We start from the raw sequence: 115,343 nt of genomic DNA, 5'->3' as shown, positions 1-115,343 counted from the left end.
GTGGCGATGGTGATCACCCGACCAACATCGTCGTCCGGGTGCATGCGCACCTTGGCCACGATGTTGCCAGTCGAGGTGCTGGTCTTGTACTGGTACTCGACTTTCACCAAGGGTTTTTGGCTGTTGTAGGCGTGGATCTGGCCGATGACGATCTTGCCCGAGCTCGGTACCTGGTTCACCGCGAGGGTCGCTTGCAGCACGTTATCGGCCTCGGGGTAGAGCCAATTGCGCAAGGTGCCGTTGCTGTAGGTTTCGCGAAGCTCGGTGCGCGGGTAAATCGCGTTTTCCGTGCGCGAGCCGGTCACCGGTGCCCAAAAGAACAACGTGCCGGTGTCGGAGTGGAAGTATTGATCCTTGAAACCGTCCACCAGTTTGGCGGTATCAACGGTGTACGGTGGGCTGCCTACAGGAACACTGAGGTTCCAGGTTGCGAGATCGATCATGGTCAAAGCATCCGCGAATTCTAGCTGAACGCGCGTACCAGAAGCTCTAGCCCGCGCGTTAGAGGGCAATCTTTATAAGCGTAGAACGGGTGCTTGTTAATGCCCGTTTGGCAGATAACTGGCGTCAACGTTCTGTCGAGTTACCGCTTTTCCCGGTCTTGCTGGCTTTGGCACTGACCGTTAGTCGGAGTCTGAGGCTTTGCCATCGGTGATGGCGTGATGACACCTACTGCTTTGGCAGATCCCGGTCTAGAGTGGAGTCGAAGTATGTGTCCGGTTTTTTTCGACGGTACCGGCCTGACGTCACCAAAAGAGAAGCAGCATGGAATGCGCGCAACCCAAGCCAGTTGAAGGCAGCTCAGTTCTTCTAATCGTGGATGATTACCCTGAAAACCTGATCAGCATGCGTGCGTTGTTACAGCGCCAGGACTGGCAGGTGATGACCGCGGCTTCCGGCTTTGAAGCCTTGAGCCTGTTGCTCGAACATGAAATCGACCTGGTGCTGCTCGATGTGCAGATGCCAGGGATGGACGGTTTTGAAGTGGCGCGTTTGATGCGCGGTAGCCAGCGTACCCGTTTGACCCCGATCATTTTCCTGACCGCCAACGAACAGTCCCAGGATGCTGTGATCAAGGGCTATGCCAGTGGCGCAGTGGATTACCTGTTCAAACCGTTTGACCCGCAAATCCTCAAACCGAAAGTCCAGGCCCTGCTTGAATACCAGCGCAATCGCCGGGCCTTGCAGCGCTTGAGCCTGGATCTGGAAGCCGCACGCGCCTTCAATGCCTCGGTGCTGGATAACGCTGCCGAAGGGATTCTGGTGGTGGGTGATGACGGCCTGATCCGCTTCGCCAACCCGGCCATGTCCCGCCTGCTCAATGCGACGGTCACCGAATTGCAGGGCGCGGAGTTCGTGGATTTCCTGCAAAAACCGCACGTGCCGGTGTGGGCTGATTCTGACATTTATGCCAGTTATCAACGGGGTGAGACCTGGCGCGTGCACGATGCAATCCTGCGCACCGCGCCGGGTCAGCAAGTGCCGGTGGCGCTGTCCTGCGCGCCATTGCCGTCCGAACAGCGGGCCATGGTGGTGACCGTGCTCGACATGTCGGTGGTGCGCCATCTGCATCAACAGCTGGAGTTCCAGGCCGTCACAGACCCGCTGACCGGGCTGCTCAATCGCCGTGGTTTTTACCAGACGGCGGAAAACCTGCTATTGCGCGGTGAGCGTTCCGATAGCGCGTGGGTCTTGTTGTACCTGGACCTGGATGGCTTCAAACGGGTCAACGATTCCTTGGGGCACGATGCTGGTGACCGGGTGCTGCGTTGGGTGTCCGAGCAGTTGAAAGCCTGTCTTCGGCCATTCGATATTCTGGCGCGCATGGGCGGTGATGAGTTCACGGCGTTGCTCGATCTGGAGTTTCCCGAGCAAGCGGCGAAGATTGCCGAGAAACTCATCGAGCGAATCTCGATCTGTCAGCAGATTGAAGGGCTGGATGTGGTGCTCGGCGCGAGCATCGGCATTGCGACCTATCCCGATTGCGGCTCCAACCTTGACGGCTTGCTGCGCGCCTCAGACATCGCGATGTACGAGGCCAAGCGTGCCGGGCGTCAGCAATATCGTTTCTACGACCATGAAATGAACGGTCGCGCGCGCTCGCGGCTGATGCTTGAAGAAAGCGTGCGCACAGCCATCGAAAATCAGGATTTCAACCTGGTGTATCAACCCCAGGTGGCGATTGCCGACGGTCGCGTACGGGGGTTTGAAGCGTTGCTGCGCTGGCAGCATCCGAGTGTCGGCGATGTTCCGCCGGGGTTGTTTTTGCCACTGCTGGAAGAGGCGCGGCTGATCAGTCGTCTCGGCAGCTGGATTTACCATCGCGGTGCCAAGCAGCGTAAGGCCTGGGAAACCCTGTTTGCCAAGGATCTGGTACTTGCTGTGAGTTTGAGCAGCACCCAGTTCGGCATGCCGAACCTGGTTACCGAATTGCGTCAGGTGCTGGAGCGTCATGAGCTGCAGCCGTGTCAGCTGGAAGTTGAAATCACCGAAGATGCGTTGATACAAAATGTTGATGAGTCACGTAAACAGCTGCGTCTGTTGCGCCACCTCGGGGTGCGCGTGGCACTGGATGACTTTGGTTCGGGGCCGTGCTCGTTGGCGCATTTACGCGATCTGCAGTTGGACACGCTCAAGCTCGACCGGCACCTGATTGCCCGGATACCTGATTCGCCTCGGGATGCAGCGCTGGTGCGCAGTGTCATAGAGTTGTGCAGGGAATTCGGAATGTTGGTGATCGCCGAAGGCGTGGAGACCGTTGCACAGTATCGATGGCTTGAGGCCAACGGTTGCCAGTATGTGCAGGGGTTCCTGGTGGCCAGGCCGCTGATGGCCGAGGATGCCGGTGGCTTTGCGCAGCCGTTTGACTGGAGCGCGCTGACCGCCTGAATTCGCTACACTGGCGGTCTTTCGTCACTCTGTTGTTGGCCCATGACCGCGCTGAAGTACCTCCAGGCTTATCCCGCTGCCTTGCAAGATCAAGTGCGCCAGTTGATCGATCAGGATCGGCTGGGCGACTACCTGAGCCAGCGTTACCCGGACAAGCACGCGGTGCAGAGTGACAAGGCGCTGTACAGCTACGCGCTGGAGTTGAAGCAGGAATACCTGCGCAATGCGCCGGCCATCGACAAAGTGCTGTTCGACAACCGTCTCGACCTGACCCACCGTGCCCTCGGCCTGCACACGGCGATCTCGCGGGTGCAGGGTGGCAAGCTCAAGGCCAAGAAAGAAATTCGCATCGCCTCGTTGTTCAAGGACGCCGCGCCGCAGTTTCTGAAAATGATCGTGGTGCATGAACTCGCGCACTTCAAGGAGTCCGATCACAACAAGGCTTTCTACAAGTTGTGCGAGCATATGCTGCCGGGCTATCACCAGTTGGAGTTCGACTTGCGGGTGTACCTGACGTGGCGGGATATGCAGTAAATATCGGAATCGGGAGTGTGGGAATGGATGTCAGCAAAACCAAGAGCAGCTTCTACCGCCGCCTGTACGTGGCGCACCTGATCGACAGCGGTCTGGCCAGCAATGTCCCGGCACTCACCGAGGTCACCGGTATGCCGCGGCGTACAGCCCAGGACACCATTGCCGCCTTGGCCGATCTGGATATCGTGTGCGAGTTCGAGCAGGAAGAGGGCGCGCGCAATCATGCCGGGCGTTATCGGATTCTGAGCTGGGGGGCGATTGATCCGCGCTGGATCGAACAGCATGTGCAGCAGATCAAAGCGGTGCTGGAATACCCCTGAAAGCTGATCGTTCCCACGCTCTGCGTGGGAATGCCGCCATGGACGCTCTGCGTCCGCTTCGAGATGTGACGTAGAGCGTCACGTGATGCATTCTCACGCAGAGCATGGGAACGATCACTAGGGACGACGCATCCCGATATGCGGAATGTCATCCTCCAGGTATTCCTCGCCCACCACGACAAACCCGTACCTCCCGTAATACCCCTGCAAATGTGCCTGGGCCGACAGATAGATCGGCACTTCAGGCCAGTATTTCTCAGCCTGCTTGAGCCCCTGCGCCATCAACTCATGACCCAGGCCCTGGCCCCGCGCCTGAGGGGCAATCACCACACGGCCGATGACCACGTCGCCGCCCTGTGAAATCGAGTCGAGCAAACGCAGGTAGGCCACCAGCTGATCGCCGTCCCAGGCCATCAAGTGGCAGGTGTCACCGTCCAGGTCCAGTCCATCGACTTCCTGATAGGCGCATTTCTGCTCAACGACGAACACTTGCGTGCGCAACTGCAGAATGGCGTACAACTGCTCTTTGCCCAGATCGCTGTGGTGTTTGCAGACCCAATCGATTGTCATCTTCACATTCCTTGAACAACGTCGCTCCGATACTAAGCGTCCCGCAGCGGGATGTCTTGTGGCATAAAAAACTGTGACAAAGGCCAAAATGCCATCATTCATTTCTCGCGACGTTGTCTTCTTTGTGTAATCTGATTTTTAGCGGTTTGTTGTGGCTTCAATGAACTACTGTTAGGGCCTGGGTTGTGGCCGCTATTGGGCACACAGGCCTTCGAGTTTTGGCTAAAAACACGCTGGGCTGCCCGCCCGCTAAGGATTTTTTAGCATGCCGCGATTGCATCGAGCTGTTGCTTTGATTGGATTGCTGTTGCTGAGCCAGGCCGCCACAGCAGAAAAACTGCGACTGGTGGCCGATGCCTGGCCCCCCTTTACCGATGCCACGCTGGTCAATGGCGGGGTGGCAACCGACATTGTCAGTACTGCGCTGGCGCGGGCGGGTTATGCCAGTGATTTCGAGCAGGTGCCTTGGGCCAGGGCTTTGCTGGGTGTGGGCGAAGGGCGTTACGACGTGCTGGTCAATGCCTGGTTCAACGAGGAGCGCACCCACATCGGGCAGTTTTCCAGTGAGTACATGCTCAACCGGATACGTTTCCTCAAGCGTAAAGACACGCCAATCGAATACAACAACTTGCAGCAGCTGCACACCTATCCGGTTGCCGTGGTGCGTGGTTATGCCTATTCGCCCGCGTTTGACGGTGACGCCGCCTTGCAGAAAGTGCAGGTGCACAACTTCCCCATGGCGGTGCGCATGCTCGCCGCTGACCGGGTGAAGCTGACCCTGGAAGACGAATACGTTGCCCGCTATTACCTGGCGCGCGAATCCTCCAAGGTGCGCAATGCCGTGGAGTTCCTGCCCAATCCTCTGAGTGAAAACAGCCTGCATATTCTGGTCAGTCTGAAGAACCCCGACCATGAACAGATTGTTGCCGGTTTCGACCGCGAGATTGCAGCGATGAAGGCTGATGGCAGCTATGAGCAATTGCTCAGGCAGCATGGGATGTGATGTCTGCTGTTGTGGCGAGGGAACTTGCTCGCGCTGGGTTGCGAAGCGACCCAAGACAAGCTGCTCGATGTGTCAGGTAGAAAACCATTTACCGGTTTTACGGCTGCTGCGCACCCGAGCGCGAGCAAGCTCGCTCGCCACAGGGGCGCGCTCACTCCTCGCTCGTATCCTTGATCAAATGTGCTGCCAGCGTGCGCAGCGGTCCCAGTTGCCGACAGATCAACCCCAGTTGGGTTTGCACCAGACGCTGACCTTCGTCGATCTCGTCAGGCATTTGTTCAAGCCCGGCGGCCAGGGCTTCTTCTTCGTCGCTCTGAATCGCAATCGGCGATTTGCTCGCCAGCCCTTGGGCGATTTCGTCGATGCTGGTCGCCAGACTGACGCCGGCACCGTTGATCAACTGTTCCCGAATATCCGCGGGTAGCTGGATTTCGCGGTGCGCACCAAGGCCCGAGAGGTAGCTGAGCAAGGTGTGGGAAAGCACCAGGAAGCGGAAACCGACATCGGCTTCCTTGCGGAAATGCCCCGGCTCCATGAGCATGTTGGCCAAGGTGGTCGACAGCGCCGCATCGGCGTTGTGGGCATTGCGTCGAGCCAGCCGATAGGCCAGGTCATCACGTTTGCCGACAGCGTATTGCTGCATGATCTGGCGCAGGTAAATGCTGTTGCAGGTGAGGGTGTTGGCCAGCACTTTGTTCAGCCTGCGGCCCTGCCAGTCCGGCAGGAACAGCAGCACCGCGAGCCCCGCGATCAGGCCGCCGAGCAAGGTGTCGAGCAGCCTTGGCAGGAACAGCCCATAGCCGTCTCCAACCTGGTTGAAGCAGAACAGCACCATCAAGGTGATTGCCGCAGTCGCCAGCGTGTAGCGGGTGGTGCGGTTGATAAAGAACACCACCCCGGCGGCAATCGCGAAACACGATTGCACCAGCGGGTTGGGGAACAGATCGAACAACGCCCAGGCCAGGGTCAGGCCGATCGCCGTGCCAAGGATCCGCTGGCCGAGTTTGCGCCGCGTGGCGCCGTAGTTCGGTTGGCAGACAAACAGTGTGGTGAGGATGATCCAGTAGCCTTGCGACGGGTGGATCAAGTGCACCATGCCGTAGCCGATAGTCAGGGCCAGAGGCAAGCGCAGGGCGTGGCGAAACAGCAACGAGGTCGGCGTCAGCTGCGTGCGCAGGCGCGTCCAGACGTCCTTGAGGTTGCGCGGTGAGCGGTCGAGCAGGCTGCTGTCGGTGGCGTCGGCCAGGCTGTCGGGATTGCTTGCGTCGCTGAGCAAGCGGTCAAGCGTGCTGAGGTTGGCTGCCAGTGCACGCAATGAGCGCAGCAAGCCGCGCCAGGCTGGGTTGCTCTGGATGCGCAAGTGTTCGAGGGAGGCGTGCAGGTCGCTCAGGGCTTCGGCAAAGCTGTCGTCATAGACGAATGGCTGGCGCATCTGGATCGACTCGGCCAATGCCCGGCAGGCTTTGCCTTGCTGGCGCAGCAGGCGTTGGCAGCGAAACAGTACGTCGCTATGGAAAAAGGCCTCGGCCAGGGCGTTGTACGGATAGTGTGAAGAACTGGCGCGTTCGTGGATGTCCTGGGCGAGGAAATACAGCTTCAGGTAACGACTGACTTTCGACCCCGGCCGGCCGTTGCCGACCCGGTGCAGGATTATTTCCTTGGCGGCATTGAGCGCCGCGACCACTCGGCCATTCTGCTGCGCCAGTTCCAGCCGGCGGGCTTCGACGTCCATTTGGCGGATCGGCTCGAACAGCGATGATTTGAGCTTCAGGTAAAACCCCAGCTCGCGAAACAACCGCGCCAGGCTCTGTTGCACCGGCTGGTTGGAAAACAGCGCCTGCCACAGCACCGAGAGCAAGCCATACCAGGCGGCACCGGCTACCAGCAACACCGGTTCATGCCAGAAATCGGTGACCGCGCCGCCGCGTTGGTCGACACCGATCATGGTGTACACCGACAGAATCAACGTCGCCGAGGCAATCGCGCCATAACGTTCGCCCAAGGCGCCGAGCATGGTCAGGCCGAAACTGGCGAGTGCCAGGGCGAACACGAAGATGTAGGGGTAGGGGAAAAGCAGTTCGACCGAGAACGCGGCAACGCTGAAGCACACCAGCGTCACGGCTAATGCATTGAGCCGGCCCTGCCAGCTGTCGTCGGTTTCGGCCAGGGCGCTGGCGATAATCCCCAGGAACAGCGGGATCAGCAGGCCCATTTCATTTTGATACCAACACAGCGCCATGGTGCCGGTCAGGGCGATGAACACCCGCACGCTGTAGCTGAATTTATCCAGCGCCCAAAGGCGACGCAGAGTCTGACGAAACGAGGTTGATGGCATGAAGTGCGGAGGCCTTCCGGGGCAATGCAGCTAAATTGAGCCAGTAATGACGACGACGCAATGGCGCCGATCACATCTGACAGCAAAAACTGTTCCTTCCTTGTACAAGTGCAAGAGCTGCAATTAATCCTGTGGCGAGGGGGCTTGCCCCCGTCCGGCTGCGTAGCAGTCGTAAACACTGCAAATGCGGTACGCCAGACAGAATGCGGCAACAGGTTTTAGGGCCGCTTCGCAGCCCAACGGGGGCAAGCCCCCTCGCCACAAAAGCCCGATCACGTATTCGAGAGTGTTAGACGTACTGCGCCGCCGCGTAACCCGAGGCCCAGGCCCATTGGAAGTTGAAGCCGCCCAGGTGTCCGGTGACGTCCAGCACTTCGCCGATGAAGTACAGGCCAGGGCTTTTCAGCGATTCCATGGTTTTTGACGAGACTTCGTGGGTGTCGACGCCACCGAGCGTGACTTCGGCCGTGCGATAGCCTTCGGTACCGGCCGGGACCAGTGTCCAGCTCGCCAGTTTGGCAGCGATATCGGCAAGCTCCGCGTGGGTGTACTGCTTCATCGGCTTGGAGACGAACCAGTTGTCGGCCAGCAGGTTGGCCATCTTCTTGGTGAAGATTTCGCCGAGCAGGGTTTTCAGTTCGCTGTTCGGGCGCTCGGCTTGCTGCTGTTGCAGCCAGCTCGGCACGTCGTGGTCGGGCATCAGATTGATTTCGACGGCGTCGCCGGATTGCCAGAACGAGGAAATCTGCAAGATCGCCGGGCCGCTGAGGCCGCGGTGAGTGAACAGGATGTTCTCGCGAAAACTCTGATCGTTGCAGCTCACCAGACAATCCACCGACGTACCGGAAAGCTCGGTGCACAGCTCTTTGAGTTGGTCGGTGATGGTGAACGGCACCAGGCCGGCGCGAGTTGGCAGCAACTGGTGGCCGAACTGCTTGGCTACTTGATAGCCGAAACCGGTAGCGCCCAGGGTCGGAATCGACAGGCCGCCGGTGGCGATCACCAGCGATTCGCAGGTCAACTGGCCCAACGTGGTTTCCAGCAGGTAGCCGCTGTCGAGTTTTTCGATCTGCTGGATCGAGGTGTCGAGGTGCAGGCTGACGCCGACCTGATCGCACTCGTCGAGGAGCATGCCGAGGATGTCGCTGGATTTGTTATCGCAGAACAGCTGGCCGAGTTTTTTCTCGTGGTACGGCACGCCGTGCTTGGCCACCATCCCGATGAAATCCCACTGGGTATAGCGCGCCAGTGCGGATTTGCAGAAGTGAGCGTTTTGCGAGAGGAAATTGCTCGGCTCGGTGTACATGTTGGTGAAATTGCAGCGGCCACCACCGGACATGAGGATTTTCTTGCCGGCCTTGTTTGCGTGGTCGAGCAACATCACCTTGCGCCCGCGCCCGGCGGCGGTCAGTGCACACATCAACCCAGCGGCGCCAGCGCCAATGATCACGACTTCGGTAGAGCGCAAAACGGTGTCCTCAAGTTTCGTTAGCTAGGCTGGCAAATGCTTTTGTGGCGAGGGAGCTTGCTCCCGCTCGAGTGCGTAGCAGTCGTAATTCAGCAAGTGCGGTCCGTCTGGTGAATCGCGTTTGCTGGTTTCGGGGCCGCTGCGCGACCCAGCGGGAGCAAGCTCCCTCGCCACAGAGGTGGGCAGCGCTTGTTACAAAATCCGTACGCGCAGCGAGCGGCCTTTGATCTTGCCGTCGCTCAAGCGCTGCACGGCTTGCTTGGCGATGCTGCGCTCCACGGCGACATAGGCCTGGTAGTCGAAGATCGCGATTTTGCCGACCTGGGCGCCAGGAACACCGGCATCGCCGGTCAGTGCGCCAAGGATGTCGCCCGGGCGAACCTTGTCTTTACGGCCAGCGCCGATGCACAAGGTGCTCATGGCCGGCAGCAGCGGGGCGCCGCCCTGGGAGGTCAGGTTGTCCAGTTGATCCCAGCTCAAAGGCGACTTCTGCAGTTGCTCGATGGCTTGGGCGCGATGGGCTTCGGACGGCGCGACCAGGCTGATGGCGATGCCTTTTTCACCGGCACGACCGGTACGGCCAACGCGGTGGATGTGGATTTCCGAGTCGCGGGCCAGTTCGACGTTGACCACCATGTCCAGCGCATCGATGTCCAGACCACGGGCGGCGACGTCGGTGGCGACCAATACCGAGGTGCTGCGGTTGGCGAACATTGCCAGCACCTGGTCGCGATCACGCTGTTCCAGATCACCGTGCAGGCCAACGGCTGAGATGCCTTTGGCAGTTAGGTGGTCGACGGTTTCCTGCACTTGCTGCTTGGTGAAGCAAAAAGCGACTGTCGATTGCGGGCGGTAATGGGCGAGGACCTTGACCACCGCGTCCATGCGCTCTTCCGGCGAAATCTCGAAGAAACGCTGTTCGATCTGGGTGTCGTCGTGGAACGCCTCGGCCTTCACTTGCTGCGGATTGCGCATGAACTTCGACGCCAGCTGCTTGATGCCCACCGGATATGTGGCGGAGAACAGCAGGGTCTGGCGACGCTCAGGGCACTGGGCGATGATTTCTTCGATGGAATCGTAGAAACCCATGTCGAGCATGCGATCGGCTTCGTCGAGGATCAGCGTGTTCAGGCCATGAAGCACCAGCGAACCCTTGCGCAGGTGCTGCTGGATGCGCCCCGGAGTGCCGACGATGATGTGCGCGCCGTGCTCCAGCGAGCCAATCTGCGGACCGAACGACACGCCGCCACACAGGGTCAGGACCTTGATGTTGTCTTCGGCGCGGGCCAGTCGACGGATTTCCTTGGCAACCTGGTCAGCCAGCTCGCGAGTCGGGCAGATCACCAGTGCCTGGCAGCCGAAGAAACGCGGATTGATCGGGTTCAGCAGGCCGATACCGAAGGCGGCGGTTTTACCGCTGCCGGTCTTGGCCTGGGCGATCAGGTCCATCCCCTTGAGGATCACCGGCAAGCTTTGCGCCTGGATCGGCGTCATCTGGGCATAACCGAGGGAGTCGAGGTTAGCCAGCATGGCGGCGGACAGCGGCAAAGTATTAAAAGCGGTGGCGATGGTGGTCACGGGACTGGCCTGCAAAACAAAATGTCGCGCAGTGTACCAGCCCAGCGGCCATTCGCCCGCAGTTTCCAGACGAGAAGTCGCCGAGCGACGACGAGGCAAGGCGCAACGAGCGTAGCGAGTAACAGCCAAAGGCTGGCCCGAAGGGCAAGCGAAGCGCGTAAAACAGGTGAGAAAGCGGAGTTGACTTTAGTCAATGAGCATTTCGAGCCTGTTTTCAACGCTGCATGGGCGAGCGTAGGCACTTATCGTCTGGAAACTAAGGCTCTATGTGCGGTTCCGGACTTTTGACGCGCCGTCCGTCTTCTCTCGACAGTTGCGAGAAGATCGTTGCGGCCAGCATTGCCATGATCCCGACGGTGACGAAGGTTAGTTGGAACGCGCCCAGCACCGTGTCCACGCCATCATTGCCGACCTCTGCCGTGAAGCCACCCAGCAGGGCGCCGGCGCAGGCAACGCCGAGACTCAGCGACAACTGCGCGACCACTGACAGCAGGCTGTTGCCGCTGCTGGCGCTGGCGTCGTCGAGGTCGATCAGGGTCACGGTGTTCATCGCCGTAAACTGCAAGGAGTTGATCGCCCCGAGTATCGCCAGCTGCACCAGCAGCAACCAATACGGCGTCTGCTCGCTGACCAGGCCCATGCTCGCCAGCATGATTCCCAGCGCCAGGGTGTTACCGGTCAGCACGATGCGATAACCCAGGCGCTCGATCAGCGGTCGCGCGATCGACTTGGCAAACATTGCCGCAGCGGCCAGCGGCAACATGCTCATCCCCGCCAGGGAGGGCGAGTAGCCCAAGGCGACCTGTAGCAGCAACGGCACCAGGAACGGCAGGGCGCCGCTGCCCAGTCGGGCGAACAGGTTGCCGAGAATGCCCACGGCAAAAGTCCGGGTCTTGAACAGCGCTGGTGCGAACAACGGATTGTCGATATGCCCGGCCCGCAGCCAATAAGCCGCCAGGCACGCCATACCGCCAAACAGCAGCAACATCACCCGCAAATGTGGCAGGTGCAGCTCGCCCAGGCCTTCCATCGCAATGGTGATCAGCACCATCGCCGCGCCGAACAGCAGGAAACCCAAGCCATCGAAGCGCGTGCGCTCAGAGCCGCGCAGATCCGGGATGAACTTCCAGACCGCGTAGCAGCCGATCAGCCCGACCGGCAGATTGATCAGGAAGATCCAGTGCCAGGTCAGGTATTGCACCATCCAGCCGCCCATGGTCGGACCGATCAACGGCCCGAGCAGGCCGGGAATGGTGATGAAGCCCATGATCCGCACCAGCTCCGAGCGCGGGTAAGCGCGCAGCACCACCAGGCGCCCGACCGGCAACATCAATGCGCCGCCCAGCCCCTGAATCACCCGGGCGCCGACCAGCATGGTCAAGGTGCTGGAGAGCGCACAGAGCAAGGAGCCGAGGCTGAACAAGAGGATCGCGCCGAAGAAGATTTTCTTGGTGCCGAAGCGGTCGGCGACCCAGCCCGACGCCGGAATCAGCAAGGCGACTGTGAGCATGTAGGCGATGATCACGCCCTGCATGCGCAGCGGGTCTTCCGCCAGATCGAGGGCCATGGCGGGCAGGGCGGTGTTGAGGATGGTCCCGTCGAGGGACTGCATGAAAAACGCAATCGCCACCACCCAGGGGACCCAACGGGCGGTGATTGCATCAAGAGCCGGACGGTTGGGCATGGGACCTCTTGGTGGTTGATTGGGTAGCGCTCGTGTCCTGTGGCGAGGGGGCTTGCCCCCGCTCGGCTGCGAAGCAGTCGTAAATCCGGCCAATGCGGTCCGTCTGGTGAACCGTGTTTGCGGGTTTTGGGGCTGCTTCGCGGCCCAACGGGGGCAAGCCCCCTCGCCACATGGTCCCCACTACACAGGGTTTTGAGTTTACAGGGTCAATGTCAGGCGGCTGACCAGCGCTCCCGGCAACACCGCCGAAGCCGTGGCCCGCTGGCTGTAGGTGCTAGGCGACAGAATCAGCTCACGCTCACGGGTCAGTGCTTCCAGCTGCGAACCGAGCAGGCTGTAGGCGCTGTCATCGAAGCGCATGGTGCTGACCGGTGCCTGAATCTCGCCGTTCTCGACCCAGAAGGTCGCGAAACGGGTCATGCCGGTCAAGCGTGCGGCCGGTTGGTCCGAGTAATTCAGGTACCACAGGTTGCTGATGTACAGGCCAGTGCCAAGCTGCTTGAGAATCTCGGCTTCAGGCAACGCACCGGCGGCCATGTTCAAAGCGCTTGGCGACTCACCGCCACCAGCACCATTGGCAGTCAGGCCATATTCGGCGGCGCTGCGCGAGCCCACCATCTGCTCGCCAGCCTTGCCCGCAACGATCAACCCGAGATCGCTGCGCGGGTAGCCTTCGCCGGAAAACGCCGGGCTCAGGGAACCACTGACTTTTTCATCCAGCGAGAGCAAGGGGCTGAAGGTGCTATCACCCGCGTAGAGTTTTTGCAGCGGGCTGCTTTTGCTGGCAATCGACTGCGCGGAGAAACCACCCCAGCAGAGCATGCCGACGATCTCTTCCAAAGCGGCTGGCGCCAGATAGGCGCGGTATTGACCCGGTGCCAACGTGCGCAGTGGCCGCCCCAAGAACTCCAGTTGCTCGCGGGCCTGCTGGAAGCGTTTGGCGAAACCTTCGCTGTTCCAGTCGTGCCCGGCGTAGCTGGCTTTCACCGCCTGGCCGTTGGCGTGGAACAGGCTGAAGTCGAAATTGAAGCTGTTGGCCTGATGCCAGCCAAAGGCGCCGGACGAACTGGCGAAACCCCGGCTGATCGGCCCGGCGGCGTAGAAGCCGACCAGATCGAGCCCTTCGGCGGCGCGGGCGATTTCGGCGACCACCTGCTCGGTGTCCGGCAACGGGTGATCCTGCACGTTCTTGCTCTGCCAGCCCGTGTGGTTGAGCAGCAGATACGGATCCTGCGGCAACAACGGCAGGGTCTCGCGCAGCTGTTGCAGACCTTCGGCCAGACGCTGAAGGTCGACCTCGGGATCACCGGCGAGGGTGATGTTCAGGTCTGCATGCCGACCGTCGTTGATCAGTTTGAAACCGACGCTGGCCTGCTGGACCTGGCCAGCCTGACGCACCTTGGCGTGGTTGAAGCGTACGAAGGCCGACGATTCGGCGGCGTAGCTCAAGGTGAATTGTTCAGGTTCGCGCAGGGCACCGCGCAACCAGGTCACCAGTCCTTTGAATTGCTCGACCTGACTCAACGTCGTACTCATCAGGCGTCTCCTCCAAACACATCAATGTTGCTGAACACGCAGGCCGGTGAGGCATGGCCGACGCGGATCACCTGGTTCGGTTCGCCTTTACCGCAGTTCGGCGTGCCCAGCACCTTGAAGGTGCTGGTGTCGCCAACGGCACTGAGGTTGCGCCAGAACTGCGCGGAAATGCCTCGGTAATTCGGGTTCTTCACCACGCCTTTGAGTTCGCCGTTTTCAATCAACTGGCCCCACTCGCAGCCGAACTGGAATTTATTCCGTGCGTCGTCAATTGACCATGAGCGGTTAGTCGACATCAGCACGCCGTGTTCAATGCCGCTGATCAGCTGTTCGAGCGACTGGTCGCCAGGCTCGATGTTGAGGTTGGCCATGCGGTCGATGGGCGGACGGTTCCAGCCGCAGGCGCGGCTGTTGGCGACGCCGTCGAGGCCTGCACGAAATTGCGACAGCGCACCACCCAGCGGACGAATCAACAAGCCTTCGTGGATCAGGAATTGTTTGCTCGCCGCCGTGCCATCGTCGTCATGACCATAGCTGGCGAGCTGCTCGGGAATGTCCGGGTCGAAGGTGACATTGAGCAGTTTGGAGCCGTATTGCAGGCTGCCGAAATCGCTGGGGTTGACGAAGCTGGTGCCGGCGTAATTGCGCTCGTCGCCGAGGATGCGGTCCAGTTCCAGCGGGTGGCCGATGGACTCGTGGATCTGCAGCATCATCTGGTCCGGCATCAGCAGCAGGTCGCGTTTGCCTTGCGGAGTGTTGGGTGCCAGCAGCAATTGCAGCGCCTGGTCGGCGACGTGCGGGCCGGCGCCAATCAGGCCGCAGCGGCTGATCACGTCCACGCCACCTTGCTGGCCGAAGTTTTCGCGGCCCAGGCTGCGGGTCTGGCTGTCGTTGCCGTCGTAGGCGGTGACGTCCAGCCCCGGGTAGACGAAACGTTGCGCCTGGCGCAATTCGGCGCCTGCGCTGTTGAGGTAGATCTGCTCGACATGGGTGATGCCGATGCTGACCTGCCAGTTCACCAGTCGCTCGTCTTTGGGCACGGCGGCGGATTCGGCGCCGAGCAGTTGGTAGCAATCGCTGAGGGACGGGAACGGTTGTGCAAGGTTCGGTGACAGGTAATCGGCGCGCTCGCTGGAAACCGGCTGCTGGCGCAGATCGAGCAGGGCGTGGGCGGCAATCGAGCGGGCCTGTCGTTCGGCGCGGTCGAGGGCGGCTTGCAGACCTGATGGCGACAGGTCGTTGGTCGCGGCATAGGCTTCGACGCCATTGACCCGAGCGGTCAGCATCGCGCCTTCGTCACGACTCAGGCTTGGAGGCTCGGCAACGTTTTTGCGTACCGACAGGTACTGACCCGACTCGCGCACATAGCGCAGCGAAAAAAACTCGGCGCCCGTGCGCAAGGCAGCGAAACGCTGCTTGAGCTGGGGGTGGAAATCGAACATGCGGGGACCTCCTTGTTATGGAGTGGCGGCGGATGGAACCACCCCTCACCCTAGCCCTCTCCCCAGAGGGGCGAGGGGACTGACCGTGGTGTACTCGCGAAATACTGCGACCTGAAAGATCCGGTCGAACTCAGGTTTTGAACAGTATGAAGATCAGCCCCCTCTCCCCCCTGGGGAGAGGGTTGGGGTGAGGGGGCGATCTCAAGCCTTACCTATTCAGACCGGGCAACCCTTGGCGCGCAATATGGCGTCGAAACGATCCGGGTCCAGCGTTCCGGCTTCGATAGCCGCAAGCGTAGCCTTTTCTCGCGCGAGCAGGTCATGGCAGCGCACCAACAGTTCCGGCAGTTCGCTGCGCGAGGCAGCTACCACGCCGTCACCGTCGCCAATCATCAGGTCACCGGGGGCAACCAGCATGCCGGCGCAGGAGATCGGTACGTTGATTTCGCCGCCACCGTCGGTGCTCGGGCCACGGTGTACGCCGCCGATGGCGTAGGCCGGCAGTTCACCGGTTTGCCACTCGTCTAGGTCACGCAGGGCGCCGTTGATCACCACACCGACGATCCCGGCCTTGAGGGCCATGGCGCGCATGATGCCGCCGAACACGGCGCGGGTCAGGTCGGCACTGCCGTCGATCACCAGCACATCGCCCGGGCGGGCCATCTGCATGGCTTTGAGAATCATCAGGTTGTCGCCGGGGCGCACGCGAACAGTCAGCGCACTGCCGAGCATCGGCGCATTGCCGTGGAAGGCTTTCAAACCCAGACCACCGACGTTGCGGCCCAGGCAGTCGCTGACAGCGGCGGCGGGGATCTTGCTGAATGCCTGAAGCCATTTCGGATCGAGGGGTTCTACGTTGGGATTGATCAGGTAGCCGGTGGGCCATTTGCTCGAAGACACGACATCAAACATGAGTAAGCCTCGTGGCCAGCCAGGTGGCGGCTTGTCGATGGGGGCGGGGGGTGAAACGTTTGCGCGGTGACTAGATTAGGCCCGCGCGGGGGGTGGGATCAAGGGTGAAGCGGGTGTGCAGCAGGAAGGTGTTGATGCGGATCATTCCCACGCTCTGCGTGGGAATGCCGCCCGGGACGCTCCGCGTCCCTTTGCAGGCGTGACGCGGAGCGTCACAGGATGCATTCCCACGCGGAGCGTGGGAACGATCAGTGTGGTGTTACTGCGCGGTAGGGCCCACTTCGCGCAACGGCTTGCCACGTACCGGGGCGTCGCCCGCGACGTAGTACTTGGCCTTGCTGCGTGGCAATGGCTGACGACCACGGATCTTGTCGGCGATTTTCTCGGCGATCATGATCGTTGGTGCGTTCAGGTTACCGGTGGTGATCAGCGGCATGATCGAGGCATCGACCACACGCAGGCCCTGCATCCCGTGGACGCGACCCTGGCCATCGACCACGGCCATCTCGTCGGTGCCCATTTTGCACGAGCAGGACGGGTGGAACGCGGTTTCGGCGTGTTCACGGATGAACTTGTCGAGTTGCTCGTCGGTTTGCACCTCGATACCTGGGCTCAGCTCGCGACCACGGAACGCGTCGAGTGCCGGCTGCTGCATGATTTCACGGGTCAGGCGGATGCCGTCACGGAATTCCTGCCAGTCTTGCTCGGTGGCCATGTAGTTGAACAGGATGCTCGGGTGCTGGCGCGGATCCTTGGATTTGACCTGGATGCGGCCGCGGCTTGGCGAGCGCATGGAACCCATGTGCGCCTGGAAACCGTGCTCTTTCACACCGTTGCTGCCGTTGTAGTTAATCGCCACCGGCAGGAAGTGGTACTGAATGTTCGGCCATTCGAAGTCTGGACGCGTACGGATAAAACCGCCGGCCTCGAACTGGTTGCTGGCGCCGATACCGGTGCCATTGAACAGCCACTCGGCACCAATGGCCGGCTGGTTGTACCAGAGCAGCGACGGGTACAGCGAAACCGGCTGGGTGCACGCGTATTGCAGGTACAGCTCCAGGTGGTCCTGCAGGTTCTCGCCGACGCCTGGCAAATCGTGAACCACCGGAATGTCGAGGCTCTTGAGCAGCTTGGCCGGGCCGACGCCGGAGCGTTGGAGGATTTGCGGCGAAGCAATCGCGCCGCTGCACAGCAACACTTCTTTGCGTGCACGGGCTTCAACAGGTTCTTCGGCGCTGCCCACCAGGTAACGTACGCCGACCGCACGCTTGCCTTCGAACAGAATCCTGTCGGTCAGGGCGTGGGTGACGATGTTCAGGGTCGAACGCTTTTTGGCGATGTCCAGGTAGCCGCGCGCGGTGCTGGAGCGACGGCCCTTAGGCGTCACGGTACGGTCCATCGGACCGAAACCTTCCTGCTGATAGCCGTTCAGGTCGGAAGTCGCGGGGTAACCGGCTTGTACGCCTGCTTCAACCATCGCGTGGAACAGCGGGTTGTTGCCGGCTTTAGGCGTGGTCACGCTGACCGGGCCTTCGCCACCGTGGTAGTCGTTCGGGCCGATGTCGCGGGTTTCCGCTTTGCGGAAATACGGCAGGCAGTCCAGGTAGCTCCAGTCTTCCAGGCCAGGGTTTTTCGCCCAGCCGTCGTAGTCCATGGCGTTACCGCGGATGTAGCACATGCCGTTGATCAGCGAAGAACCGCCCAGGCCCTTGCCGCGACCGCATTCCATTCGGCGGCCGTCCATGTGTGGCTCCGGATCGGTCTCGTAGGCCCAGTTGTAGCGACGGCCTTGCAGCGGGAACGCCAGTGCCGCAGGCATTTGCGTGCGGAAGTCGAAACGGTAGTCCGGGCCGCCGGCTTCGAGCAGCAGGACGGTGACGCCTGCGTCTTCAGTCAGACGGGTCGCCAGGGTGTTACCGGCAGAGCCGGCCCCGATGATGATGTAGTCGTATTCGTGGGACATTGAATGCACCCTCTTGAAATGTGGTCAGGTCGCGAGCCCGGCGCCACCCAATTGTGGCGAGGGAGCTTGCTCCCGCTCGGCTGCGCAGCAGTCGCAAAATCAGCGACTGTGGTTTGTCTGAAAAAACACAGTGCCTGGGTTGGGGCCGCTTTGCGGCCCAGCGGGAGCAAGCTCCCTCGCCACAAAAGGCCCCAGCCACAGGTTGTGCGTCAGATCAGAAAACCGAGGCGTAGTCGCCCAGCTCGACCTGTACCGATTTGATGCGGGTGAAGTTGTTCAGCGAGCTGATGCCGTTCTCACGGCCCACGCCCGACTGCTTGTAGCCGCCGACCGGCATCTTGGCGTCGGACTCGCCCCAGGCGTTGATCCAGCAGATACCGGCTTCCAGTTGATGGATCACGCGGTGAGCACGGTTCAGATCCTTGGTGACGACGCCAGCGGCCAGGCCGAACTCGGTGTCGTTGGCGCGGCGGATCACTTCTTCTTCGGTATCAAAGGTGAGGATGCTCATCACCGGGCCAAAGATTTCTTCACGAACGATGGTCATCTCGTCGGTGCAGTCGGTGAATACGGTCGGGGCCACGAACGCGCCTTTGGCGAATTCGCCTTCGGTCAGACGATCACCGCCGCACAGCAGGCGCGCACCTTCTTCCTTACCTTTGGCGATGTAGCCCAGCACGCTTTCCATGTGGGCGAAGCTGACCAGCGGGCCGAAGTTGGTGTTTTCGTCTTGCGGGTTGCCGACGCGGATGCGCGCAACGCGTTCTACGATCTTGGCTTCGAAAGCGGCTTTCAAGTGGCTCGGTACGAACACGCGAGTGCCGTTGGTGCAGACCTGGCCGGAGCTGTAGAAGTTGGCCATCATCGCGGTGTCGGCGGCGCGATCGAGGTCGGCGTCGTCGAAAATGATCAGCGGGGATTTGCCGCCCAGTTCCATGGTCACGTCTTTCAAGGACGAGCCGGAAGCGCTGGCCATGACCTTCTTGCCGGTGTCGGTGCCGCCGGTGAAGGAGATTTTTTCGATACGTGGGTGCTCGGTCAGCCAGGTGCCGACTTCACGGCCGCTGCCGGTCAGAACGTTGAACACACCTGCTGGCAGGCCTGCTTCGGTGTAGATCTCAGCCAGTTTCAAGGTGGTCAGGGAAGTGACTTCGCTCGGCTTGAAGATCATCGCGTTACCGGCCGCCAGGGCTGGAGCGGATTTCCACAGGGCGATCTGGATCGGGTAGTTCCACGCGCCGATACCGGCCACGATGCCCAGAGGCTCGCGACGGGTGTAAACGAACGAGGTGGTGCGCAGCGGGATTTGTTCGCCTTCGATGGCTGGTACCAGGCCTGCATAGTATTCCAGTACGTCAGCGCCGGTAACGATGTCGACGTAGCGGGTTTCGGAGTACGCCTTGCCGGTGTCCAGGGTTTCCAGTGCGGCCAGTTCATCGTTGCGCTCGCGCAGGATTTCAACGGCACGGCGAAGGATGCGCGAACGCTCCATGGCGGTCATCGCGGCCCAGATTTTCTGGCCCTTTTCGGCGCTGACGACAGCGCGCTCGACGTCGGCGAAGGTTGCACGTTGCACTGTGGCGAGAACTTCTCCGTTAGCCGGGTTGATGGCTTCGAAGGTGGCGTCGCCGCTGGCGTCGGAGTAACCGCCGTCGATGTAAAGTTTTTGCAGTTCGAAACGGGCCATAAAGTCCTCGCAAGTGCATTAGTTATTGGCGTTAGCCACTGGACGTGCCGTAAAACCTGGGCACGTTGATCAGTCGCCGTTCAGGGGCCGAGCGGTTATGTGTGCTCTAGCAGCTCCTGCTTAGCCAGTTGGATATCCATATATTCGTAAGCGATTCGTTGCGCCTGCTCGGTGTCGAAAGCGTCTCCCGACAGCGCGCCGCGCAACCACAAACCGTCAATCAGAGCCGCCAGCCCACGTGCTGCGCTGCGTGCCTGATCAAGCGGCAGCACTCGGCGGAACTCGCAGCACAGGTTGGAATACAGGCGGTGATCGTTGATCCGCTGCAACCTGTGTAAAGACGGTTGGTGCATGCTGGTTGCCCAGAAGGCCAACCAGGTTTTCATTGCCGGGCCATTGACCTGGCTGGCGTCGAAGTTGCCTTCGATAATCACCTGAAGATGAGCCCGCGGGCTGTTATCTCCCAGCGCCAGGCGGCGCGCGGTGACGTTCTCGCTGAGGACGCTCATCAGATACCGCATCGTGGCGGCGATCAGGCCATTCTTGTCCTGAAAATAGTGACTGATGATGCCATTCGAGACACCGGCCAAACGGGCGATCAGCGCAATGCTGGCGTCCCCCATCCCGACCCGATCGACGGCCTGCAATGTGGCTTCGATCAACTGCTGACGGCGGATGGGTTGCATACCGACCTTGGGCATCTTGCACATCTCCTTAGGCCTCCCGGTGGGCGAAAAACGGCTACCGGATTGAGGGCCAGTCTATTTTGTTTTGATTGAACGTTCAATCAACAAAGAATAAGATCTGCGACAAATCGTCGCTGCCTACAGGTTTTTCCTACATGTGGTTGGCGGAAAAACGACATCCGAAAAATGCTCGAAACCCGCACGGGGCATGCTGCGAACCGATTTCAATGGACGCGTTGTATGGGCAAGACGCTCAGGGTCATGCGCTGCGTCATGTACGCGCGCGCGATCATCGAGGTCGGTTTTCAACACGGCTGCCGCGGTTTCGGGCTTTTTTCGGGGTGTCTTTATATCACCCGCAGGTCGGCTGCCAACTAACCGATTGGTCGGGTACTGCTTTGCCTTGTGTCTTTCTCTCGCACTGCCTGGAGCATCTGTGCAATGAGTTCTGCCTCTCTTATAAAGACCCCACCCGATAAGGTGACGGTCAACGGTTGGGTGTTCTACACCTCGACCGCATTGATCCTGCTGCTGACCGCCATCCTCATCGCCGCGCCGCAAGAAGCCGGGAGAATGCTGGGGATCGCTCAGGCCTGGTTGTCGCGCAGCTTCGGCTGGTACTACATGGTGGTGATCGCCGCCTATCTGGTATTCGTCGTCGGCCTGGCGTTTTCGTCCTACGGCAAGCTCAAACTGGGCAGCAAGGACGACACCCCGGACTTCAGCTATGGCGCCTGGGCCGGGATGCTGTTCTCGTCCGGCATCGGCATTTCGCTGCTGTACTTCGGTGCTTCCGAACCGTTGGATCACTACTTCAATCCGCCGGAAGGCGTGGCCGGCAGCAACCTGGCGGCACGTCAGGCGGTGCAGCTGACGTTCTTGCATTGGGGCCTGCATGGCTGGGCGATCTACGCCTTGGTCGGCTTGGCCGTGGCGTACTTTGCGTACCGTCATAACCAGCCGCTGGCGTTGCGTTCGGCGCTGTATCCGCTGGTGGGCGAGCGTTGGGTCAAAGGCGCGGCCGGTCATGCGGTGGACGGTTTTGGTATGTTCGTGACCCTGTTGGGTCTGGTGACCAACCTGGGGATTGGTTCGCTGCAAGTGTCGTCGGGTCTTGAGAACCTGTTCGGCATGGAGCACAGCAACACCAACCTGCTGATCGTGATCATCGTGATGAGCACCGTGGCGACCATCGCTGCCGTGTCGGGCGTGGAAAACGGCATCCGCCGTCTGTCCAACCTGAACATCGTGTTGTTCAGCGGCCTGCTGATTTTCGTCCTGCTGTTCGGCCCGACCCTGCACCTGCTCAACGGCTTCGTGCAGAACATCGGCGACTACCTGAACGGCGTGGTGCTGAAAACCTTCGACCTGTACGTGTACGAAGCCGACAACGCCAAATCCGAGCGTTGGTTGGGCCTGTGGACCCTGTTCTACTGGGCCTGGTGGATTTCCTGGGCACCATTCGTAGGCATGTTTATCGCGCGTATTTCTCGCGGTCGTACCGTGCGTGAATTGGTGGCCGGCGTGCTGCTGATTCCGCTGGGCTTCACCTTGGCCTGGTTGTCGATCTTCGGTAACTCGGCGCTGGATCTGGTGATGAACCACGGGGCGGTGGAGCTTGGGAAGACGGCGCTGGAACAGCCGTCCATGGCGATCTATCAGCTGCTTGAGCACTACCCGGCGTCGAAGGTCGTGATCGGCGTGTCGATTTTTGTCGGCTTCGTGTTGTTCCTGACCCCGGCCGACTCTGGCGCGGTGATGATGGCGAACCTGTCCTGCAAGGGCGGCAACGTCGACGAAGACGCGCCGCACTGGCTGCGGATCTTCTGGTCGGTGGTGATCACGCTGGTGACCATTGGCCTGCTGTTCGCCGGTAACTTCGAAGCCATGCAAACCATGGTGGTGCTGGCCGGTCTGCCGTTCTCGGTGGTGTTGGTGTTCTTCATGTTCGGCTTGCACAAGGCCATGCGCCAGGACGTGCAGATCGAGCAGGAACAAGCCGAACTGGCGGCGCGTGGTCGTCGTGGTTTCAGCGAGCGTTTGACCCAGCTGGACCTGCAACCGAGCCAGTCGATCGTTCAGCGCTTCATGGACAAACACGTCAGCCCGGCGCTGGAAGATGCGGCGGCGCAATTGCGTACTCAGGGTCTGGATGTGCAAACGTTGCTGGGTAAAGCCAAGCGTTGCATGGGCGTGCGGATCGAGATGGAAGAGGGCAATCCGTTTGTCTACGAAGTGAGCCTGGACGGCTATCTGGCAGCGCCAAGCGAGTCGCCGAACCCGGATGAAGCGCGCACGCGTTACTACCGCGCCGAGGTGTACCTGCACAACGGCAGCCAGGAGTACGACTTGATGGGCTTCACTCAGGATCAGATCACCCGTGATGTGCTCGATCAGTTTGAAAGCCATCGGCAGCTCCTGGGCCGTGTTTACAGCTAAGACTTAAGTGACGCGGTGCACCCCAGCTGCACCGAAGCACCCTTGTGGCGAGGGAGCTTGCTCCCGTTCGACTGCGTAGCAGTCGTAAATCCGGATTACGCGATGCATCTGAACTACCGCGATGTCTGGTTTTGGGGCCGCTGCGCGACCCAACGGGGGCAAGCCCCCTCGCCACAGTAATCGGTGTTTGCAGTCCAACTGTTGCACTAACAAAAACGCCGCGATCCTCGCGGCGTTTTTGTGTCTGCTGTCTTACCCCAGGTTCTTGCCGAGCAGCGCGTGGTACAGCTCGCTGTCGCCGAGAATCCCCACCACTTTATTGTTGTCGTGCAGCACCAGCTTGTTGCCGGTCTGATAACGAATCTGCAGCGCGTCGCGCATGCCGATGTTCGAATCCACCAGCGTTGGGCGACGGCCCAGGCCTTCCACCGCTTGCCCCGGTACCCAGTTCTGCAGGTCCAGGCTTGAACCGTTCTGGCGTGCACCCTTGATGGTGTTGCCTTCGGCCAGGTCCAGCCACGAATCGCCGCCCGGATCCAGGCATACCGAGCCGTTGATGCGTTTGCAGTTGTCCAGCGTGCGCATCAGGCTGCGACCGCACAGTACGTTCAACGGGTTGGTGTGCGCGACGAAGGTCCGCACGTAGTCATCGGCCGGATTGAGGACGATTTCTTCAGGCTTGCTGTACTGGATGATCCGGCCGTCTTTCATGATTGCGATACGGCTGCCGAGTTTCAGCGCTTCATCGAGGTCGTGACTGACGAAGACGATGGTCTTGTGCAGCTTGCGTTGCAGTTCCAGCAGTTCATCTTGCAGGCCCTGGCGAATCAGCGGGTCGAGTGCCGAGAAGGGTTCGTCCATCAGCAGAATGTCGGCGTCCATCGCCAGCGCGCGGGCCAGGCCCACACGTTGCTGCATGCCGCCGGAGAGTTCGTCGGGCTTTTTGTTGCGCCATTGGGTCAGGCCCACCAGTTCGAGCTTGTCATCGACCAGCTGGCGACGTTCCTTCTCGGGACGACCCTGCATTTCGAGGCCGAAGCTGATGTTCTCGCGCACCGTCAGCCAAGGCATCAGGGCGAACTTCTGGAACACCATGGCGATGCGTTTGGTGCGCATCATTTTCAGCTCGGCCGGGGTGCAGGAGGCGATGTCGATCTGCCGGCCTTCATGCTCAACGAACAGCTTGCCACGGCTGACCGTGTTCAAGCCGTTGATGCAGCGCAGCAGGCTGGATTTGCCGGAGCCGGAGAGGCCCATCAGCACGCAGATTTCGCCTTTCTCGATGTCCAGGCTGGCTTTTTCAACGCCAACGATTTGCCCGGTTTTTTTCAGGATCTGGTCGCGGGTCATGCCCTGGTCGAGCAGTTTCAGGGCTTCACGCGGGTCTTTGGAGAAGATCACGTCGACCTTGTCGAACCGAATTATGCTCATGCGTCACCCCTTACTACTTTAGCGTCGGGTTGTTTGCAGATACGGTCGAGCATGATCGCCAGCAGTACGATCGCCAACCCGGCTTCGAAGCCCAGGGCGATATCAGCAGTGTTCAGTGCGTTGACCACGGGTTTGCCCAGACCGTCGGCGCCCACCAGTGCCGCGATCACCACCATCGACAACGACAGCATGATGCACTGGGTGATACCGGCCGCGATGCTTGGCATGGCGTAGGGCAGTTCAATACGCGAGAGCAACTGACGGCGCGAGCAGCCAAAGGCCTTGCCGGCGTCCATCAGTTCTTGCGGCACATCGCGGATGCCCAGGTAGGTCAGACGGATAGGCGCGGCAATCGCGAACACTACCGTTGAAATCAGACCCGGGACCACACCGAGACCGAACAGGGTCAGGGTAGGAATGAGGTACACGAACGTCGGTACGGTCTGCATCAGATCGAGCACCGGACGCATCAGCGTGTAGAACATCGGTTTGTGCGCGGCGACGATGCCCAACGGCACGCCAATGATCACGCAGACGAAGGTGGCGAACAGCACCTGGGCGAGGGTTTCCATGGTTTCCTGCCAGTAACCCAGATTGAGGATCAGCAGGAAGGAGGCGATGACGAAAGCGGTCAGGCCCCATTTGCGTTGAATGAAGTGAGCCAGCAATGCGATCAATCCGATCAGTGCCAGCGGGTTGAACCAGGTCAGCGCAAACGTCACGCCGTGGATCATCGTTTCCAGTGTCGTGGCGATCGCATCGAATGTGCTGGCGCCGTGTTGCGTCAACCATTCAACGAAGGCAGCGATGTACTGGCCTAAAGGGATTTTCTGATCAATCAGCATGGTAGTGAACGTCCGCATGCGAGGAAAAAAACAGCCCGGGCGAGCGAACTCGCCCGGCGTCAACAATTACTGTGCAAGCTTGGCTTTCACGGCTTCCAGGCCAGGTTTACCGTCAATGGTGGTCACGCCAGCGAGCCAGGTAGTGAGTACCTGTGGGTTCTTTTTCAGCCAGGCCTTGGCGGCGGCTTCAGGCTTCATCTTGTCGTCCAGGATGTTGCCCATCAGCGAGCTTTCCATGTCCACGGTGAACTCCAGATTTTTCAGCAACTGGCCAACGTTGCTGCATTCCTGGGTGTAGCCCTTGCGGGTGTTGGTCAGGACTGTCGCCGCACCGAAATCCGGGCCGAAATAGTCGTCACCACCGGTGAGGTACTGGATCTTGAAGCGCTTGTTCATCGGGTGCGGTGCCCAACCCAGGAACACCACGGCGGTATCGCGCTTCTGAGCGCGGTCGACTTGCGAGAGCATGCCGGCTTCACTGGATTCGACCACTTTGAAACCAGCGTCTTTGAGGCCGAAGGCGTTCTTGTCGATCATACTCTGGATCAGGCGGTTGCCATCGTTACCCGGCTCGATGCCATAGATTTTGCCGTCGAGTTCTTTCTTGAATTTGGTTATATCGGCGAAGTCATGCAGGCCTTTGTCGTAAAGCGCTTGCGGCACCGCCAGGGTGTACTTGGCGCCCTTGAGGTTAGTGCGCACGGTTTCCACGGTGCCTGCATCACGGTAGGCCTTGATGTCGTTTTCCATGGTCGGCATCCAGTTGCCGAGGAACACGTCCATGTTCTTGCCGTCGGCCAGGGACTTGTAGGTCACCGGTACGGAAATCATGGTGGTCTTGGTCTTGTAGCCCAACGCGTCGAGCACGACGCTGGTGGTCGCCGTTGTGGCGGTGATGTCGGTCCAGCCGACATCGGAGAAGTTTACGGTGCTGCACTGTGCCGGTTCTGTGGCGTGAGCCAGAAGCGGCAGACTCAGCATGGCGGCCAACAACAACGACGGGGAACCTATTTTCATGGGTGGACTCCTGAGTGTTTTTTTTGGCGGTGTTCTGACCGCACTTATGAGTGTTGCGGTTGGTGGGCGTGTGACGATTGCTCTGCCACGGCGCCGTGCAATCGAGTCGAGACTGATCATGGACCAGTGAATTTCTGACGCCTACAGGGTGCGTCGTATCCAGTACAGGGATGGTCGCATCCAGTGTCGGTGAGGTCGTTTACAGCTTTATTCAGCGCTTTTTAGTCCTCTGAACTGTAAAAAAACGGCCAAAACATGCCGTCTGCGGCCAGCGGCGTTGGTGAGCATGGGTACGTCGGTGTGAGACGTCGAACGACATCACAAAAGCCCGATGATGCGGGTATCTCGGCGGATCGCAGCTTGAGCGTAGCAGCTCCGTCACCGGGTGCTTTGACGCCTGGAATCTGCTCATCGAGGAGTCTCGCACGTCATGGCTATCAGTGTTTTCGACCTGTTCAAAATCGGTATTGGCCCCTCTAGTTCGCACACTGTGGGGCCTATGCGCGCTGCGGCGTTGTTCGTCGAATCGTTGCGCGAGAAGGGGCTGCTGGAGCAGGTGCACCGGATTGAGGTCCAGCTGTTCGGTTCGTTGTCGGCTACCGGCATCGGTCACGGCAGCGACAATGCGGTGATCATGGGCTTGATGGGCGAATGGCCGGACGCGATTGACCCGTCGCAAATTGGCATTCGCATCGACACCTTGCGTGAAACCCACACCCTGTTGCTCGACGGTCGCTTGCCGGTGCCCTTCATCTGGGCGCGGGACATGCGCCTGATCGATGAGAACCTGCCATTCCATCCCAATGCGATGACCCTGGTGGCTGAAGGCGAAAACGCTGAGTTGCACCGCGACACCTACTATTCAGTCGGCGGTGGCTTTGTCGTTGATGAGGCGCAGGCTTCAAGCGGCGTGGTCGATCTGGATAGCACCGTGTTGCCTTACGATTTTTCCAGCGCAGCGGAGCTGCTTGCCCTGTGCAAGAAACACAACTTGCGCGTCGCCGAGTTGATGATGGCGAACGAAAAGGTCTGGCGTTCGGAAGAGGAAATCCGCAGCGGCCTGATGAAACTCTGGCGTGCCATGCAGGACTGCGTCGAGCAGGGCCTCAAGCACGAAGGCATCCTGCCTGGTGGCCTGAATGTGCGCCGCCGCGCCGCTAAATTGCATCGCAGCCTGCAAGAGCTGAACAAGCCCAACGTGATCGGCTCGACGTTGAGCGCCATGGAGTGGGTCAACCTGTTCGCCCTCGCGGTCAATGAAGAAAATGCGGCAGGCGGGCGGATGGTCACGGCACCGACTAACGGCGCGGCCGGGATTATCCCGGCGGTGTTGCACTACTTCATGAAGTTCAGCGAGGTGGTGACGGACGCTAACGTCGTCGACTATTTCCTCGGTGCAGCAGCGGTCGGGATACTGTGTAAAAAGAACGCCTCGATTTCCGGCGCTGAAGTCGGCTGCCAGGGCGAAGTCGGTTCGGCTTGCGCGATGGCGGCGGCCGGGTTGGCGGAGATTCTTGGGGCGACGCCGGAGCAACTCTGCAACGCGGCGGAAATCGGTCTGGAGCACAACCTTGGCCTGACGTGCGACCCGGTCGGCGGACTGGTGCAGGTGCCGTGCATCGAGCGCAATGCGATTGCCGCGGTGAAGGCGATCAATGCGGCGCAAATGGCCTTGCGCGGTGACGGTCAGCACTTCATCTCGCTGGACCGGGTGATCCGCACCATGCGCGATACCGGCGCCGACATGCACGATAAATACAAAGAGACATCGCGCGGTGGGTTGGCGGTCAGCGCGGTTGAGTGCTGAGACCGCAGAGCCCTGTGGCGAGGGAGCTTGCTCCCGCTGGGGCGCGAAGCGGCCCTGAATCTTTACGACTGCTGCGCAGCCGAGCGGGAGCAAGCTCCCTCGCCACAGTGGACCAGTCAAAACTGCGCGTTAAGTGAACACTGATCAAAATGAACGCCACCTTTTAGCGCGTCGCAATCAGGCAACAAATACCCCTGACGGTCAGACGTCATTCCGGGCGCTGACCGCTCGTCACCTGTGCCTGGGGTGACACTCTTCCCCGGCACTTTTGATGCGTTTCCCAAAAGTGCTACCGATTTGCTCACACCCCGCGGGGTAGGGCATCTGCCAGCCTGATAACCCTTACGCGTCGACTGAGCTCTATAGACACATATAGACACATCGCGACGTCGTTTTCAGGAGTTATTGAATGCGCATTCAATTTTAGGCATGGCAATTGCTCTGTCATAACAAAGCCCCGTCTCACGGCACGAGAACGATGGCCATAACAAGAGCCTCCGCCTGAGGCCATCACCCGCTTTGTGTGAGGAGATACCGCGATGACGTCGTTCAACTCCGGGGCCCAACCCCAGAACCGTGCGCCTCAATCCATCGGCTTTTTGCTGCTGGACAATTTCACGCTGATTTCTCTGGCCTCTGCAGTAGAACCCCTGCGCATGGCCAACCAATTGTCCGGTCGCGAGCTGTATCGCTGGAGCACGCTCACCGTTGACGGCGGCCAGGTCTGGGCCAGTGACGGTCTGCAAATCACCCCCGACGCCTCCATGCACAAAGCCCCGCCCCTGGACACCGTTATTGTCTGCGGCGGCATCGGCATTCAACGCACTGTTACCCGTGAACACGTGTCGTGGCTGCAAAGCCAGGCCCGTCAGTCGCGTCGTCTCGGCGCCGTCTGCACCGGCAGCTGGGCCTTGGCCTGCGCAGGTTTGCTGGACGGTTTCGATTGCAGCGTGCACTGGGAATGTCTGGCCTCGATGCAGGAAGCCTTCCCACGTGTGGCCATGAGCACTCGTCTGTTCACCCTCGACCGTAACCGGTTCACCAGCTCCGGCGGCACCGCGCCACTGGACATGATGCTGCACCTGATCAGCCGCGATCATGGCCGTGAACTGTCGGCGGCGATCTCGGAAATGTTTGTCTACGAGCGCATCCGTAACGAACAGGATCACCAGCGCGTACCGCTCAAGCACATGCTGGGCACCAATCAGCCGAAGTTGCAGGAAATCGTCGCGCTGATGGAAGCCAACCTTGAAGAGCCGATCGACCTCGATGAACTGGCGGTGTATGTCGCCGTATCACGTCGTCAGCTGGAGCGGCTGTTCCAGAAGTACCTGCACTGCTCGCCGTCGCGCTACTACCTCAAGCTGCGGCTGATCCGCGCCCGGCAATTGCTCAAGCAAACGCCGATGTCGATCATCGAAGTGGCCTCGGTCTGCGGCTTCGTGTCGACCCCGCACTTCTCCAAGTGCTACCGCGAATACTTCGGCATTCCACCGCGTGACGAACGCGTCGGTTCCAACACCACCCAACAGGTGGCGATGATGCCGATCCCGCAGGCACTGGTATTGGCACCGTTGTCTGGACCGATGTCGGCGTTGAGTCAGGCGCGTAACGAATCGACGTTCGCTAGCGTAAGGTTGTAAACACAGCTGAGCGAGCTTCTGTGGCGAGGGGGCTTGCCCCCGTTCGGCTGCGCAGCAGTCGTAAAACCAACGACCGCAGTTTGACTGACAAACAACGTTGCTGGTTTTGGGGCCGCTTCGCGGCCCAACGGGGGCAAGCTCCCTCGCCACAGAGAGTGATCAGGCGCTACGGCTCTGCTGGTACAGCGCCAATGCCGGCAGCAGTTGCTTGTCGATCGCCTGGCGCACAGCAGGCAGAATCGTCGCGCTGCTGGTGTACATCTGCTTGACCATGGTCCTCAGGGTCGAAGCCCGCACATCATTCAAACCGCGTACTGCGCACTCACAGGCCTGCTCCGCAGTAGCACCAATCGGAACTTCAAATCCAAGCGCCTTGAGCTGGCCCAACAGGTCTTCCTGGTCAATCAAATCAGCGTGCATCATGACGCAATCCTTCTTCAGGGAACGGTGTCGTGGTTCGATTCTGGTAGCGGTGATGGGGCGGGGCAAGGACGATTTGTCGCAATGGCCGCAATACCTATGAACAGGTCGTTTTCGACTAACTTGCGTGAGTGGGGAGTAGGCACACTGGATTCAGCTGGCTTCACGAAGGTTTGGTCACCCTCGCGCAACAGCTCCTCAACAGTAACTTCTGCCTCGATCCTGTCACGGCTTGATCGGGGTTTTTTTTGTCTGTGAATCAGGTGTGGGTGTGTTGTCTGTGGCGACGCCATCGCGGGCAAGCCTTGCTCCTACGGAGGGTTAGTCAGATACCCTCGTAGGAGCAAAGCCTGCTCGCGATGAACGATGGCACGGTCTAGCGTTGCAACACCAAGATGCGCGAGAGCAATTCATCGCGATCGATGTAACAGCCCTGGAAATGCCGGGCGCCGCTGGCGGGGTCGAAAGCGTTACGGGCGTGCAGGGTTCGGCGGTTATCGAAGCACCACATTTCTCCGGGGTTGAGGCGGGTGATAAGCCTGAAACGCGCTTCGCGGGTCATGGCGATAAACCGTCGATAGGCCCGATACAGCTTGGGCATCTGCTCGACCGAGGCATCGAACGGCCCTCGCAGGAAGTTCGCCATGCGGATTTCCGACACTTGCCCCCGCGTATCGAGGGCGATGATCGGTGCCAGGCAGCGGTAGTCGCTGTGGCGGTCCTTGTTGCGAAACTCCACGGGGATCTCGCATAGCGCCCGGAAGGCCTCGGGGTCTTCCTGACACAAGGCGTCGGCAATGGCAAAACCGTCGACAAAAATGCTCTCGCCACCGTCCGCGTCATTGACCAGGCAATGCAGAAATTGCAGCCCCGGTTGCAACTCGCGCGTCGGCAGGTCGCTGTGCAGCGGCAGGTTGAATGCGGTGTAAGCGTTGCTGTCGGCGTCGGCCTTGGATTGCACGTTGAACAGCACACCGAAATTGCTCTCGCGGATAAACGAAATCCGCTTGGCGATGTGCGTCAGCGAGCCGGGTTCGGTGGGGACGCCGCGTACTTGGGTCAGGCCGATATCGCGCAGTGCCAGAAGCCATTGCAACAGTGCCTTGGGATCGTCCATTACCGCCTGATAGTCGAACACCGGCAGCTTCAGTTGACTGTTCCACAGCTGGCTTTTCGGTTTGCCGGCGCTGCGCTCGGCGCGGGATTCATCATCATAGGCGTGAGCACGTAACCAGCCTGGATCGAAGCGGCTGGTATGGCCGTCCAGCCAGTCGATAGACAGACAGCCCTGCGCATCCACTTGGGCCACGACGGGGCACAGTTCTTCAGCGACATCGACGATTTCCAGCACCTGTTCGCGGGTCACGGCATACACGCAAACCGGGCACGGACAGTTGTCGCGCAGCCATTGATGATGAAAGGGGCTGACCCGGCCATCGGCCCAGTTCACTTGCACGTGATCCGCCAGGGTTTGCACGGCGGTCAATGCACTGATCAAAGGGTAACTGCGGAAGTCGGCAACAGCGGCGGCGGTGTTCATGCGAGCTCCTTGTTTTGATTGTTATTTTTTTTCCGGCGGTAGTGCGATCACGCGGCCAATATAGGCTGGGGTGGGCAGGTCCGATTGCAGTGCGGTCATGGCCCGCAGTTTGTTCAGTACCGACTCGCTGAACGGTGCCGAGCGCGGCCCCGCGAGGTCGACGTGCAGCAGCATTTGTTCGTTACCCGCCAGTTCCTGTGCGTCGCCGACCAGATGCAGGCTGTGATAAAGGTGCAGGCGTTTGCGGTCGTGACCGATGATCTGGGTGTGAACCTCGACTTCGGCGCCGAGCTTCACTTCGTGCAGGTAATTGAGGTGCAGTTCGAGGGTGAACAGCGAGTTGCCGCTGGCTTCGCGGTTGTCGCTGTCCATGCCCAGTTGATCCATCAGCGCATCGGTGGCGTAGCTGAAAATCAGCAGGTAAAACGCATCGCGCAGATGGCCGTTGTAGTCGACCCAGTCGGGGGCGATGGTGGTTGTGTAGGTGGTGAGGGTTGGCATAGTTGGACGTCCGGCAGATGGATTGGTGCGTGTCTCTGGATCCACCCCTCACCCTAACCCTCTCCCCAGAGGGGCGAGGGGACTGATCGAGGTGTTCTCTCGAGTTACTGCGACCTGAAAGTTTGAGTCGGGCTCAGGTTTGGAAAACGATACAAATCTGCTCCCTTTCCCCCTCTCCCCTTTGGGGCGGTCCGACGTTTCGGGAGGGCTGGGGTGAGGGGTGGATATCAAGGTTGATAAACCATCTGAAATCACCACCAGACGAGGCTTACTCGCTGAAAGTCATGCCATGCTTTTCCTTGGTGGTCTTCACCGCCTCCAGCACCGCCAGCAAGCAGTCATCACGATAGCGTTCCAGCGCTGAAATGCTGTGTTTGCCCAGTTGATCGCTGGTGCCGTCGACCACGTCGTCAATCAGCTTGTCGGTCAATTCCGGTGCGGGCAGGTAAGTCCATGGCAGTTGCAGGGCCGGACCGAATTGCGCCATGAAGTGCCGCATACCGGCATCGCCACCGGCCAGGGTGTAGGTCAGGAACGTGCCCATGAACGACCAGCGTAGCCCGGCGCCAAAACGGATTGCATCGTCGATTTCGCCGGTGGTCGCCACGCCGTCGTTGACCAGGTGCAGTGCCTCGCGCCACAGCGCTTCGAGCAGACGGTCAGCGATGAAGCCCGGTACTTCCTTGCGCACATGCAGCGGGCGCATGCCCAGTGATTCGTACACTTTCATCGCGGCCTGCACCGCTTCCGGTGCCGTGTTCTTGCCGCCGACGACTTCCACCAGTGGCAACAGATAAACCGGGTTGAACGGATGGCCGACCACGCAACGTTCCGGGTGGGTCGAGCCCTCGTAGAACTCGCTCGGCAACAGCCCTGAAGTACTGGAACCGATCAGTGCATTGGGCTTGGCCGCCGCGCTGATTTTGCTGTGCAGTTCGAGCTTCAGTTCAAGGCGTTCCGGGGCACTTTCCTGGATGAAGTCGGCATCCCGCACGCACTCTTCGATAGTGGCGACAAAGCGTAGGCGATCTTGCGAAGCACCGGGTGCCAGGCCCTGTTTTTCCAGCGCACCCCAGGCATTGGCGACACGTTTGCGCAGCACGGCTTCGGCGCCGGGCGCCGGGTCCCAGGCCACCACATCAAGGCCATGGGCGAGGGCGCGGGACACCCAGCCGCTGCCGATGACACCGCTGCCCAGCGCGGCGAATGTTTTGATTTCGGTGATAAAGCTCATGGCAAATTCCTAAAGAGTTCTTCGACCCAATGTGGGAGCGGGCTTTTGTGGCGAGGGGGCTTGCCCCCGTTGGGTCGCGAAGCGGCCCCAAAACCTGCAACCGCGGTGTGTCATGCACACCGCATGCAAAGTTTTACGACTGCTTCGCAGCCGAACGGGGCAAGCCCCCTCGCCACAAAAGCTCGCTCCCACAGGTGAGGTGTAAGTTGGTTTAACCGCGCTTGGTCAGGCCCATCTTCACCCGGCCTTCGGCTGGGGTCAGAACGCGGGCGCCGAGGCGGCTGAGGATTTCGCTGGCGCGTTCGACCAGTTGGCCGTTGGTCGCCAGTACGCCGCGATCCAGCCAGATGTTGTCTTCCAGCCCGACCCGCACGTTGCCGCCCAGCAGCACCGCTTGAGCTGCCATCGGCATTTGCATGCGACCGATACCGAACCCGGCCCAGACCGCATTGGCCGGCAGGTTGTCGACCATGGCTTTCATGGTGGTGGTATCAGCCGGAGCGCCCCATGGGATGCCCAGGCACAGCTGGAACAGCGGGTCGTCGAGCAGGCCTTCCTTGATCAGCTGTTTGGCAAACCACAGGTGGCCGGTGTCGAAGATTTCCAGCTCGGCTTTTACGCCCAGCTCTTGAATGCGTTTGGCGCCAGCGCGCAGCTGGGCCGGGGTGGAGACGTAAATGGTGTCGCCGTCGCCGAAATTCAGGGTGCCGCAATCGAGCGTGCAGATTTCCGGCAGCAGCTCTTCAACGTGGGCCAGACGGGTCAACGGACCGACCAGGTCGGTGTTCGGGCCAAACTCCATCGGGTTCTCGCCAGCGCCGATTTCCAGGTCGCCACCCATGCCAGCCGTCAGGTTGACGATGATGTCGACGTCCGCTTCGCGAATGCGCTCCATCACTTCACGGTACAGCGCCACATCGCGGCTGAACTTGCCGGTTTCAGGGTTGCGCACGTGGCAGTGGACCACGGTGGCGCCGGCTTTGGCGGCTTCCACAGCAGCGGCTGCGATCTGTTTCGGGGTGACCGGCACGTGTGGGCTTTTGGCGGTCGTGTCGCCAGCACCGGTGAGTGCGCAGGTGATGATGACGTCGTGGTTCATGGTGCGGTTTCCTTCAGACATGATTTTTGGGCGTAGCGGGCCCGCTCGCAGCCGAAACCGGCTGCGAAGAGGGGATTCATTCGGGTTTATTGACTGCTCAGTTGCAGATTCTCGGCAGCCGGTTTGCCGTCGAACGTGGTCACGCCTTCAAGCCAGCGTTGCTTGTCTTGCGGGTGATCCTTGAGCCATTGCTTGGCCGATTCGAAAGCGTCCTTGTGATCGAGCAGCGGCTGCATCATCCGGCTCTCGTCTTCGGCGGTGAAGGTCAGGTTGCTCAGCAAACGGCTGACGTTCGGGCACTGGCTGGCGTAGTTCGGGGCGGTCACGGTCCAGACGGTGGCCGAGCCTTCGTTAGGGCCCAGGGCGTCCTGGCTACCGGTGAGGTAGGTCATTTTCACGTTGACGTTCATCGGGTGCGGCGCCCAGCCGAAGAACACCACGGCTTCGTTGCGTCGTACGGCGCGATCCACCGCTGCGAGCATGCCGGCCTCACTGGATTCGACCAGCTGGAATTTGCCCAGGCCGAACTGGTTCTTGGCGATCATTTCCTTGATCTGGGTGTTGGCGCCCGAACCTGGCTCGATGCCGTAGATCTTGCCGCCCAGTTCTTTTTCGAACTTGGCGATGTCGGCGAAGGTTTTCAGGCCCTTGTCAGCCAGGTAAGTCGGCACGGCCAGCGTGGCGCGGGCGTCCTTGAGGCTGGGTTCGCTCAGGACGGTCACCTGCTTGCCGGCGACAAACGGGGTGATGGTCTGGGTCATCAACGGGTTCCAGTAGCCGAGGAACATGTCCAGGCGCTGGTCGCGGATGCCGGCGAAAATGATTTGCTGGGAAGCACTGGTTTGTTTGGTCTTGTAGCCGAGGCCATCGAGCAGAACCTGGGTCATGGCGCTGGTGGCGATCACGTCGGTCCAGTTCACCACACCCATGCGCACGTTCTGGCAGGCGGCAGGGTCGGCAGCCATCGCGCCGGAACTCAAGAAAGCGGTACCACTGAGTGCGAGAACGCAGCTGCTGATCAGTCGTTTCATGGTGGGATCCTCGACAGGTCGTTATTGTGGGGTCCGGCGTCTCTGTGCGCCGGTGATGTCACGTTACGCAGCTGGACCTGGCGGAAAACGCACAGCGGCGACCAGCTCTTGCACTGCAGCGACCTGTGCTCTTGTCTGTCGCTTGCAAGTGGCGTATCAACGTCCAGACGCTGCCCGCCATCCGAGTGCGCTCCATGTCCCAGGATTTCTACTTTCTGTTGATGCCGGGTTTCTCGGCGATCGGTTTCATCTCGGCGATCGAACCGCTTCGGGTGGCCAACCGCTTTCGCGGCGAGTTGTACCGCTGGCATGTGCTGAGCGCCGACGGCGGTCCGGTATTGGCCAGCAACGGCATGTCGCTCAACGCCGATGCGGCGCTGGAACCACTGAAAAAGGGTGCGACCTTGCTGGTGGTCGCGGGGTTCGAGCCGTTGAAGTTCGTCAACCCGACACTGGAACACTGGCTGCGTCGTCTCGATCACGACGGCGTGACCCTCGGCGGCATCGACACCGGCAGTTTTGTCCTCGCCGAAGCGGGGCTGCTCGACGGGCACCGCGTGACCCTGCACTGGGAAGCCATCGACGCGTTCAAGGAGTCTTATCCACAGCTCAGCGTGACCCAGGAGCTGTTCGAGATCGACCGACGCCGCATCACCTCGGCCGGTGGCACAGCCTCTATCGACCTGATGCTTGACCTGATCGCCCAGGCTCACGGCCCCGAGTTGGCGATCCAGGTCAGCGAGCAATTCGTGCTCGGGCGCATCCGTCCGCGTAAAGACCACCAACGCATGCAGATCGCCACGCGTTACGGCATCAGCAACAAAAAATTGGTGCACGTAATTGGCGAGATGGAACAGCACAGCGAACCGCCGCTCAGCACCCTGGAGCTGGCGGATTCGATCAAGGTGACGCGACGTCAGCTTGAACGGCTGTTCCGCTTGCACCTCAACGACACGCCGAGCAACTTCTACCTGGGATTAAGACTGGAAAAAGCCCGGCAACTGCTGCGCCAGACCGACATGAGCGTGCTGGAAGTGAGCATCGCCTGCGGGTTTGAATCGCCGTCGTATTTCACCCGCAGTTATCGGACCCGGTTTGCGCGTTGCCCGCGCGAGGATCGACGGCGAGTGAATACAGTCGAATGATTCATTGTGGCGAGGGAGCTTGCTCCCGTTCGGCCGGTCCGGATTCGGGCGCAGCAGTCGTTCTTGGGACCGCTTCGCAGCCCAGCGGGAGCAAGCTCCCTCGCCACAGGTTTTTGTGTACCTTATTTCTTCATCAACCCCGAACACGCCGCTTTGTACGCCTCATGCTGATACTTGTTCAGCGTCGCCGGCAATTCAAAGTCGAACTTCTTGTTCTGCGCATTGATGGTCTGCGGTGACAGCAGCGTCACTTCGCAGTTGTCCAGCAACTGGAAAACCCCTTCGATCTTGAACGTGGTCGGACCGCCGGCGAACTCGCCTTTTTTACTGCGCTTCTTGATTGCGATGCGCTCGATCCCGTTGTCACGAACAAAGGCGCCGACCTGCGCGGCGAAGGCTTTGACGTTGGCGGCTTCATCATCGTCGTCGAGGGCGATTTTCTTGGTGTTCAGGGCGACGTGAGTCAGCACCTGATTGTCGAGGGAGGCGACGGCGAAGATCGCCTCGCTGCCTTTGATTTCGATGCCGCAGAATTTCATGAACACGCCTTGAGATGATGGTGCTGTTGCAGGGCAGTAGAGCCGCGTTTATTGCTGGCCGATCGATTCCAGAAACTCCGACCGTTCGTCGCTCTTGCTCGCCAGGCAATCGTTCAGGTCCATGGTGTAGGTCTTGCTGCCTACCGCTGCAGGGAACGCTGCAATCGCGCAATCGGCATCCCGCGATTTCATCCAGAGCTGCTCGGCGGTCTGGAGTTTGCCGGTGATGTCTGCCAATTGCGCCTTGTTGTTCGCGTATTGGGTTTTCATCCGATCCAGCAATCCCTGGAAATTGTCCTTGAGCAGTTGTTCGGCGGTGTTTTTGCTATAGGTCGAGCATTCCAGGGTCTGGACGTCGTTTTCGACCGCATCGCACGGGTTTTTGTCGGCTTCTTCTGCCGCCTGTACGCCGGTCGCTATCAGTGCCAAAGCCAGGAAGATCGATTTCATTGCGTTGCCGCCCCTTGTTCCAGTGATGCATCCAGTGATGCGGCGAATTCTGGCCCAACTATTCGGGAAAGAACAGGAGGGCAAAGGGCCTGCGGTGAGACCCTTTGTCGCGTATTGACGCTTTCGGCAATTCCCCTGTCGTTTTTGCACCCGGCTGCCCCGTCCCTCAAGCATATGCTGACCCAAAGCGCCGGCAGACGATTCGGCGCATGAATCGCTAATAGGGGACTGCCTGATGAGCCCAGCCGAATTGCACGCCGACAGCATCGTTATCGACGGGCTGATTATTGCCAAGTGGAATCGCGAGCTGTTTGAAGATATGCGCAAAGGCGGCTTGACCGCGGCCAACTGCACCGTGTCGGTGTGGGAGGGGTTCCAGGCAACCGTCAACAACATCGCCGCCAGCCAGAAGCTGATCCGTGAGAACAGTGACCTGGTGATTCCGGTGCGCACCACCGCCGACATCCGCAAAGCCAAGGAGCAGGGCAAGACCGGCATCCTGTTCGGCTTCCAGAATGCTCACGCCTTCGAAGACCAGATCGGCTATGTCGAGGTCTTCAAGCAGCTGGGCGTCGGTATTGTGCAGATGTGCTACAACACCCAGAACCTGGTCGGTACCGGTTGCTACGAGCGCGATGGCGGCCTGTCGGGTTTCGGTCGTGAGATCGTTGCCGAGATGAACCGCGTCGGTGTCATGTGCGACCTGTCCCACGTCGGCTCGAAGACTTCCGAAGAAGTCATCCTCGAATCCAAGAAGCCGGTGTGCTACTCCCATTGCCTGCCGTCGGGTCTGAAAGTGCACCCGCGCAACAAGTCCGATGAAGAATTGAGGTTCATCGCCGATCACGGCGGTTTCGTCGGCGTGACCATGTTCGCGCCGTTCCTGGCCAAGGGTATCGATTCGACCATCGACGATTACGCCGAAGCCATCGAATACACCATGAACATCGTCGGCGAAGACGCCATCGGCATCGGCACCGACTTCACCCAGGGCCATGGCCAGGACTTCTTCGAATACCTGACCCATGACAAGGGCTACGCCCGCCGTCTGACCAGCTTCGGCAAGATCATCAACCCGCTGGGCATTCGCACCGTGGGCGAGTTCCCGAACCTGACCGAGACGCTGCTCAAGCGCGGCCATTCCGAGCGCGTAGTGCGCAAGATCATGGGCGAAAACTGGGTCAATGTCCTCAAGGACGTCTGGGGCGAATAAGCCGCCGCACCTCTGAATCCTTTCCCGCTGCCATCCGAGCAGCGGGCAACACAACGAATTTTCTGGAGTTAAGTTTCCATGGCCAAGATCGCCCCGCAACTGCCAATCGAAGTCGACAGCGAAACCGGTGTCTGGACCTCTGACGCCCTGCCGATGCTGTATGTGCCGCGTCACTTCTTCGTCAACAACCACATGGGCATCGAGGAAGTGCTGGGCGCTGACGCCTATGCCGAAATCCTCTACAAGGCCGGCTACAAGTCCGCCTGGCACTGGTGTGAAAAGGAAGCTGAATGCCACGGCCTGGAAGGCGTTGCGGTGTTCGAGCACTACATGAAGCGCCTGTCGCAACGTGGCTGGGGCCTGTTCAAGATCCAGGACATCGACCTCGACAAAGGCACTGCCAGCGTCAAGCTCGAGCACTCGGCATTCGTTTACGTCTACGGCAAGGTCGGACGCAAGGTCGACTACATGTTCACTGGCTGGTTTGCCGGTGCCATGGACCAGATCCTGCAAGCGCGCGGCAGCAAGATTCGCACCGTCGCCGAACAGGTTTACGGTGGCTCCGAAGAAGGCCACGACGACGGCTTGTTCACCGTCAAACCTCAACAATAAGCAAGTCGTTGAAAAAACGTAGCGAGTGAAGGCCAGGCAAGGCGAAGTCAGGCGAGAAAGCGGAGTTGACTTTAGTCAATGAGCATTTCGAGGCTGACTTCAACGCAGCATGGCCGAACACAGTAGTTTTTTAACGACTTGAGGAGACTGCCATGGCTTTCGAGGCTATGTTCCAGCCGATTCAAATCGGCAAACTGACCATCCGCAACCGCGTGCTCAGCACCGCGCACGCCGAGGTTTACGCCACCGACGGCGGCATGACCACCGATCGGTACGTGAAGTACTACGAAGAGAAAGCCAAGGGCGGGATCGGCCTGGCGATTTGCGGCGGTTCTTCCAGCGTGGCCATCGACAGCCCGCAAGGCTGGTGGAAATCGGTCAACCTGGCCGACGACCGGATTATTCCGCACTTCCAGAACCTGGCCGATGCCATGCACAAGCATGGCGCCAAGATCATGATTCAGATTACCCACATGGGCCGTCGCTCACGTTGGGATGGCGAGCATTGGCCGACCCTGCTGTCGCCGTCGGGCATCCGTGAACCGGTGCACCGCGCGACCTGCAAAACCATCGAGCCGGAAGAAATCTGGCGGGTGATCGGCAACTACGCCAGCGCCGCTGCGCGCGCCAAGGCCGGTGGCCTGGATGGCGTTGAACTGTCGGCGGTGCACCAGCACATGATCGACCAGTTCTGGAGCCCGCGCGTCAACAAACGTACCGACGAATGGGGCGGCAGCTTCGAAAACCGCATGCGTTTCGGCCTGGAAGTGATCAAGGCTGTGCGCAAGGAAGTCGGTCCGGACTTCTGCGTCGGCATCCGTATCTGCGGTGACGAATTCCACCCTGATGGCCTGAGCCATGAGGACATGAAGCAGATCGCCAAGTATTACGACGACACCGGCATGATCGACTTCATCGGCGTCGTGGGCTCGGGGTGCGATACCCACAACACCCTGGCCAACGTTATCCCCAACATGAGTTATCCACCGGAGCCGTTCCTGCACTTGGCGGCCGGTATCAAGGAAGTGGTCAAGGCCCCGGTGCTGCATGCGCAGAACATTAAGGACCCGAACCAGGCGACACGTATTCTGGAAGGCGGTTACGTCGACATGGTCGGCATGACTCGCGCGCACATTGCCGACCCGCACCTGATCGCCAAGATCAAGATGGGCCAGATCGACCAGATCAAACAATGCGTGGGTGCCAACTACTGCATCGACCGTCAGTACCAGGGTCTGGACGTGCTGTGCATCCAGAACGCCGCAACCTCCCGTGAATACATGGGCGTACCGCACATCATCGAGAAATCGACCGGTGTGAAACGTAAAGTCGTGGTGGTCGGTGCCGGCCCTGCGGGGATGGAAGCGGCACGTGTAGCCGCCGAACGTGGCCACGACGTGACCCTGTTCGAGAAGAAAGAATTCATCGGCGGACAGATCACTACCGCCTCGAAAGCCCCGCAACGGGACCAGATCGCCGGTATCACCCGTTGGTTCCAGCTGGAACTGGCGCGTTTGAAAGTCGACCTGCGCCTGGGCGTGGCAGCTGATGCGGCGACCATTCTCGACCTGCGTCCGGACATCGTGGTGCTCGCCGTTGGCGGTCATCCGTTCCTGGAGCAGAACGAACACTGGGGCGCGGCTGAAGGCCTGGTGGTCAGCAGTTGGGACGTGCTCGACGGCAAGGTGCTGCCTGGCAAAAACGTGCTGGTCTACGACACCATTTGCGAGTTCACCGGGATGTCGGTTGCCGACTACCTCGCGGACAAGGGCAGCCAGGTCGAGATCGTCACCGACGACATCAAGCCGGGTGTGGCCATCGGCGGTACGTCGTTCCCGACGTACTACCGCAGCATGTACCCGAAAGAAGTGATCATGACCGGCGACATGATGCTCGATAAGGTCTACCGCGAAGGCGACAAGCTGGTGGCGGTGCTGGAGAACGAATACACCGGCGCCAAAGAGGAGCGGGTGGTCGACCAGGTCGTGGTCGAGAACGGCGTGCGGCCGGACGAAGAAATCTACTACGCGCTGAAGGAAGGCTCGCGCAACAAAGGCCAGATGGACATCGAAGCCCTGTTCGCGATCAAGCCTCAGCCATCGTTGAGCCAACCGGGTGACGGCTACTTGCTGTTCCGCATCGGTGACTGCGTGGCCCAGCGCAACACGCACGCGGCGATCTACGACGCGTTGCGGCTGTGCAAGGATTTTTAAGTACCGAATTGATCGTTCCCACGCTCCGCGTGGGAATGCCTCAATGGACGCTCCGCGTCCGCTTTTGATGTGACGCGGAGCGTCACGGGCTGCATTCCCACGCAGAGCGTGGGAACGATCATAGACCCCGAGGTCTTTGGGAGCTCCACCATGCTAAACACCCTTCTTCCCATCCTGCTGTTTGCTGCCCTGGGCCTGGCTGTCCTGGGCGCGCTGCGGCGGGTGGCTATGTGGCGCCGGGGCCGTGCGTCCAAGGTCGATCTGATCGGCGGCCTGCTGGCCATGCCCAAACGCTACATGGTCGACCTGCACCACGTGGTGGCGCGGGACAAATACATCGCCAACACCCACGTCGCCACGGCGGGTGGCGCGGTGGCGTCCATCGTGCTGGCGATCCTGGTTCACGGTTTTGGCCTGCATAACCGCTTCCTCGGTTATGCACTGTTGTTGATGACGGCAGTGATGTTCGTCGGTGCGATCTTTGTTTACCTGCGTCGGCGCAACCCGCCGGCGCGTTTATCCAAAGGTCCGTGGATGCGCCTGCCGAAAAGCTTGCTGGCATTCTCGGCGTCGTTCTTCCTGGTGACCTTGCCGGTGGCGGGCATCCTTCCGGAAAACTTCGGCGGTTGGCTGTTGGCGGTGATCCTCGGTGTTGGCGTGCTGTGGGGCGTGTCTGAATTGTTCTTTGGCATGACCTGGGGCGGGCCGATGAAGCACGCCTTTGCCGGTGCCTTGCACCTGGCCTGGCACCGTCGCGCCGAACGTTTTGGTGGTGGTCGTTCTACAGGTCTTAAACCGCTTGACCTGAACGATCCGCAAGCCCCCTTGGGCGTGGAAAAGCCCAAGGATTTTACCTGGAACCAACTGCTCGGCTTCGACGCCTGCGTGCAGTGCGGTAAATGCGAAGCGGCGTGCCCGGCGTTTGCCGCTGGCCAGCCGCTGAACCCGAAAAAACTGATTCAGGACATGGTCGTCGGCCTGGCTGGCGGCACCGATGCCAAGTTCGCTGGCAGTCCTTATCCAGGTAAAGCTATCGGTGAACACGCGGGTAATCCGCATCAACCGATCGTCAACGGTCTGGTGGACGCTGAAACCCTGTGGTCTTGCACCACTTGCCGTGCCTGCGTTGAAGAATGCCCGATGATGATCGAGCACGTTGACGCCATCGTCGACATGCGCCGCCATCTGACCCTGGAAAAAGGCGCGACCCCGAACAAGGGCGCCGAAGTCCTGGAAAACCTGATTGCCACCGATAACCCTGGCGGTTTCGCTCCAGGCGGGCGGATGAACTGGGCGGCGGACCTGAACCTGACACTGCTCAGCGAGAAGAAATCCACCGACGTGCTGTTCTGGGTTGGCGACGGTGCGTTCGACATGCGCAACCAGCGCACCTTGCGTGCCTTCGTCAAAGTGCTGAAAGCCGCAAAAGTCGACTTTGCCGTGCTCGGTCTTGAAGAACGTGACAGTGGCGACGTGGCTCGCCGTCTGGGCGACGAAGCGACCTTCCAGCTGTTGGCCAAACGCAACATCCAGACTTTGGCCAAATACAGCTTCAACCGCATCGTCACCTGCGATCCGCACAGCTTCCACGTGCTGAAAAACGAATACGGTGCCTTCGATGGCAACTACCTGGTGCAGCACCACAGCACCTACATGGCGGAAATCATCGACGCTGGCGCGCTCAATCTGGGCCAGCACAAAGGCAACAGCGTGACCTATCACGACCCGTGCTACCTCGGCCGCTACAACGGCGAATACGAGGCGCCGCGCCAGGTGCTGCGAGCGCTGGGAATCGAGGTCAAGGAAATGCAACGTTCCGGCTTCCGCTCGCGCTGCTGCGGCGGTGGCGGCGGTGCGCCGATCACCGACATTCCGGGCAAGCAACGGATCCCCGACATGCGCATGGACGACATTCGCGAAACCGGCGCCGAACTGGTGGCCGTGGGTTGCCCACAGTGCACCGCGATGCTCGAAGGCGTCGTCGAACCACGGCCGCTGATCAAGGACATTGCCGAATTGGTGGCCGACGCGCTGCTTGAAGACGCGGCGCCCAGCAAGTCACCGGCACCGACTAAACGTCAACCCGCGGAGGCCCACTGATGAGCGACATTATCCGCCGCGATCCGCGCGCTGAATGGATCGCCCGCAACCGTCTGCATCCGCTGCATGCCGCCATGCAACCGGTGGAACACAGCTGGATGGGCCCCAACGGGATCATTCGCAAGAATCCTCACGGCATTGGTTTCATCGGCCCCAATGGCATCAAGCGGATTGACCGCAGCGGTGCACAGCAGGGCGGGGCGACCAAGCGTACGGCCGCCGTTGAAGTGCAATTGCCGCTGCATCAGGTGGCGACACCTGCGTACTACATCAGTGTGGTGCCGGACATGGTTGGCGGCCGTTTGAGCAGCCACGACCGCGACCTGCTGGGCCTGGCCCATCAACTGGCCGGCAAGGACGGTGCAGTGCTGGCGGTGGTCTTTGGCGAGCACAAGGAAAACGCTTTCGCCACCGCGGGTGTCGACCGCCTGTTGGTGCTGGATGGCGAAGAATTCGAGGGTTATGCACCGGAACAGCGGGTGCAGGGTCTGCGGGCTGTGGATAACCAGTTCAGCCCTCGTCACTGGTTACTGCCGGACAGCCGCACCGGTGGTGGTGAACTGGGGCGGCGCTTTGCCGCGGCACTCGGCGAGCGCCCGGCCACGCGGGTCTGGCAGGTCAAGGATCAGGAGTGCATCGGCCGCGCCGGTGCCGGTCTGCAAGACTTGGCACGCCCTGTAGCACGGTTGATTCTGGCGGCGGTGGAATGTGCCGAGCCGGTCAGCGAAACCCGTCATGAAGCGTTGCCGGTGGAGTTATCCACAACGGTTGCGCGCAGCCTGTCGCGGATCGAGGACCTGGGCGCGGTAGCGGTCGACCCGGCAGCGATTCCCATGGCCGAAGCCGAGTTCATCTTCTCGGGCGGCAACGGGGTCAAGGACTGGGGACTTTTCCACAGGACGGCGGCGGCATTGGGCGCGACCGAAGGCGCATCGCGGGTCGCGGTGGACGATGGTTTCATGGCCCGCGACCGTCAGGTCGGCGCCAGCGGCACCTGGGTCACGGCGCGGGTCTACGTGGCGGTGGGGATTTCCGGGGCGATCCAGCACCTGCAAGGCATCGGTGCCTGCGACAAGGTGGTGGCGATCAACCTCGATCCTGGCTGCGACATGATCAAACGCGCCGACCTGTCGGTGATAGGTGAAAGCGCAGAAATTCTTCAGGCCTTGATCGCGGCGGTAGAGGCTTACCGCAACGACGCCAAGCGCGATGCGGCTTAAGAGAAGGAAAGGGTTATGAGTACTCATGTAATCAGCCTGGTGTCGATCGGCGCCCACCCGACTTCGGGCCGGCCACGCCGCGCCGAGCAGGATGCGCGGGCGGTTGAACTCGGTCTGCAACTGGCTGGGGATAACCTGCAAGTGCTGCACGCCGGTGATGTCGAGGAACCTGCGCTGCGGGCTTATCTGGGCATGGGCCTTGAACAGCTGCTCGTGCTCGAACAGCCCCAAGGCGCCGATGCGCTGCCAGCGTTGAGCGCTTATATACGCGATGCCGGGGCGCAGGTGGTGCTGACCGGCAGTCAGGCGGAAACCGGTGAAGGCTCGGGCATGTTGCCGTTCCTGCTGGCGGAAAGCCTGGGCTGGCCGCTGGTGGTCGGGCTGGCGCAGGTCGAGTCCATCGACGGCAATTCGGCCCTGGTGCTGCAAGCCTTGCCGCGTGGCCAGCGTCGACGTTTGAAAGTGCGCCTGCCGTTTCTCGCCACGGTGGATAACGCCGCGCCCAAGCCTCGGCAAAGTGCCTTCGGCCCGGCTCGACGCGGTGTGTTGCACGCCGATGACGTTGAAATTATCAACGATGAATTGCTCGCGGTTGCAACGTTGCAACCGGCCAAGCCACGGCCAAAACGCTTGAAAGTGATCAAGGCCAAGAGCGGCGCCGACCGGATGAAAGCCGCAACGGCCAAGGCCAGCGGCGGCGGTGGGCAAGTGCTCAAGGGCTTGAGTGCCGAGGCCGGGGCTGAGGCGATTCTCAAGTTGCTGATAGAAGAAGGCGTGGTTCGCTGATCTTCACACCGTGATCGTCCCCATGCTCTGCGTGGGGATGCCGCCCGGGGCGCTCCGCGTTCCTGTTACCTGCCTGAAATACAAAGCGTGAAGCACGCTCGCTAACATCCTGTTGGAGAAAATAATGACCGTTGAGTTTCGTGCAGCCCTGCGCGCGGATGCGCGGGAGATTGCTCGCTTGTTTCAGATTTCATCAGAAGGTGCCGCGGATTACATCTGGAGCCAACTGGCGGAGCCCGGCCAGGACCTGCTGGATGTCGGTGCCAGTCGCTACGCCCGCGAAGACGTCGATTTTTCCTATCAAAACTGCCTGATCGCGCAGGCAGAGGGCAAGGTCATTGGCATGCTGCACAGCTACGTGATGCGTCACGATCCGCTGGCAGCTCCCGTCACCGATCCGGTCCTGGCGCCATATGCCAAGCTGGAAATCCCCGACACCCTCTATATATCGAGCCTGGCGCTGCACGAGGGCTGGCGCAATCAGGGCCTGGGCCAACAATTCCTCGCCTACGCTTACGACCGCGCGAATCAGTTGGGGCTCAACGGCTTGAGCCTGATCGACTATGCGTCGAACACTGGTGCCCGTCGGTTTTACGAGCGACATGGCTTCCGTGTCGTCGATACCTGCCAGATCACACCCCATCCGATGATTCGGGTCACGGGTGAAGCCTATTTGATGTATCGGCCATAGGTGACGCAGAGCGTCACGGGATGCATTCCCACGCAGAGCGTGGGAACGAGCCATTCGAGGGGCGTTCACGCTGCGGTTACCCACAATCCCTGTTAGCGCTTCTGTGGATAACATGTTCACCCCTCGCTACACTCCACGCCTCTCAAGCCCTGCAAGCCCTTGTACGAAAAACAACCAGCCTAACCCCGCGTTTTTTCGAGCTTTTTTCAGTGGATAAGGGCATCGGTCGTTCACGACTTGCCCCCAATCTCTGTTGGCGCTTCTGTGGATAAGATGTTTGCTGTCCGCTGTAAGCCATACAGGTCGTGGCTTTCAAGCTTCTGGTTAATAAATGACCAAATGCTGGGTTTTACCCTCCGCTGACTGTTCAAACCCACGAAATATGCAGCCTGGACGTGGTTTTCCACAGCGCACTGAATAGTTTGCACAGTTGCCCCCAAAGTCTGTTGGCGCTTCTGTGGATAAGGTGTTTACGATCCTCTGTGAGCCATGAATAACGTGGCTTACAGGCTTCTGATCAAAAAACAGTCAATAGCCGCCAAAAAACCGCCAATTGAATAAGTCACGGATTTTCTTCAGTTTCTGTGGAGAAAACTTTCAGTCTTTCCGCAGTTGTCCCCATTTGCTGTGGGTGGAGGTGTGGATAACTTGTTCGCGGAAGGCTGCACGCCACGTTCCTTATAGGCTGGAACGCGATAGATCATATTTCGTACAGTTCTATAGATTGGAGAAAAAAAAAGATCGCAGCCTGCGGCAGCTCCTACAGGGATCATGTGATTCCGTAGGAGCTGCCGCAGGCTGCGATCTTTTGATCTTGAGGATCTTAACCGTGAACCGGTACGCCCTTGAGGTAAGGCGCAGGTTCTGCACCCAGGTTGTTCAACAGGCGCTCGCTGTACCAATCCACGAAGTTCACCACGCCGAACTCGTAAGTCTTGGAGTACGGGCCTGGCTGGTACGCCGTGGAGTTGATCCCGCGCTGGTTCTCTTCGGCCAGGCGACGGTCTTCGTTGTTGGTCGCATCCCAGACTTCACGCATGCGGTCGACGTCGTAATCCACGCCTTCTACAGCGTCCTTGTGCACCAGCCATTTGGTGGTGACCATGGTTTCCTGCGCGCTGATCGGCCACACGGTGAACACAATGATGTGATCGCCCATGCAGTGGTTCCACGAGTGCGGCAGGTGCAGGATGCGCATCGAGCCCAAGTCCGGGTTCTGGATCCGGCCCATGAGTTTCTTGCAGGCTTGCTTGCCGTCGAGGGTCATCGACACGGTGCCCTTGAGCAGCGGCATGCGCACGATGCGGTTACGCAGGCCGAAGCTGGCGTGTGCGTAAGGAATCTTCTCGGCTTCCCAGGCAGCGGCAGAAGCGGCTACGTGGTCCTTGAACGCCTGGTCGGCACGCGGGTCGGTGACGTCGTCCCATTCCAGCAGGGTTTTCAGCAGTGCCGGGTGCGATGCGTTGCAGTGGTAGCACTCGCGGTTGTTTTCCAACACCAGTTTCCAGTTGGCCTGTTCCACCAGGGTGGTTTGCACCGCCACCTTGGTGTTCTCCATGTCGTACGGTTCCATGTAATGGTTCAGTGTCGACAGGAAGTCATCGATGGCCGGCGGGTTTTCCGCGAGGCTGATGAAGATGTAACCGCCAGCGGTCTTCACGTTTACCGGTTTCAGGCCGTACTGCTTCATGTCGAAGTCGTCGCCCATCTCGGTGCCGGCGAACAACAGGCGTCCGTCCAGCTCGTAGGTCCACTGGTGATAGTGGCAAACCAGCTTGGCGACCTTGCCTTTGTCGCTGGTGCACAGACGCGAACCACGGTGGCGGCAGACGTTATGGAAGGCATGGACCACGCCTTCTGCACCGCGAATCACGATGATCGGGTTCTTGCCGATCTGCAGGGTCAGGTAGTTGCCCTTGGTCGGGATTTCGCAGGTCATGCCGGCAATCAGCCACTCTTTCTGGAAGATCTCCTGCATGTCGATATCGAACAACCGCTCATCAGAGTAGAACGGCTGTGGCAGCGAAAATGTACGCTCGCGCTCTTGCAACATCTGCGCGGTGGCCTTGCGTGCGGGTTCCAGTGGATCGCCCAAGCTCAAGGTAGTGGTGACGTCCATCGTTTAAGTCCTCATGGCCATCTGTGTGGCCGGCGAATAGTGGCTACGGTTAGTGCAACGCAAGGCAGAAAACAGCGTTTGTCTGTTGAAGCGAGTGTGGGCCCGGCGCAGGCTGGAACCTTATCCATGGGCGACATGGCCCAATCTGTTCCCGACGCTCAACCCCCGGTGGTTGTGGGCTGGTCGCGATAAGCATGTGAATGTCGCAGATAGGTAAATGGGCAATCTGCGCTATACGCAGAATCGGCAACATGAGGTCGACAGTCGACCGTGGAGATCAGCATGTCCAATAGTTTCCTGAACCCGGTAACCACCCAGACCTGGGCCAATGGCCGGCACATTGTCCGTTGCGTCAAAGTCATCCAGGAAACCTGGGACGTGCGAACCTTCTGCTTCATGGCCGACCAGCCGATCATGTTCTTCTTCAAGCCGGGGCAGTTCGTCACCCTGGAGCTGGAGATCGAGGGCGTGCCGATCATGCGCTCGTACACTATTTCCAGCTCGCCGTCGGTGCCTTACAGCTTTTCGGTGACCATCAAGCGCGTACCGGGCGGCAAGGTTTCCAACTGGTTGCATGACACCCTGCACGAAGGCCAGGAGCTGGCGGTGCACGGGCCGGTCGGGCTGTTCAACGCGATGGATTTCACTGCACCGAAAGTGCTCTATCTCAGCGGCGGTGTCGGGATCACCCCGGTAATGTCCATGGCCCGCTGGTTCTACGACACCAACGGCAACGTCGACATGGTGTTTATCCACAGTGCCCGCTCGCCGAAAGACATCATCTATCACCGCGAGCTGGAGCACATGGCGTCGCGGATCGATAACTTCAGCCTGCACCTGATCTGTGAGAAGCACGGACTGGGTGAGCCTTGGGCCGGTTATCGCGGCTACCTGAATCATAAAATGCTGGAGCTGATGGCGCCGGACTTCCTTGAGCGTGAGGTCTTCTGCTGCGGCCCGACCCCTTACATGCATGCGGTCAAACGCCTGCTGGAAGCCGCTGGCTTCGACATGAAGCGTTACCACGAAGAATCTTTCGGTGCTACACCGCCAGAGGCCCGTGCCGATGCGGTGGAGCAAGCCGAACAAGCGGCCGACGCCCCGGAAATCGACGTGGCGGATCTGCATCAAGTGGAATTCACCGCGTCCGGCAAAAGCATCCGCGTGGCACCGGGTGAAACCGTCCACGCCGCAGCCGCCAAGCTTGGCCTGCTGATTCCGAAAGCCTGCGGGATGGGGATCTGCGGAACGTGCAAGGTAATGAAGCTGGGCGGGGAGGTCGAGATGGAGCACAACGGCGGGATCACCGAAGAAGACGAGGCCGAGGGTTACATCCTGTCGTGCTGCAGCGTGCCGAAAGGGGATGTACGGATCGAGTTTTGATTGGCTCTGGCTCAGAACCTGTGGCGAGGGGGCTTGCCCCCGTTGGGCTGCGTAGCAGCCCCAAACCCTGAGAGTGCCGTCTGTCAGGCAGACCGTGTTTGCTGAATTCACGACGGCTTCGCCGCCGAGCGGGAGCAAGCTCCCTCGCCACAAAGTTTCATTTCATTCTGGTGGGGTATTACCCCGCCATCACTTCCCGAATATCCGCCGCCAATTCCCGCACTCGCTCTACCTCGGTATCCCACGAGCACATGAAGCGTGCGCCACCTTTGCCGATGAAAGTGTAGAAACGCCAGCTCTTGGCGGTCAGTGCCGCGACGGCCGATTCCGAGAGTTGCAGGAACACGCCGTTGGCTTGTACCGGGAACATCAGTTCAACGCCTGGAATGTCGCTCACCAGCTCGGCCAGCAGCTGTGCGCAGTAGTTGGCGTGGCGGGCGTGTTTGAGCCAGGCGTCGTTTTCCAGCAGGCCGACCCACGGCGCCGAGAGGAAACGCATTTTCGACGCCAGTTGCCCGGCCTGTTTGCAGCGGTAGTCGAAGTCTTCGGCCAGCTTGTGGTTGAAGAACAGAATCGCCTCACCCACGGCCATGCCGTTTTTCGTCCCGCCGAAGCACAACACATCGACACCGGCCTTCCAGGTCAGGTCCGCGGGCGTGCAACCGAGGAACGCGCAGGCGTTGGAGAAGCGTGCGCCGTCCATGTGCAGGTTCAGGCCCAGTTCCTTGCAGGTGGCGCTGATGGCGCGGATTTCTTCCGGGGTGTAGATGCTGCCGACTTCGGTGGCCTGGGTCAGGGTTACGACGCGCGGTTTCGGGTAGTGAATGTCCTGGCGCTTGAGGGCGATTTCGCGGATCGATTCCGGGGTCAGCTTGCCGTTTTCAGTGCGTGCGATGAGCAGCTTGGAGCCGTTGGAGAAAAATTCCGGCGCGCCGCATTCGTCGGTTTCGACGTGGGCAGTTTCTGAGCAGATCACGCTGTGGTAGCTCTGGCACAGCGACGACAGCGCCAGGGAGTTGGCGGCGGTGCCGTTGAAGGCGAAGAACACTTCGCAGTCGGTTTCGAACAATTTGCGGAAATCGTCCGAGGCGCGTGCCGTCCACTCATCGTCGCCGTAGGCGCGTTGGTGGCCTTGATTGGCCTGTTCCATGGCGGCCCAGGCTTCCGGGCAGATACCGGAATAGTTGTCGCTGGCGAATTGTTGGCTCTTGTCGGTCATGGCCGGCTCCGTGGTCGATGATGGTGCGCACTGTACCCAGATTTGCAGGAAGCGCACATCCGCTGATTCTGTAGGAAAAGTCGAGTTGTAAACACCCTGTGGCGAGGGAGCTTGCTCCCGCTGGATCGCGCAGCGGTCCCAAAGCCAATAAATACGGGCTGTCTGATAAAGCGCATTGGCCGGTATTGCGACTGCTGCGCCCGAACGCGGACCGGCCGAACGGGAGCAAGCTCCCTCGCCACAAGAGCCCGCCAGTCGGCGGCATTTATCCCGGCGTGCCAACCCATGTCGTAAACGCACCTTTGCGTGGCGTCCATAGGCATTTGACCACTCGAAGCCGGCCATACCATCGCATCCAAAGGGCACTGCCGTAAGGTACGTGCCTCACCGAGACGAAAGGCGCACAAGCCGCCGCTGGGAGAGACGCGATGTTCAGCAAGCAAGACCAGATCAAGGGTTACGACGATGCACTGCTGGCGGCGATGAATGCCGAAGAGCTGCGCCAGGAAGATCACATCGAGCTGATCGCGTCAGAGAACTACACCAGCAAACGCGTCATGGAAGCGCAAGGCAGTGGCCTGACCAACAAATACGCCGAAGGTTATCCAGGCAAGCGCTACTACGGCGGCTGCGAGCACGTCGACAAGGTTGAAGCGCTGGCCATCGAACGCGCCAAGCTGCTGTTCGGTGCCGATTACGCCAACGTCCAGCCGCATTCCGGCTCGTCGGCCAACAGCGCCGTTTACCTGGCCCTGCTGCAACCCGGCGACACCATTCTCGGCATGAGCCTGGCCCATGGCGGTCACCTGACCCACGGCGCCAAAGTGTCGTCCTCGGGCAAGCTGTACAACGCCGTGCAGTATGGCATCGACACCAAAACCGGCCTGATCGACTACGACGAAGTCGAGCGTCTGGCCGTCGAATGCAAGCCGAAGATGATCGTCGCCGGTTTCTCGGCTTACTCCAAGACTCTGGACTTCCCACGTTTCCGTCAGATTGCCGACAAGGTGGGTGCGCTGCTGTTCGTCGACATGGCGCACGTTGCCGGTCTGGTCGCTGCCGGCCTGTACCCGAACCCGCTGCCGTATGCCGACGTGGTGACCACCACCACCCACAAGACCCTGCGCGGTCCGCGTGGCGGCCTGATCCTGGCCAAAGCTAACGAAGAAATCGAGAAAAAGCTCAACGCGGCAGTCTTCCCCGGTGCCCAGGGCGGCCCGCTGATGCACGTGATCGCCGGTAAGGCGGTGTGCTTCAAGGAAGCGTTGGAGCCTGGTTTCAAGGCTTACCAGCAACAAGTGATCGATAACGCCCAGGCCATGGCCGGCGTATTTATCAAACGCGGCTACGATGTAGTGTCCGGCGGTACTGATAACCACCTGTTCCTGGTGAGCCTGATCCGTCAGGGCCTGACCGGTAAGGAAGCCGACGCCGCTTTGGGTCGTGCCCACATCACCGTGAACAAGAACGCCGTACCGAACGATCCACAATCGCCGTTCGTCACCTCGGGCCTGCGTATCGGCACCCCGGCGGTCACCACGCGCGGTTTCAAGGTCACCCAGTGCGTTGAACTGGCCGGCTGGATTTGCGACATCCTCGACAACCTCGGCGACGCCGATGTCGAGGCCAATGTTGCCAAGCATGTGGCAGCTGTGTGCGCGGACTTCCCGGTTTATCGCTGAGCGCGGTTTTGGAGTAAATGACTATGCAACGCTACTCAGGCTTCGGCCTCTTCAAACACTCCCTCAGCCACCACGAAAACTGGCAGCGGATGTGGCGCACGCCGACTCCGAAAAAAGTCTACGACGTGGTCATCGTCGGCGGCGGCGGGCATGGTCTGGCGACCGCCTACTACCTGGCCAAGGAACACGGCATCACTAACGTGGCCGTGGTCGAGAAGGGTTGGCTGGGCGGCGGTAACACCGCGCGCAACACCACCATTGTGCGTTCCAACTACCTGTGGGACGAGTCGGCCCACCTGTACGAACACGCGATGAAACTCTGGGAAGGTCTGTCCCAGGACCTGAACTACAACGTGATGTTCTCCCAGCGTGGCGTCTACAACCTGTGCCACACCCTGCAGGACATTCGTGATTCCGAGCGTCGGGTCAGCGCCAACCGCCTCAACGGCGTCGACGGCGAACTGCTCACCGCTCAGCAAGTGGCTGACGAGATTCCGTACCTCGACTGCTCGAAAAACACTCGCTACCCGGTGATGGGCGCTACCGTCCAGCGTCGCGGCGGCGTGGCCCGTCACGATGCCGTGGCCTGGGGCTTTGCCCGTGCGGCCGATGCCTTGGGCGTGGACCTGATCCAGCAGACCGAAGTGATCGGTTTCCGCAAGGAAAACGGTGTCTGCATCGGCGTTGAAACCAACAAGGGCTTCATCGGCGCCAAGCGCGTCGGTGTGGTCACCGCCGGTAACTCTGGGCACATGGCCAAACTCGCCGGTTTCCGTCTGCCGATCGAATCCCACCCGCTGCAAGCGCTGGTGTCCGAGCCGATCAAGCCGATTATCGACAGCGTGATCATGTCCAACGCCGTACACGGTTACATCAGCCAGTCCGACAAGGGCGACCTGGTAATCGGTGCCGGTATCGACGGCTACAACGGCTACGGCCAGCGTGGTTCGTACCCGGTGATCGAGCACACCATCCAGGCCATCGTCGAGATGTTCCCGGTGTTGTCCCGCGTACGCATGAACCGCCAGTGGGGCGGCATCGTCGACACCACGCCGGACGCATGCCCGATCATCTCCAAAACACCCGTGCCGAACATGTTCTTCAACTGCGGTTGGGGCACTGGCGGTTTTAAAGCGACTCCAGGCTCGGGCAACGTGTTTGCCGCCAGCCTTGCCAAGGGTGAAATGCACCCATTGGCTGCACCTTTCTCCATCGACCGCTTCCACAGCGGTGCGTTGATCGATGAACACGGCGCTGCGGCCGTCGCCCACTAACAGGAGAAATTTCCTATGTTGCATATCTTCTGTCCTCACTGCGGTGAACTGCGCTCCGAAGAGGAATTCCATGCATCCGGCCAGGCGCACATCCCGCGTCCACTGGACCCGAGCGCTTGCACCGACGAGGAGTGGGGCGACTACATGTTCTTCCGTGATAACCCTCGCGGGTTGCACCACGAGCTGTGGGATCACGTTGCCGGTTGCCGTCAGTATTTCAACGTCACCCGTGACACCGTGACCTACGAGATTCTCGAAACCTACAAGATCGGTACCAAGCCACAGTTCACCGACAAGACTGAAAGTCCGAAAGCGGCCGCGCAGGCTCTGGGAGCGAAGGTATGAGCCAGATCAATCGCCTGTCCAACGGTGGACGGATCGACCGCAACAAAGTCCTGAGTTTCACCTTCAACGGCCAGATCTACAAAGGCTTTGAAGGCGACTCCCTGGCCGCTGCATTGCTGGCCAACGGCGTCGACATCATCGGTCGCAGCTTCAAGTATTCGCGTCCTCGCGGGATCTTCGCCGCAGGTGCTGAAGAGCCGAACGCGGTGCTGCAGATCGGTGCCACCGAAGCCACGCAAATTCCTAACGTGCGCGCCACTCAACAGGCGTTGTACCAGGGCCTCGTCGCCACCAGCACCAACGGCTGGCCGAGCGTGAACAACGACATGATGGGGATTCTCGGCAAGGTCGGCGGCAAGCTGATGCCACCGGGTTTCTACTACAAAACCTTCATGTACCCGCAATCGTTCTGGATGACCTACGAGAAGTACATTCGTAAGGCTGCAGGTCTTGGCCGTTCGCCGACCGAAAACGATCCGGACACTTACGACTACATGAACCAGCACTGCGACGTGCTGATCGTCGGCGGTGGCCCGGCCGGTCTGGCGGCTGCCTTGGCGGCTGCGCGCAGCGGTGCCCGAGTGATTCTGGCCGATGAGCAGGAAGAGTTCGGCGGCAGTCTGCTCGATTCCCGCGAAAGCCTTGACGGCAAACCGGCGACCGAATGGGTTGCCAGCGTTATCGCCGAGCTCAAAAACACCCCTGACGTGTTGGTGTTGCCTCGTGCGACCGTCAACGGTTACCACGACCACAACTTCCTGACCATTCACGAACGCCTCACCGATCACCTCGGCGACCGCGCACCGATTGGCCAGGTTCGTCAGCGTATTCACCGGGTTCGCGCCAAGCGCGTAGTGCTGGCAACCGGCGCTCACGAGCGTCCACTGGTCTACGGCAACAACGACGTGCCGGGCAACATGCTGGCCGGTGCCGTCTCGACTTACGTGCGCCGTTATGGCGTAGCACCGGGCAAGAAACTGGTGCTGTCGACCAACAACGATCACGCCTACCGCGTGGCGCTGGACTGGCTCGACGCCAGCCTGCAAGTGGTGGCCATCGCCGATGCGCGGAGCAATCCTCGCGGTGCGCTGGTAGAAGAAGCACGTGCCAAAGGCATCCGTATCCTGACCGGCAGCGCGGTGATCGAAGCGCGCGGCAGCAAGCGCGTCACCGCTGCTCGTGTTGCCGCGATCGACGTCAAGGCGCACACCGTCACCAGCCCTGGCGAATGGCTTGAATGCGATCTGGTTGCCAGCTCCGGCGGCTACAGCCCGGTGGTTCACCTGGCGTCGCACTTGGGCGGCAAACCGATCTGGCGTGAAGACATCCTCGGTTTCATCCCGGGCGAAGCACCGCAAAAACGCGTCTGCGTTGGCGGCATCAATGGCGTCTACAGCCTCGGCGATTCTCTGGCAGACGGTTTTGAAGGCGGCGTGCGCGCGGCCAGCGAAGCCGGCTTCAAAGCGGTTGAAGGCGTCCTGCCAAAAGCCCTGAGCCGTGTGGAAGAGCCGACTCTGGCGTTGTTCCAGGTTCCGCATGAAAAGGCCACTGCACGTGCGCCGAAGCAATTCGTCGACCTGCAGAACGACGTCACCGCGGCCGCCATCGAACTGGCGACCCGCGAGGGCTTCGAGTCGGTCGAGCACGTCAAGCGCTACACCGCACTGGGCTTCGGTACTGACCAGGGCAAGCTTGGCAACGTCAACGGTCTGGCCATCGCCGCCCGTTCGCTGAACGTGACCATCCCGCAGATGGGCACCACCATGTTCCGCCCGAACTACACGCCGGTGACTTTCGGTGCGGTAGCCGGTCGTCACTGTGGGCACATTTTCGAGCCAGTGCGTTACACCGCACTGCACGCCTGGCACGTGAAAAACGGCGCCGAGTTCGAAGACGTCGGTCAGTGGAAACGTCCTTGGTACTTCCCGAAAAACGGTGAAGACCTGCATGCCGCGGTGAAACGCGAATGCCTGGCCGTGCGCGAAAGCGTCGGTCTGCTGGATGCGTCGACTCTCGGCAAGATCGACATTCAAGGCCCGGATGCGCGTGAGTTCCTCAACCGCGTCTACACCAACGCCTGGACCAAGCTCGATGTGGGCAAGGCTCGTTACGGCCTGATGTGCAAAGAAGACGGGATGGTTTTCGACGACGGCGTCACTGCATGTCTGGCCGACAACCACTTCGTGATGACCACCACCACCGGCGGCGCTGCACGCGTGCTGCAATGGCTGGAAATCTACCACCAGACCGAATGGCCAGACCTGAAGGTGTACTTCACCTCGGTTACCGACCACTGGGCGACCATGACCCTGTCCGGGCCGAACAGCCGCAAGCTGCTCAGCGAAGTCACTGACATCGATCTGGACCGGGACGGCTTCCCGTTCATGACCTGGAAAGAAGGTTTGGTAGGCGGTGTGCCGGCGCGGGTGTTCCGGATTTCGTTTACCGGTGAGCTGTCGTACGAAGTCAACGTACAGGCCGACTACGCCATGGGTGTCCTGGAAAAAATCGTCGAGGCTGGCAAGAAGTACAACCTGACGCCGTACGGCACTGAAACCATGCACGTCCTGCGGGCCGAGAAGGGGTTCATCATCGTCGGCCAGGACACTGACAGCTCGATGACCCCGGACGACCTGAACATGGGCTGGTGCGTCGGTCGCACCAAACCGTTCTCGTGGATCGGCTGGCGTGGCATGAACCGTGAAGACTGTGTGCGTGATCAGCGCAAACAGTTGGTCGGCCTCAAGCCGATCGACCCGACCAAATGGCTGCCGGAAGGTGCGCAACTGGTGTTCAACACCAAGCAAACGATCCCGATGAGCATGGTCGGTCACGTGACCTCCAGCTACGCCCACAACTCCCTCGGCTATTCGTTTGCCATGGGTGTGGTCAAAGGCGGCTTGAAGCGCCTCGGCGAGCGCGTGTTCGCGCCGTTGGCCGACGGCAGCGTGATCGAAGCGGAAATCGTTTCTTCGGTGTTCTTCGATCCGAAAGGCGATCGCCAGAACGTGTGATACCACAATACCTGTGGGAGCGTGGCTTGCCCGCGATGAACGATAACGCGGTGCCTCGACCGAGTTGTTCCCATCGCGGGCAAGCCACGCTCCCACAGGTGAGATGCAAGAATTCAGGAAAGGTGCTTTATGACCACAGCCAACGTTTACCAACAGCGCCCAACCACTGGGGCAAAGGCCGAGTCGTCACTGCACCACGCGGGCCTGCAAAGCCTGGTGGGCAAGGGCCGTAAAAACGCCGGTGTCACCGTGCGTGAGAAAAAACTCCTGGGTCACCTGACCCTTCGTGGCGATGCCCACAACCCGGCATTCGCCGCTGGCGTGCACAAGGCCCTGGGCCTTGAACTGCCGGTCGCGCTGACCGTGGTCGCCAAAGGCGAAACCAGCCTGCAGTGGATGGGCCCGGACGAGTGGCTGCTGATCGTGCCGAGCGGTGAAGAATTCGCCGCCGAGAAAAAACTGCGCGAAGCGCTGGGCGATCTGCACATCTCCATCGTCAACGTCAGTGGCGGTCAGCAGATTCTTGAATTGAGCGGCCCGAAAGTCCGCGAAGTGCTGATGAAGTCCACCAGCTACGACGTGCACCCCAACAACTTCCCGGTGGGCAAAGCGGTGGGCACGGTGTTCGCCAAGTCGCAACTGGTGATCCGCCATACCGCTGAAGACACCTGGGAACTGCTGATCCGCCGCAGCTTCTCGGATTACTGGTGGCTGTGGTTGCAGGATGCGGCTGCTGAGTATGGCCTTAGCGTCCAGGCGTAACACTGTTGAATGATCGTTCCCACGCTCCGCGTGGGAATGTATCCCCGGACGCTCTGCGTCCAGCTCTACGGCGGTGACGCAGAGCGTCACTGGCGGCATTCCCACGCGGAGCGTGGGAACGATCAGTAAACGAGGAGTCACCGCACTATGAGCCGCGCACCAGACACATGGATTTTGACTGCCCATTGCCCAAGCGTCCTGGGCACGGTGGATGCGGTGACCCGCTTTTTGTTCGAACAGGGTTGCTACGTCACCGAGCACCACTCCTTCGATGATCGGCTGTCTGCACGTTTCTTCATTCGCGTGGAGTTCCGTCAGCCGTCGAGTTTCGACGAACAGGCATTCCGCACAGGCCTGGCCGAACGGACCGACGCGTTCGGCATGGTTTTCGAGCTGACCCCGCCGCACCACCGGCCAAAAGTGGTGATCATGGTGTCCAAGGCCGATCACTGCCTCAACGATTTGCTCTATCGCCAGCGCATCGGCCAACTGGCGATGGATGTAGTCGCGGTGGTGTCCAACCACCCGGACCTCAAGCCGCTGGCCGACTGGCACGGGATTCCCTATTACCACTTCCCGCTCGACCCGAACGACAAGCCAGCACAAGAGCGGCAAGTCTGGCAGGTGATCGAAGAGTCCGGTGCAGAGCTGGTGGTGCTTGCGCGCTACATGCAAGTGCTGTCGCCGGAGCTGTGCCGCAAGCTCGATGGTAAAGCGATCAACATTCACCACTCGTTGCTGCCCGGTTTCAAAGGCGCCAAGCCGTATCACCAGGCGTACAACAAGGGCGTAAAACTGGTGGGCGCCACGGCGCACTACATCAACAACGACCTCGACGAAGGCCCGATCATCGCCCAGGGCGTGGAAGCGGTGGATCACAGCCATTACCCCGAAGACCTGATTGCCAAAGGCCGGGATATCGAGGGGCTGACGTTGGCCCGAGCGGTGGGGTATCACATTGAACGGCGGGTGTTTCTCAACGCCAACAGAACAGTAGTTCTTTAGATCGCCATCGCGAGCAAGCTCGCTCCCACAGGGGATTGTGTGAGTACACAGATCTTAGTCGCACCAAAGATCCAATGTGGGAGCGAGCTTGCTCGCGATGAGGCCCTTACAAACAACACAAGACTCACAGGCAATAACCCGAGCAATTAACGCGCCGCCGATTCCTGGCGACGCGACCGCTACATAAAAACAACAGCGAGGTGAAAGCATGTCTGGTAATCGTGGTGTGGTGTATCTCGGCAATGGCAAGGTCGAAGTACAGAAAATCGACTATCCAAAAATGCAGGACCCGCGTGGCAGGAAGATCGAGCACGGCGTCATCCTGCGCGTGGTATCCACCAATATCTGTGGTTCCGACCAGCACATGGTGCGTGGTCGCACCACGGCTCAAACCGGTCTGGTACTGGGCCACGAGATCACCGGTGAAGTGATCGAGAAGGGCAGCGACGTCGAGAACTTGAAAATCGGCGACCTGGTATCGGTGCCGTTCAACGTGGCGTGCGGCCGTTGCCGTTCCTGCAAAGAGATGCACACCGGTGTCTGCCTCAGCGTTAACCCGGCCCGTCCGGGCGGTGCCTATGGTTATGTCGACATGGGTGACTGGACCGGCGGCCAGGCCGAATACGCGATGGTGCCGTATGCCGACTTCAACCTGCTGAAACTGCCGGATCGCGACCGCGCCATGGAAAAAATCCGTGACCTGACCTGCCTCTCCGACATCCTGCCAACCGGTTACCACGGCGCAGTGACTGCCGGCGTTGGCCCTGGCAGCACCGTGTACATCGCGGGCGCAGGCCCGGTGGGTCTGGCGGCTGCCGCTTCCGCTCGCCTGCTGGGCGCGGCAGTGGTGATCATCGGTGACGTCAACCCGATCCGCCTGGCTCACGCCAAGGCCCAGGGTTTCGAAATCGCCGACCTGTCCCAGGACACCCCGCTGCACGAACAGATCGCTGCACTGTTGGGCGAACCGGAAGTCGATTGCGCCGTCGACGCCGTGGGCTTCGAAGCCCGTGGTCACGGCCATGCCGGCGTGAAACACGAAGCACCGGCCACCGTACTCAACTCGCTGATGGGCGTGGTTCGGGTTGCCGGCAAAATCGGTATCCCTGGCCTGTACGTGACAGAAGATCCGGGCGCAGTCGACGCCGCAGCGAAAATGGGCAGCCTGAGCATCCGCTTCGGCCTGGGCTGGGCAAAATCCCACAGCTTCCACACTGGCCAGACCCCGGTGATGAAGTACAACCGCCAGCTGATGCAGGCGATCATGTGGGATCGCATCAAGATTGCCGACATCGTGGGTGTTGAAGTCATCAGCCTCGACGACGCACCACGTGGTTACGGCGAATTCGATGCCGGCGTACCGAAGAAGTTTGTGATCGATCCGCACAAGTTGTTCAGCGCGGCGTAAGGCTTAGGGCAAGGCGGAAAAAAGGGCGACAGTAATGTCGCCCTTTTTTATGGAAAGCGGCAGCTTACGATTGATCGTCCCCACGCGCAGCAAAGGAATGCAGCCCGGGACGCTCCGCGTCCCTAAAGGCGTGACGCAGAGCGTGGGAACGATCAACAGTCAGGAACCCGGAGGGTGCCGCTTTATTCGGGGCGCACCAGTGTCGCGTGCATTCCCTTTGGCCCTTTCTCTGCTACGAAAGATACCGCCTGGCCCTGTTTAAGCCCCCCAAAACCTGGGTTCTCTAACGCCTTACGCTCCACGAAGAGGTCGTCACCTCCATCATCGGGTGCGATCAACCCATGGCCCTGTCGATCGTCGAACATTCTGACCTTACCGTCTTGTCTGTTACTCATTGTCATGCCTCCCATGTGCTCAATAACCGAAGGAGTGTGAACAGTTGTTTGCCTGCTCACTCCCCATTCCCGTTGTTACGAAAAACATCGTGAGCGCATCACGGACAGGCGCCTACTGTCAGATCTGACAGTTGTTTATACGGATTAGGAATAAGGTTTTAATTTGACTGGAAGGAGTGGGAATAAAGTATGAAAGGCGACGGATACAGATCGTTCCCACGCGCATTAAAGGAATGCAGCCCGGGACGCTCCGCGTCCCTAAAGGCGTGACGCAGAGCGTCACAGGAGGCGTTACCACGCAGAGCGTGGGAACGATCAAATACAGCGCGTGGGAACGATCAATCGATCAACCTCACAACCCGGCCAACGCCCCTTGATACAACACCGGCCCGGTCGGTTGTCCGGTCGGCGAACCGCCTTCAGGCTCCAGGCTGACCGCCAGCGCTATCGGTTTACCCAACAGCACATGCTGTTTGTCGCTCAACGCGACCCGGCCTTTGCCGCCGGCCGGGATCACGCCCAGGGAAATCGGTTTGCCGTCCGCTGGAACCGCCCACAACTCGAGGCTGTGTCCGGGGGCGACGGTGGCCAGGGCCAGTGGTTCGACTTGCAGATAATCGTCGTGAGCCTTGATTCGCAAGGCAGGCTGCGCGCTGGCGCTGAGCAAGGTGGCGCTGTACTGGCTGCTGTCGCGGTTGTAGAGAATGCCCAGCGTTACTGCCACCAGCAGCGAGCAGACGGCCACCGTCAGGCGCAACCAGTTCCAGAACGGACGTTTGGCCGGCACGTGCAGTTCTTGCGGTTCGATTCGCGCATTGATGGCGGTCCATACCCGATCGGGCACGGGCACTTCCACCAGCGGTTCGTTGAGGCTGGCCAGGCTTTCTTGCCACTTGGCCAGTTCGACGCGCAGTTCGGCGTCGTCCAGCAGTAGCTGTTCGAAGCGGCGGCGCGCGGCGGCGGGCATCAGGCCAATCGCGTAGTCGGCGGCGAGGGCACGGCGCAGGCTTCTGGATTGATAGTTCATGATTCAAGGCACCTGCGCAGGCGCTCCATGCCACGGCGAATCCAGGACTTGACCGAGCCCAGGGGCGCCGCCAGATGATCGGCCAGTTCCGCGCAGGACAAGCCCTGAAAGTAGGCCACGGTGATCGATTGACGCTGCATGCCTTCAAGGGTATCGAGGCAGCGCTTCAGCGCGCTGGCTTCACGGTCGCTGCTGAGTAACTCCTGGGCCGAGGGTGCTTCGTCGACCAGCGCCTGTTCTTCCAGTTCGCTGAGGCGGCGGTCGCGGTGTTTGCGTAACTGGTCGATGGCCTGGTTGCGGGTGATGTTGATCATCCAGGTCATTGGCGCCGACAAATGCGCCTGGTAGCGCGAGGCGTTGTTCCAGATGCGCACGAAGCTTTCCTGCAGCACTTCTTCGGCCAGGTCGCTGCGCCCCATGAAGCGTAGCGCCACACCATGCAGGCGCGGTGCAACGCTGCGGTAGAGCGTTTCGAACGCACGGCGGTCACCCAGTGAACATTGGGCGAGTAGCTGTCTGAGCGGTTCGGCGTCTGCGGTGGAAATGACCGTTCTCCAGGCAATCCCGGTTGGTGTGCGCTGTCGGTTGCAGGCTGAGGTTAGTTCAAGGCGCGTTGTTGTTCCATTCACGGCGACAGCCCTCAAGACAACGCCGGCCCCGATCTACAGGGCCGGCGTCAGCGCTTAGCTTTTCGGCATCAGCACTTTGTCGATGACTTGAATCACGCCGTTGGATTGGTACACGTCATAGGTCGTGATGTCGGCGGTGGCGCCTTTTTCGTCCTTGAGGGTGATGTTATGCGGGCCGTTCATCGTCACCCACAGCTTGCCGCCGCTGACGGTGGTGAGTTCGGCTTTACCGCCGCCGGCCTTGATTTGCTGGGTCAGCGTCGCCATGTCGAGTTTGCCGGCGACCACGTGGTAGGTGAGGATGTGGGTCAGCGTGGCTTTGTTGGCGGGTTTGAGCAGGGTGTCGACGGTGCCGGCGGGCAGGGCGGCGAACGCCGAGTTGACCGGTGCGAATACGGTGAACGGACCTTTACCCTTGAGGGTATCGACCAGGCCGGCGGCTTTCACGGCGGCGACCAGAGTGGTGTGATCCGCCGAGTTCACGGCGTTATCGATGATGTCCTTGCTCGGCATCATGGCTTGTCCGCCGACCATTACAGAGTCGTGGCTCATGTCTGCCGCGTGCACGCTGTTGAGGGTCAAACCGCAGGTCACGGCCAGGCTCAGCAGGCTGGCAATCAGCGGGGTTTTAATTGAAGTGCGCTTCATGGTGATTGTCCTAGTAGGGGAATCGGCCAGGAATGTCTGTCCGTGCTTGATATACGCAGTGGGTCAGAGATCGGATGCAGCGCAGGAAAAATATTTTTCGGCTAGATTTCACGCAAGCCGGTGCGGCGCACAATGGCCGGGAACAATTAATGTCGCGACCAGTTAAACGGCTGGTTTCCGCCACTTGATTGCAGGTGGCTTTCAGGGTTCAGGAGTTGGTTCCGATGAAGATTTCCCGCGGTTTTGCTTTGGCTTCGCTCATGACTCTGGCAACCAGCCCGGTCTTCGCCGCAGGCTTCAGCCTGAACGATGTGGCCGGTGCCGTGTCCGGTATGCAGGGCAGCGACAAGACGGCTGCCGCCACACCGACCCCGCAGGCAGCAGGTCTGTTGAGTGCGCTGAGTTCGCTGAACGTCACCCCGGAGCAGGCGATTGGTGGCACGGGAGCCATGTTGGGGCTGGCGAAGAATCAGTTGGGCGCGGCCGATTATTCCCAGTTGACCAATAAAGTGCCGGGTCTTGATCAGCTATCGGGCAGCAATGCATTGGGCAGCCTGGGTGGCTTGGGCGGTCTGCTCAGTGGTTCGCCTGGTAAGTCGGCAGGCCTGGACAGCGCCTTGGACAACGTCAAGAACACCAGTGACCTGAACAACGCCTTCACCGCCCTGGGCATGGACAGCGGCATGATCGGCCAGTTTGCCCCGATCCTGCTGCAATACCTCGGTCAGCAGGGCGTTGGCGGTTCACTACTCAACAGCCTCGGTGGGATCTGGGGCGCCGGCGGCTGATTCAACCTGCTCGGCGCGCAATGCGTCGATGCATGAGCCCTTCTCGGTCCGGAGCTGGTTGACCCAGTTCTGGACGCTCTGGCGAAACGCCGGATCGTTGCAGTGCTAAAAAGGCTGGCGTGGCCATGGAACAATGCCTGAACGGCTCCGGTCAAACCTTCAGTTTTCCGCCCGCATTCGGGTGGCTTTCAGGGTTCAGGAGTTGGTTTCGATGAAGATTTCACGCGGTTTTGCTTTGGCTTCGCTCATGACCCTGGCGACCAGCCCGGTCTTCGCTGCCGGCTTCAGCCTGAACGATGTGGCGGGTGTTGTGTCCGGCATGCAGGACGACGAGACGGCTGCCGCTGCACCGACCCCGCAGGCAGCTGGCCTGTTGAGCGCGCTGAGTGTGCTGAACGTGACCCCGGAACAGGCCATCGGTGGCACGAGCGCCATGCTGGGTCTGGCGAAGAACCAGCTGAGCTCGACCGACTATTCACAGTTGACCAAAGACGCGCCGGGGTTGGGCATGCTGTCGGCTGGCGGTGGTCTGGGTATGCTTGGCGGACTGCTCGGTGGCTCGTCCGGCAAGTCGTCGCCTCTGGACAGCGTCCTGGGCAACCTGGATAACGTGAAGAACACCAATGACCTGAGCAGCGCCTTCAGCGCGCTGGGCATGGACGGCGGCATGATCGGCCAGTTTACCCCGATCCTGCTGCAATTCCTCGGTCAGCAGGGTGTCGGCGGTTCGCTACTCAATAGCCTTGGCGGGATCTGGGGCGCCGAAGGTTGATTCAGCCCGCTCGGCGCGCAACGCGTCGATGCGTGAGTCCTTCTCGGTCCAGAGCTGGTTGACCCAGTTCTGGACGCTCTGGCGAAACGCCGGATCGTTTTCGTAATCGCCCTGCCACAACGCCGGATCCAGCTCGCGGGTCCTGATGTCGATGATCACCCTAGGCACCGCGCCGCTGATCAGATCCCAGAAACCCGGAATCTTCGCCTGTGGATAGACCACGGTCACATCGAGCACCGCATCCAGCTGTTCACCCAGCGCCGCCAATACAAACGCCACGCCGCCGGCCTTGGGCTTGAGCAAGTGCTTGAAGGGCGATTGCTGTTCGGTGCGTTTGGCAGGCGTGAAGCGAGTGCCTTCCAGGTAATTGACCACGCTCACCGGTTGGCGTTTGAACAACTCGCAGGCGGCTTTGGTGATCTCCAGGTCCTTGCCGTGCAGTTCCGGGTGCCGGGCCAGGAAGGCTTTGCTGTAGCGCTTCATGAACGGGTAATCCAGTGCCCACCAGGCCAAGCCCAGAAACGGTACCCAGATCAGCTCTTTCTTCAGGAAGAACTTGAAGAACGGCGTGCGCCGGTTGAGGGTCTGGATCAGCGCAGGGATGTCGACCCAGGACCGGTGATTGCTGATCACCAGGTAAGAGGTGTCGACCCGCAGGCCTTCCCCGCCGCGAATGTCCCATTGTGTGGGGATGCACAGAGCGAAAATCAGCTTGTCGATTTCGGCCCAGGTTTCGGCAATCCACATCACCGCCGCGCTGGCGCAATCACGAAAGCGCCCCGGCAGGAGCAGTTTCAGCAGGGCAAACACCATCAACGGGCCGAACAGGACCAGGGTGTTGAGTAACAGCAGCAAGGTGACGAAACAGCCGGTGAGCAGGCGGCGCATAAATAACTCTTGGAAGCGTTTGGGCGCGCAATGATAAGCAGCTTCGGCCCAGAGGCCAAATCCGGGTGGCTGACGAATGTTTCACTTGTCGCAAGGTATGTTTGTTTCCTCAAGATTGATCGTTCCCATGCTCCGCGTGGGAATGCAGCCCGGGACGCTCTGCGTCCCAAGAGCCGAACGCAGAGCGTCCGTAGAGGCATTCCTTTGCTGCGCGTGGGAACGATCATTACAACTGCGGTCTAAAATCCCGTCGTCCTACTCCCAGGGAATCCATTACGTGAAATCCATCTTCGCATTGTTAGCCCTTGTGGCCCTGCCGGTCATGGCTGCCGAGCCGACCCTGTATGGCCGTTACGAATACATCAAGCTGCCGGAAATCGGTGGCCAGGTCCTCAAGGCCAAGATGGACACCGGCGCGCTGACGGCGTCCCTGTCGGCCAAGGACATCGAAACCTTCACCCGCAATGGCGAAGACTGGGTGCGCTTCCGTCTGGGTACCAAGGATGCGAGCAACAAGGTTTTCGAACACAAAGTCTTGCGGATCAGCAAAATCAAAAGCCGCGCCGACGAGGAAGATGAAAAGGACACGTCGGACGTCGCCAAGCGTCCGGTCGTCGAACTTGAACTGTGCCTGGGCAGCATCAAGCGCACGGTCGAGGTCAACCTGACCGACCGCAGCAGTTTCAATTACCCGCTGCTGATCGGTGCCAAGGCATTACGTGAGTTTGGCGCGGCGGTGAACCCGGCCAGACGCTTTGTCGCGGATAAGCCTGACTGCTGATTGACGCCGAATCAGCCTTGGGGCACCGTTCGCCCACTTAATTGCCGGGCTTGGATGCCATGCCTCATATCCTGATTGTCGAAGACGAAGCGGCAATTGCCGATACGCTGATTTTTGCCTTGCAGGGCGAAGGCTTCACCACCACGTGGTTAAGCCTCGGCGCGGCGGCGCTCGAGCATCAGCGCATGACACCTGCAGACTTGATCATTCTGGATATCGGCCTTCCGGATATCAGCGGCTTCGAGACCTGTAAGCAGTTGCGGCGCTTCAGCGAAGTGCCGGTGATGTTCCTCAGTGCCCGCGACGGCGAGATCGATCGGGTCGTGGGGCTGGAGATCGGCGCCGACGATTACGTAGTCAAGCCATTCAGCCCTCGGGAAGTCGCGGCGCGAGTCCGGGCGATTCTCAAGCGCATGGCGCCGCGCGCGGTGAACGAGTCGTCCAGCGCAGTGTTCCAGGTCGACACCGACCGCGTGCTGATCAGCTATCGCGGTCAACCCCTGGGCCTGACCCGCCACGAATTCCGTCTGTTGCAGTGTTTACTGGAGCAACCCGAGCGAGTCTTCAGTCGCGAGCAATTGCTCGATGCGCTGGGCGTCGCCGCCGATGCGGGCTATGAGCGCAGCATCGACAGCCACATCAAAAGCCTGCGCGCCAAGCTGCGTCTGGTGGCTGCCAATGCGGAGCCGATCCAGACTCACCGTGGCCTCGGTTACAGCTACAGCCCGGGGAACAGCTGATGCCGTTGGGAATCCGGATTTTCCTGGTCTATGTACTGTTCATCGGCCTGACCGGTTACTTCGTGCTCAACACGGTGATGGAGGAAATCCGCCCAGGCGTTCGACAGTCCACCGAAGAAACGCTGGTGGACACCGCCAATCTGATGGCCGAAATCCTGCGTGACGACTTCAAGGCTGGCACCCTCAACCAGAATCGCTGGCCCGAATTACTCAAGGCTTACGGCGAGCGGCAGCCGGCGGCGACAATCTGGGGGTTGCCAAAAAATTCGGTCAATCACCGTATCTACGTCACGGATGCCAAGGGCATCGTGGTGCTGGACTCCAGCGGCGTAGCAGTGGGCCAGGACTATTCGCGCTGGAACGATGTGTACCTGACCTTGCGCGGCGAATACGGCGCACGTTCGACCCGCAGCAGCGCTGACGATGCCACTTCTTCGGTGATGCACGTTGGCGCACCGATCCGCGATAACGGGCAGATTATCGGCGTGGTCACCGTGGCCAAGCCCAACAGCTCATTGCAGCCTTACGTCGACCGCACCGAACGTCGATTGCTTTGGTACGGCGCCGGGTTGATCGGCCTCGGCTTGTTGTTCGGTGCGGCGTTGTCCTGGTGGCTGAGTGTCGCATTACGGCAGTTGACCGCTTACGCCCAGGCGGTCAGCGAAGGTCGACGGGCCGAGCTGCCGCACTATCGCGGCGCAGAGCTGGAGCAACTGGCCACGGCGGTGGAGCGCATGCGCACGCAACTGGAAGGCAAGGCTTACGTCGAACGATACGTGCATACACTGACCCACGAACTGAAGAGCCCGTTGGCGGCGATTCGCGGTGCCGCCGAGTTGCTGCAAGGCGAGATGCCGGCAACACAACAACAGCGCTTTGTCCGCAATATCGACAGCGAAAGTGCGCGGATGCAGCAGTTGATCGAGCGCTTGTTGAACCTGGCGCAGGTCGAACAGCGTCAAGGGCTGGAAGAGCGTGTACCGGTGCCGTTGGCAGCATTGGTCGATGAGTTGCTCAGCAGTCAGCATGCGCGTATCGAGCGCAAGCAGTTGAAGATCGAAAAGCAGATTTCAACCGATCTGGATGTGCTGGGCGAGCCGTTCTTACTGCGTCAGGCACTGGGCAATCTGTTGGAGAACGCTCTGGATTTCTCCCCGTCCCACGGCGTCTTGCGCTTCACCGCCGAACGGCATGCCGAGCAGGTCGAATTCAAACTGTTCAATCAGGCCGAACCGATTCCGGATTACGCCCTGGGGCGTTTGAGCGAACGCTTCTATTCACTGCCACGCCCGGACAGTGGACGTAAAAGTACCGGCCTTGGGCTTAACTTCGTTGAAGAAGTAGTCAAGTTGCATGGGGGTGAGTTGCATGTCTGCAATGTGCCGGGCGGCGTCGAGGTGACGCTGCGTCTGCCCAGATGATCGTTCCCACGCTGAGTGGGAACGATCAGTCAGTAGGGCTTTTCTCCACACACTCTCCACATTTCCCCCATAAAACCCTCACAGCCATCTTCCAGACTCTCCCTCATTCGAACAGGGAGAGACCCATGAACCGCAGCTTGGCCATAAAACTTGGGGCAATTGCCCTTCTGATTGTGCTGTTGATGATCCCGTTGCTGATGATCGGCGGGGTGATTTTTGACCGCCAGCAACTGCGCAACGGTGTCCTTGAGGACATCGCCCGTAGTTCCAGCTACAGCCAGCAATTGAGCGGGCCGCTGATGGTGGTGCCGTATCGCAAGGTGGTCAGGACCTGGAAAACCAACGAAAAAACCAGCGAGCGTTATCAGGAAACGACTCAGGAACGGGGGCGACTGTATTTCCTTCCTGAACGTTTCGAACTCGATGGTCAGGTTCAAACCGAACTGCGTGCCCGTGGCATTTACGAGGCGCGGCTGTTTCACGCGGATAACCGGATCAGCGGGCACTTCTCTATCCCGGAGCACTTGGGCATCAAGGAGGACTTTTCCGACTACCAGTTCGACCAGCCGTTCCTGGCCGTGGGCATCAGCGATATTCGTGGCATCGAAAACGCCTTGAAGCTTGAACTCGATGACCAAAGCCTGGATTTTGTTCCGGGTACGCAAGTGGACTGGCTGGGCGAGGGCGTGCACGCCAGGCTGCCGGTGCTGGATGCGAACAAAGCCACAGAACTGGCCTTCGGTTTTGACCTGCGTCTGCAAGGCACCGGTCAGTTGCAGATCACCCCGGTGGGTAAAACCAGCAAAGTCAGTTTGAAAGCCAACTGGCCGCATCCAAGCTTTATCGGCAACTACCTGCCGGCCCAGCGTGAGGTAAGTGCTGAAGGTTTCAGCGCCAATTGGCAGGCCTCGTTCTTTTCCACCAATCTGGAAGAGGCACTCAATAGCTGCTTGTCCCATTCCAGCTGTGAAGAGTTCAAAAGCCGCAGTTTCGGCGTCAGCTTCATCGATCCGGTGGATCAGTACCTCAAAAGCGATCGGGCGATCAAATATGCGCTGCTGTTTATCGTGCTGACCTTTGCCGGGTTCTTTCTCTTCGAAGTGCTGAAAAGCCTCGCGGTACACCCGGTTCAATACGCCTTGGTGGGCGTGGCGCTGGCGTTCTTCTACCTGCTGTTGTTGTCACTCTCCGAGCACATCGGCTTTGCCCTGGCGTATCTGCTGTCGGCCGCTGCCTGCGTGTTGTTGATCGGTTTTTATGTTTGTCATGTGCTGCGCAGTGCGCGCCACGGGTTGAGTTTTTCGGCGGGATTGGCGGCGCTCTACGGTTTGCTTTACGGCTTGTTGAGTGCCGAGGATTACGCGCTGTTGATGGGCTCGCTGCTGTTGTTCGGCTTGCTGGGCGTGTTTATGGTGCTGACCCGTAAACTCGACTGGTACGGGATTGGTCAAGGCAGGATCGCCAAGCCAGAGGTGGTGTATGAGTAGGTCGCTGGGGTTGCGCGAGGATCAGTTGCAGGGTGAATGGTTGGCGATGCAGATTGCCGGGCTGTTTACGTTGGAGCGGGGTGATGCCCTCATCGGCAAGCCCCGCTCCCTCAGGTCAACCGGTGCTGCTAAACCTTCGGCACGGTCGCCAGCATCGACGGCCGCTGGCTTACTTCGGCATACCAGGTGCTGAGTTGCGGATTGCTCTTGCGCCACTCCAGGTCCGGATGACGCAAATCCAGATATCCAAGGGCGCAGGCAACGCTGATGGCTGCGACGTCGAAATGGCTGGTCAGCTCGGCGATGGCGTCGGCTTCCAGCACCGCCAAGGCCCGGCGGATCTTGTCGCGCTGGGCGTCGAGCCACTGGTCCCAGTGTTTCTCCGGGGCGCGCAGGGCGAGTTCATAACGGATCAGCACCGCGGCGTCCATGATCCCGTCGGCCAGTGCGGCCAGGGTCAGGCGCCGCCAGCGCGCCGTGCCTTCACGAGGGATCAGCGGATTACCGACATGTTGCTGATCGAGGTATTCGAGGATCACCCGGCTGTCGTATAACACGTTACCGTCGTCCAGGCGCAGCGCCGGGATCTTGCCCAGCGGGTTGTCCTGGTTCAACGTGGCGTCGGGGCTGACCGGGGTCAACTGGCTATGTTGCAGCGCCACGCGGTCCAGTTGACCGGTTTCATGCAGCAGCACCATCACTTTGCGCACGTAAGGCGAAGCAGGGTTGTGGAACAAGGTCATGCTGGGGGCGGACATGGACATTCCTCGGCTGTATTCAGGGAGCATGGGGCAGAGGTCTAGCCTAGTAAGTTCCGGTGCGGCTGGCGAGGGGTTTGACGGTGTGCTGACGCCAGGCCAGACGCTGAACACCTAGAAGGAATGGCTTTGCTGCCGACGTTTCCACTGGCTCAACCGCTGTTGCAGATTCAGTGGGCTGTGAATCTGCTGCATTCGCGCGCGGTTGAACAGGATCAACACCAATTCAGCCGTGGCCATGGCGTCGGCGCTGGCGTTATGGCGCTCGAAGACTTGCAGCTTGAACCAGTTGATCCAGTCGTCCAGTCCGGCTTCGCGGATGTTCGCCTGTGGGCACAGCAGTGGCGCCATGTCGGCCACATCAAGGAAAGGATGCTGCAAGCGATAACCCAGGCTGTCCTTCAAGGCGCGACCGAGCATGTGCTGGTCGAATGGCGCATGAAACGCCAGCAACGGACTGTCACCGACAAACTCCATGAAATCCAGCAACGCGTCCCGCGGATCGCTGCCAGCGGCAATCGCGCTTGGGCCCAGGCCATGAAGTAACACGCTAGGCCCGAGTTTGTGGTCGTTGCGCTGCAAGGTTCGCTCGAACTGCTGACTGAAATCGATCGCGCCGTCTTCGATCACCACGGCACCGATCGACAGCACCACGTCCTTGTTCAGGTTCAGCCCGGTGGTTTCCAGATCGACCACCACCCAGCGTTGCTCGCGCAGGCTGCATTCGCCCAGCGTCGGGGCGCTTGGCAGTTGGTCCAGGCGTTGTTGCTGCGCAGCGGTCAATGTCGGCCCGGCGGGGCGTAGCCAGGAAAACAGTTTCATAGCTGATACCGCAGGGCCAGGCTGCTTTGCAGGCGTTGAGCCTGGCGCAGGGACTCACGCAGGATTCGCCGGTCCAGATGATTCAAGCTGTCGGGATCGACCCGATTGGAATAGGGCAGGTTCTCACGGGTCTGTCGCTGATGCTGCTGCATGCGGGTTTGCTGGATGAAGTGATAGGCCTCTTCATAGGCCGCACCGTCCAGCGGGTCGATGACTTCTTTGGCCACCAGTTGACGAAAGCGCTCCAGGGTATTGTTGGCCCCGATGCCATGGGCCAGCGCTAATAGCCGGGCACCGTCGACAAACGGGGTCAGCCCTTGGACTTTCAGGTCGAGAGTGGCTTTTTCACCGTTCTTTTTCTCCAGCACGAACTCGCGGAAACGCCCGACAGGCGGCCGTTGGCGCAAGGCGTTCATGGCCAGCATGCGCTGGAACAGCCGATTGTCTGCCACCTGATCGAGAATCGCGCGGCGCAATTGCTCGCAGCCTTGCTCATCGCCCCAGACCACCCGCAGGTCGAAGTAAATGCTCGATCCGAGCAAATTCTCGGGCGTTGCTTCGCGGATAAACGCCGCGAAACGCCGCGCCCATTCGGCACGGGACAAGCACAGCTGCGGGTTGCCAGCCATGATATTGCCCTTGCACAGCGTAAAGCCGCAGAGCGCCAGGCTCTGATTGATCTGCTGGGCGATCGGCAACAGCTTGCTGCGAATCTCGGCCGCCTGCACCGCATCGCGCGCTTCGAAGAGAATGCCGTTGTCCTGATCGGTGTACAGCGTCTGCTCGCGGCGACCTTCGCTGCCGAAGCACAGCCAGCTGAACGGTATGCCGGGGTCGCCTTTATCGGCCAGCGTGAGCTCGATGACCCGGCACACGGTGTGATCGTTGAGCAAGGTGATGATGTGGGTGATTTGGGTCGAGGACGCGCCGTGGGCGAGCATGCGCTCGACCAGTTGGCCGATTTCGCCGCGCATCGCCACCAGGTTTTCCACCCGTGGCGCGCTGCGAATGGTGCGTGCCAAGTGCACCAGATCGACGCGTTGCAGGGAAAACAGGTCGCGTTCCGAGACTACACCGCACAACCGTTGGTCTTTGACCAGGCAGACGTGAGCGATGTGCCGCTCGGTCATGGCGATGGCCGCATCGAACGCGCTGTGGTCCGGCGTCAGGAAGAACGGCGCGTGGATCATGTGCCGGTCGATGGGCTGATTGAAGTCACTGGTGCCATCGGCGACCACCTGACGCAAGTCGCGCAGGGTGAAAATTCCCAGCGGGGCTTTCTGCTCATCGACCACCACGATGCTGCCGACCTGCTGCTCGTGCATCAGGGTCACGGCTTCGCGCAATGGGGTCGCAGGGCTACAGGTCACGGGATGGCGCATGGCCAATTCGCCGAGGCGGGTATTGAGCGAATACTGAGTGCCGAGGGTTTCCACGGCTTTTTGCTGGACCTGCTGATTGACCTGATCGAGCAGACTGCTGACGCCGCGTAGGGCAAAGTCGCGAAACGGGCTGGAAAGGGCGAACAGCTTGATGAAGGCCTGCTTGTTCAGCTGTAGGCAAAAGGTGTCTTCGGCGGCCAGGTGTTCGGTACGGGTCGCACGCTCACCCAGCAGTGCGGCAAGGGGGAAACACTCGCCGGTGGTGATCTCGAAGGTGGTTTCGGTGCCACCTTTGGCCGTGTGCGGCCGTTCGCCGACCACCCGGCCTTGTTTGACGATGTAAAAATGCTCAACCGGTCCGTCCGCAGGCTTGATGATGCTCTCGCCCGGGCCGTAGAAGCGCAATTGGCATTGTTCGACCAGGTAGGCCAAGTGCGCGTGTTCCATCTGGTTGAACGGCGGGAAACGCTGAAGGAACTGCAAGGTGCCCTGGATGTTCTGCAGCACCGCTGTTTTCCCTGCCTGGGTGAAGGCATCCGCTTTACTCATAACCATTACCGCAGTCTTTTTCGATTTGTTGTTGTCGGAGTCACTGCCATGGTCGGCCCCTGTGCGAAGAGTGCCCATTGGACGTAAGTCTAGGTAACGGTGCAGGAAGCGAAATTTCGGAAATACCCTACGCTATTAATGCGCAAAACCGCTGGTTAGCCCACTTGGAAAACTATTCGGCAAAGCGCACATTTAAGTTCTGCTTAGCGATGTCCGACTATGGTGCTAGGGGATTAATCTGAATATGTAGAGAGATTTATGTCCGACCACGATATTTTGAGCGATGCCGAACGTGAAGCGTTGAGTGCAGTCATGCACGAACCGGACTTGCCAGCACAACGTGTGCTGATTGTCGACGACGACAAGGACACGCGCGAACTGCTTTCGGAAATCCTTGCGCTTGAGGGCATCCGCAGCATGACGGCAGCCAGTGGCGAAAGCGCACTCAAACTGTTGGAGTCGAACAAGTCGATCGGTTTGCTCATCACTGATCTGCGGATGCAGCGGCTCGACGGCCTGGAGCTGGTCAGCAAGGTTCGGGAGTCGGAACGGGCGGCTTTGCCAGTCATCATCGTTTCCGGTGACGCCCAAGCCCGCGACGTTATCGATGCCATGCATTTGAGTGTGGCGGACTTTCTGCTCAAGCCGATCGATCCGCAAAAGCTGCTGGCACTGGTCAAGCATGAGCTGGGGATGGATTTGTAGCACGAACCTCGGGCCTGCGCGGATTCTTGTGGCGAGGGGGCTTGCCCCCGTTGGGTCGCGTAGCGGCCCCAAAACTGGGCCTGCTTCGCAGTCCAACGGGGGCAAGCCCCCTCGCCACAGTGGTTTGCGCCCCATAAAAAAGCCCTGATCTCTCGATCAGGGCTTTTTCATGTCGTTAACGCTTATTCACAGGCCATTGGCAGCCTTGAACTCGCGACGGCGACGGTGCAGGACCGGCTCGGTGTAGCCATTCGGCTGCTTGGTGCCTTCAATCACCAGTTCGACCGCCGCCTGGAAGGCGATGTTGCTGTCGAAGTTCGGTGCCAACGGACGGTACAGCGGGTCGTTGGCATTCTGGCGGTCAACCACCGGCGCCATGCGCTTGAGGGTTTCCAGCACCTGGGCTTCGCTGACGATGCCATGGCGCAGCCAGTTGGCGATGTGCTGGCTGGAGATACGCAGCGTCGCACGGTCTTCCATCAGGCCGACATCGTTGATGTCTGGCACTTTCGAACAGCCCACGCCCTGGTCGATCCAGCGCACTACATAACCGAGGATGCCCTGAGCGTTGTTGTCCAGTTCGTTCTGGACCTGTTCTGCTGTCCAGTTGGGGTTGCTGGCCAGCGGGATGGTCAGGATATCGTCCACCGATGCGCGAGGGCGCTTGGCCAGTTCGGCCTGACGGGCGAACACGTCAACCTTGTGGTAATGCAGCGCGTGCAGCGCAGCGGCGGTCGGCGAAGGGACCCAGGCGGTGTTGGCGCCGGCCAGCGGGTGAGCGATTTTCTGCTCGAGCATGGCGGCCATCAGGTCGGGCATGGCCCACATGCCTTTACCGATTTGCGCGCGACCTTGCAGGCCGGTACTCAAGCCGATATCGACGTTCCAGTTCTCGTAGGCACCGATCCACTTCTCAGCCTTCATGTCAGCCTTGCGCACCATCGCGCCGGCTTCCATGGAGGTGTGGATTTCATCGCCGGTACGGTCGAGGAAGCCGGTGTTGATGAAGACCACGCGCTCGCTGGCAGCCTTGATACAGGCCTTGAGGTTGATCGTGGTACGCCGCTCTTCGTCCATGATGCCGACTTTGAGGGTATTACGCGGCAACTCGAGCACGTCTTCGATGCGCCCGAACAGTTCGTTGGTAAACGCCGCTTCTTCCGGACCGTGCATTTTTGGTTTAACGATGTAGACCGAACCGGTACGGCTGTTCTTGCGGGTGGTGTTGCCGTTAAGGCTGTGCAGTGCCGCGAGGTTGGTGACCAGGCCGTCGAGGATACCTTCCGGCACTTCGTTGCCGTTCTTGTCGAGGATCGCGTCGATGGTCATCAAGTGGCCGACATTGCGTACGAACAACAGCGAGCGGCCGTGCAAGCTCAGTTCGCTACCGTCGAGGGCGGTGTAGGTGCGGTCGGCGTTCATGGTGCGGGTAAAGGTCTTGCCACCCTTGGCGACTTCTTCCGACAGATCGCCTTTCATCAGGCCGAGCCAGTTGCGGTAGATCACCACTTTGTCATCGGCATCGACAGCGGCCACGGAGTCTTCGCAGTCCATGATGGTGGTCAGCGCGGCTTCCATCAGGACGTCTTTGACGCCGGCGGCGTCGGTCTGGCCGACCGGTGTGCTGGCGTCGATCTGGATTTCGAAATGCAGACCGTTGTTTTTCAGCAGGATCGCGGTCGGCGCCGCAGCATCGCCGTGGAAGCCGATCAGCTGTGCGTCGTTGCGCAAGCCAGTGTTGCTGCCGCCTTTAAGTGCGACCACCAGTTTACGGTCAACGATTTTATAGCCGGTGGAATCGACGTGAGAGCCGGCAGCCAATGGCGCGGCTTCGTCGAGGAAGGCGCGGGCGAAGGCGATGACCTTATCGCCGCGAACCTTGTTGTAGCCTTTGCCTTTTTCCGCGCCGTCAGCCTCGCTGATGGCATCAGTGCCATACAGCGCGTCGTACAACGAACCCCAGCGGGCGTTCGAGGCGTTGAGGGCGAAGCGGGCATTCATCACCGGAACCACCAGTTGCGGACCGGCCATACGGGCGATTTCGTCGTCGACGTTTTGCGTCGTTGCCTGGAAGTCGGCCGCTTCTGGCAGCAGATAACCGATGTCTTGCAGGAAGGCTTTGTAGGCCACAGCGTCATGCGCAAGACCAGCACGGGACTGGTGCCAGGCATCGATTTTCGCCTGGAGGTCGTCGCGTTTGGCGAGTAGGGCTTTGTTCTTCGGCGCCAGGTCGTGAATGACCTTGTCGGCACCGGCCCAGAACTTGTCGGCGGTGAGGCCGGAACCGGGAATGGCTTCGTTGTTCACGAAGTCGAACAGGACTTTGGCGACCTGCAGGCCACCGACTTGAACGTGTTCAGTCATTGCTTGCCTCACTCTGCTCAGCTATTTCGCTTTTCAGCTCTTCAATTTGACAATGAAGCCTCTGGCCATTTAAACCACAAACCCCTCTACCAGTACATGCCATTGCTGGCGGCTGGGTGGTTCCAATCAACGGCGTAAAGCCTTGCTGACGGGGCTTTGAGGGTTGCGATGGCGCCTGGGCAGACATCGATCCAACGTTATGTAGTGCGCGCTGCGGCATACTACATGATGAATTGCGGTTGTGAAAATTAGACTAATTACGTCGTTTAGCGACCCGGTCAGGCTATCCGGTCACGCCGGGGGACAGGATGTTCTCAAAAAACTATTGGATTGTTCCAGATAAATCTAAAAACTTGTACACATAATATTGAATTCACTGCTATGGGGCTTTGATTTTTTTGCTGCCGCGCTGAATTGGGTCCCTTGCCTATACTTGCCTTTCTATAACAAAAGTCATGACAAGAGGGCTGCGCCATGGACCACCTCGTACTCACCGTATTCGCCCCGGACAAGCCCGGCCAGGTGGAACGCATCGCCCAATGCATTGCCGAGCATGGTGGTAACTGGCTGGAGAGCCGCATGTCACGGATGGCCGGGCAGTTTGCCGGGATCCTTCGGGTTGGCGTGCCAGCCGAGGGCTACGACGAACTGGTCGATGCACTTCAGGCGTTGTCCGCCCAAGGGATTCGGGTGTTGATCGCCGAAAGCAGTATCGAGCAATCCTGCACCTGGAAGCCGATTGCCATGGAGCTGGTCGGTAACGACCGACCAGGAATAGTCCGTGACATCACGCGTTTGTTGAGTGAACAGGGGGTCAACCTTGAGCGCTTGGTGACCGACGTACGTCCGGCGCCGATGAGCAGTGAGCCGCTGTTCCACGCCGAAGCGATTCTTGCGGTGCCGCTGACCCTTTCCCTGGACGTGCTGCAGTCGCGGCTGGAGACTCTGGCCGATGATTTGATGGTGGAGTTGGTGCTGCGCAGCGAGCCGTAAAGCGGGAGGAAAGGTTATCCAAGTAAAGCGTGCACCTGCCTGTGGATAACCTGTAGAGACACGTCGCCAGCCCACGTCGGCCGGGGCTTATCAGGAGTTGATCAAAAAACCAGCAGTTTCAAGGGCTTGTGCACAAACGGCGGGGATCACGCTGTGGATAACCTTGGGAAGGATGCTTGCAGGCCACGTCGGTCGTGGCCTGCAAAGGTTTGTACGTTTTTTGATCAGCGGCGGCGACGCAAACTCATCCAGGCGTCGATGCTGTAAACCGCCAGGCCTGCCCAGATAAACATGAAGGCCACCAGCGTGGTGGATGACAGGTGTTCGCCAAACAGCAGTACGGCTTGCAGCAGCACCAGCGTCGGTGCCAGGTATTGCAGGAAGCCGAGGGTGGTGTAGGGCAGGTGCCGAGCAGCAGCGTTGAAACAGACCAGCGGCACCAGCGTTACCGGTCCGGCGGCGACCAGCCACCACGCTTCGGACGTAGTCCAGAACGCTGCTTGCGCGCTGGTAGCGGTTGGATTGAAGAGCAACCAGGCAAGGGCAATCGGCACCAGCATCCAGGTTTCCACCACCAGCCCGGGCAATGCTTTGACCGGAGCCTGTTTGCGGATCAATCCGTAGAAGCCGAAGGTCAGCGCCAACACCAGCGACACCCACGGCAGGCTGCCGACTTGCCAGACTTGCTGCGCGACGCCAACGGCGGCCAGCCCGACGGCGACCCACTGCAGGCGTCTCAAGCGTTCGCCAAGGATCAGCATGCCCAGCAGCACGTTCACCAGCGGGTTGATGTAGTAACCGAGGCTGGCCTCAAGCATGCGTCCGTTATTCACCGACCAGACGTAGGTCAGCCAGTTGGCCGCAATCAATGTGCCGCTCAGCGCAAGGACTGCCAGCCGCCGTGGGTTTTCGCGCAGTTCACGCCACCAGCCCGGATGCTTCCAGACCATCAGCAGCAAGGCGCCGAACAGCGCTGACCAAAGTACCCGGTGGATGATGATTTCTACGGCAGGTACGTCAGCGATGGCTTTGAAGTAGAGCGGGAACAATCCCCAGATGATGTAGGCACTCAGGCCCAATATGTACCCGCGACGCAGGTTGGCGGCTTGCATGCAGAATCCTTGCTTAGGCAGCTAACAAAGGGGGGATTGTAAGGAGATTTGTCCAGCTGTGTCCCGTTCGCTTTTGTGTAGGAGCGGGGGGGCGCCTAGCTCTTGCCCGCGATGAACGATGACGCGGTCTGTCAGATTGACCGCGTCGTGCCCATCGCGGGCAAGCCTTGCGCCTACAGGGACCGTGGTGGATCAGAACAACTTCAACGGTTCTTCGTTGAGGGCCGCCAGTTGCTCACGCAATGCGAGCACCTGGTCGCCCCAATAACGTTCGGTGCCAAACCACGGAAAGCTGTGGGGGAACGCCGGGTCATCCCAACGACGGGCCAGCCACGCGCTGTAATGCATCAGGCGCAGGGCACGCAGTGGTTCGATCAGCGCCAGTTCACGGGGGTTGAAGTCGTGGAACTCGCTGTAGCCGTCCATCAGTTCCGACAACTGACCGAGACATTCCTGACGATCGCCGGCGAGCATCATCCACAGGTCCTGCACTGCCGGCCCCATTCGACAGTCGTCGAGGTCGACGATGTGGAACATCTCGTCACGGCACATCATGTTGCCGGGGTGGCAATCGCCGTGCATGCGAATGTTCTGGTGCGGCGTGTCTTTGTAGACTTCTTCCACGCGCTTGAGCAGGTCGCGGGCGACTGACTCGTAAGCGGGCAGCAAGCTGCGCGGTATGAAGTTGCCTTCGAGCAAGGTGGTCAGCGAATCATGGCCGAAGTTTTTGACGCCCAGCGCTTCGCGGTGTTCGAAGGGGCGGGTAGCGCCCACTGCGTGCAAGCGGCCAAGCAATTGCCCCAAACGGTAGAGCTGATCGAGATTGCCCGGCTCCGGCGCACGACCGCCCCGGCGTGGAAACAGGGTGAAGCGGAAACCGGCGTGTTCGTGCAGGCTTTCACCGTTGTGAATCATCGGCGCAACCACCGGCACCTCGCACTCGGCGAGTTCGAAGGTGAAGCGGTGCTCTTCGAGAATGGCAGCGTTGGTCCAGCGTTGCGGACGGTAGAACTTGGCAATCAGCGGTTCGCCATCTTCGATGCCAACCTGATAGACACGGTTTTCATAGCTGTTGAGCGCAAGGACACGGGCGTCGCTGAGAAAGCCGATGCTTTCTACGGCGTCGAGCACCAGATCGGGGGTAAGTGTTTCAAACGGGTGAGACATGCTGACTCCTGCGCGCAGCAGGCTGCCGCGTCCGGCCAAACATGGTAGCGCAGAAGGGGCGACTTTAGTGGGATCGTTCCTCACGCGCCGCAAAGGAATGCAGCCAGGGACGCTCCGCGTCCCAGAAGCGGACGCAGAGTGTCCAGTGAAGCACTCCCACGCAGAGCGTGGGAGCGATCTTCAGGGGAGGAGCGATTTTTAGGCGCCGACGATCCCGCCGTCTTCCCGGGTAATCGCCATCACCGAGGAACGCGGCTTGCCGTTCGGCAAATGCTCCGGGAAGGTTGACCCACCGTTTTCCCCCGGATGCTGAATGCCGACAAACAAGGTCTTCTGGTCCGGCGAAAAGCTGATGCCGGTCACTTCACAGCCTACCGGGCCAACCATGAAACGGCGGATTTCACCGGTCGCGGGATCAGCGCAAAGCATCTGATTGTTACCCATGCCCGCGAAGTCGCCGGCGTTGCTGTAGTCCCCGTCGCTGAGAATCCACAGGCGACCGGCCTTGTCGAAGCCCAAACCATCCGGGCTGTTAAACATGTTGTCTGGTGTGATGTTCGACGAGCCGGCTTTAGCTGTGCCGGCGTGCACGCTCGGGTTACCCGCCACCACGAACAGATCCCAGCCGAACGTCAGCGATGCGTGATCGTCGTGATCGGTGCGCCAGCGCAGGATTTGCCCATAGACGTTTTTCTCCCGTGGGTTCGGTCCGCCCACCGGTTGCCCGTCTTCGCCGCGCTTGGCGTTGTTGGTCAGGGTGCAATAGACCTGGCCGTCTTGCGGGCTGACGACGATCCACTCCGGACGGTCCATGCGCGTGGCACCGACGACGCTGGCGGCCAGGCGCGCGTGAATCAGCACCTCGGCCTGATCGGCAAAACCGCTGCTGGCATCGATGCCGTTCTTGCCGTGAGTCAGTTCGATCCATTGGCCCTGACCTTTTGGATGGTCGGGGTTGCTGTCGCCGGCATCGAAACGTGCGACATACAACGTGCCGTGATCCAGCAGGCCATGGTTGGCTTTGGGAGTTGTGTGATTGATCTTGTCGCGGCTGACGAACTTGTAGATGAACTCGCCGCGCTCATCGTCGCCCATGTAGACCACCGCGCGACCGTCGTGGGTCTCGGCCAGGGCCGCGTTTTCATGTTTGAAACGGCCCAGGGCAGTGCGCTTGATCGGAGTCGATTGCGGGTCGAACGGGTCGATTTCCACCACCCAACCGTGACGGTTGAGTTCGTTGGGGTTTTTCGCCAGGTCAAATCGCGGGTCGTGTTGATGCCAGTTGATCTCTTTGCTGGCGACCGATGCGCCATAGCGCTTTTGTGCGGCGTCGAATTTGTGCTCGGGATTGCTGCTGCCAAAGCAGTCGGTGAAGTTCTCTTCGCAGGTCAGATAAGTACCCCAAGGCGTCTTGCCATTGGCGCAGTTCTGGAAGGTTCCGAACACTTTTTTGCCGGTCTTGTCAGCGGCGGTTTTCATCAGCTCATGGCCAGCGGCCGGGCCGCTCAACTGCAGCGGCGCATTGCCGTGGATTCGGCGGTTGTAGCGCGAGCCCTGAACGAACTGCCATTGGCCGTTTTTACGCTGCACTTCGATCACCGATACGCCTTCGCAGGCCAGCGCTTTGCGCACTTCTTCGGCCGACTGCGGCATGCCGCCATGGGCGTAGAGGTAGCGATAGTTGGTGTATTCGTTATTGATCGCCATCAGCGCGCGATTGTCGTCGCCGGGGAAAGCGAACAGGCTCATGCCATCGTTGTTGTCACCGAACTGGACTTCCTGGGCCTGGGCGCTGCCATTGCCACTCGGGTCAAAGGCCGGACCGTTCTTGTGCAGCGGCTGGCCCCAACTGATCAACACCGAAGAGGTGTAACCGGGCGGCAGAGTGATGGTGTCGCTGGTGGCGGCCGCAATGCTGTCGAAACCCAGCAATTTGCTCGAAGCTGCGTTGACACTGGCGGCCAGTGCGCTACGGCTCAGCAGGTTGCCACCGAGGAACATTGCCGCACCGCAGAGGGCGCCGGCGCTGATAAAACCACGACGACTGAGGCCGACGATTTTTTCGAGGTCGGTGGCTTGGTTTTCTTCTAATAGGCTCACATCAGGCTCCCTGCTGGTTTTTGCAGCCACCTTAAGGAGCGTCTATGACACAAATGTTGCAGTTGCACGTCTGAGGAACGCTGCCAATCTGTAGCAGCAGGCCCGAGTCAGAGCGGGGTGCCGAGCAAAACGTTGGAGGGCGAGAACTGCACCTGAACGGCTTTTTCGGCGCTCAAGCCCAGGGTTTTTAGGTGCTGCGGCTCGGCCAGCGCGCATAGAGTCTGGCCATTGGGCAGGGCGATTCGAACTTCACTGGGGCCATCTTCGGCGTCGAGAATTTCCTCGACAGTGCCCTTCAGACAATTGTGTCCGGGTGTTGCGCGTTGCTCGACACCGAGTAAATCGAGCCAGCCAGCCTTGATCAACGCCACCACTTCAGTGCCCGTTTCCAGTTCCAGACGCAGGGTGCTGTCGTGGGTTATTTGCGCCTGAATGATCAGCCCCTCAGCCAGTTCCAGGCTGATCAGATCGTTACGACCGTGAGTGTCGATGGCTGCAACGGTGCCATGCAGCTGATTGCGTGCGCTGGTCCTGAGCATCAGGCGCCCGAGCAAGTCGAGGTCACTGGCGTCTTCGGCGGCTTCCAGCACCTGTGCCTGTAAGGCTTGCAAGCGCTGATAGAGCCGCAGCACCCGTTCACCTTCACTGGACAGTTTTGCGCCACCACCGCCTTTGCCGCCGACGCTGCGTTCCACCAGTGGCTTCTGTGCCAGATTGTTCAACTCGTCGATCGCATCCCACGCTGCTTTGTAGCTCAGCCCGGCGCTTTTCGCGGCGCGGGTGATCGAACCTTGTTCGGCGATGTGTTGCAGCAAGGCGATGCGCTGCGGACGACGGACGATGTGTTGGGACAACAAAGTAGGCAAGGACATGGCATGGGGCTGCGAGCGGGTAGTGATGGATTTGGACGTTGGCGGCTTGGCGCGTGAGAGTCAAGTCAGCTCCCCGGGTTTTGGCGTGCGCGCCAGGCAATAAACGTCGACCCGCGCCGCGCCCGCCCCGATCAACAAGCGAGCCAGGCTTTGCGCGGTGGCACCGGTGGTCAGCACGTCGTCGACCAGCACCAGGTGACGGCCCTTGATTTGCGCACCCGGCATCAGTGCGAAAGCGCTGAGCAGGTTCTGCTTGCGCGCCTTGGCGTCCAGATCCTGTTGCGCAGTGGTGTCCTGGATGCGTAGCAGCAGGTTTGCGTCGCAGTCGATCTTCAGGCTGTCGCTGAGCCAGCCGGCGAGCATCGCTGCCTGGTTGTAACCCCGCTCACGCAGCCGTTTGCGGGCCAAGGGCACCGCTACCAATGAGTCGGGGCGTTTGAGGCCTTCATCGAAGCGATGTTGCAGGAATTGAGCAAGAAGTTCGGCAAGCAGGCGACCATACGGCCACTTTGCCGCGTGCTTGAAACGGGTGATCAAACTGTCGAGCGGGAAGCTGTAGGTCCAGGGTGCGATCACCTGCTCGAAGACCGGCGGGTCCTTCAAGCACTGGCCGCAGGTGAGGCCGGCCACGGGCAACGGCAGGGCGCAGGTCTGGCAATGATCGCCGAGCCAGGGCAACTCGGTTTCACAGGAAGTACAAATCGGTTGAGGAGTGTCAGACAGTTCATCGCAAAGCAAACAGGTCTGTTTATTTTTTGACCAGATGTAAACCGACCCTTTGTATCGTGGTTGACAGCGCATGGCTCTTCCTTAAATATGCCGAACATCCGTGTCGCGTCTGTGGATATTCCGTTCCACAGCCGCTTGCCAAGCATAAACAAGGAAACGCCCATGAGCGCCAGCACCACTGCAAACCTGCGTCATGACTGGTCTTTGGCCGAAGTCAAAGCACTCTTCGTTCAGCCATTCAACGACCTGTTGTTCCAGGCGCAGACGGTGCACCGCGCGCACTTCGACGCCAATCGCGTCCAGGTGTCGACCCTGCTGTCGATCAAAACCGGCGCGTGCCCTGAAGATTGCAAATATTGTCCGCAGTCCGGTCACTACAACACCGGTCTGGAAAAAGAAAAGCTGATGGAAGTGCAGAAGGTCCTCGAAGAGGCTGCTCGCGCCAAGGCCATCGGTTCGACCCGTTTCTGCATGGGCGCCGCCTGGAAGCATCCGTCGGCCAAAGACATGCCGTACGTGCTGGAAATGGTCAAGGGCGTGAAGGCCATGGGTCTGGAAACCTGCATGACCCTCGGCCGTCTCGATCAGGACCAGACCGTAGCCCTGGCCGAAGCCGGCCTCGATTACTACAACCACAACCTTGATACCTCGCCGGAGTTCTACGGCAGCATCATCACCACCCGCACCTACAGCGAGCGCCTGCAAACCCTGGCGTATGTTCGTGATTCGGGGATGAAGATCTGCTCGGGCGGTATTCTCGGCATGGGCGAGTCCCTTGACGACCGCGCCAACCTGCTGATCCAGCTGGCCAACCTGCCGGAGCATCCGGAGTCGGTGCCGATCAACATGCTGGTGAAAGTCGCCGGTACGCCGCTGGAAAATGCCGACGACGTCGACCCATTCGACTTCATCCGCATGCTCGCTGTCGCACGTATCCTGATGCCGAAATCCCACGTGCGCCTCTCTGCCGGCCGCGAAGCCATGAACGATCAGATGCAGGCCCTGGCATTCTTCGCCGGTGCCAACTCGATTTTCTACGGTGACAAACTGCTGACCACCGCCAACCCGCAGGCTGACAAGGACATGCAACTGTTCGGGCGCCTGGGGATCCTGCCGGAAGCCCGCGAAGAGCATGCGGACGAAGTGCATCAGGCGGCCATCGAGCAAGCGCTGGTCGAGCAGAAAAGCAGCGAGCAGTTCTACAACGCCGCTGTTTGACCGACGCTGAACCCATTGTGGGAGCGGGCTTGCTCGCGAATGCGGTGTGACATTCAGTGTGGGTGTCGACTGTTCTGACGCCTTCGCGAGCAAGCCCGCTCCCACATTAGATTGTGAGTTGACCTTCGAGGCCTGCATGTCTTTCGATCTCGCCGCACGCCTTGCTGCCCGTCGTGCCGAAAACCTCTATCGTCAGCGCCCATTGCTTGAGACCCCACAAGGTCCGCAAGTGGTGGTCGATGGCCAGCCATTGCTGGCGTTCTGTAATAACGACTACCTGGGCCTGGCCAATCATCCCCAAGTGATTGAAGCCTTGCGTGCCGGTGCCGCCCGCTGGGGTGTCGGTGGCGGTGCTTCGCACCTGGTGATCGGCCATAGCAGCCCGCATCACGCGCTCGAAGAAGCCTTGGCCGACCTGACAGGGCGACCGCGCGCGTTGTTGTTTACCACCGGCTACATGGCTAATCTGGGTGCCGTCACGGCGCTGGTCGGGCAGGGCGACACGGTGCTCGAAGACCGGCTCAATCATGCATCGCTACTGGATGCCGGGCTGTTGTCGGGCGCACGTTTCAATCGCTATTTACACAACGATGCCGTCAGTCTCGCCAAACGTCTGGAGAAGGCTACCGGCAATACGCTGGTGGTGACCGACGGGGTGTTCAGCATGGACGGCGACATCGCCGACCTGCCGGCGCTGGCTCGCGAGGCCAAGGCCAAAGGCGCGTGGCTGATGGTCGATGATGCCCACGGCTTTGGTCCCTTGGGCGCCAATGGCGGTGGAGTCGTCGAGCACTTCGGTTTGAGTCTGGAGGATGTGCCGGTACTGGTCGGTACCTTGGGCAAAGCGTTCGGCACCGCGGGCGCGTTTGTCGCAGGCAGCGATGACCTGATCGAAAGCCTGATCCAGTTCGCCCGGCCATACATCTACACCACCAGCCAGCCACCGGCGCTGGCGTGTGCGACCCTGAAAAGTCTTGAGTTGCTGCGCAGCGAACATTGGCGACGCGAGCACTTGAACGTGCTGATCCGCCAATTCCGAAAAGGCGCCGAGCAGATGGGTCTGGAGTTGATGGACAGCGCTACGCCGATTCAGCCGATCATGATCGGCGACGCCAGACGCGCAGTGCTTTTTTCGCAGATGCTGCGTCAGCGCGGACTGATGGTAACCGCGATCCGCCCACCCACCGTGCCAGCCGGCAGTGCACGTTTGCGCGTGACCCTGACAGCGGCGCACAGCGAAGCGCAGGTGCAGCTATTGTTAGAAGGTCTGGCCGATTGTCTTCAGCAGCTGGGAGCGGAGCCGAACCATGCGTGATCGTCTGATTCTGTTGCCCGGTTGGGGACTCGGCATTTCGCCGCTGGAGCCTTTGGCAGCGGCCTTGCAGGGATTGGACGAACACCTGCACGTCGAGATCGAACCGCTGCCGGAACTGGAGTCGAGAGACCTCGAAGAATGGCTCGACGAACTGGATTCGACCCTGCCCAAAGATGTCTGGCTCGGCGGCTGGTCGCTCGGCGGGATGCTCGCCTCAGCGCTTGCTGCTCGACGTGGCGAGCGTTGCTGCGGTTTGCTGACGCTGGCGAGTAACCCCTCTTTTGTGGCGCATGCCGAGTGGTCGAGCGCCATGCCGGGCGAGACCTTCGATGCGTTTCTGGCCGGGTGCAGCGCGGACCCGCGCATGACCCTCAAGCGCTTCAGCCTGCTCTGCGCCCAAGGTGCCGAAGACCCGCGCGGGTTGTCGCGCCTGTTGCTGGCGGGTGCGCCGAATACCCCGCAGGCACAGTTGATGAGCGGGTTGGAAGTGCTCGCACAACTGGACAACCGGCAAGCCTTGCAGGCCTTTCGAGGTCCGCAGTTGCATCTGTTCGCCGGGCTTGACGGGTTGGTTCCGGCCGAAGCCGCCGGTGAGCTGCTGGCGTTACTCCCCGATGTCGAAATTGGTCTGATTGAACAGGCCAGTCACGCGTTTCTTCTGGAAGACCCCCACGGCGTGGCGGGGGCCATCCAGGCCTTTTTGCATGAGTCCGGTGATGACTGATTTAGCCCTTCCCAACCTGCCCGGAGGCTTGCCCGACAAGCGTCAGGTCGCGGCATCCTTTTCCCGTGCAGCGGCCAGTTATGACAGCGTTGCCGAATTGCAGCGGACTGTCGGCAGTGAATTGCTGGGGCGTTTGCCGGCTGATCGATCACCCGCTCGCTGGCTGGATCTGGGTTGTGGCACAGGGTATTTCAGTCGTGTGCTGGGTGAGCGCTTCAACGCCAGCGAAGGGCTGGCGCTGGATATCGCGCAAGGCATGCTCGAGCACGCGCGGCCCTTGGGCGGTGCGACACATTTCATTGCCGGCGATGCCGAGCGCTTGCCGTTGCAGGACGCAAGCTGCGACCTGGTGTTTTCCAGCCTTGCAGTACAGTGGTGCGCCGATTTCAGGGCGGTGCTGAGCGAGGCTTCTCGGGTTCTCAAACCTGGCGGCGTGTTGGCGTTTGCCAGTCTCTGCGTGGGAACGCTCTATGAATTGCGCGACAGTTGGCGTCAGGTCGATGGGCTGGTGCACGTCAACCGCTTCCGCGAGTTCAGCACGTATCAACAACTGTGTGCGGCCAGCGGCATGAACGTAATCAGTCTGCAAAGTTGCCCGCACGTGCTGCATTATCCGGATGTGCGTAGCCTGACTCACGAACTCAAGGCCTTGGGCGCGCATAATCTCAATCCTGGTCGGCCGGGCGGGCTGACAGGCCGGGCGCGGATCATGGGTTTGATCGACGCCTATGAGCAGTTTCGTCAGGCGCAAGGACTGCCCGCGACTTATCAGGTGGTTTACGCCGTGTTGGAGAAGCCACTATGAGCGCAGCCTATTTCATCACCGGCACCGATACCGACGTCGGCAAGACCACCATCGCCGCCGGCCTGCTGCACGCCGCGAGGCTTGCAGGGTTGAGCACGGCGGCCGGGAAACCTGTGGCGTCCGGCTGCGAGGTGACGCCCAAAGGTTTGCGCAATGCCGACGCGCTGGCGCTGCTGGCGCAATGCTCGTTGCCGCTGACCTATGCCGAGGTCAATCCAGTGGCCTTCGAACCGGCCATCGCTCCGCATCTGGCTGCGCGTGAGGCGGGTTTCGCGCTGACGGTCCAGTCGTTGCTGGTGCCGATGCGGCACATTGTGGACAAGCAGGCCGACTTCACCTTGATCGAAGGTGCGGGCGGCTGGCGGGTGCCACTGGCTGATCAGGACAATCTTTCGGATCTGGCAATGGCGCTGGTTCTACCGGTGATTCTGGTGGTTGGCGTGCGTCTGGGCTGTATCAATCACGCGTTGCTGACAGCCGAGGCGATTGCCCGGGACGGTTTGCAACTGGCGGGTTGGGTGGCCAACATCATTGACCCCAAGACGTCGCGGCTGGAAGAGAACCTCGCCACGTTGGCAGAACGGCTGCCGGCACCGTGTCTGGGGCGGGTGCCGAAACTCAAACTGGTCACGGCAGAAGCGGTGGCGGAGCATCTTCAGCTGGATTTACTTGACTAGGTTTTGCCTATGACAAGGCACTGTGCCATTAGTGTTTTTGTCGAGCCTTTTGTCGGTGTCTCTGGTTCAATGGGCGCTGTTTATCCTTTGCAGGATGGAGTTGCTCCATGGACATTTCGGGAAGCACCGCGTTTTATGCAGGTCTGAGTTCTATTCAGGCTGGGCAGAACCGTGTTGATCAGGCCGCCAGCCAGATCGCCGGCACCACAGTCGATCGTTCGGCCTCCAGCCAGTCCTCCGACGCTCAGATCGACCGCTTGCGCTCGGTCGATCGCAGCGAGCAATCGAATCTGGCCAGTAATATGGTTGATATGTCCCAAGGCAAAATCCAGGCAGAGCTGGGCGTCAAAGTCGCCAAGGCTTCTGACGAAATGCTCGGTACATTGATCGATACTTTCGCTTGATCCCTCGCTGAACCTATTTACCTGAACACCGCCCTTGGCGCGGTGTTCTGTCAGGCACGTCCTTCTCGTTCAACTAATCTTTCCTACACGGTTTGTTGCCTTGCGCACCGGCTGCGGGCCTTTGCGTGCGCGCTATTCACATGGGGCATGACGAACGGCAAAAGATCGACGCTTGACAAGATTTCGGCGTAAACGTATGTTTCAAACAACTGTTTGACCGTCACAACAATTCATTGCGGTCGTTCATTCCCGGTTACATCAGCAGAGGTTTATCGCTATGCCTGACTACAAGGCCCCCTTGCGTGATATTCGCTTCGTTCGTGACGAACTGCTTGGCTACGAAGCGCACTATCAGAGCCTTCCGGCTTGCCAGGACGCTACCCCGGACATGGTTGACGCCATTCTCGAGGAAGGCGCCAAGTTTTGTGAGCAGGTGCTGGCTCCGCTGAACCGCGTGGGTGACACCGAAGGCTGCACCTGGAGCGAGTCCGGCGTTAAGACCCCGACTGGCTTCAAAGAAGCCTACAAACAATTCGTCGAAGGTGGCTGGCCAAGCCTGGCCCACGACGTAGAGCACGGTGGCCAAGGCCTGCCGGAGTCTCTGGGTCTGGCTGTGAGCGAAATGGTCGGCGAAGCCAACTGGTCGTGGGGCATGTACCCAGGCCTGTCTCATGGCGCGATGAACACCATTTCCGAGCACGGTACACCTGAGCAGCAAGAGGCTTACCTGACCAAACTGGTGTCCGGCGAATGGACCGGCACCATGTGCCTGACCGAACCGCACTGCGGCACTGACCTGGGCATGCTGCGCACCAAGGCCGAGCCTCAGGCTGATGGTTCCTACAAAGTTTCCGGCACCAAGATCTTCATCTCTGCCGGTGAACACGATATGGCCGACAACATCGTCCACATCGTTCTGGCTCGTCTGCCGGATGCGCCTGCTGGTACCAAAGGCATTTCGCTGTTCATCGTTCCAAAGTTCCTGCCGAACGCAGACGGCAGCATCGGTGCACGCAACGCCGTGACCTGTGGTTCCCTGGAACACAAAATGGGCATCCACGGTAACGCCACCTGCGTGATGAACTTCGACGCGGCCACCGGTTTCCTGATCGGCCCGGCGAACAAAGGCCTGAACTGCATGTTCACCTTTATGAATACCGCGCGTCTGGGTACGGCTCTGCAAGGTCTGGCGCACGCCGAGATCGGCTTCCAGGGCGGTCTGAAATACGCTCGCGATCGTCTGCAAATGCGCTCCCTGACTGGCCCGAAGGCGCCGGACAAAGCCGCTGACCCAATCATCGTTCACCCTGATGTACGTCGTATGCTGTTGACCATGAAGGCATTCGCCGAAGGCAACCGTGCGATGGTTTACTTCACGGCCAAGCAGGTCGACATCGTCAAGTACGGCGTGGATTTCGAGGCGAAGAAGAAAGCCGACGCATTGCTGGCCTTCATGACGCCGATCGCCAAAGCCTTCATGACTGAAGTCGGCTTCGAATCCGCTAACCACGGTGTGCAGATCTACGGCGGCCACGGCTTCATCGCCGAGTGGGGCATGGAGCAGAACGTTCGCGACAGCCGCATTTCGATGTTGTACGAAGGCACCACCGGTATCCAGGCACTCGACTTGCTGGGCCGTAAAGTGCTGATGACTCAAGGCGAGGCTCTGAAAGGCTTCACCAAGATCGTCCACAAGTTCTGCCAGACCAACGAAGGCAACGAAGCGGTCAAAGAGTTCGTCGAGCCGTTGGCTGCACTGAACAAGGAATGGGGCGAGCTGACCATGAAGGTCGGTATGGCCGCGATGAAAGATCGCGAAGAAGTCGGCGCCGCGTCGGTGGACTACCTGATGTACTCCGGTTACGCCTGCCTGGCCTACTTCTGGGCTGACATGGCGCGCCTGGCTGCCGAGAAACTGGCTGCCGGCACCACCGAAGAGGCGTTCTACACCGCCAAGCTGCAGACCGCGCGCTTCTACTTCCAGCGCATCCTGCCGCGTACCCGCACTCACGTTGCAACCATGCTGTCGGGCGCTAACAACCTGATGGACATGAAAGAAGAAGACTTCGCACTGGGCTACTAAGTCCTGCGGAGCGTTCCAAACAGCCGCTGCTTCTTCGGGAGCAGCGGCTTTTTTCTGCCCGCTGAAAACGGCTGCAAATATTCCCGACTAAAACGCTAAGTAGAACGCTTTTGCTGCCGTTAAAGAGTGTGCGGTGTGATGCGCGTCACATTGCATGTGCTTAACTGCCCAGAATGCAGGCACAATGACATCAATTGTTTTGCCGGGCCGGAGCTCTACCTTTGCCGCGTTCTTCCGCTGTACGTCTCAGTCACTTTTTGCCCTCATTACTGTTGTTGCTTGCGGGGCTTGCGGCTGCCTACGTCAAGGATCTCAACGTCTTCTTCACCTCACTGTTCAACGTGCTGCCGACTTTGGTGCTGTTGCTCGGCGGTTCGTACTGCGCGGTTTACCGACGTCAACGTGAACTGTTTCTGATGGTCACGGTGTACATCGCCTACTTCCTGCTCGATACCCAGACCGATTACTACCGTGATTACGGCAAGGTGCGTGACGACGCGGCGGTGGTTTTCCATCTCTGCTGTTTACTGCTGCCTGTGCTGTACGGGCTGTTTGCTGCCTGGCAGGAACGCACCCACCTGTTTCAGGACATGGTTGCGCGCTTCGCCGTACTGCTGGCATTCGGCAGTGTTGCACTGGGGCTTGAGCAGAGTTACCCGCAAGCGTTGCTGATGTGGCTGTCGGAAATACGCTGGCCGGCATTGCATGGTGCCTGGATGAGTTTGATCCAGTTGTCTTATCCGGTGTTCTTCGCCTCCTTTGTGTTGTTGGCGTATCAATACTGGCGCAACCCACGGCCACTGCATGCGGCGCAATTGGTGGGCTTGCTCGGGCTGTTCTGGATGTTGCCCAAGACCTTCATCCTGCCGTTCACCCTGAACATCATGTGCAGCCAGGTGATGTTGATGATTGCCGCGGCGGTCGCCCACGAAGCCTATCAAATGGCTTTTCGTGATGAGCTGACCGGCCTGCCAGGGCGTCGCGCCTTGAACGAGCGCATGCAGCGTCTGGGCCGCAACTATGTGTTGGCCATGAGCGACGTCGACCACTTCAAGAAATTCAACGACACCCACGGGCACGATGTCGGCGACCAGGTCTTGCGGCTGGTGGCCAGCAAGTTGTCGAAGATCGGCGGCGGTGGCCGGGCGTATCGTTACGGGGGCGAGGAGTTCGCCTTGGTGTTCGCCGCTAAAACGCTCGAAGAGTGCATGCCGCACCTGGAAGTCATCCGTGAGTCGATTGCCACCTACAACATTCAGTTGCGCAATCAGGACAGCCGTCCGCAAGACGATCAGCAAGGTCGGCAACGCCGTGCGGGCTCTGGCGCCTCAAGCGTTTCGGTCACGGTGAGCATCGGTGTCGCCGAGCGACTGGAGCAGCGGACCCCGGAAGAAGTCCTGAAATCCGCAGACCAAGCGCTCTACAGCGCCAAGGGCGCGGGGCGAAATTGTGTGATGGCATTTGGTCAAAGCCGCCGTGGTGCGGTGCGTATGGAAGGCGCTGCGGGTTAGTGGTGAACGTGCATTCAGCGTATGGGCTGTGATTGTCCGAAGCGATTCACAGCAGCAGGTTTGAATGATCTGCTGACGGAGAAACGACCAGCCCGAGTACAAATCTCTCCCTGCGCGACAGCGCTGCCTCTGAAAGATCGCAGCCTGCGGCAACTCCTACAATACAGATGGGCCTGTAGGAGTTGCCGCAGGCTGCGATCTTTTTTTCGGTGACCAAAAATTACAAATAGGTCACTAGCTGACCCTATGTGTCGTAAAAGTTGTTCGGGTACACTCAAGACCTTGCTGAAATCCGATCCTACGAATCACTTTTCAAGTTCTCACGAGGTTTGCCATGGCTGACTACAAAGCGCCCTTGCGCGATATGCGCTTCGTCCTCAATGAAGTTTTCGAGGTTGCCAAACTGTGGGCTGAACTGCCCGCCCTGGCCGATACCGTCGATGCCGAGACCGTCGAGGCAATCCTTGAGGAAGCCGGCAAAGTCACCAGCAAAAGCATCGCACCGCTGAGCCGTGCTGCCGACGAAGAAGGCTGCCATTGGAGCGACGGCGCCGTCACCACACCAGCAGGTTTCCCACAGGCCTATCAGACTTATGCTGAAGGCGGTTGGGTTGGCGTCGGTGGTGATCCGTCCTACGGTGGCATGGGCATGCCGAAAGCGGTTTCGGCTCAGGTCGAAGAAATGGTCAACTCCGCCAGCCTGTCGTTCGGTCTGTATCCGATGCTGACTGCCGGGGCTTGCCTGTCGATCAACGCTCACGCCAGCGAAGAACTGAAAGCCGCTTACCTGCCAAACATGTACGCCGGTGTCTGGGCAGGCTCCATGTGCCTGACCGAGCCACACGCGGGGACTGACTTGGGGATTATCCGTACCAAGGCCGAACCGCAAGCAGACGGTTCCTACAAGGTCAGCGGAACCAAGATCTTCATCACCGGCGGTGAACACGACCTGACCGAAAACATCATTCACCTGGTGCTGGCCAAATTGCCGGATGCCCCTGCGGGTCCGAAAGGTATTTCGCTGTTCCTGGTTCCGAAGTTCATGGTCAACGCCGATGGCAGTCTCGGCGCGCGTAACCCGGCTAACTGCGGTTCAATCGAACACAAAATGGGTATCCAGGCATCCGCTACCTGCGTGATGAACTTCGACGAAGCCGTGGGTTACCTCGTGGGTGAGCCGAATAAAGGCCTGGCGGCCATGTTCACCATGATGAACTACGAGCGTCTGGGTGTCGGTATCCAGGGCCTGGCCAGCGGCGAGCGCTCTTACCAGAACGCGGTTGAATACGCTCGCGATCGCCTGCAAAGCCGTTCGCCGACAGGGGCGCAGAACAAAGACAAGGTCGCCGACCCGATCATCGTTCACCCGGACGTACGTCGTATGCTGCTGACCATGAAGGCCTCGAACGAGGGTGGTCGTGCATTTTCAACCTACGTGGCCATGCAACTGGATACCGCCAAGTTCAGCGAAGACGTGACCACCCGCAAACGCGCCGAAGACCTGGTGGCCTTGCTGACGCCGGTCGCCAAAGCATTTCTCACGGATCTGGGCCTGGAAACCACCATCCACGGCCAGCAAGTCTTTGGTGGCCACGGCTACATCCGCGAGTGGGGCCAGGAACAACTAGTGCGTGACGTGCGGATCACCCAGATCTACGAAGGCACCAACGGCATTCAGGCGCTTGACCTGGTTGGGCGCAAGATCGTCGGTAGCGGCGGGGCGTACTACAAGTTGTTTGCTGATGAGATCCGTCACTTCACCGCTACCGCGAGCGCCGATCTGGCCGAGTTCACCAAACCGTTGAACGACGCTGTCGACACGCTGGACGAACTGACCGCCTGGTTGTTGGATCGGGTGAAAAATAACCCGAACGAAATCGGTGCGGCCTCGGTCGAGTATCTGCAAGTGTTTGGCTATGTGTCCTACGCCTACATGTGGGCACTGATGGCCAAGGTAGCTTTTGGTAAAGAGGCGCAGGACGACTTCTACGCCAGCAAACTGGGCACCGCACGCTTTTACTTCGCTCGCCTGCTGCCACGAATTCATTCGCTGAGCGCTTCGGTCAAGGCTGGTAGTGAGTCGCTGTTTCTATTGGATGCGGCGCAATTCTGAGAAGTGTAACGTCATGTAAGCATTTGCTTACGTGACGTGCTGCTGTTTTCCCCTGTTCCAGGATTGGATCCAGAGCTAATCTACTTCACATGGACGTAGCGCAGGAAGCGCAAAGCAATAACACGGACACGTAGGATTCTGCCAGGACGGCGGAGTGAAATGGATGTCAGGGAAACAGTCTGCAAAGCCCCGCTTCGGCGGGGTTTTCTTTTTGTGGCGAGGGAGCTTGCTCCCGTTCGAGCGCGCAGCGCTCGCCAAGTATTGTGTTCAGCCCTGAACATCCAGTACCGTCGGGCTCGTCATCCGCCCGGCCGGGCTGTTTATCACGTCTTCCAACAGGTTGCGCAGCAACTCCAGCGTCGCTTGCTGACGTTGAGCGTCGCGACAGACCAATCCTACTTTCAGGGGAACCCGCGGCTCACTCAAGGGTTTCCACAAGAGCGCCTTGTTTCCGTGTTCCTGCTGCGAGCGGCCGGGTAGGACAGTGGCCAGTCTGGTGTGGGGCAAACTGTCGAGGATCCCCGCCATGTTGTTCAGTTCCGCCTGTACTTGCGGGCGGCGTCCGAGATTGGTCAGTTGTCCCTGCCAGATCTGCCGGACCTGAAACTCTTCCCCCAGCAACAGCATCGGCAACTCCGCGGCCTGACTCATGGAGACTTTCTTGAATTCACGCAACGGATGATCGGCAGGGATGACCAAGGTCAGTTCATCTTCATACAGCAAAACGCCATGCAGCCCGGGTTGGCGCGGCGGCAGATAGCTGATACCGATGTCGAGTGAGCCATTGAGCAATCGACGTTCGATTTCCAGCCCCGTGAGTTCGTAGATCTGTACCACCAGGTGCGGTTGCGCCTTGCGCACACGCTCCAGCATTTTGGGCACCAGGCTGGTGTGAACGGTTTGCAGCACACCGATGGCCAAGGTGCGCAATGCCTGGCCCTTGAAGTTGCCCAAGGCCTCGCGCGCGCGCTGCAGACCGTCGAGCAAAGGCAGGGCGTGGTTGTACAAGGTATGCGCGGCCAGGGTGGGCAGCAGGCGTTTACTGCTGCGTTCGAACAGGCCCACGTCGAGGTTTTGTTCCAGTTGGCGGATCTGCTGCGATAGCGCCGGCTGGGAGATCGACAGGCGTTCGGCAGCCCGTCCGACATGGCCTTCTTCATACACCGCGACGAAATAACGCAGTTGCTTAAAATCCATAAGTAATTCTTATCGAAAAAGCTGGAAAATCGAAATGGCTCAGCGCCTGACAGAAGCCTAGTCTAACCGCATTCACAAGGCTTACAGGGCCAGAAAGCGCGATGAATACCGTTTACGTTGATGGTGTTTACATAGGCAAGGCAAAAAATCTCGGACAGGGTTTGATCTGCGATACCGACAAACAGCGGATTGCCAATCGACTCTGGTTATGGCCGCAAGGCCTGGGCAGCGATGAACACGGCGATCCGCGTTTTCATACTGGCCCCGAACGCGCCCTGCATCATTACCCGTCCGAACACTACGCTTACTGGCGCAAACGTTATCCACAGATCGACTGGAACGCGCCGGCCTTCGGTGAAAACCTTTCAACCCATGGCCTGACTGAAGAGCAGGTGTGCCTCGGCGATATGTTTCGCTGGGGCGGTGCGTTGTTGCAGGTCAGCCAGCCGCGCTCGCCGTGTTATCGGTTGAGCCACCGCTTGGGTGTGCCGATCTTGCCGCAACTGGCGCAGGATACAGGGCGCTGCGGCTGGTTCTATCGTGTTCTCAAGCCTGGTTTTGTCAGCGCCGATCAGCCGTTCGAGTTGATCCAGCGCAGCTACCCCGGCCTGACTGTGGCCTGGGCGTTGCGCTGTTTTTATCGAGAGCCGCTTGAGCATGCCGGTTTGAAAAAGCTCGTCGACTGCCCGGCGCTGTCTTCGCGCTGGCGCGATATTGCACTCAAACGTTTGCGCACCGGGCGCGTCGAGGATTGGTCTTCGCGTCTGCTGGGTTCGCCGCTTGAGGGAATGCGCGCATGAACCTGTTCAGCCTGCGTCGCCAACAGCCGAGTCTGGATGATCTGGTGGTGGAGCATTTTCGGCCTTCCAGGCACGACAACCTTTCCCGCGAGTGCCTGATGCCCAGTGTCGAGCGACCCCAGCAAGTTTTCGTTCGCGGCCAGGGTTCCTGGCTCTGGGACAGTGATGACCGCGCGTATCTGGATTTCACTCAAGGTGGAGCGGCCAACAGCCTGGGCCATAGCCCATCGGTGCTGATCAAAGCCATCACCGCTCAAGCGCAAACGCTGATCAATCCGGGTTCGGGTCTGCTTAACCGTGGCCAACTCAATCTGGCCGAGCGACTGTGCGCCAGTACTGGCAGCGACCAGGTTTACCTGCTCAACAGTGGCAGTGAAGCGTGCGAAGCGGCGATCAAGCTGGCGCGCAAATGGGGGCAACTGCATCGTGGCGGTGCTTCGCGGATCATTACCGCCAGCGGTAGCTGCCATGGTCACGGCTTTGCGGCCATGTCCGCGTCGGACTGTCAGAACAATCGCTTTGAGCCGCAACTTCCGGGTTTCAGCCACGTTCCGTTCAATGATTTACCTGCGTTACATACGGCGGTAGATGCGCAAACCGTAGCTATCCTGCTTGAGCCGATCCAAAGCGCCGCCGGGGTGGTCCCGGCGACCGGGCATTACCTCAAAGGTGTCGAGCGCCTATGCCGTGAGTTGGGGATTTTGCTGATTCTCGACGAAGTGCAAACCGGGATTGGCCGTTGCGGCAGTCTGCTCGCCGAACAGTTTTACGGCGTGCGCGCCGACATTGTTGTGCTGGGCAAAGGGCTGGGCGGCGGGGTGCCAGTGGCGGCGCTTCTGGCGCGCGGTAAAGCCTGCTGCCTCGAGTCGGGCGAGCTGGATGGCACCCATCATGGCAACGCATTGATGGCCTCGGCGGCGCTGGTGGTTCTGGACAGCGTGCTGGATCACGGCTTCCTCGAGCACGTTCGCGATAGCGCTCAGCACCTGCGCGAAGGCTTGAGCCGATTGGTCAACCGTTATGGGCACGGTGAACTGCGTGGCCAAGGGCTGCTCTGGGGGCTGACACTGAGTGACGATTCGGCTGACGCCGTGGTGAACGCGGCGTTGTACGAAGGTTTGCTGTTGAGCGCCCCGAAACCCGATTGCCTGCGGTTTACGCCGGCGCTGACCGTCAGTAAGACCAATATCGACGAAATGCTCCTGCGCCTGGCCCGAGCTTTTTCCCGGGTGCGCACGGCCCAACTCCAATGCCGCAAAGGCATCGCGGTCTGAACAGACCAGCCCTTCTCTAATTCCCTAACCGTCTCGCGGTATAACGCAGCGCCCCATGCCTGACTCTTTTGGCATGGGGCGTTTTTTTGTCTCACGCGTTCTTCTGCTCCATCACCGCGCGATAAAACAGCCATTCCTGCTCCAGCACATGGGCCTGATTGCTGGCCTTGCGAAAGCCGTGGCGTTCGTCCGGGTAGTAATGGGCCTGGGCGGGAATGCCGTTGTCTTGCAGGGCCTTGAGCATGTCACGGGTCTGTTGCGGTACCACCACAGCGTCGAGTTCGCCTTGAAAGAAGATCACTGGCACGCGGATTTTACTTGCGTGCAGCAGCGGTGTGCGGGTGACATAGCGCTCGGCATCCTGCTGCGGATCGCCGATCAGCCAGTCCAGATAGTCACCTTCGAATTTGTGGGTGGTGCGGCTCAGGGCCGCCGGGTCGCTGACGCCGTACAAACTGGCGCCCGCGCTGAAGACGTCCCGAAATGCCAGCGCGCAGAGCGTGGTGTAACCGCCGGCACTGCCACCACGAATGAACGCGTAATCGCCGTCGATCAAACCTTGCCCGGCGAGGTAGGCGACCACGGCGCAGGCGTCTTCGACATCCACGTCGCCCCAGCTCAGGTGCAGCGCCTGCCGATAGGCGCGACCGTAACCGCTACTGCCGCGATAGTTAAGGTCGGCGACCGCGAAGCCGCGTTGTGTCCAGTACTGGATTCGCGGATCGAGCATCGGGTAGCACGCCGACGTCGGCCCGCCATGAATAAACACCAGCAACGGTGGTTTGGCGACATCGGTCATGGCCGGATAAAAGAAACCATGGGCCTCGCCGGCACCGCTGGGGTAGCGCAGTGTTTGCGGCTGGCTGATGTGCTTGGCGGGCAGCGGTGCCACTCCGCCCGCCAACACCCGGACTTGATGGCTTTTACGGTTGATGGCAATCACCGCGGAAGGGCTGACCGGCGAAGCCGCGATGCAGTAAACAGATTCCTGGTCCAGCGCCAGATTTCGGAAGCGACTGTAATCGCCGGTGAAATCCTCAACGGAATCACCAGAGCGCAGCCCCAGGCGTCCGAAACCCTCCACGGTCCAGTTCGCCAGGTAGTTCTTTTCGCCAAGCGGTAACCAGGTGCAACCGCCAAGCTGCCACGGTGCCGGCGCATGATCCGCCTCGCTGCTCGGCAACGGCTGCAAGCCTGATCCGGTTTCGATCCACGGCTGCCAGAATCCGGCGCGATCGGTCAGGCAATACAGGCGGCCGGCATCATCGAAGCGAGGCTGTTGCAAGGACTCTTCAGACGCGTCACCTGCTACGCAGCGCGGCCGGCCGAAAGCGCCGTTGGCATCGCGCTCGGCGACCATCAAGCGTGTCGCGGTCCAGGGTTGATGCGGCCGGCTCCATTCGATCCAGGCCAGCCGCCCGGCATCCGGGCTCAGGGTCGGCGCCGAGTAAAAGTCTGCGCCTTCGGCCAACAGCTGACGTTTGCCGTCTGCCGGATCTATGGCCACCAGGCGATGTTGATTGCCTTGCTCTTCGACGGCGAGTACCTGCCCGCCGGCAAATTGCAGATCGCCGTAACGGCATTCACCCACGGTCAACGCCTGCGGTATTTCACCGGCCAACGATTGCCGATATAGCTGCTGATCCGTTTCGTTGACGAAGACCACGCCATCATCGCTCAAGCAAAACGCCCCGCCACCGTATTCATAGACTCGACTGCGCGCGCTGAACCCCGGCGGGGTCAGGCAATGGGCGGTGTTGTCGCGCCAATGCCAGATTCGGCAGGCGCCATCTTCGGGGCGGTACTTATTCCAGAACAAACCCTGAGCGCCGACGCACAAGTCAGTGAAATCGACGCCGGCCGCTACGGCTTTGAGGGCGCTCAAGGGTTCAGCTTTTAACGATGAGGCGTGAGTTCCGTTCATTGCGAAATTCCAGTTGCTCGATGGTCTGGGTAGCGTGCTCGGCTTCTTCGCGGGCCTTGAGGATCACGCCGTGATGTTCCGACTTGCTGCACACCGGGTCGGCGTTGCTCGCGTCACCCGTGAGCATGAAGGCCTGGCAACGGCAGCCGCCGAAGTCCTTTTCTTTCTCGTCGCAGGAGCGGCACGGCTCGGGCATCCAGTCGTAACCGCGAAAGCGGTTGAAGCCGAACGAGTCATACCAGATGTGCTGCATGCTGTGATCGCGCACGTTCGGGAATTGCACTGGCATCTGTCGTGCGCCGTGGCACGGTAGGGCGGTGCCGTCAGGGGTCACGGTCAGGAAAATGCTGCCCCAGCCGTTCATACAGGCTTTGGGGCGTTCTTCGTAGTAGTCCGGGGTGACGAAGATCAGCTTGCACGGGTGACCTTCGGCTTCGAGTTTGGCCCGGTATTCGTTGGTGATGCGCTCGGCGCGCACCAGCTGTTCCTTGGTCGGGAGCAAACCGACGCGGTTGAGCTGGGCCCAGCCGTAGAACTGGCAGGTGGCGAGTTCGACGAAGTCGGCTTCCAGGGCAATACATAGCTCGATGATGCGGTCGATCTTGTCGATATTGTGTCGATGGGTGACGAAGTTCAGCACCATCGGGTAGCCGTGGGCTTTCACCGCACGGGCCATCTCGAGCTTCTGCGCGAAGGCTTTTTTCGAACCCGCCAGAAGGTTGTTCACCTGTTCATCGCTGGCCTGGAAACTGATCTGGATGTGATCGAGACCAGCCTTCTTGAAATCGCTGATTTTCTGTTCGGTGAGACCGATCCCCGAGGTGATCAGGTTGGTGTAGAAACCCAGTTTGCGGGCCTCGGCGATCAGCTCTGCAAGATCCTGACGCACCAAGGGCTCGCCGCCAGAGAAACCCAACTGCGCCGCGCCCATTTCCCGTGCCTCGCGAAACACCTTGAGCCACTGCTCGGTGCTGAGCTCTTTGCCTTGTTCGGCGAAATCCAGCGGGTTCGAGCAGTAGGGGCATTGCAGCGGGCAGCGGTAGGTCAGCTCGGCGAGCAGCCATAGCGGCAGGCCGATCTCGGGTTTGGGCGGCAATGGCAGCGCCGCTGATTCAGGCAAGCTCGATCCAGTGCTCTGCACGGGCGACCTCCATGAATTGCTCGATGTCGTCACCGAGTTCGGGTACGCCGGGGAACTGGGCGTCCAGTTCGGCGATGATCGCCGCGACGTCACGCTTACCGTCGATCAGGCCACCAATCAGCGCGGCGCTTTCGTTGAGTTTGATCATGCCTTCCGGGTACAGCAGCACATGGCCTTTTTGCGCCGGTTCGTACTGGAAGCGGTAGCCGGGACGCCAGCTCGGGGTCTTGCTGCGGTCGAAACTCATAAGGCGATCCCTTTATGCCAGACCCGTTGCTCGGTCACGCTGTGATAAGGCGGGCGGTTCAGTTCATAGGCCATGCTCATGGCATCGAGCATGCTCCAAAGGATGTCCAGTTTGAACTGGAGAATTTCCAGCATGCGCTGCTGGCCTTCATAGGTGGTGTAGTGCTGCAGGGTGATCGCCAGACCGTGCTCGACATCGCGTCGCGCCTGACCCAGCCGGGTGCGGAAATACTCATAACCGGCGGGATCGATCCACGGGTAATGCTGTGGCCAACTGTCCAGACGTGACTGGTGGATTTGCGGCGCGAACAGTTCGGTCAGTGAGCTGCTGGCGGCTTCCTGCCAACTGGCCCGTCGGGCGAAGTTGACGTAGGCATCCACGGCGAAGCGCACGCCGGGTAGCACCAACTCCTGGGAGCGCAGCTGATCCGGGTCCAGGCCCACGGCTTGGCCGAGGCGCAACCAGGCTTCGATGCCACCGTCTTCACCCGGCGCGCCGTCGTGGTCGAGCAGGCGTTGAATCCACTCGCGGCGGACTTCACGGTCCGGGCAGTTGGCCAGAATCGCAGCATCCTTGAGCGGGATATTCACCTGATAGTAGAAGCGGTTGGCGACCCAGCCCTGGATCTGTTCGCGAGTCGCTCGACCTTCGTACATCGCCACGTGATACGGATGATAGATGTGGTAGTAGGCGCCCTTCGCCCGAAGAGCCTGTTCGAACTCGGCGGGGGAGAGTGGTGTGTCAGTCATTTCGGTTCTCCGGGGAATAACCGTTGGAATTCTGTGTTGTCTGGTCTGGCGTCTTCGCGAGCAAGCCCGCTCCCACAGGATAGCGCTGTCTCAAGTGGGAGCGGGCTTGCTCGCGAAGGGGCCATTTCTTACAACTCGATACTCATGCCGTCGTAAGCCACTTCAACCTTGCGCCGAACCAGCTCGGCGCGCTCGACCGAGTCTTCATCGAGGATCGGGTTGGTGTTGTTGATGTGGATAAGCACTTTGCGCTGCTGTGGCAGTTGCTCCAGCACTTTGAGCATACCGCCGGGGCCGTTCTGTGCCAGGTGACCCATCTCCCGGCCGGTGCGGGTGCCGACGCCGCGGCGCTGCATTTCATCGTCATCCCACAGCGTGCCGTCCACCAGCAGGCAATCGCTGCCTGCCATGATCTCCAGCAGCGGCGCATCGACCTTGCCCAGCCCCGGCGCGTAGAACAACTTGCCGCCCGTTTGCAGGTCTTCGACGATCAACCCGATGTTGTCGCCCGGGTGTGGGTCGAAGCGATGTGGCGAGTAGGGCGGTGCGGCGCTACGCAGCGGCAGTGGGGTAAAGCGCAGGTTCGGGCAGGCCGGGACAATGAAGCTCTGGTCGAGCTCGATGCGGTTCCAGTTCAACCCGCCGTTCCAGTGGGTGAGCATGGTGAACAGCGGGAAACCGGTGCTCAGGTCTTCATGGACCATGTCGGTGCACCAGACCTGATGCGGGCAACCTTCGCGCAGGCTCAGCAGGCCGGTGGTGTGGTCGATCTGGCTGTCCATCAGGATGATCGCGCTGATGCCGGTGTCACGCAGGGCGCGGCCGGGTTGCATCGGGGTGAAGTTCTGGAGCTGCGCGCGAATGTCCGGCGAGGCGTTGCACAGGACCCAGTTCACGCCGTCATCGGAAATCGCGATAGACGACTGGGTACGCGCTTCGGCCCGCAGGCTACCGTCGCGAAAACCTGCGCAGTTCACGCAGTTGCAGTTCCACTGCGGAAAACCGCCGCCAGCGGCGGAACCTAGAATCTGGACAAACATGGTTGCTCCATCACTTCAACGCTGAAAATAAAAACGCCCCGGACGGGCCGAGGCGTTGTACCGCATGTTCTACCCAAGGGCAGTATCAACGGCTGGCGAAGTACATGGTGACTTCAAAGCCGATACGCAGGTCGGTGTAAGCAGGTTTGGACCAAGTCATAAAAACGTTCCTTCAGGCTCGTGAGAAAAATTCACTCTATACCTATAGCCCACCTCCCGCAGGAGATGTTCAGAGGTTTGCCGGGCTATGTTACTGAAACGTTTCTGCAAATTGGAGACATCTCTCGAAGAAAGCCCATTACAGCCCCGGTAATGATCGGGCTGTCGGTTGCCAGGTGCCGTCCGGGCAGGCATCGGTGGCCAGGCATCTGCGGCCACCTGCTGCATAAATCAGGCGCCTTGCCGCGTCGAGCAAAGCTGCGCGGTCCGGTAGCAACACGGCTTGTTGCAACTGAAACAGGTAATCCGACGAATGGCCGCCAAGCTTTCCGTGCCACAGCAATTCGAAGGCCTGTGCGATGGGTAATACGTTGCCGTCGAGTTGTTCGGCCAGGGTCTGGCGTTGATTGATCAAGGACACATCATCGAGCGTCGAGATGAGTACGGGTAGTTGCTTCAGGAAATGCTCGATGTGTTCGAGGATCTCCTTCACCGATGCGTTCGGCGATTGCACGCCGAACAGCAGTCCGGTCTGCCCATTGATCTGACGGACACCACTGAACACTGCGTAGCCCAATTGCAGTTCGACCCGCAGGCGCTGATAGAACGGCGTTTGGCAGAGTTGCGCGAGCAGGCGCCACGCGGCTTCGTCAGCCAGATCCTGAGTGGGCGTCGGGCAAAACAGCAAGAGCGCATTTTCGTTGGCATCACTGGGCACTTCGCTCCAGAGGCGTTGACCGGCAATGGAGACGGGCGCGGTCATCTCACTGTCGGGAATGCCAGGCATGCGACTCAAGGCGCGGGTGATCGCTGTTTGAACGGTTGCCGGCAGACCTGCGGCCAATCCATCCCAGCGTGCAATGGCCCAGATTTGCTGTAGGTCATCAGCACCGGCGGGCTGCGATGTCGGCTGCGAATCCTGTCCCAGGCAATGTGCTGGCAACACCTTAAGCAACTGCCGAATCGCAATCAGCGGTGCTGGCGACTCGGTATTGATCCAGGCATCGGCGACGGGTTTTATCAGACACAGCAGCGCCTGTTCGAGAATCGCCGGCATTGGCTCATGCCGTCCGCTGATTTTCAGCAGCCATTGATTGCCCGTTTCGCTGAAGGACAGATCGACTCCCGCCTGACGGGCGTCATCGCGCAGGCCTTGCAGGCTACGGACCAGTGTCGGCTGAAGATTGGCTGGCGGTGCGGAGTCGAGGCGCCAACGCAGGCAAATCGCCGCTTCGCCATTATCGTCTGCGAGACCTTGGCTGAACTGCATCGGCGAGCGCTCACGGCGACCGCGCGTGCGATCCTGGGCAAACGTGCGCAAGCCGCGATGGGCGCTGGTTTGTCCACGGATCAAACCGGCTGCTGCTGGCACTTCGGCCGGACGCAGGAACGGATTGGCGGGTGGCAGTTGCCAGACGACATCCAGGTTATCCACAGGTGTCGGGCTCATCTGCTGCACTATGGCTTTAAGCGCAATGACACCCAAATCCGACAGTTCTGGTTCCAGCTTCTCACTGTCCAGTCGGGCAAGTGCCAAGGCGTTGCTGGTTTGACGCTTTTGCTGTTGCAGCAGGGCATATTCTTCGCGCAGCTTCGACCAGTCGGCAGCGTCGGCGAAGAAGCTCAGCCAATCACCCAGCAGCTCACGGATTATCCCGGCCTGCGTTGCGGCACTGGCCGTCAGGTTGAACTCAACCTGCAGCAGTGCTTGTCCGGCGAATTGGTACAGCGGCGCCGCCTTCAGGTTGTCGATCAATTGGCGATAGCGTAACTCGGCGAAGACGCCTCCCGGTTTCGACGTGTTCAGCCAGGTGCAGAGAAAATCCAGCGCTTCACGGGATGCGTTCGGCAAGGCTTCAAATGCAAACAGCAGGTTGAGTCGGCGTTCGTCAGCCTGTTGATAACTTCTGTTTACGGTTGCCATCAGCGCGGGCGGGGCGTTTTGCGGTTGCTGCTCACCGACGGCGAAGTCGGCGCTCAAGCGCTCGGCCAGGCTGCGCAATTCATCCACAGACTGCGGACCGGCAAGGCTCAGAGTTATTTGACCGCTCTGGTAGAAACGCTGATAGAACGCGCTTAAGGCCTGCTGAAACTCAGGCTGCTGCACCGCCAGGCTGTCGCGATTGCCGGCATGGAAACCGCGCAACGGATGATCTGGCGAAAGCCCTTCAAACAATGCGAGGTGTCGCTGTGCCTCAACATCTTGAGACCAGGCAATGAATTCGGCTTCCAGTACTTCCCGTTCACGCAACTGATCGTCCGGATTCAGGCGCGGGTGGGCGAGCATGTCGCACAAACGCTCAAGCCCTCCGGCGAAGGCCTGAGGCGGCAATTCGAAGAAGAAGTCGGTGGTGCGCTCGCGGGTGCTGGCGTTCAGTTGCCCGCCGTGACGTTGCACGTAGGCCATCAACCCATCGTCACCAGGAAAGCGTTCGGTGCCGAGAAAGAACAAGTGTTCAAGAAAGTGCGCCAGCCCAGGCCAGGCCAGCGGTGCATCGTGGCTGCCGGCAGCAACCCGTAAAGCCACGGCGCAGCGCTTCAAGCCGGGCGCATGACGAAGTGAAACCCGCAAGCCGTTGGCCAGGGTTTCGATGTGAGGGAGACGGTGGGTCGGCGCAGGCATGAGCACTTCCGCTACTTAAGAAGTGCTCATGCTAGCGAAAACATGGGATCAGCGCTTGTTCAGCTCGCCGTAGAGTTCTGGTCGACGATCGAGAAAGTAGCGATTGGCGGCACGAGAATCGACCATCAGTTGGCGATCCAGCGTACCAACGATCAGCGCTTCATCCAGTCCGGCCTGGGCGATGCGACTGCCATCCGGCGCAGCGATGCTGCTTTGACCGCAGTAGTGGATCTCGCCTTCGTGGCCACAGTAATTGGCGTACGCCACGTAACATTGGTTCTCGAAGGCCCGCGAGCGCACGGTGACATCGGCGATGAAGTCGTAGGGAATCATGTTCGCCGTCGGCACCAGAATCAGCTCGGCGCCGGCCAGCGCCAGGCGCCGGGCGTTTTCCGGAAACTCCAGGTCGTAGCAGATCAAAAAGCCCAGCTTCCAGCCGTTGAGTTCCACCAATGGAAATTCGTCCGGCCCAACGCTGAACATCGAATGATCGAGCTCGCCGAACAGATGAGTCTTGCGGTAGTTGGCCAGACGCTGGCCCCGGCTATCGATCAACTGCACGGCGTTATAGATCTGCCCGTCCTCGGCGCGTTCCGGATAGCCATACACAATGGCAATGCCGGAGGCCTTGGCGATGCTCGCAATGTACTGCGCGCAAGTGCCGTCTTGCGCCTCGGCCAATGCGCCAACCGCTTCGGCGCCGATGTTGTAGCCGGTCAGGAACATCTCCGGGAACACCAGCAGATCAGCGCCTTTGGCCTCTGTCGCAAGCTTTTGCAGGCGCTGCAGATTGCCGGCAACGTCGAGCGGCAGCGGCGGGCATTGGTAGAGCGCTACGCGCATTTCGGAGTCCTCTTACTCGGGCAGGGCAATCGGGCCGATTTCATGGAACACATCGCCCGGGCCTGGGTTTTCGACGTGGGTTTTACCGCCGAAGTGATTCATGATGCCCCATACCGCGTTGAGCGAAGTCTGTACCGCGCCTTCGACCCAGGCCGGTGTCCACGAAACATCATCGCCAGCGATAAAAATCCCACGCTGTTCGGCGGGCATGTCTTGTTGCATGAAGTGTGCATACATCCGCTGGTTGTAGCGATAGTGGCCGGGCAGGGCGCCTTTGAATGCACCGAGGAAATGCGGGTCGGCTTCCCAGGACACAGTAATCGGGTCGCCGATGATGCGCGCAGCGATGTCGACTTTTGGATAGATCTTCTTCAGTGCATCCAGCGCCAGTTTCACGCGTTTTTCAATCGGTTGCGGAAGCATTTTTAGCGCGTCGCTCATCCACGAGTACGACAGGCAAATCACGCCTGGCTTGTCGTCGCCGTTATCGAACAGGTACGTGCCACGGGTCAGGCGATCGGTGAGGGTCATGCTCATCAGGTCGCGACCGGTTTCCGGGTCTTTGTCTTTCCAGAACGGCCGGTCGACCATCACGAAGGTTTTCGACGATTGCATGTAGCGGGTGCGGTCCAGGGCCATCCACATCTTTTGCGAGAATAGCGACTCTTCGCACTCGATCTGCGTGGTCAGCAGCCAGCTCTGGCAGGTGGTCAGCACGGCGGCGTATTCGCGGGTGTCACCCCAGTTGTCGGTCACGCTGAAACGGCCATCGGCGGCGCGCGCGATGCGTTTGACCCCGGTGCGCGGTGCACCGTTGTGCAGCGAACTCAGGCTGGTGCCTGCCGGCCAGTGAGCGCAGCGCTCCGGCACATGGCGCCAGATGCCCAACGGCACCTGCTCCACACCGCCGACCACCAGGTGTTGGTGATCGTCGCAGTTGGTCATGACTACGCGGAAGATTTCCAGCATCGAGTTCGGGAAGTCCGAGTCCCAGCCTCCGGTGCCGAAGCCGACCTGGCCAAACACTTCGCGGTGATGGAACGACAGCTTGGCGAAGGCTTTGGAGGTGGCGACGAAGTCGTAGAAGGTCCGGTCATCCCACAGCGGAACGAGGGTGTTCCACAGCTCTTTGAGGCGCGGTACATCGCGATCGCGGATCGCTTGCTGAATCTCGCCAAAGCGTGAGCCGTCTTCCAGTGCATCTGCCCAGGCGTCAGCCACTTCCTGGAACAGTGCAGGAAGGTCGGCGAGTTTCTGTGCGTAATGGGTTTGGCCTTCCAGGTCGATGACGGTGCTGCCGGAGGCAGGGGTCAGCGGGTTAGGGAAAGGCTTGGTCTCAAGACCGAGCTTGTCGACATAGTGATAGAACGCAGTGGACGACACCGGGAAGCGCATGCCACCCAACTCGGCGATGATCCCTTCAGCGCCTTCGAAGGCCTGGGAGCGCAAGCGGCCACCCATTTTCGAGGCTTCATAGACGACCGGCTTGAGGCCCAGTTTCATCAACTCGTAAGCGGCCACCAGCCCCGCGATACCTGCGCCGACAATCGCCACTTCCGCGCCGTGGTTGTGCGCAGGAATACTGCCTAAACCGGCCGGGTGTTCGATCCAGTCGTCAAAGGCGAATGGAAAGTCCGGGCCGAAAATGGTGACTGGTTTTTTACCGTCTGCAGGATGGCGATTGTTCTTGTTCATGGCTGACCTTGCTGGCGACTCGCACTCGGTGCTGAGTATAGGAAAAGACTGTCGCCATTCTAGGGAGCGTAGAGCGCGTTAATAAGACGCAATGTGTCGTCGTTCTGCATATTGTTTGTGCAATATGACGAGATGATCGATCAAACTGGCTGGCCGCGGTCAATCTTGCTGCTGAGGATGATCGACGTGGTGGTTTTTTCTACGCCGTCGACACTACCGATCTGGTCGAGCAACTGGTCGAGCTGTTCCGGTGAATCGGTACGCAGCCAGGCCACGTAATCGAATTCGCCGCTGACCGCACACAACTGCTGAACCTGCGCCATGGCGCTGAGCCGACGCAGCACTTCCTTGCCGGAGCGCGGTTGCACGGTGATCCCGACATAAGCCTGCAAACCGCCATCGACCACTCGCTGCCCGAGTCGCACGCCGTAGCCGGTAATGACCCGGGCCTTTTCCAGCCGCGCCAGGCGTGACGTCACCGTAGTGCGTGCAATCCCCAATTGCCGGGCGAGCATGGCCACGCTTTCACGAGCATTGATCTGCAAGGCCGCGATCAGTTGGCGGTCGATTTCGTCGAGGACGGGAGGGCGGGTATCAGGCAAGGTCTTCTCCGGCGGCACATTTCGGTGGGCGAGCATGTTACCGACTGGTGAGCCGTAAAGGGCTGTGCGATGGATCGGTTTACACGCGGAACGCCTGCATGATGCAGGTCATTTGACCAAGGCCCTGACTTCTTGAATTTTTATATTGGGTATCACGCTGTCGGGGATTCTAGAGTTGCCAGAAAGGTTGTAGACCGAGAAGTTCTTGTTCATGACTTTTTTCGACATCAACTTCAATGACGGAAGAATTCGGGTGTGGAAATGTTGATCGAGTTCACATGGGGATATGCGGCTGTCAGCCGTTTCATAGAACCGGCCACTGGATTGTTGCAAGTCAACCCCGACCAGGATCACCTTGGTGAAACCGGCATGGTAGGCAAGTTGTAGAGCAAGATAAGCCACGGTGCGGGAGTCGAAAAAGCCATCGCTGAGATTTTTGCTAAACCCGATGCTCTTTCTTCGGTGGCCAAAAATAGAACGACTGCGTACGAGATCGTTGTTCTTTTTGAAGATCGAATCGACCCAGGATTGTTTAGCTGCCGACTTTAGCGCGTATAGCTTGCCGTGAGGTCGAATGCTGTTTCGCCGGATGAACTCCTCCCACAAGGCGACTCGCTGGCTAATCTGCATCGCGTGCGAAAATAATTCGGGCTGCTGAGTCGGGAAGCTCATGTCCGTACAAACGTAGAAAAACGGCTGGATCGCGGTGCCCTCGAAAAGTGCGACCGCCCCGTTCATTGTGATCATCGGAACATGAGCGAATTCTTCAATGGGAAAGTCTTTGGCGGAACTGCCGGAGGCAATAATGAAAACAGTTCCTGTTTCTATGTTGTGACACTCATTGAACCCGTTCACATGACTAAGTTTGTTATCGATCATGAAATATTTTTCGCTTGCGTTCATCAGGTGTCCGTTGGTCATGCCAATGGCATCGATTGTTTATTCTTGTCGGCGGTTGGCGTCGATACCGCATTTCAAGATATCTGATAGCGCGTCATTCGTCATGGGGCTTCGATGTGGCCTGATGAGCGCTTGATATCGAATGTGGGTCAGGAAAGGGTCTCGAATACCAAGCCCGACACGCTCGTGCGACGTGGGTTTTCTATCGAGCCGACCGATGACCTGCTACTTGCGCCAAGGCGCGCGAACTCAAAAATGCACAAGATATTGCGCTGGGTATGCATGGGGTCATGCAAGCATGAACTGTAGACGCTTTTTTCGCCAAATGCATGGCGTAAATGCCATGGGCTTGGTGTCCCGGACTTCTCATGGGTACAGAAAAGCCGCGCAATGCGCGGCTTTTGAGTTTGGTGGGCCCACACGGACTTGAACCGTGGACCAAAGGATTATGAGTTGCTGGGCGAGCTGATATGCCTAGAGAAAGCGTTCGTAGGTGAACGTAGGTTGGCATAGCTGGAGGCCCCGTAATACGTGGTGTTAAGCGTAATTTTGAGAAGGTTGCTCAAGCTGAGTACTGTACCGTGGTTGTACTGATTTTGCAGCCTTTGAGTTTCGCAATTCGCCCCGCAGTGAATTCTTCGCCCACGATCTTCTGTAGTGCCCCCGGGCTAATTCTCTCGCAGCTCCAAACCACGTTCCATTCACAGATCGAGAAGCAAAACGCGGCTTGGCCTAAGGCATGCGTATAGTCTGACTTTAAAGGTTGGCGATTGCGGTGACCTTTCATGTGCGCTAGATCCGTGCTGTCTAGGATCAGAATTAGGCCGCGCCCGCAGAGTTGGCGAGGCTGGTCAATGTGGCATTACACATTTTCGACTGCACCTGGCCTGCGTTACAGCCGCCACCCATCATTTAGCAGTGATTTTGGCGGCATCTAACCTACGTTAGGAGTTACCAGTATGTTCAAAGTAACCCCCCAATCCGCCGGCAAGGTCCAACGCTAAGATCATCGATCAACGCGCTGTTGATCGACTGTTGTCCCATATGATTTTGGGTCAGAGACGGCACCGAGAAATCGTGCCAGGGCTTCAGTCCCCCTCCGTGAACCGCCGCCGCGTCAGGAAAAGCACCACGCCCAGCGGCACGGCCAGCAGTGCTAGCAGCTCCAGGTCAAAGCCCAGCACCTGCTGCTCACCAACCTTGAAGATGCTGACCAAGCCCGTTGCCAGCAGCGCCAAACCCAGCCACTTGCGCAGCGGGTATGGTTTCAGAAACTGAACGAGGATCGCGCCCAGCACCAGAAGGACTACAGTTTGCATGATGTAGGGCATGTGCAGTTCCTCAGACCTTGATGACCAGCGTCACGACAGAGCGCTGTGGGCCAATCCCGCCATGGACCTCTCCCTCGATGCTGACCAGCACGTCACCTGCATGCAGGTTCGGCAGGGCCCCTTTGAGGTACCAGTTGACACCTGTCGTCACGACTGCACCTGAAGCCCAGCCAATGAGCGGCCCGCCCAACGCACCTACCTTCCCGGCAACGCCACCTGAGGCCGCAGCAATTCCCTTGGCGACGTTGCCGCGCATAGTGCTGATAGCATCGGCCTGCTCCCGGGTCAGGGGATTGGAAATGCGGACTGTCAGCAGGCATGGCAGGTTTCGAGCCAGCATTCGGTCGTACATATCGACGACCATGCTGTTGACTTGGTAATGGGCGCGTTTCGCTTCGCCAAAGTGCAGCTCGCGCAGGCGACCTCGGTCGCTTTCCATGAGGGTGATTTGAGACAGATTGAAGACGATCCCTTCCTCGGACCTGTACTGCGTGGTCTTCTCGAACTTCATGCGCGTATCCATTCGTGCAAAAAGACGATGATTTTCTACAAGCGGTGACTAAGATGCAAACAGTCTTTGATGTGAGGCCCCGGGGAAATTGACGTCTGCACGGGTCTCATCGCCAGCGAGCCAACTCCCCGGCAGATAGCACCTCAAACTGGTGTCATGTATCTGTGGAGATCGATGGTGAGGATGTTGAGGATGTTGAGGGGTGGGTATACCGTCCATTCACGCTCGGTATCTGATAGAGCCAGCGGTCTCTGTGGACGTTTTGTGGACACTGATAGTGAATTGAAAGGAAATGATCCATCGAGAGTGAATGTCTCAGATGCACAAAAGCCGCGCAATGCGCGGCTTTGGAGTTGGTGGGCCCACACGGACTTGAACCGTGGACCAAAGGATTATGAGTCCTCTGCTCTAACCAACTGAGCTATAGGCCCTCAGTAGGCCGCGGATTATAGCGATGGTTTCTCGGCTGTGCTATCCGAAAAGTCTGAAACTGCGATACGAAGAAAGGTTGCGGCGAATTCGTCGGCGGGTAGAGGCAGGCTGACGATGTAGCCCTGGATCTGTTCGCAACCCTCGGCAGTCAGGAATTGCTGCTGCGCGTGGGTTTCAACGCCTTCGGCTATGATCGTGAATTGCATGCTGCGGCCCAGGGCAATAATTGCGCGGACAATGGCGGCATCATGCGGGTCGTCCGGCAGTCCGCGGACAAAGGACTGGTCAATTTTCAGGAAATCCAGCGGCAAGCGTTTGAGGTAGCTCAACGAGGAATAACCGGTGCCGAAGTCGTCGATGGCCAACTGCACGCCCAGACGTTTGAGTTGATGCAGGACTTCAAGTGCCTCTTCGGCCTGGCTCATGATGAAGTTTTCGGTGATTTCCAGTTGCAGGAAGCCCGGTTTGAGGCGGTTGTCCTTGAGCAGTTGTTCGATGCGGACCAGCAGGTTCGGCTGGCGTAGTTGCGCTCCGGCGAGGTTGACTGATAGTGGGCCGAAACCTTCATAGCGCTGGTTCCACTCGTGCATCTGCAGGCAGGCCTGTTCCAGTACCCAGTCTCCGATTTGCAGGATCATGCCGTTTTCTTCGGCCAGCGGGATGAAGTGCTCGGGCGGCACATCGCCGAAAGCTGGATGCCGCCAGCGGATCAGGGCTTCGGCGCCTACCAGGCGCGGATGAGTAAGGCTCACTTTGGGTTGATAGAACAGCGTCAGCTCATTGCGCTCGATTGCGCGGCGCAGTTCATGCTCCAGTGCCACGCGTTCGCTGGCCTGTGCGGTCAGGTCGCGGGTATAGCTTTCAACCCTGTTGCGACCTTTGGCTTTGGAGCGGTACATCGCGGCATCGGCGTTTTTGACCAGCGTGGCGACGTCGCTGCCGTCATTGGGGTAGAGGCTGGTGCCAATGCTGGCGCTGATGAAGAACTCATGCTCGCCAGCCTGGAAGGGCGCTGTGAAGCAGTTCAGCAGCTTGTTGGCAATATGGTCGGCGTCGCTGGCTTGCTGCAGGCCCGGCAGCAGGATGATGAACTCGTCACCGCCCAGCCGCGCCACGGTATCGATGTCCCGAAGTTGCTCTTTAAGCCGCACCGCGATGCCTTTGAGCAGCAGGTCGCCAACCGGATGACCCAGGCTGTCGTTGATGTGCTTGAAGCGATCGAGGTCAAGGAACAGCACTGCGCCCTGGCCACCGTTTTCTTGCTGGTTGTTGAGCGCGGTCAGCAGGCGGCTTTCGAAAAGCGTCCGGTTTGGCAGACCCGTCAACGGATCGTGGTGGGCCTGATAGTCGAGTTTGGCCTGGGCGTGCTTGAGGCTGGAGATGTCGGCAAATACCGCAACGAAGTGGGTGATGAACCGGTCTTTATTGCGCACCGCACTGATGGTCAGCCAACTGGGGTACAGCTCGCCATTCTTGCGGCGGTTGGAAATTTCGCCCTGCCAATGCCCTTCGGCGGTCAGTTGATGCCACATCGCAGCGTAAAAGGCGCTGTCATGCAGGCCTGAGGCGAGCAGCCTTGGCGTATGGCCCAGGGCTTCGGTTTCGCTGTAGCCGGTGATCTCGGTAAACGCGCGGTTGACGGCACTGATGTGCTGTTGGGTGTCGGTGATCAATACACCTTCTGCAGTGCTCTCGAATACCGTGGCGGCCTGTTGCAGTTTTTCCTGCATCAGATGCCGCTCGGTAATATCCCGGGCGATGGTCAGCATGCAATCGTCATCGCCAATCGGCAGCGGCCGGCTGGACATCTCGCAGAGACGGATCTGCCCATCGTTGCGACGTATATGGCAACTGAAGTCACGCACGAAGCCGTCGCGTTTCAACAGGTCGAGCATCTGCCGGCGTTCATTCAGGTTGACCCAGATGCCGAGGTCGAAGGTCGAGCGGTCCAGCGACATTGCACTGTTGAAGCCGGTGATGCGGCTGAAGCCTTCATTGACCTCGATCAGCAGGCCGTCGCTCACACGTGACAGCAACAAGCCGTCAGGGGAGGCATGGAAGGCTTTGGCAAATTTCTCTTCAGAGGTTTGCAGTTGTTGTTGGGTTTCCTTGAGCTGGCTGATGTCACGCACTACCACGACCAGTGCGGGGGTGGTGTCGAGTTCGAAGGGTTCGGCGGAGATCAGGCCGGTGAACACCTGGCCATTGCTGCGACGAAAGGGCATCTCCAGATTGCGAATACTGCCGGCTTGCAAGCGCTGCAAGAGCCCGGGGCCGACACCGGCGATGCCCCAGATGTTCAGCTCGGTGGCGGTCCGTCCGATCACTTCTTCGGCAGTGAGGCCGATTTGCTCTTCGAACGCCTCGTTGACCTCCAGCAGACAACCGTCGGACAGACGTGCAATGACCAGAATGTCCGGGCATTGCTGGAACACCGAGGCAAACTTCTGCTCGGAGAGGCGCAAGGCTTCTTCGGTTCTTTTGGCTTCGCTGATGTCGATCATCAGCCCGCGCAGTATCGGCTCGTGGCAGTGCTCTATCAGGCTGACGATGTCGCGTACCCAGAGGCAGCGCCCGTCGGCAGTGATCACCCGGTAATCGAGGCTGTGATCGCGTCCGGCAAGTACTTCGTGATCACAAAATGCCTGGGCGCGCGTGAGGTCGGCGGGGTGGATGATGTTGCGCCGGAAACCCGGAATCAGCCAATGGGACAAGGGGTATCCGAGCAGGCCTTCGGCATGGGGAGACACGTAGCTGTACGTAAAATCGCTGATTCGCGCTTCCCAGGCTATCGCCGAAAGGCTCTCCACCAGGCCGCGGTAATGGTATTCGCTGGTGCGCAGCTCCTGTTCCAGGGCTACCCGGCGGGAAATTTCCGAGCTCAAGCGGCGATTGATGCGGATCACCACGGCCAGAACGGTGACCAGCAGCAGTACGCCGGGCAAGCCGTACATCAGCAGGTCGGACCAGAAGGTGCGGTGGTCGAGGACATTCCCGACCCAATGCTCCTGGATGGCGCTGATTTCACCGGGGCTCATGTCCGCCAGTACTTTATCCAGAATGCCGACCAGCATTTTGTCGTCTCGCGGTACGCCCATCGCC

General features: G+C 59.9%; 97 protein-coding genes, 1 tRNA gene and 1 pseudogene (2 of these 99 only partly in view). 43 read left to right on the top strand and 56 right to left on the bottom strand.

Going from position 1 to position 115,343, the window contains the following annotated elements:
* Positions 1–443, bottom strand: the 5' portion of a protein-coding gene (locus tag KRR23_RS20275; RefSeq protein ID WP_216743950.1) for a polysaccharide lyase family 7 protein. Its footprint begins 229 nt before the window's first position; the window shows 443 of its 672 coding nt (coding positions 1–443); it begins with the start codon at positions 441–443; the stop codon falls past the left edge of the window.
* Positions 444–765: 322 nt separating this feature from the next.
* On the opposite strand from KRR23_RS20275, the gene KRR23_RS20270 reads away from it, so the two are divergent.
* From KRR23_RS20270 to KRR23_RS20260, 3 genes are read left to right on the top strand one after another with little or no spacing between them, the layout of a single operon-like run.
* Entirely contained in the window at positions 766–2,889 is a 2,124-nt protein-coding gene (locus KRR23_RS20270; RefSeq protein ID WP_216743949.1) for a bifunctional diguanylate cyclase/phosphodiesterase, read from the top strand.
* A 42-nt stretch (positions 2,890–2,931) separates the two neighbouring features.
* A complete protein-coding gene (locus tag KRR23_RS20265) occupies positions 2,932–3,423 on the top strand; it encodes a M48 family metallopeptidase (protein WP_019694032.1) in 492 nt (163 codons plus the stop codon).
* 23 nt (positions 3,424–3,446) lie between these two features.
* Positions 3,447–3,743 carry a helix-turn-helix domain-containing protein gene (locus tag KRR23_RS20260; RefSeq protein WP_216743948.1) on the top strand — a complete coding sequence of 99 codons (297 nt, stop codon included), beginning with the start codon at positions 3,447–3,449 and terminating at the stop codon, positions 3,741–3,743.
* A 117-nt stretch (positions 3,744–3,860) separates the two neighbouring features.
* Here the strand turns inward: KRR23_RS20260 and KRR23_RS20255 are convergent, their stop codons facing one another.
* The gene (locus tag KRR23_RS20255) at positions 3,861–4,313 is read right to left on the bottom strand and encodes a GNAT family N-acetyltransferase (RefSeq protein WP_216743947.1); all 453 of its coding nucleotides are present in this window, start codon (positions 4,311–4,313) and stop codon (positions 3,861–3,863) included.
* Between the two features lie 265 nt (positions 4,314–4,578).
* On the opposite strand from KRR23_RS20255, the gene KRR23_RS20250 reads away from it, so the two are divergent.
* Positions 4,579–5,316: an ABC transporter substrate-binding protein gene (locus KRR23_RS20250; RefSeq protein WP_216743946.1), complete on the top strand. Its 738-nt coding sequence runs from the start codon at positions 4,579–4,581 to the stop codon at positions 5,314–5,316.
* Between the two features lie 151 nt (positions 5,317–5,467).
* On the opposite strand, the gene yccS is transcribed toward KRR23_RS20250, so the two are convergent.
* The 10 genes from yccS to betI form a co-directional block, all read right to left on the bottom strand.
* Positions 5,468–7,651: a YccS family putative transporter gene (gene yccS / locus KRR23_RS20245; RefSeq protein WP_216743945.1), complete on the bottom strand. Its 2,184-nt coding sequence runs from the start codon at positions 7,649–7,651 to the stop codon at positions 5,468–5,470.
* A gap of 289 nt (positions 7,652–7,940) precedes the next feature.
* On the bottom strand, positions 7,941–9,119 hold the full coding sequence (locus KRR23_RS20240; protein WP_054594403.1) for an NAD(P)/FAD-dependent oxidoreductase: 1,179 nt from the start codon (positions 9,117–9,119) through the stop codon (positions 7,941–7,943).
* A 192-nt stretch (positions 9,120–9,311) separates the two neighbouring features.
* Entirely contained in the window at positions 9,312–10,649 is a 1,338-nt protein-coding gene (dbpA, locus tag KRR23_RS20235; protein ID WP_253912191.1) for an ATP-dependent RNA helicase DbpA, read from the bottom strand.
* Between the two features lie 304 nt (positions 10,650–10,953).
* Entirely contained in the window at positions 10,954–12,381 is a 1,428-nt protein-coding gene (gene mdtD, locus KRR23_RS20230; protein WP_216743944.1) for a multidrug transporter subunit MdtD, read from the bottom strand.
* 198 nt (positions 12,382–12,579) lie between these two features.
* A complete protein-coding gene (locus KRR23_RS20225; RefSeq protein WP_216743943.1) occupies positions 12,580–13,917 on the bottom strand; it encodes a TldD/PmbA family protein in 1,338 nt (445 codons plus the stop codon).
* The gene (locus tag KRR23_RS20220; protein ID WP_216743942.1) at positions 13,917–15,359 is read right to left on the bottom strand and encodes a TldD/PmbA family protein; all 1,443 of its coding nucleotides are present in this window, start codon (positions 15,357–15,359) and stop codon (positions 13,917–13,919) included. The genes KRR23_RS20225 and KRR23_RS20220 overlap by 1 nt, the downstream gene beginning before the upstream one ends.
* Positions 15,360–15,575: 216 nt before the next feature.
* A complete protein-coding gene (locus KRR23_RS20215) occupies positions 15,576–16,271 on the bottom strand; it encodes an RraA family protein (protein WP_071552994.1) in 696 nt (231 codons plus the stop codon).
* A gap of 259 nt (positions 16,272–16,530) precedes the next feature.
* On the bottom strand, positions 16,531–18,234 hold the full coding sequence (gene betA, locus KRR23_RS20210) for a choline dehydrogenase (protein ID WP_216743941.1): 1,704 nt from the start codon (positions 18,232–18,234) through the stop codon (positions 16,531–16,533).
* A 214-nt stretch (positions 18,235–18,448) separates the two neighbouring features.
* Positions 18,449–19,921, bottom strand: a complete 1,473-nt coding sequence (betB, locus tag KRR23_RS20205; protein WP_216743940.1) for a betaine-aldehyde dehydrogenase — start codon at positions 19,919–19,921, stop codon at positions 18,449–18,451.
* A gap of 95 nt (positions 19,922–20,016) precedes the next feature.
* Positions 20,017–20,622: a transcriptional regulator BetI gene (gene betI, locus KRR23_RS20200; protein WP_216743939.1), complete on the bottom strand. Its 606-nt coding sequence runs from the start codon at positions 20,620–20,622 to the stop codon at positions 20,017–20,019.
* Between the two features lie 225 nt (positions 20,623–20,847).
* Here betI and KRR23_RS20195 point away from each other — a divergent pair, with 225 nt between their 5' ends.
* A complete protein-coding gene (locus KRR23_RS20195) occupies positions 20,848–20,985 on the top strand; it encodes a hypothetical protein (protein ID WP_185019776.1) in 138 nt (45 codons plus the stop codon).
* A gap of 120 nt (positions 20,986–21,105) precedes the next feature.
* On the top strand, positions 21,106–23,046 hold the full coding sequence (locus KRR23_RS20190; protein ID WP_367880660.1) for a BCCT family transporter: 1,941 nt from the start codon (positions 21,106–21,108) through the stop codon (positions 23,044–23,046).
* Between the two features lie 252 nt (positions 23,047–23,298).
* Here KRR23_RS20190 and choV read toward each other — a convergent pair whose 3' ends face one another.
* From choV to KRR23_RS20175, 3 genes are all read right to left on the bottom strand, one after another.
* Positions 23,299–24,477 (bottom strand): choline ABC transporter ATP-binding protein, encoded by a 1,179-nt coding sequence (gene choV / locus KRR23_RS20185; protein ID WP_216743937.1) that lies wholly within the window; start codon positions 24,475–24,477, stop codon positions 23,299–23,301.
* Complete coding sequence (gene choW, locus KRR23_RS20180; RefSeq protein WP_123581397.1) at positions 24,474–25,322, bottom strand: choline ABC transporter permease subunit; 849 nt, start codon at positions 25,320–25,322, stop codon at positions 24,474–24,476. The genes choV and choW overlap by 4 nt, the downstream gene beginning before the upstream one ends.
* A gap of 66 nt (positions 25,323–25,388) precedes the next feature.
* On the bottom strand, positions 25,389–26,339 hold the full coding sequence (locus KRR23_RS20175; protein WP_216743936.1) for a choline ABC transporter substrate-binding protein: 951 nt from the start codon (positions 26,337–26,339) through the stop codon (positions 25,389–25,391).
* A 430-nt stretch (positions 26,340–26,769) separates the two neighbouring features.
* Between KRR23_RS20175 and KRR23_RS20170 the strand changes: the two genes are divergently transcribed.
* Positions 26,770–28,146: an L-serine ammonia-lyase gene (locus tag KRR23_RS20170; protein WP_216743935.1), complete on the top strand. Its 1,377-nt coding sequence runs from the start codon at positions 26,770–26,772 to the stop codon at positions 28,144–28,146.
* 539 nt (positions 28,147–28,685) lie between these two features.
* On the top strand, positions 28,686–29,789 hold the full coding sequence (locus KRR23_RS20165) for a GlxA family transcriptional regulator (protein ID WP_054594388.1): 1,104 nt from the start codon (positions 28,686–28,688) through the stop codon (positions 29,787–29,789).
* Positions 29,790–29,948: 159 nt separating this feature from the next.
* Here the strand turns inward: KRR23_RS20165 and KRR23_RS20160 are convergent, their stop codons facing one another.
* From KRR23_RS20160 to choX, 6 genes are all read right to left on the bottom strand, one after another.
* Positions 29,949–30,212, bottom strand: coding sequence for a hypothetical protein (locus KRR23_RS20160; RefSeq protein ID WP_216743934.1), 264 nt, complete (start codon positions 30,210–30,212; stop codon positions 29,949–29,951).
* A gap of 373 nt (positions 30,213–30,585) precedes the next feature.
* Complete coding sequence (locus tag KRR23_RS20155) at positions 30,586–31,749, bottom strand: gamma-butyrobetaine dioxygenase (RefSeq protein WP_216743933.1); 1,164 nt, start codon at positions 31,747–31,749, stop codon at positions 30,586–30,588.
* A gap of 21 nt (positions 31,750–31,770) precedes the next feature.
* Complete coding sequence (locus KRR23_RS20150) at positions 31,771–32,250, bottom strand: thioesterase family protein (protein WP_216743932.1); 480 nt, start codon at positions 32,248–32,250, stop codon at positions 31,771–31,773.
* 268 nt (positions 32,251–32,518) lie between these two features.
* Positions 32,519–33,484 (bottom strand): L-carnitine dehydrogenase, encoded by a 966-nt coding sequence (locus tag KRR23_RS20145; RefSeq protein ID WP_216743931.1) that lies wholly within the window; start codon positions 33,482–33,484, stop codon positions 32,519–32,521.
* A 211-nt stretch (positions 33,485–33,695) separates the two neighbouring features.
* Positions 33,696–34,583, bottom strand: a complete 888-nt coding sequence (locus KRR23_RS20140) for a 3-keto-5-aminohexanoate cleavage protein (RefSeq protein WP_123581265.1) — start codon at positions 34,581–34,583, stop codon at positions 33,696–33,698.
* An 86-nt stretch (positions 34,584–34,669) separates the two neighbouring features.
* On the bottom strand, positions 34,670–35,614 hold the full coding sequence (gene choX / locus KRR23_RS20135; RefSeq protein WP_054594384.1) for a choline ABC transporter substrate-binding protein: 945 nt from the start codon (positions 35,612–35,614) through the stop codon (positions 34,670–34,672).
* Between the two features lie 194 nt (positions 35,615–35,808).
* On the opposite strand from choX, the gene KRR23_RS20130 reads away from it, so the two are divergent.
* Positions 35,809–36,759 carry a GlxA family transcriptional regulator gene (locus tag KRR23_RS20130; protein ID WP_216743930.1) on the top strand — a complete coding sequence of 317 codons (951 nt, stop codon included), beginning with the start codon at positions 35,809–35,811 and terminating at the stop codon, positions 36,757–36,759.
* Positions 36,760–36,881: 122 nt separating this feature from the next.
* Here the strand turns inward: KRR23_RS20130 and KRR23_RS20125 are convergent, their stop codons facing one another.
* Both KRR23_RS20125 and KRR23_RS20120 read right to left on the bottom strand, forming a co-directional pair.
* Positions 36,882–37,298 (bottom strand): DUF3010 family protein, encoded by a 417-nt coding sequence (locus tag KRR23_RS20125; RefSeq protein WP_216743929.1) that lies wholly within the window; start codon positions 37,296–37,298, stop codon positions 36,882–36,884.
* Positions 37,299–37,346: 48 nt separating this feature from the next.
* A complete protein-coding gene (locus KRR23_RS20120) occupies positions 37,347–37,748 on the bottom strand; it encodes a lysozyme inhibitor LprI family protein (protein ID WP_019694004.1) in 402 nt (133 codons plus the stop codon).
* A 235-nt stretch (positions 37,749–37,983) separates the two neighbouring features.
* On the opposite strand from KRR23_RS20120, the gene KRR23_RS20115 reads away from it, so the two are divergent.
* From KRR23_RS20115 to KRR23_RS20085, 7 genes are all read left to right on the top strand, one after another.
* Positions 37,984–38,961 carry a dipeptidase gene (locus KRR23_RS20115; protein ID WP_216743928.1) on the top strand — a complete coding sequence of 326 codons (978 nt, stop codon included), beginning with the start codon at positions 37,984–37,986 and terminating at the stop codon, positions 38,959–38,961.
* A gap of 78 nt (positions 38,962–39,039) precedes the next feature.
* Positions 39,040–39,573 (top strand): DUF5943 domain-containing protein, encoded by a 534-nt coding sequence (locus KRR23_RS20110; protein WP_216743927.1) that lies wholly within the window; start codon positions 39,040–39,042, stop codon positions 39,571–39,573.
* Between the two features lie 152 nt (positions 39,574–39,725).
* Positions 39,726–41,786, top strand: coding sequence for a dimethylglycine demethylation protein DgcA (gene dgcA, locus KRR23_RS20105; protein WP_216743926.1), 2,061 nt, complete (start codon positions 39,726–39,728; stop codon positions 41,784–41,786).
* Positions 41,787–41,936: 150 nt separating this feature from the next.
* Positions 41,937–43,886: a dimethylglycine demethylation protein DgcB gene (dgcB, locus tag KRR23_RS20100; protein WP_216743925.1), complete on the top strand. Its 1,950-nt coding sequence runs from the start codon at positions 41,937–41,939 to the stop codon at positions 43,884–43,886.
* Positions 43,886–45,106 carry an electron transfer flavoprotein subunit alpha/FixB family protein gene (locus tag KRR23_RS20095; protein WP_216743924.1) on the top strand — a complete coding sequence of 407 codons (1,221 nt, stop codon included), beginning with the start codon at positions 43,886–43,888 and terminating at the stop codon, positions 45,104–45,106. Before dgcB ends, KRR23_RS20095 begins: the two co-directional genes overlap by 1 nt.
* A gap of 15 nt (positions 45,107–45,121) precedes the next feature.
* Positions 45,122–45,892, top strand: coding sequence for an electron transfer flavoprotein subunit beta (locus tag KRR23_RS20090; RefSeq protein WP_216743923.1), 771 nt, complete (start codon positions 45,122–45,124; stop codon positions 45,890–45,892).
* Positions 45,893–46,016: 124 nt separating this feature from the next.
* Entirely contained in the window at positions 46,017–46,583 is a 567-nt protein-coding gene (locus KRR23_RS20085) for a GNAT family N-acetyltransferase (RefSeq protein ID WP_216743922.1), read from the top strand.
* A gap of 823 nt (positions 46,584–47,406) precedes the next feature.
* Here KRR23_RS20085 and gbcA read toward each other — a convergent pair.
* Positions 47,407–48,702, bottom strand: coding sequence for a glycine-betaine demethylase subunit GbcA (gene gbcA, locus KRR23_RS20080; RefSeq protein ID WP_216743921.1), 1,296 nt, complete (start codon positions 48,700–48,702; stop codon positions 47,407–47,409).
* A 282-nt stretch (positions 48,703–48,984) separates the two neighbouring features.
* Here gbcA and gbcB point away from each other — a divergent pair, with 282 nt between their 5' ends.
* A complete protein-coding gene (gene gbcB / locus KRR23_RS20075; protein ID WP_054594373.1) occupies positions 48,985–50,085 on the top strand; it encodes a glycine-betaine demethylase subunit GbcB in 1,101 nt (366 codons plus the stop codon).
* A 178-nt stretch (positions 50,086–50,263) separates the two neighbouring features.
* Here gbcB and KRR23_RS20070 read toward each other — a convergent pair whose 3' ends face one another.
* Positions 50,264–51,304 carry a low specificity L-threonine aldolase gene (locus KRR23_RS20070; protein WP_216743920.1) on the bottom strand — a complete coding sequence of 347 codons (1,041 nt, stop codon included), beginning with the start codon at positions 51,302–51,304 and terminating at the stop codon, positions 50,264–50,266.
* Positions 51,305–51,732: 428 nt separating this feature from the next.
* Between KRR23_RS20070 and glyA the strand changes: the two genes are divergently transcribed.
* The 7 genes from glyA (at position 51,733) to fdhA (ending at position 60,794) form a co-directional block, all read left to right on the top strand.
* Positions 51,733–52,986: a serine hydroxymethyltransferase gene (gene glyA, locus KRR23_RS20065; protein WP_216743919.1), complete on the top strand. Its 1,254-nt coding sequence runs from the start codon at positions 51,733–51,735 to the stop codon at positions 52,984–52,986.
* Between the two features lie 23 nt (positions 52,987–53,009).
* Positions 53,010–54,260 (top strand): sarcosine oxidase subunit beta, encoded by a 1,251-nt coding sequence (locus KRR23_RS20060; protein WP_019693993.1) that lies wholly within the window; start codon positions 53,010–53,012, stop codon positions 54,258–54,260.
* A gap of 15 nt (positions 54,261–54,275) precedes the next feature.
* A complete protein-coding gene (locus KRR23_RS20055) occupies positions 54,276–54,605 on the top strand; it encodes a sarcosine oxidase subunit delta (protein ID WP_216743918.1) in 330 nt (109 codons plus the stop codon).
* On the top strand, positions 54,602–57,619 hold the full coding sequence (locus KRR23_RS20050) for a sarcosine oxidase subunit alpha (RefSeq protein ID WP_216743917.1): 3,018 nt from the start codon (positions 54,602–54,604) through the stop codon (positions 57,617–57,619). The genes KRR23_RS20055 and KRR23_RS20050 overlap by 4 nt, the downstream gene beginning before the upstream one ends.
* 129 nt (positions 57,620–57,748) lie before the next feature.
* On the top strand, positions 57,749–58,381 hold the full coding sequence (soxG, locus tag KRR23_RS20045; RefSeq protein WP_216743916.1) for a sarcosine oxidase subunit gamma: 633 nt from the start codon (positions 57,749–57,751) through the stop codon (positions 58,379–58,381).
* 147 nt (positions 58,382–58,528) lie between these two features.
* A complete protein-coding gene (purU, locus tag KRR23_RS20040) occupies positions 58,529–59,386 on the top strand; it encodes a formyltetrahydrofolate deformylase (protein ID WP_054594367.1) in 858 nt (285 codons plus the stop codon).
* A 208-nt stretch (positions 59,387–59,594) separates the two neighbouring features.
* Positions 59,595–60,794: a formaldehyde dehydrogenase, glutathione-independent gene (fdhA, locus tag KRR23_RS20035; protein WP_123581242.1), complete on the top strand. Its 1,200-nt coding sequence runs from the start codon at positions 59,595–59,597 to the stop codon at positions 60,792–60,794.
* 182 nt (positions 60,795–60,976) lie between these two features.
* On the opposite strand, the gene KRR23_RS20030 is transcribed toward fdhA, so the two are convergent.
* The 4 genes from KRR23_RS20030 to KRR23_RS20015 form a co-directional block, all read right to left on the bottom strand.
* The gene (locus tag KRR23_RS20030; protein ID WP_216743915.1) at positions 60,977–61,189 is read right to left on the bottom strand and encodes a cold-shock protein; all 213 of its coding nucleotides are present in this window, start codon (positions 61,187–61,189) and stop codon (positions 60,977–60,979) included.
* Positions 61,190–61,541: 352 nt separating this feature from the next.
* Entirely contained in the window at positions 61,542–62,216 is a 675-nt protein-coding gene (locus KRR23_RS20025) for an anti-sigma factor (protein ID WP_216743914.1), read from the bottom strand.
* Positions 62,213–62,845, bottom strand: a complete 633-nt coding sequence (locus KRR23_RS20020; protein WP_216743913.1) for a sigma-70 family RNA polymerase sigma factor — start codon at positions 62,843–62,845, stop codon at positions 62,213–62,215. Before KRR23_RS20020 ends, KRR23_RS20025 begins: the two co-directional genes overlap by 4 nt.
* A gap of 54 nt (positions 62,846–62,899) precedes the next feature.
* Positions 62,900–63,493, bottom strand: a complete 594-nt coding sequence (locus KRR23_RS20015; RefSeq protein ID WP_216743912.1) for a fasciclin domain-containing protein — start codon at positions 63,491–63,493, stop codon at positions 62,900–62,902.
* A gap of 224 nt (positions 63,494–63,717) precedes the next feature.
* Between KRR23_RS20015 and KRR23_RS20010 the strand changes: the two genes are divergently transcribed.
* Positions 63,718–64,281, top strand: a complete 564-nt coding sequence (locus KRR23_RS20010; protein ID WP_216743911.1) for a DUF2780 domain-containing protein — start codon at positions 63,718–63,720, stop codon at positions 64,279–64,281.
* Here the strand turns inward: KRR23_RS20010 and KRR23_RS29170 are convergent.
* A pseudogene (locus KRR23_RS29170) lies at positions 64,240–64,386 on the bottom strand (acyltransferase); the annotation flags it as partial. The gene KRR23_RS20010 and the pseudogene KRR23_RS29170 overlap by 42 nt on opposite strands.
* 106 nt (positions 64,387–64,492) lie before the next feature.
* On the opposite strand from KRR23_RS29170, the gene KRR23_RS20005 reads away from it, so the two are divergent.
* Entirely contained in the window at positions 64,493–65,053 is a 561-nt protein-coding gene (locus KRR23_RS20005) for a DUF2780 domain-containing protein (RefSeq protein ID WP_216743910.1), read from the top strand.
* On the opposite strand, the gene KRR23_RS20000 is transcribed toward KRR23_RS20005, so the two are convergent.
* A complete protein-coding gene (locus tag KRR23_RS20000) occupies positions 65,012–65,941 on the bottom strand; it encodes an acyltransferase (RefSeq protein ID WP_216743909.1) in 930 nt (309 codons plus the stop codon). The genes KRR23_RS20005 and KRR23_RS20000 overlap by 42 nt on opposite strands.
* A gap of 277 nt (positions 65,942–66,218) precedes the next feature.
* Here KRR23_RS20000 and KRR23_RS19995 point away from each other — a divergent pair, with 277 nt between their 5' ends.
* From KRR23_RS19995 to creD, 4 genes are all read left to right on the top strand, one after another.
* Positions 66,219–66,722, top strand: coding sequence for an ATP-dependent zinc protease (locus KRR23_RS19995; protein ID WP_216743908.1), 504 nt, complete (start codon positions 66,219–66,221; stop codon positions 66,720–66,722).
* Positions 66,723–66,781: 59 nt separating this feature from the next.
* The gene (gene creB / locus KRR23_RS19990) at positions 66,782–67,462 is read left to right on the top strand and encodes a two-component system response regulator CreB (RefSeq protein ID WP_216743907.1); all 681 of its coding nucleotides are present in this window, start codon (positions 66,782–66,784) and stop codon (positions 67,460–67,462) included.
* Positions 67,462–68,883 carry a two-component system sensor histidine kinase CreC gene (creC, locus tag KRR23_RS19985; protein WP_216743906.1) on the top strand — a complete coding sequence of 474 codons (1,422 nt, stop codon included), beginning with the start codon at positions 67,462–67,464 and terminating at the stop codon, positions 68,881–68,883. The genes creB and creC overlap by 1 nt, the downstream gene beginning before the upstream one ends.
* 125 nt (positions 68,884–69,008) lie before the next feature.
* A complete protein-coding gene (gene creD / locus KRR23_RS19980; RefSeq protein WP_216743905.1) occupies positions 69,009–70,370 on the top strand; it encodes a cell envelope integrity protein CreD in 1,362 nt (453 codons plus the stop codon).
* A gap of 128 nt (positions 70,371–70,498) precedes the next feature.
* Here the strand turns inward: creD and KRR23_RS19975 are convergent, their stop codons facing one another.
* From KRR23_RS19975 to KRR23_RS19965, 3 genes are all read right to left on the bottom strand, one after another.
* On the bottom strand, positions 70,499–71,128 hold the full coding sequence (locus KRR23_RS19975) for a glutathione S-transferase (protein ID WP_216743904.1): 630 nt from the start codon (positions 71,126–71,128) through the stop codon (positions 70,499–70,501).
* A gap of 114 nt (positions 71,129–71,242) precedes the next feature.
* Positions 71,243–71,950: a PolC-type DNA polymerase III gene (locus tag KRR23_RS19970; RefSeq protein ID WP_216743903.1), complete on the bottom strand. Its 708-nt coding sequence runs from the start codon at positions 71,948–71,950 to the stop codon at positions 71,243–71,245.
* Positions 71,947–73,887, bottom strand: a complete 1,941-nt coding sequence (locus KRR23_RS19965; protein WP_216743902.1) for a putative nucleotidyltransferase substrate binding domain-containing protein — start codon at positions 73,885–73,887, stop codon at positions 71,947–71,949. The genes KRR23_RS19970 and KRR23_RS19965 overlap by 4 nt, the downstream gene beginning before the upstream one ends.
* 252 nt (positions 73,888–74,139) lie before the next feature.
* On the opposite strand from KRR23_RS19965, the gene KRR23_RS19960 reads away from it, so the two are divergent.
* Positions 74,140–74,586, top strand: a complete 447-nt coding sequence (locus KRR23_RS19960; protein ID WP_216743901.1) for a response regulator — start codon at positions 74,140–74,142, stop codon at positions 74,584–74,586.
* Between the two features lie 186 nt (positions 74,587–74,772).
* On the opposite strand, the gene KRR23_RS19955 is transcribed toward KRR23_RS19960, so the two are convergent.
* Positions 74,773–76,950: a malate synthase G gene (locus tag KRR23_RS19955; RefSeq protein WP_216743900.1), complete on the bottom strand. Its 2,178-nt coding sequence runs from the start codon at positions 76,948–76,950 to the stop codon at positions 74,773–74,775.
* Positions 76,951–77,424: 474 nt separating this feature from the next.
* Between KRR23_RS19955 and KRR23_RS19950 the strand changes: the two genes are divergently transcribed.
* Complete coding sequence (locus tag KRR23_RS19950) at positions 77,425–77,943, top strand: glycine cleavage system protein R (protein WP_019693970.1); 519 nt, start codon at positions 77,425–77,427, stop codon at positions 77,941–77,943.
* Between the two features lie 224 nt (positions 77,944–78,167).
* On the opposite strand, the gene rarD is transcribed toward KRR23_RS19950, so the two are convergent.
* The 5 genes from rarD to KRR23_RS19925 form a co-directional block, all read right to left on the bottom strand.
* Positions 78,168–79,055, bottom strand: a complete 888-nt coding sequence (gene rarD, locus KRR23_RS19945) for an EamA family transporter RarD (protein WP_145014406.1) — start codon at positions 79,053–79,055, stop codon at positions 78,168–78,170.
* Positions 79,056–79,247: 192 nt separating this feature from the next.
* Complete coding sequence (locus KRR23_RS19940; protein WP_216743899.1) at positions 79,248–80,222, bottom strand: serine/threonine protein kinase; 975 nt, start codon at positions 80,220–80,222, stop codon at positions 79,248–79,250.
* Positions 80,223–80,420: 198 nt separating this feature from the next.
* The gene (locus KRR23_RS19935; RefSeq protein WP_216743898.1) at positions 80,421–82,322 is read right to left on the bottom strand and encodes a PhoX family phosphatase; all 1,902 of its coding nucleotides are present in this window, start codon (positions 82,320–82,322) and stop codon (positions 80,421–80,423) included.
* 107 nt (positions 82,323–82,429) lie between these two features.
* Positions 82,430–83,194 (bottom strand): TOBE domain-containing protein, encoded by a 765-nt coding sequence (locus KRR23_RS19930; protein ID WP_216743897.1) that lies wholly within the window; start codon positions 83,192–83,194, stop codon positions 82,430–82,432.
* A gap of 60 nt (positions 83,195–83,254) precedes the next feature.
* Entirely contained in the window at positions 83,255–83,995 is a 741-nt protein-coding gene (locus KRR23_RS19925) for a ComF family protein (protein ID WP_216743896.1), read from the bottom strand.
* 90 nt (positions 83,996–84,085) lie between these two features.
* Here KRR23_RS19925 and bioB point away from each other — a divergent pair, with 90 nt between their 5' ends.
* The 9 genes from bioB to KRR23_RS19880 all read left to right on the top strand — a co-directional run bounded on the left by bioB (position 84,086) and on the right by KRR23_RS19880 (position 94,773).
* Complete coding sequence (gene bioB / locus KRR23_RS19920; protein ID WP_123581222.1) at positions 84,086–85,141, top strand: biotin synthase BioB; 1,056 nt, start codon at positions 84,086–84,088, stop codon at positions 85,139–85,141.
* A 136-nt stretch (positions 85,142–85,277) separates the two neighbouring features.
* Positions 85,278–86,456 (top strand): 8-amino-7-oxononanoate synthase, encoded by a 1,179-nt coding sequence (gene bioF / locus KRR23_RS19915; RefSeq protein ID WP_216743895.1) that lies wholly within the window; start codon positions 85,278–85,280, stop codon positions 86,454–86,456.
* Positions 86,449–87,180 carry an alpha/beta fold hydrolase gene (locus KRR23_RS19910; RefSeq protein ID WP_216743894.1) on the top strand — a complete coding sequence of 244 codons (732 nt, stop codon included), beginning with the start codon at positions 86,449–86,451 and terminating at the stop codon, positions 87,178–87,180. Before bioF ends, KRR23_RS19910 begins: the two co-directional genes overlap by 8 nt.
* A complete protein-coding gene (bioC, locus tag KRR23_RS19905; protein ID WP_216743893.1) occupies positions 87,173–87,985 on the top strand; it encodes a malonyl-ACP O-methyltransferase BioC in 813 nt (270 codons plus the stop codon). Before KRR23_RS19910 ends, bioC begins: the two co-directional genes overlap by 8 nt.
* Positions 87,982–88,662, top strand: coding sequence for a dethiobiotin synthase (gene bioD, locus KRR23_RS19900; protein WP_216743892.1), 681 nt, complete (start codon positions 87,982–87,984; stop codon positions 88,660–88,662). The genes bioC and bioD overlap by 4 nt, the downstream gene beginning before the upstream one ends.
* A gap of 107 nt (positions 88,663–88,769) precedes the next feature.
* Positions 88,770–89,066, top strand: coding sequence for a pyrroloquinoline quinone biosynthesis protein PqqE (locus KRR23_RS19895; protein WP_216743891.1), 297 nt, complete (start codon positions 88,770–88,772; stop codon positions 89,064–89,066).
* Positions 89,067–89,343: 277 nt separating this feature from the next.
* The gene (locus tag KRR23_RS19890; RefSeq protein WP_054594342.1) at positions 89,344–91,149 is read left to right on the top strand and encodes a phenylacyl-CoA dehydrogenase; all 1,806 of its coding nucleotides are present in this window, start codon (positions 89,344–89,346) and stop codon (positions 91,147–91,149) included.
* A 221-nt stretch (positions 91,150–91,370) separates the two neighbouring features.
* Positions 91,371–92,660 (top strand): GGDEF domain-containing protein, encoded by a 1,290-nt coding sequence (locus tag KRR23_RS19885; RefSeq protein ID WP_216743890.1) that lies wholly within the window; start codon positions 91,371–91,373, stop codon positions 92,658–92,660.
* Between the two features lie 334 nt (positions 92,661–92,994).
* Entirely contained in the window at positions 92,995–94,773 is a 1,779-nt protein-coding gene (locus tag KRR23_RS19880; protein WP_216743889.1) for an acyl-CoA dehydrogenase C-terminal domain-containing protein, read from the top strand.
* Positions 94,774–95,040: 267 nt separating this feature from the next.
* Here KRR23_RS19880 and KRR23_RS19875 read toward each other — a convergent pair whose 3' ends face one another.
* A complete protein-coding gene (locus tag KRR23_RS19875) occupies positions 95,041–95,970 on the bottom strand; it encodes a LysR family transcriptional regulator (RefSeq protein WP_216743888.1) in 930 nt (309 codons plus the stop codon).
* Between the two features lie 101 nt (positions 95,971–96,071).
* Here KRR23_RS19875 and KRR23_RS19870 point away from each other — a divergent pair, with 101 nt between their 5' ends.
* Positions 96,072–96,770, top strand: a complete 699-nt coding sequence (locus tag KRR23_RS19870) for an MOSC domain-containing protein (RefSeq protein WP_216743887.1) — start codon at positions 96,072–96,074, stop codon at positions 96,768–96,770.
* Positions 96,767–98,044, top strand: coding sequence for an aspartate aminotransferase family protein (locus KRR23_RS19865; protein WP_216743886.1), 1,278 nt, complete (start codon positions 96,767–96,769; stop codon positions 98,042–98,044). The genes KRR23_RS19870 and KRR23_RS19865 overlap by 4 nt, the downstream gene beginning before the upstream one ends.
* Positions 98,045–98,135: 91 nt before the next feature.
* On the opposite strand, the gene KRR23_RS19860 is transcribed toward KRR23_RS19865, so the two are convergent.
* The 15 genes from KRR23_RS19860 to KRR23_RS19790 form a co-directional block, all read right to left on the bottom strand.
* Complete coding sequence (locus tag KRR23_RS19860; RefSeq protein WP_216743885.1) at positions 98,136–99,968, bottom strand: S9 family peptidase; 1,833 nt, start codon at positions 99,966–99,968, stop codon at positions 98,136–98,138.
* Positions 99,934–101,070 carry a pyrroloquinoline quinone biosynthesis protein PqqE gene (pqqE, locus tag KRR23_RS19855; RefSeq protein WP_216743956.1) on the bottom strand — a complete coding sequence of 379 codons (1,137 nt, stop codon included), beginning with the start codon at positions 101,068–101,070 and terminating at the stop codon, positions 99,934–99,936. The genes KRR23_RS19860 and pqqE overlap by 35 nt, the downstream gene beginning before the upstream one ends.
* 10 nt (positions 101,071–101,080) lie before the next feature.
* Positions 101,081–101,356: a pyrroloquinoline quinone biosynthesis peptide chaperone PqqD gene (gene pqqD, locus KRR23_RS19850; RefSeq protein ID WP_103315900.1), complete on the bottom strand. Its 276-nt coding sequence runs from the start codon at positions 101,354–101,356 to the stop codon at positions 101,081–101,083.
* Positions 101,353–102,105, bottom strand: coding sequence for a pyrroloquinoline-quinone synthase PqqC (gene pqqC / locus KRR23_RS19845; protein ID WP_216743884.1), 753 nt, complete (start codon positions 102,103–102,105; stop codon positions 101,353–101,355). The genes pqqD and pqqC overlap by 4 nt, the downstream gene beginning before the upstream one ends.
* Positions 102,106–102,233: 128 nt before the next feature.
* Positions 102,234–103,145, bottom strand: coding sequence for a pyrroloquinoline quinone biosynthesis protein PqqB (gene pqqB, locus KRR23_RS19840; protein WP_216743883.1), 912 nt, complete (start codon positions 103,143–103,145; stop codon positions 102,234–102,236).
* A gap of 85 nt (positions 103,146–103,230) precedes the next feature.
* Positions 103,231–103,305: a pyrroloquinoline quinone precursor peptide PqqA gene (gene pqqA / locus KRR23_RS19835; RefSeq protein ID WP_003194766.1), complete on the bottom strand. Its 75-nt coding sequence runs from the start codon at positions 103,303–103,305 to the stop codon at positions 103,231–103,233.
* A 138-nt stretch (positions 103,306–103,443) separates the two neighbouring features.
* Complete coding sequence (pqqF, locus tag KRR23_RS19830; RefSeq protein ID WP_216743882.1) at positions 103,444–105,927, bottom strand: pyrroloquinoline quinone biosynthesis protein PqqF; 2,484 nt, start codon at positions 105,925–105,927, stop codon at positions 103,444–103,446.
* A gap of 48 nt (positions 105,928–105,975) precedes the next feature.
* The gene (locus KRR23_RS19825) at positions 105,976–106,770 is read right to left on the bottom strand and encodes a carbon-nitrogen hydrolase family protein (protein ID WP_054594328.1); all 795 of its coding nucleotides are present in this window, start codon (positions 106,768–106,770) and stop codon (positions 105,976–105,978) included.
* Positions 106,771–106,782: 12 nt separating this feature from the next.
* Positions 106,783–108,465: an NAD(P)/FAD-dependent oxidoreductase gene (locus KRR23_RS19820; RefSeq protein WP_216743881.1), complete on the bottom strand. Its 1,683-nt coding sequence runs from the start codon at positions 108,463–108,465 to the stop codon at positions 106,783–106,785.
* A 140-nt stretch (positions 108,466–108,605) separates the two neighbouring features.
* Positions 108,606–109,067: an Lrp/AsnC family transcriptional regulator gene (locus KRR23_RS19815; protein WP_008067391.1), complete on the bottom strand. Its 462-nt coding sequence runs from the start codon at positions 109,065–109,067 to the stop codon at positions 108,606–108,608.
* Between the two features lie 108 nt (positions 109,068–109,175).
* Entirely contained in the window at positions 109,176–109,970 is a 795-nt protein-coding gene (locus tag KRR23_RS19810; protein WP_216743880.1) for a lipopolysaccharide biosynthesis protein, read from the bottom strand.
* Between the two features lie 1,085 nt (positions 109,971–111,055).
* Positions 111,056–111,298, bottom strand: a complete 243-nt coding sequence (locus KRR23_RS19805; RefSeq protein WP_054594326.1) for a hypothetical protein — start codon at positions 111,296–111,298, stop codon at positions 111,056–111,058.
* Between the two features lie 10 nt (positions 111,299–111,308).
* Positions 111,309–111,809, bottom strand: coding sequence for a hypothetical protein (locus KRR23_RS19800; RefSeq protein ID WP_216743879.1), 501 nt, complete (start codon positions 111,807–111,809; stop codon positions 111,309–111,311).
* A gap of 354 nt (positions 111,810–112,163) precedes the next feature.
* Positions 112,164–112,240: transfer RNA gene (locus KRR23_RS19795), tRNA-Ile, on the bottom strand.
* A gap of 15 nt (positions 112,241–112,255) precedes the next feature.
* Positions 112,256–115,343, bottom strand: the 3' portion of a protein-coding gene (locus KRR23_RS19790; protein ID WP_216743878.1) for a bifunctional diguanylate cyclase/phosphodiesterase. The gene runs 656 nt beyond the window's last position; only the last 3,088 of its 3,744 coding nucleotides appear in the window; its start codon lies beyond the right edge, outside the window — the gene reads right to left on this strand; the stop codon is at positions 112,256–112,258.

Origin of the sequence: Pseudomonas sp. CVAP#3 (genome assembly GCF_018986375.1) — a bacterium.
GTDB classification, from domain to species: domain Bacteria; phylum Pseudomonadota; class Gammaproteobacteria; order Pseudomonadales; family Pseudomonadaceae; genus Aquipseudomonas; species Aquipseudomonas helvetica.
This window is presented reverse-complemented; position numbering and strand designations above follow the sequence as displayed.

Excerpts from the sequence above, each read along its gene's own strand:
- KRR23_RS20270 (WP_216743949.1), top strand. The coding sequence starts at position 766 with ATGGAATGCGCGCAACCCAAGCCAGTTGAAGGCAGCTCAGTTCTTCTA.
- KRR23_RS20265 (WP_019694032.1), top strand. The coding sequence starts at position 2,932 with ATGACCGCGCTGAAGTACCTCCAGGCTTATCCCGCTGCCTTGCAAGAT.
- KRR23_RS20260 (WP_216743948.1), top strand. The coding sequence starts at position 3,447 with ATGGATGTCAGCAAAACCAAGAGCAGCTTCTACCGCCGCCTGTACGTG.
- KRR23_RS20255 (WP_216743947.1), bottom strand. The coding sequence starts at position 4,313 with ATGACAATCGATTGGGTCTGCAAACACCACAGCGATCTGGGCAAAGAG.
- KRR23_RS20250 (WP_216743946.1), top strand. The coding sequence starts at position 4,579 with ATGCCGCGATTGCATCGAGCTGTTGCTTTGATTGGATTGCTGTTGCTG.
- yccS (WP_216743945.1), bottom strand. The coding sequence starts at position 7,651 with ATGCCATCAACCTCGTTTCGTCAGACTCTGCGTCGCCTTTGGGCGCTG.
- dbpA (WP_253912191.1), bottom strand. The coding sequence starts at position 10,649 with ATGCTGGCTAACCTCGACTCCCTCGGTTATGCCCAGATGACGCCGATC.
- mdtD (WP_216743944.1), bottom strand. The coding sequence starts at position 12,381 with ATGCCCAACCGTCCGGCTCTTGATGCAATCACCGCCCGTTGGGTCCCC.
- KRR23_RS20225 (WP_216743943.1), bottom strand. The coding sequence starts at position 13,917 with ATGAGTACGACGTTGAGTCAGGTCGAGCAATTCAAAGGACTGGTGACC.
- KRR23_RS20220 (WP_216743942.1), bottom strand. The coding sequence starts at position 15,359 with ATGTTCGATTTCCACCCCCAGCTCAAGCAGCGTTTCGCTGCCTTGCGC.
- KRR23_RS20215 (WP_071552994.1), bottom strand. The coding sequence starts at position 16,271 with ATGTTTGATGTCGTGTCTTCGAGCAAATGGCCCACCGGCTACCTGATC.
- betA (WP_216743941.1), bottom strand. The coding sequence starts at position 18,234 with ATGTCCCACGAATACGACTACATCATCATCGGGGCCGGCTCTGCCGGT.
- betB (WP_216743940.1), bottom strand. The coding sequence starts at position 19,921 with ATGGCCCGTTTCGAACTGCAAAAACTTTACATCGACGGCGGTTACTCC.
- betI (WP_216743939.1), bottom strand. The coding sequence starts at position 20,622 with ATGCCCAAGGTCGGTATGCAACCCATCCGCCGTCAGCAGTTGATCGAA.
- KRR23_RS20195 (WP_185019776.1), top strand. The coding sequence starts at position 20,848 with ATGGGCAAGACGCTCAGGGTCATGCGCTGCGTCATGTACGCGCGCGCG.
- choV (WP_216743937.1), bottom strand. The coding sequence starts at position 24,477 with ATGAGCATAATTCGGTTCGACAAGGTCGACGTGATCTTCTCCAAAGAC.
- choW (WP_123581397.1), bottom strand. The coding sequence starts at position 25,322 with ATGCTGATTGATCAGAAAATCCCTTTAGGCCAGTACATCGCTGCCTTC.
- KRR23_RS20175 (WP_216743936.1), bottom strand. The coding sequence starts at position 26,339 with ATGAAAATAGGTTCCCCGTCGTTGTTGTTGGCCGCCATGCTGAGTCTG.
- KRR23_RS20170 (WP_216743935.1), top strand. The coding sequence starts at position 26,770 with ATGGCTATCAGTGTTTTCGACCTGTTCAAAATCGGTATTGGCCCCTCT.
- KRR23_RS20165 (WP_054594388.1), top strand. The coding sequence starts at position 28,686 with ATGACGTCGTTCAACTCCGGGGCCCAACCCCAGAACCGTGCGCCTCAA.
- KRR23_RS20160 (WP_216743934.1), bottom strand. The coding sequence starts at position 30,212 with ATGATGCACGCTGATTTGATTGACCAGGAAGACCTGTTGGGCCAGCTC.
- KRR23_RS20155 (WP_216743933.1), bottom strand. The coding sequence starts at position 31,749 with ATGAACACCGCCGCCGCTGTTGCCGACTTCCGCAGTTACCCTTTGATC.
- KRR23_RS20150 (WP_216743932.1), bottom strand. The coding sequence starts at position 32,250 with ATGCCAACCCTCACCACCTACACAACCACCATCGCCCCCGACTGGGTC.
- KRR23_RS20145 (WP_216743931.1), bottom strand. The coding sequence starts at position 33,484 with ATGAGCTTTATCACCGAAATCAAAACATTCGCCGCGCTGGGCAGCGGT.
- KRR23_RS20140 (WP_123581265.1), bottom strand. The coding sequence starts at position 34,583 with ATGAACCACGACGTCATCATCACCTGCGCACTCACCGGTGCTGGCGAC.
- choX (WP_054594384.1), bottom strand. The coding sequence starts at position 35,614 with ATGAAACGACTGATCAGCAGCTGCGTTCTCGCACTCAGTGGTACCGCT.
- KRR23_RS20130 (WP_216743930.1), top strand. The coding sequence starts at position 35,809 with ATGTCCCAGGATTTCTACTTTCTGTTGATGCCGGGTTTCTCGGCGATC.
- KRR23_RS20125 (WP_216743929.1), bottom strand. The coding sequence starts at position 37,298 with ATGAAATTCTGCGGCATCGAAATCAAAGGCAGCGAGGCGATCTTCGCC.
- KRR23_RS20120 (WP_019694004.1), bottom strand. The coding sequence starts at position 37,748 with ATGAAATCGATCTTCCTGGCTTTGGCACTGATAGCGACCGGCGTACAG.
- KRR23_RS20115 (WP_216743928.1), top strand. The coding sequence starts at position 37,984 with ATGAGCCCAGCCGAATTGCACGCCGACAGCATCGTTATCGACGGGCTG.
- KRR23_RS20110 (WP_216743927.1), top strand. The coding sequence starts at position 39,040 with ATGGCCAAGATCGCCCCGCAACTGCCAATCGAAGTCGACAGCGAAACC.
- dgcA (WP_216743926.1), top strand. The coding sequence starts at position 39,726 with ATGGCTTTCGAGGCTATGTTCCAGCCGATTCAAATCGGCAAACTGACC.
- dgcB (WP_216743925.1), top strand. The coding sequence starts at position 41,937 with ATGCTAAACACCCTTCTTCCCATCCTGCTGTTTGCTGCCCTGGGCCTG.
- KRR23_RS20095 (WP_216743924.1), top strand. The coding sequence starts at position 43,886 with ATGAGCGACATTATCCGCCGCGATCCGCGCGCTGAATGGATCGCCCGC.
- KRR23_RS20090 (WP_216743923.1), top strand. The coding sequence starts at position 45,122 with ATGAGTACTCATGTAATCAGCCTGGTGTCGATCGGCGCCCACCCGACT.
- KRR23_RS20085 (WP_216743922.1), top strand. The coding sequence starts at position 46,017 with ATGACCGTTGAGTTTCGTGCAGCCCTGCGCGCGGATGCGCGGGAGATT.
- gbcA (WP_216743921.1), bottom strand. The coding sequence starts at position 48,702 with ATGGACGTCACCACTACCTTGAGCTTGGGCGATCCACTGGAACCCGCA.
- gbcB (WP_054594373.1), top strand. The coding sequence starts at position 48,985 with ATGTCCAATAGTTTCCTGAACCCGGTAACCACCCAGACCTGGGCCAAT.
- KRR23_RS20070 (WP_216743920.1), bottom strand. The coding sequence starts at position 51,304 with ATGACCGACAAGAGCCAACAATTCGCCAGCGACAACTATTCCGGTATC.
- glyA (WP_216743919.1), top strand. The coding sequence starts at position 51,733 with ATGTTCAGCAAGCAAGACCAGATCAAGGGTTACGACGATGCACTGCTG.
- KRR23_RS20060 (WP_019693993.1), top strand. The coding sequence starts at position 53,010 with ATGCAACGCTACTCAGGCTTCGGCCTCTTCAAACACTCCCTCAGCCAC.
- KRR23_RS20055 (WP_216743918.1), top strand. The coding sequence starts at position 54,276 with ATGTTGCATATCTTCTGTCCTCACTGCGGTGAACTGCGCTCCGAAGAG.
- KRR23_RS20050 (WP_216743917.1), top strand. The coding sequence starts at position 54,602 with ATGAGCCAGATCAATCGCCTGTCCAACGGTGGACGGATCGACCGCAAC.
- soxG (WP_216743916.1), top strand. The coding sequence starts at position 57,749 with ATGACCACAGCCAACGTTTACCAACAGCGCCCAACCACTGGGGCAAAG.
- purU (WP_054594367.1), top strand. The coding sequence starts at position 58,529 with ATGAGCCGCGCACCAGACACATGGATTTTGACTGCCCATTGCCCAAGC.
- fdhA (WP_123581242.1), top strand. The coding sequence starts at position 59,595 with ATGTCTGGTAATCGTGGTGTGGTGTATCTCGGCAATGGCAAGGTCGAA.
- KRR23_RS20030 (WP_216743915.1), bottom strand. The coding sequence starts at position 61,189 with ATGAGTAACAGACAAGACGGTAAGGTCAGAATGTTCGACGATCGACAG.
- KRR23_RS20025 (WP_216743914.1), bottom strand. The coding sequence starts at position 62,216 with ATGAACTATCAATCCAGAAGCCTGCGCCGTGCCCTCGCCGCCGACTAC.
- KRR23_RS20015 (WP_216743912.1), bottom strand. The coding sequence starts at position 63,493 with ATGAAGCGCACTTCAATTAAAACCCCGCTGATTGCCAGCCTGCTGAGC.
- KRR23_RS20010 (WP_216743911.1), top strand. The coding sequence starts at position 63,718 with ATGAAGATTTCCCGCGGTTTTGCTTTGGCTTCGCTCATGACTCTGGCA.
- KRR23_RS20005 (WP_216743910.1), top strand. The coding sequence starts at position 64,493 with ATGAAGATTTCACGCGGTTTTGCTTTGGCTTCGCTCATGACCCTGGCG.
- KRR23_RS20000 (WP_216743909.1), bottom strand. The coding sequence starts at position 65,941 with ATGCGCCGCCTGCTCACCGGCTGTTTCGTCACCTTGCTGCTGTTACTC.
- creB (WP_216743907.1), top strand. The coding sequence starts at position 66,782 with ATGCCTCATATCCTGATTGTCGAAGACGAAGCGGCAATTGCCGATACG.
- creC (WP_216743906.1), top strand. The coding sequence starts at position 67,462 with ATGCCGTTGGGAATCCGGATTTTCCTGGTCTATGTACTGTTCATCGGC.
- creD (WP_216743905.1), top strand. The coding sequence starts at position 69,009 with ATGAACCGCAGCTTGGCCATAAAACTTGGGGCAATTGCCCTTCTGATT.
- KRR23_RS19975 (WP_216743904.1), bottom strand. The coding sequence starts at position 71,128 with ATGTCCGCCCCCAGCATGACCTTGTTCCACAACCCTGCTTCGCCTTAC.
- KRR23_RS19970 (WP_216743903.1), bottom strand. The coding sequence starts at position 71,950 with ATGAAACTGTTTTCCTGGCTACGCCCCGCCGGGCCGACATTGACCGCT.
- KRR23_RS19965 (WP_216743902.1), bottom strand. The coding sequence starts at position 73,887 with ATGGTTATGAGTAAAGCGGATGCCTTCACCCAGGCAGGGAAAACAGCG.
- KRR23_RS19960 (WP_216743901.1), top strand. The coding sequence starts at position 74,140 with ATGTCCGACCACGATATTTTGAGCGATGCCGAACGTGAAGCGTTGAGT.
- KRR23_RS19955 (WP_216743900.1), bottom strand. The coding sequence starts at position 76,950 with ATGACTGAACACGTTCAAGTCGGTGGCCTGCAGGTCGCCAAAGTCCTG.
- KRR23_RS19950 (WP_019693970.1), top strand. The coding sequence starts at position 77,425 with ATGGACCACCTCGTACTCACCGTATTCGCCCCGGACAAGCCCGGCCAG.
- rarD (WP_145014406.1), bottom strand. The coding sequence starts at position 79,055 with ATGCAAGCCGCCAACCTGCGTCGCGGGTACATATTGGGCCTGAGTGCC.
- KRR23_RS19940 (WP_216743899.1), bottom strand. The coding sequence starts at position 80,222 with ATGTCTCACCCGTTTGAAACACTTACCCCCGATCTGGTGCTCGACGCC.
- KRR23_RS19930 (WP_216743897.1), bottom strand. The coding sequence starts at position 83,194 with ATGTCCTTGCCTACTTTGTTGTCCCAACACATCGTCCGTCGTCCGCAG.
- KRR23_RS19925 (WP_216743896.1), bottom strand. The coding sequence starts at position 83,995 with ATGCGCTGTCAACCACGATACAAAGGGTCGGTTTACATCTGGTCAAAA.
- bioB (WP_123581222.1), top strand. The coding sequence starts at position 84,086 with ATGAGCGCCAGCACCACTGCAAACCTGCGTCATGACTGGTCTTTGGCC.
- bioF (WP_216743895.1), top strand. The coding sequence starts at position 85,278 with ATGTCTTTCGATCTCGCCGCACGCCTTGCTGCCCGTCGTGCCGAAAAC.
- KRR23_RS19910 (WP_216743894.1), top strand. The coding sequence starts at position 86,449 with ATGCGTGATCGTCTGATTCTGTTGCCCGGTTGGGGACTCGGCATTTCG.
- bioC (WP_216743893.1), top strand. The coding sequence starts at position 87,173 with ATGACTGATTTAGCCCTTCCCAACCTGCCCGGAGGCTTGCCCGACAAG.
- bioD (WP_216743892.1), top strand. The coding sequence starts at position 87,982 with ATGAGCGCAGCCTATTTCATCACCGGCACCGATACCGACGTCGGCAAG.
- KRR23_RS19895 (WP_216743891.1), top strand. The coding sequence starts at position 88,770 with ATGGACATTTCGGGAAGCACCGCGTTTTATGCAGGTCTGAGTTCTATT.
- KRR23_RS19890 (WP_054594342.1), top strand. The coding sequence starts at position 89,344 with ATGCCTGACTACAAGGCCCCCTTGCGTGATATTCGCTTCGTTCGTGAC.
- KRR23_RS19880 (WP_216743889.1), top strand. The coding sequence starts at position 92,995 with ATGGCTGACTACAAAGCGCCCTTGCGCGATATGCGCTTCGTCCTCAAT.
- KRR23_RS19875 (WP_216743888.1), bottom strand. The coding sequence starts at position 95,970 with ATGGATTTTAAGCAACTGCGTTATTTCGTCGCGGTGTATGAAGAAGGC.
- KRR23_RS19870 (WP_216743887.1), top strand. The coding sequence starts at position 96,072 with ATGAATACCGTTTACGTTGATGGTGTTTACATAGGCAAGGCAAAAAAT.
- KRR23_RS19865 (WP_216743886.1), top strand. The coding sequence starts at position 96,767 with ATGAACCTGTTCAGCCTGCGTCGCCAACAGCCGAGTCTGGATGATCTG.
- KRR23_RS19860 (WP_216743885.1), bottom strand. The coding sequence starts at position 99,968 with ATGAACGGAACTCACGCCTCATCGTTAAAAGCTGAACCCTTGAGCGCC.
- pqqD (WP_103315900.1), bottom strand. The coding sequence starts at position 101,356 with ATGAGTTTCGACCGCAGCAAGACCCCGAGCTGGCGTCCCGGCTACCGC.
- pqqC (WP_216743884.1), bottom strand. The coding sequence starts at position 102,105 with ATGACTGACACACCACTCTCCCCCGCCGAGTTCGAACAGGCTCTTCGG.
- pqqB (WP_216743883.1), bottom strand. The coding sequence starts at position 103,145 with ATGTTTGTCCAGATTCTAGGTTCCGCCGCTGGCGGCGGTTTTCCGCAG.
- pqqF (WP_216743882.1), bottom strand. The coding sequence starts at position 105,927 with ATGCCTGCGCCGACCCACCGTCTCCCTCACATCGAAACCCTGGCCAAC.
- KRR23_RS19825 (WP_054594328.1), bottom strand. The coding sequence starts at position 106,770 with ATGCGCGTAGCGCTCTACCAATGCCCGCCGCTGCCGCTCGACGTTGCC.
- KRR23_RS19820 (WP_216743881.1), bottom strand. The coding sequence starts at position 108,465 with ATGAACAAGAACAATCGCCATCCTGCAGACGGTAAAAAACCAGTCACC.
- KRR23_RS19810 (WP_216743880.1), bottom strand. The coding sequence starts at position 109,970 with ATGAACGCAAGCGAAAAATATTTCATGATCGATAACAAACTTAGTCAT.
- KRR23_RS19805 (WP_054594326.1), bottom strand. The coding sequence starts at position 111,298 with ATGCCCTACATCATGCAAACTGTAGTCCTTCTGGTGCTGGGCGCGATC.
- KRR23_RS19800 (WP_216743879.1), bottom strand. The coding sequence starts at position 111,809 with ATGAAGTTCGAGAAGACCACGCAGTACAGGTCCGAGGAAGGGATCGTC.